Origin of the sequence: Pantoea sp. GM_Pan_4, from assembly GCF_026541005.1 — a bacterium.
Taxonomy (GTDB): domain Bacteria; phylum Pseudomonadota; class Gammaproteobacteria; order Enterobacterales; family Enterobacteriaceae; genus Pantoea; species Pantoea dispersa.
In genome coordinates this window covers 1,077,732-1,188,540 of sequence record NZ_JALNUZ010000001.1, presented here as the reverse complement: position 1 = coordinate 1,188,540, position 110,809 = coordinate 1,077,732, and the positions used below count along the sequence as shown (strand labels likewise).

Below are 110,809 nucleotides of genomic sequence, written 5' to 3'. Positions count from 1 at the left end.
GCCAGGCGCTGGAGATCATGGTGATCCTGGTGACGGTTTGCGGTGTGTTACTGCTGCTGGCGCAGATCCAGGTCGGCATGCGCCAGCGCCGGCAGGAGCTGGTGGTGTATCGCACGCTCGGTGCCAGCCAGCGCCTGCTGCGCGGCACGCTATGGTGTGAGTTTGCGCTGCTTGGCGTGGTCGCCGGAATCGCGGCGGCGCTGGGGGCGGAAGCGGCACTGTGGGGACTTCAGCGTAAGATTTTTGATTTCCCGTGGCAGCCGGACTGGACGCTGTGGCTGGCGCTGCCGCTGTGTGGCGCGGCATTGCTGTCGCTTTGCGGCGGCTGGCTGGGTGTCCGCTTACTGAAGGGGAAAGCGCTGTTCAGGCGGTTTGATGCTGCCTGATGCCCTCACCCCAGCCCTCTCCCACGGGAGAGGGAGCCGATCGAGCCCGTATGCGTGATTTTGCACTTCAGGACGTTAAGGTGAGCGTTAAACAGAAAATCGCAGCGCATGATTCCCTCTCCCACGGGAGAGGGGGCCGATCGAGCCCGTATGAGTGATTCTGCACTTCAGAACGTTCAGGTGAGCGTCAAACTTAAAGATCGCACCGTATAATCCCCTCTCCCTGTGGGAGAGGGCAAGGGTGAGGGGAATACCGCGGAACTACAGCTTCGCCACGGCCCACGCAATGCCGCTCGCATAGGCGTCAGGCAGCAGCGGTACCAGCGCATTGAGTGCGGCGGTGAGGCGTGCCGGATCGCTGTCGGTCAGATTCAGGTGGCCGACCTTACGTCCGGCGCGGACTTCTTTGTCGTACCAGTGCAGATGCACCAGTGGCTGCTGCAGCCAGTCGGTATTGAGGTCGGTGCCAATCAGGTTGACCATCACCGACGGCGCAAACACCACCGGCTGCGGCAGCGGCAGACCGAGCACCGCACGCAGGTGCAGTTCAAACTGGCTGATTGAGGCGCCATTCTGCGTCCAGTGGCCGCTGTTGTGCACGCGCGGTGCCAGCTCATTGATCAGCAAGCCCTGCGGTGTGACGAAACACTCCATCGCCATCACGCCCACATACTTCAGCTCATGCATGATCGCGCTCAGCATCGCTTCTGCCTGCTGCTGTTGCGCGGCATCAGCCTGCGGGAAGGCAACGCTGGTACGCAGAATGCCGTCCTGATGCAGGTTGTGCGTCAGCGGATAAAACACCGTGCGGCCATCGTGCCCGCGCGCGCCCACCAGCGAGACTTCACCGCTGAAGTTAATACCCTGCTCAACGATGCACTCGCCGTAGCACTCATCCGGCAGCGTTGCGGTTTCGTCGGCGCGCAGGCGCCACTGGCCGCGGCCGTCGTAGCCGCCGGTGCGGCGCTTGACGATCGCCAGCTCGCCCAGCGTGCTGAATACCGCCGGCCACTCGCTTTTCTCAGCCAGTAACTGCCACGGCGCGGTTGCCAGGTTGAGCTGGTCGAGCAGCTGCTTTTGCGTCAGGCGATCGGCGAGGCGCGGAAAAATATCGCGGTTGACGAACGCCGGATGGTTAGCCAGCTCGCGCGTCAGCGCGGTTTCCGGCCAGCGCTCGATTTCCGCGGTGATTACGCTTTGCGCGATCGGCAGTGCCGACGGCTCCGCGTCCAGCCCGACCGGATACACGGCGATGCCCAGCGGCTCGCCGGCCTGGCGCAGCATGCGGCCCAGCTGACCGTTGCCGAGTACGCAAACTGGCTTCATGCGTCCTCCCGCGGATCCGGATTATTCAGCACCTCATCGGTCTGGCTCTGACGCCAGGCGGCCAGGCGTGCAGCCAGATCGCGATCGTGAATCGCCAGGATCTGCGCCGCCAGCAGTGCGGCGTTGGCGGCACCGGCTTTACCGATGGCCAGCGTACCGACCGGAATGCCGCGCGGCATCTGCACGATGGAGTAGAGGCTGTCCACGCCGCTCAGCGCTGCGCTCTGTACCGGTACGCCCAGCACCGGCAGCAGGGTTTTCGCCGCCAGCATGCCTGGCAGGTGCGCCGCACCGCCGGCACCGGCGATGATCACCTGAAAACCGTTGTCGGCTGCGCGCTCTGCGAAGCTGAACAGCTTATCTGGCGTACGGTGCGCAGAGACCACTTCAACGTGGAACGGGACATCCAGGCTGTTAAGGATTTCCTCGGCGAACTGCATGGTAGCCCAGTCACTTTTGGAACCCATGACGATGGCGATACGGGCCGGGGCGGCGTTGGATGACATGCGGTCAACTCCTGTGAATAATCAAACGAACCTGGCCGGGCGGGCAGGTAAAGAAGGGCACAGAGAATAGCACGAGACAGCGGCAAGGAAAACGGTTGCGTAGGCGGAAAACCGGCATTTCCGCCGCAAACAATCAGAAAGGAAATTCGATCAACTGCACGCCCTGTGCGTCCAGCTGAATCATCGATCCGCGCTCATGCCACGCGCCCAGCACCGCGCGTTGCGCAGGCGTGCCGGCGAGCTCGAACTGATGAATCGCCGGACGATGGGTGTGGCCGTGAATCAGGATCGGCACCTGCTGGCGCGTCATCGCCGCGGCTACCGCCTGCGGGTTGACGTCCATGATGCTCAGTGACTTGTGCTGGTTGGCCTGCTGACTGTCGGCCCGCATCCGCGCAGCGATGCGCATGCGCAGACGCAACGGCAGCGCGAGAAACAGCCGCTGCAGCCAGCGCTGATGCACTTTGGCGCGAAAACGCTGATAACCGTGATCGTCAGTACACAGCGTGTCGCCGTGCATCATCAGCACGCGCTGACCATAGCGCTCCAGCACCTGCTCTTCGGGCAGCAGCGTCATGCCGCTGGCGCGGGCAAACTGTTGACCTAACAGGAAGTCGCGATTGCCGTGAATGAAGAATTTGGGCACCGGCAGGGCACGCAGGGCGTCGGCGATCTGCTGATGCAGCGGATTAGGATCGTCATCGCCAATCCAGGCTTCAAACAGATCGCCGAGGATATAAAGCGCATCACACTGCTGCGCTTCCCGCTGCAAAAAATGCAGAAAACCGGCAGTGATTGCCGGTTCTTCCTGACACAGATGTAAATCTGCGATAAACAGCGTGCGCGACATTACTCGCTGACGGTCACTTTCTGGATGATCACGTCATCAACCGGCACGTCCTGGTGCATGCCGCTGCGGCCGGTTTTCACTGCTTTGATTTTTTCGACCACGTCCATGCCTTCAACCACTTCAGCAAACACGCAGTAACCCCAGCCCTGCAGGCTTTCGTCACGGAAGTTCAGGAAGTCGTTATCGGCAACGTTGATGAAGAACTGTGCGGTAGCCGAGTGAGGCGCCTGGGTACGCGCCATCGCCAGCGTGCCTTTGGTGTTTTTCAGGCCGTTGTTGGCTTCGTTGCGGATGTCTGCTTTGGTGGCTTTCTGCTTCATGCCCGGCTCGAAACCGCCGCCCTGAATCATGAAACCGTTGATCACGCGGTGAAAAATGGTGTTGTCGTAGAAACCTTCACGGCAGTAGTCCAGGAAGTTCTGTACGGTAGCCGGCGCTTTGTCATCGAAGGTTTTGATTACGATATCGCCATGGTTCGTCTGGAAAGTGACCATTATATTCGTCCTGTGGAGGTTGTCGTCAGTATCAACTGCCGCACCGGCAAGGCGGCGGGGCATTTTTGTAGACGCCTCTTATATCACAATTTCCAATAACGCGTCAGTAAGGCAACGGCAGTTGCGAAGCGAGCGATGCACAAGTCGGAAAAATACGGCACAATAACCGGCTACATCAAGAAGGCGTATCCCGCACACGTAAACAACGGAATCGTTCAATGCTAAAGATCTATAACACCCTGAGTCGCCAGAAAGAGGAATTTAAACCCATTCATGCCGGTGAAATCGGTATGTACGTGTGTGGAATCACGGTTTACGACCTCTGTCATATCGGCCATGGGCGTACCTTTGTGGCATTCGACGTGGTCGCGCGTTACCTGCGTTACGTGGGCTATAAGCTGAAATACGTGCGTAATATCACCGATATCGATGACAAGATCATTAAACGTGCCAACGAAAACGGGGAAAGCATTGAAACGCTGACCAACCGGATGATCGCCGAAATGCACAAAGATTTTGCCGCGCTGGGTATTCTGCCGCCGGATCTCGAGCCGCGCGCCACGCGCCACATCGCGGAGATCATCGAACTGGTCGGCAAACTGATCGATCGCGGTCATGCCTACGTGGCGGATAACGGCGACGTGATGTTTGATGTGCTGAGCGATAAAGATTACGGCGCGCTGTCGCGTCAGGATCTCGAACAGCTGCAGGCCGGCGCGCGCGTGGAAGTGGCGGAAGTGAAGCGCAACCCGATGGACTTTGTGCTGTGGAAAATGTCCAAAGCCGATGAGCCGGCGTGGAACTCACCGTGGGGCAATGGCCGTCCGGGCTGGCACATTGAGTGTTCGGCGATGAACTGCAAACAGCTTGGCACCCATTTCGACATCCACGGCGGCGGTTCAGACCTGATGTTCCCGCACCATGAAAACGAAGTGGCGCAGTCGACCTGTGCGCACGATGGCCCGTACGTGAACTACTGGATGCACTCCGGCATGGTGATGGTTGACCGGGAAAAGATGTCGAAATCGCTCGGCAACTTCTTTACCGTGCGCGATGTGCTGCAGCACTACGATGCGGAAACCGTGCGCTATTTCCTGATGTCCGGCCACTATCGCAGCCAGCTTAACTATGGCGAAGATAACCTGAATCAGGCACGCGCGGCGCTGGAGCGCCTTTACACCGCGCTGCGCCATACCGATGCCAGCGCGACGCCGGCTGGCGGTGAGGCGTTTGAAGCCCGCTTCCGTACCGCCATGGACGATGATTTCAACACGCCGGAAGCTTACTCGGTGTTGTTTGATATGGCGCGTGAAGTCAATCGCCTGAAGGGGGAAGATAAAGCCGCCGCCGATGCGCTGGCCGCGAAACTGCGTCAGCTGGCCGATGTGCTGGGCATTCTGCAGCAGGATCCGGAGCAGTTCCTGCAGAGTGGCGCACAGGTGAATGCCGATGAAGTGGCGGAGATTGAACACTGGGTGAAAACCCGCGCCGATGCGCGTGCCGCGAAAGACTGGGCGCAGGCGGACATCGCACGTGACAAGCTGAACGAGCTGGGCGTTATCGTGGAAGATGGCCCTCAGGGGTCAAGCTGGCGCCGTAAATAACAAAAAGGGCGAACTGCGGTTCGCCCTTTTTTATACGGCTAACTATAACCCACTGTTTATGGGTAATTAACCTGATGCACTTATCGTAGCGGCGCAATTCATTGCGCAATAAATTGCGCCGCTACAGGTCCGGATTTGCCTGATAAAAATCAGGCCACAACCGTTACGCGCTGACCGGCAAACTCAACCGTCTGACCGGGAAAAATCTTGCAGCGCTTACGCGTCTCGATGGCACCATCAACGCGCACTTCGCCTTCGTCGATCACCGCTTTGGCCTGCGCGCCGCTCTCCACCCAGCCTTCCAGCTTCAGCAGATCGCACAAATCAACGTGCGCATGTTTACCCAGTGAAAAACTCGCCATTATGCCTGCTCCACATCGTGATATTGCTCGCACGCCAGCAGCGTGTTCTCAATCAGCGTGGCGACCGTCATCGGGCCAACGCCGCCCGGTACAGGCGTGATGTAAGCCGCGCGCTCAGAGGCTGACGCAAAATCCACATCACCGACCACTTTGCCACTTTCCAGCCGGTTAATACCGACATCAATCACAATCGCACCTGGTTTGATCCAGTCGCCCGGGATAAAGCCCGGCTTACCGACCGCCACTACCAGCAGGTCGGCATGCTCGACGTGATGGCGCAGATCTTTAGTGAAACGGTGAGTGACGGTGGTGGTGCAGCCGGCCAGCAGCAGCTCCATGCTCATCGGGCGACCGACGATATTTGATGCGCCAACCACCACGGCGTTCAGGCCGTAGGTATCGATGTTATAGCGCTCCAGCAGCGTCACGATGCCGCGCGGCGTACACGGACGCAGCTTAGGGGCGCGCTGGCACAGACGACCGACGTTATAAGGATGGAAGCCATCAACGTCTTTGTCCGGCGTGATGCGCTCCAGCACTTTGACATTATCGATCCCGGCCGGCAGCGGCAGCTGCACCAGAATGCCATCGATAGCGTCGTCATTGTTCAGCTCATCGATCACATCCAGCAGCTCGGCTTCGCTGGTGCTGGCGGGCAGGTTATAAGCGCGCGAGACAAAACCGACCTCTTCGCAGGCGCGGCGTTTGTTAGCGACATAGATCTGCGATGCCGGGTTTTCACCGACCAGCACCACGGCCAGGCCAGGGGCGCGTTTACCGGCAGCGAGACGCTGCTGCACTTTTTCGGCAACCTCAAGGCGCACCTGCTGCGCAATCGTTTTACCGTCAATAATTTTTGCTGCCATCAGAGAGGAAATCCATCTGTAGAGAGTTAAATCGGGGATGGCGCCTATTCTGTCAGAAGCGCGTGCGGCTGTCAGTCACAGATTCGTTTACGCGACCGGTTTCCCGATTTTTCGCCGTGGCGCGCGCCAGGCTTAGCGCGTATTATGCCCGCCAGGCAATGATGTGGAACACGTGATGATTTGGTTGATGCTCGCCACGCTGGCGATAGTGTTTGTTGTGGGATTTCAGCTGCTGACCGCCGGTTCGCGCCACGCCGCGCAGGCGCTCAGCAAGCGGCTGCAGCTGCCGCCGGTGCACGTTGAATCGCTGCTTGCGCAGATGGGCAAAGAGGCGGCAAACGAGTTCACCGATTACATTCGCGGCGACAACGAAGCGCACCTCAATAATGGTGCGGCAGTGCTGCTGATCTGGCAGGTGCTGATTGTTGATGGCAGCGATGAGAACGCGCAGCGCTGGCATCACCTTCTGACGAAGGCGGGGTTCTCCGCTCTGATTTCACGTCAGCAGCTGTTGCTGGCGCTGGGCTTTCTGCGCCAGCTGGAGCCGGACAGCCAGGAGCTGCATGCGTTACGCGAGCAGTATAATGCGCGCTTCACGCCGCAGGGGATTGAACTGGAAGGGGAATCCGCGGAGGTGAGTAATCTGGTCTCGCTGAGCGAGTGGCGCCAGCGTCATTAAGGCGAATTGTTCATTCCCTCGTCACTCTGCCGTCCGTTGGCGGCAAAAACGTTGACGCGCCAGCGTGCCGACGTATAATCCGACGCATCTTCTATGCGCCCTTAGCTCAGCTGGATAGAGCACCGGCCTTCTAAGCCGTAGGTCACAGGTTCGAATCCTGTAGGGCGTGCCATTTTCACTTCTCCTGTCGTCTACTAAAGTCCAGAAAATCCCAGTCAGTAAGCACCTTCCCGAGAATCTCGTTATCTCAACGTCTACTATCATCTATTGAAATCAACAATCATGTGGGGGTACATTTGGGGGTATAGTTCTGTTCAATGAGATGAGATACCCCCAAATTGAAACTTAATGCCCGCACAGTGGACACTTCAAAGGCCAAAGATAAAGCCTACAAGCTCTCTGACGGCGGCGGTCTTTACCTTCTCGTTAACACCAATGGCTCACGATACTGGCGCTTAAAGTACCGCGTTGCGGGAAAAGAAAAGCTGCTGGCGCTGGGGGTATATCCTGATGTCTCTCTGGCCGATGCTAGGGCGAAGCGTGATGAAGCAAAACGCACTTTAGCTGCTGGTGGTGATCCGGGTGAGGTTAAACAGACGGAAAAGCAGGCTAAGATTCTGGCGGTCAGTAACAGCTTCGAAGCACTGGCGATTGAATGGCATGAGCATAAGCGCCCTAACTGGTCACTGGGCTATGCCAGTGACATCCTGGAGTACCTGCAAAAAGATGTGTTCCCGTTTATCGGTAAACGTGCCATCGCAGAAATCAAAGCGGCAGAGATGCTGCTGGTGCTCAGAAAGATGGAGCAGCGTGGCGTTCTGGATAAATTGAAGAAAACACGTCAGGCTTGCCGCCAGATTTTCACCTACGCCGTCATCACCGGCAGGGCAGAGCATAACCCTGTTACCGATCTCGCCGGCGCACTAAAAGCGCCAAAGCAAAAGCATTTCCCTCATCTTCTCACCGAACAGATTGGCGGCTTCCTTCGCGCACTTAGTGAATACACTGGCAGCAAGGTTACACAAAATGCCACCCGGCTGTTGATGCTTACTGGCACACGCACGATTGAATTACGCGCCGCTGAATGGGCTGAATTCGATTTAGAGAAAGGCATCTGGCAGATACCTGCAGAACGTATGAAGATGCGCCGCCCTCATGTAGTGCCGCTTTCCATCCAGGCTAAATCTCTCCTTGAAGAAATTCACCAACTGACGGGAAGAGGTCGCTATGTGTTCCCCGGCCGCAACGATGCAGGGAAGACGATGAGCGAGGCCAGTATCAATCAGGTTATCAAACGAATCGGTTATGACGGTAAAGCTACCGGTCACGGCTTCAGACACACTATGAGCACCATTTTGCATGAGCAGGGCTATAACACTGCATGGATTGAAACGCAGCTGGCTCACGCAGATAAGAACAGTATTCGTGGCACCTACAACCATGCCCAGTATCTGGACGGACGTCGTGAAATGCTTCAGTGGTATGCCGACTATATGGATGCGCTGGAGAATGGCGAGAACGTGGTTCATGGCTCGTTTGGGAAGCGTGCGTAAAACACTGGAAAAGTAAACAGTAGTGATCTATATTACGCCTTAGTGGACATTATTTGCTCTTTAACACTAGGTGATTTACTTAGTTGAGATCACTGATTCTCTGAAAAAGAGACGTTCTTTAACAAGCTGGGTTGCTCTATAGGTGGTAGCGTTTCTAAAAGCATGTGAGAAATGCCCCATATCTTTATAACGCAAGCAACCCTCCGGCGCTGAAAGGCGCATTGTTCGTTAAAATATTAGGACGCTCCCTGTTGCAGGGAGGCCACTGAAACGTGGCAGATTGACTCATTCACAAATCGAAATGAGCACATAATTTCTCTTTAAAAACTGACTACCTGGAATACCAGGAACAATAAAGTAGGCCGGTCTCATCCGGCTAAATTCATTGTTTTATTACTGTGTTCCATGAGTCATGCGCAGCCGACAAGGCTGAAAGCTTTTTAAAATACTGAGTCCGTACTCCGCCCCTGTGGAGACTTTAGTAAAAGACTAAAGAGGACATATTCTTTAAAATCTATCCTTAGGGGTGAGCAGCCCCGTCATCTGATCGTGATTAAATCTGCTTTCAAAATCTAACCTTCATAGTTACCGCACATGTTCATCATGTTGTGGCTTTTGCTATACCTAAAATCTGGAACTGAAATAAGCCCTCTCTACTTAGATGGGGCTTTTTTTATGCCTGGAACTGAGGAAAAACTCATGACAACATCAAAAAAGTTAGTCCGTCTTTCGGAAGTGTTGACACGCACCGGATACAGTAAGGCATGGATTTATAAGCTTATTGCTCAAGGCCGATTCCCTCAATCAGTAAAGATTGGAGCGCGCTCGATTGCTTTTGTCGAAAGCGAGATTGATGAGTGGATTGACCAGCGTATCGCTGAATCTCGTGGTGAGGTGGCCTGATGGAAATGAAAAACCGCCCATTACAGGCGGCTAATCAGGGAGCTGACGCCTCTGATGTTACGCCTGCCACAGTTATTAAGCCAGCGCCTAAGAAGCATCGAGCGCGTCTCTTTATGCTCCGTAGCGGTGCCAGTGGATTTACTGAGAATGAGCTTCTTAGACATTGCCGTCTGTCTTCTGGCCGTAATTACGCCAGTGAATTAGAGCGCCAGTTAGATATTCGCTTGGAGCGCATTGACGAGAAAAACCCGGACGGCATCGGAAGCCACTTCCGTTATCGCTTCACCTGCAGAGCTGACGTTATGCGTGTTATCCGCCTGATGAAATACAACGCCTCTGCTGGTGGCTATACCGGCCTGTCTCAGCATGAGATTAACGACATTCTCTCCCTCTACCCGGATGCGTTCAGCGCCGCTTAACGGAGCCTGACAAATGAAAACTGAAAAAAGCAGATTAAATTCTGAGGCCGCCCCTCAGCCCACAACCAGCATCAGCGATATTTCAGGAAACGACTTTGCCACTATTGTCCCGGTTATTTCCGGCCAAATCGGTGGGCGTGAAACCAATATTGTAAGTGCAAAAGCTCTGCATAAAGCATTAGGCGTGGGTAATGACTTCTCTACCTGGGTAAAACTCCGCATTGATGAATATGGGTTTACCCTCGGAGCTGATTACGTGGTTTTTGATTCCTCAGATTTCAGGAATCAAAGTGCAAATATTGAGCAGGCCGAACGCGGATGGGTCACGAAGCGCGGCGGTGATCGTCGCAGTAAGGATTACGGCCTTTCGCTTGGGATGGCAAAAGAAGTGGCTATGGTTGAGCGCAATGAACAGGGCCGTGCCATACGCCGCTACTTCATCCAGTGTGAAGAGGCACTACAGCGCAGCGTGCCTGAGATTGCCGCACAGTATCGCCGCCAGCTTAAAGCCCGCCTGAGTGCCGCCAACATGTTTAAGCCGATGTGCGCCGCTCTGGATGTTGCCCGTGCAGAACAGGGGAAACAGACTTTATCCCGTCACTACAGCAACGAGAGCAACATGATCGCCCGTATTGTCTTGGGTGGCCTCACGGCTAAGCAGTGGGCGCAGGTAAATGGCTTTCAGGGCGAACCACGCGACGGCATGAATTCATCTCAGCTGGAGCACCTCACCTATCTCGAAAGCACCAACATCACGCTGATTGATATGGGCATGGCCTATGACCAGCGGAAAGCCGAACTGATGCGTCTGTCTCAGCGGTGGCTGGCTAAACGCCTGGAGGCAGCCCATGACTAAGCCCACCAGAAATCCAACCCCAAACGCTCGCTATCAGGACGCCAGCGGCGCGATGGTCACAGTACACAGCGTGCAATTTAATCGCGTGACGTTCTATAGGGATGGTTATTCAGCACCCTGCAAGCAGTCACTGGAGCGCTTTATGCGTGAGTTTAAAGAGGTGAAGCCATGATTGCCGTCCAGAGTAAGCGCTTCCCGCTGGCTGGCCTGTTAATGAATGCTAGTCCAGAGAACCTCACAAAACCTGACATCCACTTAGCCAAAAGTTTGGCTTTGTGCCTGACGATGTGTAAAGCCATGATGCGTAAGGCAGTGTCTTACACTGGTATTGCTGGTTATCACAAACAGGCAAAAAACCGCTTGCCCTCTTTGCAATCTTCGGACTATCCTCAACCTGCACTGGCAAAATCCGGTGTCAGGATTGGCGTCCTGGTAATGTTGTCGGCGACACTTGACGCGCCTAGCGTCTTTTTTTGTGTCGTAAATCTGACTCACCCTTTTTTCGGCGATATGGTTATAATCCGTGTCGCTCACGAAGTAATGGTGGGCTGGATGGGGGCGGAGAAATCCGCGCCGGTTTCCGATAACGCCGGTTACGCCAACCCTGTTCAGTCCACCACCAGTGAAATTGGCGTTTCCGGTGGTGGTATCAAATACCAGTTATCGGAGGCTGCCACCATGGCTACTACCCTCACCCAAACCACGCCCAAATTTGAGTTTCGTTTTCTGGCTCTGTCACGTGCTGACATGATGGCCAAGCCCTGTCGTGTATCCGTTGAAGCCACCAGCGAGAAAGAAGCTCGCCGCGTTCTGGCGCCTCACTTCATCCTGTCATTAGCCGCACGCCTGCCAGTTCATCAGGAGGTGGCTCATGCATAACGACAACATCAAATCCCACTCTGCAGATTTCAAACGTACACAGGCCATCATCGGCAATGAGAACGCCCCGACGCCAAACACACCCGAAAATATCTCTCGTGATCGCCTACTGCGCGCTCAGGCTGGCTTGCTCCACCTGCTGACCGAGGTGATTCCACTGATTTCGGATGAGAAGCAGCGCCATGAGATGTACCTGCTTGTGGATGGCATCCACAACCTCACCCGCTTCGAAGAGTGCGATGCCATTAAAGAACATCAGGCACAGGGGGCGAAAGCATGAAACACGTCAACACCTCGGTATCAATCCAGCGCCCGCAGACGGTTGCTGTGCTTACTCAGCAGCAATCGCCTCTTAACTCAGTGTCTATCGACATTCATAACGCTGATAAGTACGCGCATCAGCTGGCTGAAATTTATAACGGCAGCGTCCACGCAGCACTTATGGAGCACGATCCAAAAGCCGCAGTGCGCATCGCAACACTGTTTGCTGAGCTGTGTTCAACCACCGATCGTGCCGGCATGCGTATCACCAGACTTTCCAGCCAGTTTGCTCATGGGGGTGTTATTTGATGGCTATTTCATTTGCTGACCTTGACGGGCAAGCAGCGAATCTCAAGAAGGCTCGCGCCGTTCTATCCATCCTCCTGGAGACGATGCCAGGCACCGACGTTAACGAGGATTACACCTGGCTCATCAATCTGGCGCACGGCACTGTTCACGACACTATCCAGGCGCTTGAGGCCGCAGTTGATGCTGAGCTGAAATCACGCGAAAAGGGAGCGCAGATTAAATCATGAAAAACGTTCTCAAATTCCCAGCAATGCCGGAGAAATCCGGCTCTTTCTCAGCAGAAGCCACCCCTGATGGGGTGCGCTTTGGCAACAAGATAATTGGTTACTCTTCAGTTATTCGCCAGCTGCATGAAGGGCGATTTGATAGGCCGCTCTCAGAAGGTTTTGGCGTGATTGCAGAGCTGTCGCTGGCTGAGATTAATGGCTGGTTCAAACCCAGCGCAGAACAGCAGGTTAACGTCTGGCGCTGGCTGGTCGCAGGTGTGTTTGTCGTCGAGCAGATGAAGGCTAATGGCACAGTCGAGGTGGACCAGGGCAATGGCACAACGGCTTATGCGGTGCGTTACGTGGGTGAGCATGGCGGAATTGTCGTTTATCCGGCAACCGAGCGATTCTCGCTGGCGAGAAATATTGAGGAACTGGCGTTTGAGCAGTTCACCCATGACAACCCTCACCATAAAGCCCTGATGATTTACCAGTCCATGCTGGAGGCATCCCCGGACGGTGGCATGACGCTATCCAAATGGGGGCGTGAGGGTATGGCCATGCTCCACGATGGATTTATTGAAATGCTGAATACCGAAGGTATGCCAGCCGCACCAACAGCGCACTGAGGGAGATAGCCATGACAATTATCACTAAAAACTTCCGACTGAACGCGCTGGCGAACCAATATTCAGCGGCAATTTATAACCACGTCAGTCAGAAGAATGGGGGCGACTGGTTCCCGATGGAAATCAAAGGTCATCGGATAGAGGTTGCCATTGTCGACGGTTCAGCCGGTATCAGGATGCTGGTGGACAGCTATCTGCTGGAGCCGATGAAGCAGGAATATCCGCACTGGGAGGCACTGGCGAGCAATCAGCTGACCCTCTGCACAGACGGCAGCAGCCTCACTGAGCGCGGAGAAAGCATCTGGCAGAGCATGATTAATGACATGAGCGCCTCTCTTTCTAAAGGGGAGGTGAGTTTCCATGCGTAATTACGACCTTATCCGGGAGACAACAACCGCCGCAGCTAACCGGTGGCCGATGGTGCTGAGTCAGCTGGGGATTGACGTGCCGCGCTCACCCCGCCAGCACGCTCCATGCCCCGCGTGTGGCGGTAAAGATCGCTTCCGTTTCGATGACAAAGGGCGCGGTAGTTTTTTCTGCAACCAGTGCGGCGCGGGTGATGGTTTAGACCTGATCCAGAAGGTTAATCAGTGCGGTACAACAGAGGCCGCCCGTATGGCGGCTGATGTGCTGGGTATTGATTACCGGGTGACAGAAACTGACCAGAAAGCCGCCAGCCAGAGAAGGCAGCAGCTGGACGAGCAGCGCCACCAGCATGAGCAGCAGCGCCAGCAGAAGGAAGCTGCCGAGGCAGAACAGCGCCGTGAGAGCTTTGTGAGCCACTATCAGAGGCTCTCAGCGCAAACCACGTCAGGCGAAAGTGAATATCTGATTGCCAGAGGGCTAAACGGTTTCACTCTGCCTTGCTTGTCCGATGGAGCAATTTTGCTGCCGCTGGTGGACGAATCCGGTGGTGTGGCCGCAGCACAGACCATCACGCAGCAGGGGGAAAAGAAAGTGCTCTATGGCTCAGCCAAGCGCGGAGCGTGGCACATCGTTAACCAGCCGCAGGAAGTGAAGGAAATCATCATTGGTGAAGGCTTGGCAACAACCCTCACCGCTCACCTGATACGGCCTTATGCGCTGGCAGTGGTGGCGCTCGATGCCGGTAATCTACCGACAGTCGCAGAGACTATGCGCCGCCTGTATCCGAACGCCGCAATCATCATTTCCGGTGATAACGATTGGCATGAGCCTGGCGAACTCGATGACAACGGCAAGCCGAAGGTAAACGGCGGAAAGATATTCGCTGACAAAGCCGCTGAAGCCGTTAACGGAGCCGTTTCATTACCTCCCACACACTACAAGGCCGACTGGGATGATTACCGTCAGCAGAACGGGCTGGAGGCAGCCACAGCAGCATTTAACGATTCACTGTACCAACCGCAAGGGGAAAGCATGGGCGCTCAGTTGGAAGTCATTGAGGGAGGTAAAACAGCAGCATCCGATCCCGATGTACTCAAGCCACGAATTGAAAGCCGTCAGGATGGCGTTTACTGGGTTGAGCCAAACACCGATAAGCAGACCGGTGAAATCATCAACCGTGAAAGCTGGCTGTGTTCGCCCCTGCAGGTTATCGGCACCGGCCGCGACGATAAAGACCAGTTTCTGATCCTACGCTGGCAGGCATGGGGTTCAGATAGCGAGACCACGCAGGCGATCCCGTTGGCCGACATTGGCGAGCGTGAAGGATGGCGAACGCTCAAAGCTGGTGGCGTGAACGTCACAACCAAAAGCGGCCTGAGAGCGATTCTGGCTGACTGGCTACAGCGGAACGGCTCGCGGGAGGTCTGGAGAGTGGCGCACGCTACAGGGTGGCAATGCGGCGCTTATATCATGCCTGACGGAGAGATTATCGGCACTCCTGATAAGCCTGTACTGTTCAACGGCCGTAGTTCTGCCGCTGCCGGTTACACCTGCCGGGGAAGTGCTGAGAGCTGGCGCAACAGTGTTGCCGCACTCGCTGCCGGTAACTACTCAATGATGACCGGTGTAGCTGCTTCGCTGGCAGCCCCTCTGATTGGGCTGGCGGGTGCGGATGGCTTTGGCATCCATTTCTATGAGCAATCGAGTGCCGGTAAAACCACGACCGCGAACGTTGCCAGCAGCCTCTACGGTAATCCTGACCAGCTGCGTCTGACGTGGTACGGCACCGCATTAGGGCTGGCTAACGAGGCCGCCGCGCACAACGACGCGCTGATGCCGCTGGATGAGGTAGGACAAGGCGCGGATCCGGTTAGCGTCTCACAATCAGCTTACGCCCTGTTCAACGGCGTGGGAAAACTGCAGGGAGCCAAAGAAGGCGGCAACCGTGACCTGAAACGCTGGCGCACCGTGGCGATCAGCACCGGCGAAATGGATTTAGAAACCTTCATCGCTACGGCTGGCCGAAAGGCCAAAGCCGGTCAGCTGGTAAGGCTGTTAAATATCCCACTGAGTAAGGCTGTGCGCTTCCACCAGCACGCGAACGGCAAGCAGCATGCCGACGCCCTCAAGGATGCGTATCAGAATCATCACGGCGCAGCGGGGCGTGAGTGGATTACATGGTTAGCCAGTAACCAGCAGCAGGCCGCAGAGGCTGTAAGAGAGGCGGAGGCACGCTGGCGCGGCTTGATACCGGCAGAATATGGTGAGCAGGTTCACCGCGTAGGCGCACGCTTTGCCATCTTAGAAGCTGCGCTCTTGCTTGGTCGGGTGATCACTGGCTGGGATGAGCAAACGTGCCGGGACGCCGTTCAGTACAGCTACAACGCCTGGGTGAGAGAGTTCGGTACCGGCAACAAAGAGCATCAGCAGATCATCGCTCAGTGTGAGGCGTTTCTTAACGCCAACGGCTATAGCCGGTTTGCACCCTTCCCGTATGACCCTCAGTCACTGCCCATCCGTGATATGGCGGGTTATCGCGCCAGCGGAAACCATGACGATGACCCGATTGTGTTCTACACCTTCCCGGCGACGTTTGAGCAGGAGATCGCCAGCGGATTCAACCCCAAACAGTTCGCCCGGGTGCTGGTGGAAAGCGGGATGCTCACACCACCGTCCAGCGGCAGAGGCTATCAGCGTAAGTCACCGAGGATTAACAAGCGGCAGTACAACGTGTATGTGATCCAGTACCGTCCAGAGGATGAATCATCCGAAGAATAAATCTCACACGTGAGAGAAATAGTGTTGGTTCAGTTGGTTCAGTTGGTTCAATTTGTAAGGAGTGATGATTTATAAGGATTTTAATTCAGAAAGTGAACCAACACTGAACCAACAAACGGCTGTTTTGAACCAACAAATTAACAATTCTTTGCCCTCAATACCGATTCGAAGAGACAGACCATGACAACACTGAGCATTAAACGTAAGCCTAAAGGGCTTTATGGGAAGCCAGAGCAGCAATCAAAGCAATCTGAAACAGAGGCCACCAGCAACGACAAACCCGCGCAGAAGCCCGCAGGCGCAGCCAGAAAGCAGAGCGCAGCAGCTAAGCGTAATCACCGCCGTCTGGAGAAGCTGTCCAGCCTGTTTCCCGCAGTGATAAACCTTACCGAACCAAAGCCGCTGAAGGTGGGCATTCTGGAAGACATGAGCCAGAGCCTGAAAGCACGTGGCGAAACCTTTGGCGAAGGCCAGATTAAAAATGCGCTGGCGCGTTATACCCGTAACTGGCGCTATCAGACGGCGCTGGCAGCTGGTGGATCACGCTATAACATCGAGGGGCAGCCAGAGGGCCAAGTGACTGCCGAACAGCAACAGAAAGCCGCTGAGATGTTGGCTCAGCTTAAAGGTGGCGCTGATGATAAGTGACAGCACAGCGGAGGAACTGGAATCAAAGGGGCTTTTTAGGAGAGCCGCTTCACGCTGGCTGGAAGTGTTCGACAAATGCGAAACTGAAGCCGGTAGAGAGTGGCTCAGGAACCGGCGCAATGAATGCCTGGCAAAGCGAGTGCGCCCCGCTGTGTTGGTAGATACCTTTGGCGATGTCACCAGAGCAGCCTCTGATACACAACGGCGCATGGGATTAGCTAAACCCGGCGGCGAGGCTTTCCGGCTTAAAGCAAAATAAAAAGTTAGCTCACCCGGCTGAGTGAGAAACAATCAAATGATTGCAATGCTGAAGCTCATTGATAGGATGTTTCCGATTGCAATCAAAGGAAATGAAAATGAAAAAAATTATCGCACTGGCGTTAGGTTCTTTGCTTCTGGCTGGATGTACCACTCCTGCTCACAATTATGTTCCACAAGTAAAATCTTTCAGCATTCCCCAGCTCAATACAGTAACAACCACGTATGTTGGTGAGGACATGATTAGACAGGGTGTGGATGCCAGTATGGAGGTTCTGCATTTTGATTCACCAACCGAGATCGGGTCGCTGGGAACTTATACCGTTCCAGCTGGAGACTACGTAAAAACTGGTGATGACGCCAAATCAGAATACTTTCTTTCGACTGAAAGAACGACCGGAACACAGGTGCCTTTCCGGGTGATGGTCAATGACCCACCACAAAGCATTCAGGTGTCTAAATCAGGCAAAGAGGTGTGTGTAGTTTCCATCTATGGGGGCACTAAGTGCTCATCCAATGTGGCTTACAGTAAGAAAAAAGTTAACACCGAGCGCGAATCTTCCTTCCAGCAGACGCTAATCTACAACGGCAAGGTGGGTCAAAAAATCAATATCGGTTATAGAGAGTTTCAGGGCGGGTTAGCTAGGGCGGCGTTCTCCAACGAAGTCGAATATGACTTAGCTGAGTCCAAAACCATTCGTTACAAAGGGGCTATTGTTGAAATTATGGATGCCAATAACCAATCAATAACCTTCAAAGTCCTTAAAAACTTCAACACTAACTAATTTTCCTCACTAGAAACCTAACCTCGCTCCGGCGAGGTTTTTTTATGAGCAAAATATTCGGTCAAAAAGATCAAAATATCATTTCATAAATCGGCATATTGATATTAACCGTTTCACATTTTGCAATTATAATCACTGTATGTATATCAGGGGGTGATTATGATTAAGAAAAGAGTAGCGCCGATACTTCTCAGCCTTGAACAGGTTGAGGCACTCCAAAAAATCCAGCAGCAGGAACGCGCCAAATCACCATTAGGCGTAGCTCCAACTATTCATGTTATTGCTCGCGGTCTCATGGACAAAGCGATCGCACAGTTTGCTAAGGGGGCGTGATGGAGCAATTACAGCGCCTGGCTGAAATTATCGCAGAGACCTACATTCATGACCGAATCCGGGAGCATGGTAACGCTCAGTTCACCCACAACGGTAAAACCGGCGAAATACGCCGCGAATTGCTGGCATCGGGGCTGGTGGATAACTGTGTTTATGCTGCCCGCTCCGGCGGCAAGGTCGATTATGAACGTGAGGCATATACCATGCTGATGGAGATGATTTCTCTGGATGGTAGGGAGTACCAGGTAACAAACCACGGTCTGAACGTAATCGAAAATATGCACCGCATCGCGCTGGCTAAAACTGCGCCTCGCCTCAGTCATTAAGGGGGATGAATGGCTGATACCAAATTGGGCGGCGTATATTACGAAGTCGATATTGAGCTTGAGAAGGCGCTTGAAAAGGTGGCAAAGCTCGATAACACACTTGATGGCATGGGTAATTCCGCTGTTAAAGCGGGCAAGCAGATCAGCATCGCAGAACGCTCAATGTCATCGCTTTCTCGCGTGGCCACTGCGCTTACCGCAGCTCTGTCAGTTCAGCAGGTCGCTGCCTATGCTGATGCCTGGGCGAATGTGAACAACAAACTGGCTAACGCTGTCAGGCCGGGTGAGCAGTTAGCGTCTGTTACTGAGCGAGTTTTCAACATCACCCAGCAAACTCGTTCAAGCCTCGATGCCACTGCCTCACTGTATGCCCGATTAGAGCGAGCGACCCGCCAGTATGGAACCAGCGCAGATGACCTCGCTAAGCTCACCACCATCATCAATCAGGGGTTTGTGGTATCGGGTGCTACTGCACAGGAAGCTGAAAACGCCATTATCCAGCTCTCACAAGGTTTAGCCTCTGGCGCACTGCGTGGCGAAGAATTTAACTCGGTGAATGAGCAGGGAAACCGCCTCATTGTGGCGCTGGCTGATTCAATGGATGTCACCATTGGTCAAATGCGCAATATGGCCGCGCAGGGAAAACTGACGACTGATGCGGTGGTCAATGGCCTGCTTTCCCAAGGGGCCAGCATCGGGCAGGAGTTTGCCAGAACCACAGCGACAATCGGACAATCTCTGGAGGTTGCGGGTAATAATATCACCCGTTTTATTGGCTCATCTGCGACCGTTAAAGCCGCTGTTGCCGTGTTCAATAGTGCGGTGATCACATTAACTGAAAACCTCGATTCAATTTCGACAGCCGTTCTGGCTGTAAGCGCCGTGATGGGATCAAGATATGTTGGTGCGCTGGCAGCTGCTACAGCACAACAAATCGCTAATGCCGCAGCAGCTTACAGAGTCGCAACAGCACAGGGAGCTATGACGGCGGCAGCGGCTGGTGCCAGAGGGGTCATGGCGCTGATTGGTGGGCCTGCTGGCGCAGCTACTCTGGCAGCAGCGGCAATCTTCTATTTCTACCAAAAAGCTCAGCAGGCAAGACAAGAAGCCAACAATTTAGCCGACAGCGCAGCCAATCTCGCAGCCAAGTTTAAGGATATGTCAGCCACTGAGGTTGGCGCATCAATTGCGCGCCTGCGAGAGACTATCCCGAGCCTAACGGACAGCGTCGAGGATGCGCAAAAGACGTTTGATAACACCGTTTATCGTGTGCGCGATCTCCGTAAAGAAATCGATAACTGGGGTACTGGAACCACGAGAGGCCGTCAGGCATCAGAGGCTTTATCAGGTGCTATTGATCAGCAGAATATCGCAGCGGAATCTCTGGAAAAAGCTCAACGCCGCCTGAGTCAGACACAAAGCGCCATCATCCTTGGCCAGGCCCAGTTAACAACAGGCTTGAAAACAGGCATCGACTTGCTAAGTCGTGAAACAACGGCTGCTGGTGACGCTGCTGGAATGATGTCTCATTTCGCCAAGTCGATAAATCAGGCCGCTAGTGCGAAGGAGCGTTTTAACTCCACCAGCCTGATTATTACTCGTCCGAAAGACATTCAGGACTACCTCGACAACCAGCAGGAACAAATCGACCTGCAAAGTGAGTTTAACGAGAAGAAACGCGCCCAGCTCAAAGCTGAAATGGACATTCGTAATCTTGCCAAAAAGGACGGAAGCACCAATTCCGACCAGATAGAGCGTGATGTTCAGCTGGCACGCGAAAGGGCCGGTGTGACATTCGACCAGCAGAAAGCAGAAGAAAATCGCCGGAAAGCCCAGCAGCAGAGCGAGCAGCAGGATAAGCGGTCAGCCTCTTCGGCTGAATCTGTTTCTCAAAAGCTGGAAAGCCTGCGTCAGCAATCCGAATTATCAGCCGACTCTACAACTGAAATGAGCCGCGCTCAGGCCGTTCTTCAGGCCCAGTTGTCACTGGGTAAAGGGGCCACTCAGGAGCAGATTGCGCTGGCCGGTAAGTATCGTGGCGAGATATGGGATACGTCCGCAGCAATCCGCGCTCAGGCTGCCGCTATGAAGCTAATCCCTGAGCAGGCTGAGAACACACGCTATAAGCAGGATGTCGCTGACCTCAAAACGGCGCTGGAGCAAAAGACCATCACTCAGCAGCAGCATGACGCAGCCGCCGAGCAAATGGAGCAACAGCACCAGGTCAATTTAGCCCGAATCCGGGCAACGCAGAATGCCGGAGTGACATCACTTCAGGAAGCTCAAGGTGCTATCGACCCGGTTCAGGCACTGGCTAATGAGAACGCCAAAAAGCTCGCGTTAATACAGGAGTTCGAAACCGCTAAGGGACAAATTACCCTCAATGGCCTGGCATTAATGAATGCTGCCAACACGCAATACGAGCAACAGCGCATCGCGGCGCAGTGGGAAATCTATCGCAACCAGAGCGCCGCTAACAGCCTTCTGGCTGACGCGGTTGATTCTCTGCAGGGTGGCGCGACAAATGCCATTACCGGCCTTCTGAACGGCACTCAGAGCCTCAGTGAGGCATTCGCCAACATCGGCAGCACAATCCTGAATAGTGTGGTCAGTGGTCTGGTAGAGATGGGCCTGCAGTATGTGAAAAACATGCTCATGGGACAGGCAGCAGCATCAGCAGCGCTTGGGGCAACAGCAACGCAGGCAACAGCCGCAGCAGGGATGTGGGGGCCGGCAGCAGTGAGCGCATCGATTGCCACCATGGGAACCGCTTCAACCGTAGGCACAACAGCCTATTCAACAGCGTTGATGGCATCTAAAGGTTTAGCTGTGGCCGGTGCGCGTGAGCATGGCGGTCCTGTTCTGGCAAACTCAATGTATCGTGTCGGTGAAGGCGGCAAGCCTGAAATCTTTAAAGCCAGCAATGGCAGCCAGTACATGATCCCGGGTGATAGCGGAAAGGTGATTAGTAATAAAGATATCGCCGGCGCTGGCGGCAACGGAGGAGTGAGCCTAGAGGTCAATTTCAACATCACTACCACTAACGGTATTGATGACGCCACACAGAAGCAAATGATCCAACAGATGGAAATAGTTGCCCTGAAAGTAGCGCGAGAGCAAAGCACCCGGGATGGTGGCTTTCTTCAAAAACGGATTAAGAAGTGATTAGGGGTTTCGCAGAGACGCGATCATGTTGAGTTTGGTCAAGGTAAAGCGGGTATGACAAAAAGCATAAGGTGGTAGACAGATGCCTGACAGCACGAAAGAACAGGCCAGCCGTGACAAAGGCGGCAAATGGAAGAAAGGCGCATCGGGTAATCCCGGCGGCCGCAGCAGCAAAGCAGCTGAACTGAGGCGTGTGCTGGAAGGTGGCGCTGATGATGCTGTGAAAACCATCATGGACGCGGCTAAAGAAGGAGACATGGCAGCATGCCGGCTCATTCTGGACAGAGTAGTGCCACCGAGTAAGCCGGTATATCAGCCAGTATCTTTTGAGCTGGACGACAGCGATTTACCCGCCGCCGCCCGTTCCGTGGTGAAAGCCATTGCCGCAGGTGAACTACCCGCCGACCAGGGGAAGATGATTCTTGATGGCCTGGCGAACATGGCGAAGATTATCGAAATTAGCGAACTAGCTGAGCGTATCGCTGAGCTGGAGAAAACACAGGGGAACGGACCATGAGCCTGTTACGACGAATCGAAGCACTTGAGGCCACTATCGGAGCTCAGACCAACAGCAGCGGACCCGATGAAATCTGGCTGATTGGCGTCAGCCCGGACGGTTCCCGCGAGTGTGGGGGCGGCTGGGTGAAGGATAAGGGGCTTTTCCGCACCGCTACGGCTGAAGAAGCGCAGCGCCATAATCAGCTTGCACTGCAGGGTAATCATCATGGGTAGTCTACTGGCACGACTTAACCGGCTGGAAAAGGCCATGACGCCGAAAGATGGTGATGTACAGGTGATTTCAGCCCTGATGGATGAGTTAGCCGGCAATGCCCCATCAGGAGCCTATCAGAAGGTTATAGAGCGCCTGGCAGTGTGTGGTCATAACTTCCCTCAGTCATCAGAACTCAGAGCGTTGCTGGTGGGTGGTAACGATGAACATTAAAGCCCGCCTGGCTGCTCTGGAGAAGGTGGCTAGAGATAAAGGCAGCAAATCCATTGATGGCCCGCAGCCACCCGTCAGAACGGACTACGTGCGCGAGAATGGCGCGTTTGACCATGATGGTTACAGAGATGCCGCAGACCGATGGAGCATCGAGGTATTTGGCAAACCGCTGAAGCAGGTGGCCGAAGAGATTGCCGGGAACGAAGGGTTTTGACTGACCACAGCCCGCAACATCTACCTACCCCATGCATACCTGACAAAAGTTAACTTTGAGGCGCAACAGAATGTGTGAACAAATAAAAAGTATCGCAGTAGCAAGAGAGAAAGTGTTCCTGATGTTTGGAAGCGACAGCTTGAAAATGTTTGATGAGGTGCTCAGCTTTGTGGAGGGTGAAATCATCGTTGAAGAATGCAGGGTTTCACTTTACGACAAATCGGGTACGTTGCGTTTCCGCGCCGGTAATCAGCCTGAAGGTGATAATTTAAAATGACTTACGGTATCGGTGTATGGGATGAAAATGGCAAAGATATTAATAACGGCATGCTGCCCACTCTGGTTTTGAGCTACATATCCCTGTCGTCCGGCGAGCTGTCAGGCTCCTGGAACATAAACGTACCTTCCGGTAACAGGCTGAATTTTCATTTCCTGCTTAACGGGAACGAGGATGGAAAGGGAAACCGCCGCAATATTACTGTCAGCGGAAATACCGTGAACATGTCCCCTGCTGATTCTAGCGCTACTGGCGATAATATTTACCCTCCCGGTGCGGGATGGTTAATTTTCTGGGCTTCATGATATGGGTAAATATGGTGTAATGCTGACGTTCCCCGATGGAACGCCATTTTATATTGATGACACCATCCCGCTTGCGCTGGTTTATAAGCGTGATTTTTCTTTTGATGCTAGCAATACCACAGCCATGGTGCTTGAGCCAAATACCGGCGTGCCTTACCTGTATTTCATCCGCTTCTATGAACAGTATTCATGGGGCTATCAGTATCCGGGTGTAGGTAACTCCGCAGGCAAACACGTGATCGACGTGGGCGCATATTATGGCGGCACGGTTTCAGGCCGGCTTTACTGCTTTGGCGCAGTCGCTCAGCCAATAAACTCAAGGTACGGTGTCGCTATTTTCGATGCGCAGGGGCGATGCATGCTCACTCATGAAACCAGAGTACTCAAGGGGCTGAATAAAACGGGCGCCAGTGGTAATCAGGGCACGGCAACGTATCTCAACGAGACGATCGCCGGGCGCAAAGCCATTGCCCCGGGTCGCACCGGCATCATCATTTACTCGCAGAACGTGGGCGGCAACATCATCACTGCGCTGGAGCCACACGCCACGGCCTGCTGGCAGGACGGTGGGAATACGCGTATCGCATCAGTGCCAACCACACGCAGCAGGCAAACCATTTCCATAAATGAGACCTCCGGTAACAACTACCGCCCACTTTATATTGATTGTAATCAGTATGACTAATCGAGGTGGCAGGCATATGACAAACAAACCTAAGCCCCATGCTAACAGAGGATTGGTTGCTGAAATTGTTATACATAGCTCAAGCTGTAACGCTGAAGAGCTAAATCAGCATTTAAGTGATGGCAAAGAGAGAGCGGTATTACTGAAGCAGCTGAAAGCCTACCATCAGCACCAGAGTGAGCGCTTTGCGCGGTGGCAGGCTTCAGGGTACCGACATGATTAAAAGCCCGTCCATTAGCCGATGCCTGATGTATTACGTACTATCCCATGCGCAGCCAAAACGCGAGCGGGAAAGCCTTGCAAACGTACCGACATTAGCAGCAATGGTCGCTGCAAATACCACGGCGGACACAGTACCGGAGCAATATCGGCAGAGGGAAAAGCTCGTCAACTGGATGGATACCGCCGCTGGCAAAGAGAACGGGCTAACAGCCTGCAGAAGTGATTATTCGAATGGCAACACAGCAAACATGAGAGAGAGCAGATGACGCCTTTGAAAGAGATCGGCGAGTGTTTGGTTATTGATGGCGATGATGAGTACTTTTTCCGTCCGTCCCTGATCGCTATGTCGAGTATTGGCGAGCCAGGTGAGATTGTTTCAACTTTCCATGCGCTACACAGCGATGAGGTAACACCTTTACTGCGACGCGCATACGACGCTTACAGCACTATACCTGATTGGGTGCTCAAGCACGCTAAGGGGCCTGAGCTCACCAAGCCAGCACTATATGCCGCTATGGATGTGTTAACCGCCTGCTGTAATCATGATGTTTCACCGCTGGTGGGTGTTCTGGTGCCAAGCAAAATCAAAAAGCGCACCTTCCTGCATCGCCCCGGCAAGATGCCGGCCACAGACATGGTTATCTTTGCCCAGGCGCTGATTACACACGGCATTATTGGCAAGGCTAAAGTACGACGCCTACAACGCAATGAGTCATCACAGACCACAAGCGAGTTCAATGCTGTCGAGTACATCAACGCAGCGCGAACGCACCTCGGCATGAGCAGGGAAGAGGCGGAAAAGCTGACCATGACGGAGTTTCAGATGCTGCTGGCGGCGAAGTTTCCCGAGCAGAAGGGCTTTACGAGAGAAGAGTATGATGCTGTGGCTGATGACTATCTGGTTAGAAAGGCTAGGCGCTTAACATCACAATTATAAAAATGTGTTAAATTGTTAAGAATTCTTGCCGATAACTCAAGTTAATGATAGTAGTAGGACTAATCTTAATTCTCTAACATGTGTAAATTAGCATGGACACGAAACCACAGCAGCACTTAATTAACATACTTTTATCTACCAAAGATCATCATCCGAACTTTACGCTTTTTTTGGGGGCTGGTGCTAGTGTTACAAGCGGTATTAAGGGCGGCAGTCAGCTAATCAAGGAGTGGCGATCAGTATTTAGCTCCATGTATGGTGAAAAAAACCTTAAAGAGCAACCGTGGTTCGATAAAAGTAATGAATATTCAGAGTTGTTCGAAAGACTTTACGATCAACCCACCCAACGGCGTGAGTTTATTGAGAATTGTATCGTTCAAGGCGCGCCATCTTGGGGATATGTATATTTAGTAAATTTGTTGAAGTTAAAGCATTTTAATACAATATTTACTACTAATTTTGATGACCTCATTAATGAGGCTTGTTATACGTTTTCGAACAACCTCAGGCCAGTTGTTTGTGCTCATGATTCCAGTATCAAAAGTATTCGCTTGACATCTAATCGCCCAAAAATCATTAAACTTCATGGGGATTTTTTGTTCGACAATATAAAAAACACAATAAGGGAATTGGAATCGCTTGAAGATAACATGAGGGCTAAGTTTAGGCAGTATGCCAATGAATTTGGCATGATTGTTGTAGGGTATGCAGGGAATGATAGATCTATTATGGATACCCTCAACACACTATTGCACTCTGACTCATGTTTTCCTCATGGAATTTATTGGTGCATTCGGAAAGGGACTGTTCTTTCAGATGAGCTTAACAACTTAGCCAGATTTCCAAGATTTCACTTGATTGAGATTACTGGTTTTGACGATTTTATGGCGGAACTTCATAATGCATTAGGTTGTAAGTTGCAGGATGAGGTCACAAATCCTTATTTTGCTCTTGCCAGAAAGCTCGATAAATACTTTCCTCAATATACAGATCCAGATGAAACAGATAACGACAGTGAAATAATTAAAGCTGATATGAATCTTTTGGCAACTCATGTCCGAAGAGTTGATGCGGTTCTTACATCTCTCAAAGAGCTTAGTAAAAAAGTTGAGAACCTTGAGATTGACCTACCACCTGATGGGACCACTAACGCATTGCTCAATCTTGTCAGGGATGCTAATTTCGCTAAAGACGGAGAGCAGTTTCATATCTTTGCCACGCCGAGTATTCTTTTGGCAAGAGGTGCTTTTTTTAGCGAGGAATATTCAGAGGCATTACATCATATAGAAAAGGCGTTGAAAAATACTCCTTCACTTTCTGTTTTAGCCTTATATGTAAAAATTGGATCTAAATTAAAAAGTAATGATGACATTGATAAGGCACTGATAGATATTTACACATATCATCCTTTAAATGATAATGAAATTCGTGAGCTTATTAGCTCTTCTGTAGAACTTATTGAAGATGGTTTTTATGATAAGTCTTTGGAACTTCTCGACTGGTTGGATAAGAAGGCCACAGTAGATAGTAACAAAAGCTTCATTTTCTTGAATAAGATTCTCTGCTATAAACTTAAAAAGGTCACGCTAACTCCTGAATTGAAAGATTTGGTGGAAACAAGGCTTCTCAAAGCTGGTGAAAGTAAAAATACATGGGAAGCCTTTGGCTATGCGATCTTAAGCGATAATACTGAGGCTATTCTCACTGTTGCGGAGTTGTTAAGTGAGCACGAGATGAATGCGGTTCTCACTCACGCCATGCCAATCTTTACCTTGATTAATTCAGATGTTTATGAAAGGTTGATGGAGTTAGCTATCGGCAAAGGTTTTGATGTTCCAGAAGAATTAATTGATGAAGTGGACACTGTTGCTGAATTGCCAACAAAAATTTTTGATCCTTCTTCTGATAATCACATTGATAGCACGACAAGCACAGAAGACCTTGCTAAGCTCGTTAGTATGGATGTGGCAAATCAGGAACCTTTGAGCACTGAGGAGCCAGAAAAAAAATCTCAGGAAAATCAATAGATAAAGATTTTATTGTTTGAAATTCATATTTTTACCAGCTGATAAGGAGATTTGTGTGAAAGAGACCGCATCAAGCAAGACAAGAGATTTGAGCGAAGAAGCCCTGAAGGCTTTAAAAAAAATATTCAATAAGTAATTGAAAACCCACCGAAAGGTGGGTTTTTTGTTGCTATTTTTCATGCGTCCCGACAAATGGTCATGCTGATGGTCACCCTCACTCAACAACAAACTGAGTGAACTCTTGGGCGCTGTTGCTCAGGCCAAAGTCACGCAGCTCAAAAATGATATCTTCTCTCTGTTCTGGCGGCAGCTTAGAGATGATTAACCCTATCACCATCTTGAGCTGAACAATCTCAGCCTGGGCGTCGTCCAGATTGTTGAGTGCGCACTGAAGCTGGATGCGTTTGTTGACGGTAGGCATGAGCTCTCCATGTTGTCGATAGCAGTGAATACAAAATATCGTGAACGAGCATGCTAGAGCAACCGGCAGGGTGTAATGTTTGCACCACCTTGCGCCCGCTCCATGCTACGATTTGCCCACTGTTATTTATGGGGATATGTACATGAAGAAAACTATGGCTCTCATAGCGTTACTGGCTTTGCCAACTTCAACATTGGCGGCAGACGGCCCATATCTTTTTGAGTTTATTGCAAATAAGGAAACCGGCAGAGCATACCGTACACTAATTGCAAAGCAAAAACTGCCTGACTGGGTGAAAGACGGAGGGACCAGTACGCCAGCAAATGAGGTGACCATTAAAGGAGTGAGATATCTTGCATTGTCCGGTTGCAAACCTCACAACTGTCCCGCTCAATCGATAGCGGTTCTTTACGCAATTGATAAAGGCGATATCCATGGCGTCTACTCTGAATACGATATGACCAATGATCGTCAAACCCTGAAGTGGATGAATATCGACCCGATTGACTCAGATAGCATGAGAGGCGTCCTATTCAGCAGGCTTGGTGGGAACGTATCAAAGTAGGATTTCGTGGGAATTAATAGTAAAAAAGACCCGCGCTGCGCGGGCTAATCTGGAGTCTATATTATAGTTATGCACCAGGGTAAGTGCCTGATTGCCATGATTACATAGTGATTAAAGCAGACACAACAATATTGTAACGTGTCGCACTTTTGGCAAAAAAAGCCCGTGTTATACGGGCGCAAATTCGTTCAAAATGAGAAATACCTCTCGAGCGCAACACGATTGCTGTGTGTGCTTCGTCTCTACAGTAGCAACAATCTTTTACATGATCAAAAAATAATCAGCTGTAGGATTAAACTGAACGAATTGCGCATCCCGGAGGGAGGGAGCCTCCGTCATCTCAAGGTGTGCCCGGATACCATATGATTATAGAAATCCCAATAACTAGCAGAATTATTGCTGAACATGCTGATATCAAAGCCAAACGATTGAGTGATTTGTGTAGAATGATCATCCTTTCATCCTTTCATCCTTTCATCCTTTCATCCTTTCATCCTTTCATCCTTTCATAAGAGTGGCTTACAACGACACATCTCACCCGCCAGGAGCGTAGGCTCCGCTAGCTATGAACCAAATTAAGAGGGCAATACCAGCCACAATGATCGCTATAGGGAATAAATAGCCAATTTTCATCATTTGTTATCCCTTCGATAAAGCGTCCACTCTTCAACTCTTTCACCAGTGGGCAATGTACAAAAACCGCTCTCGCCAGTTTCGTTTTTGACTATTTCTAACGCCCCACCAACCTTTTGACAATAAACCGATGCTGGGTTAGCCATGACAACTGAGGCTGGCTCATTTTTATCAGAACTGCATGCAGCTAAAATTAATGTCAGTGGGATAATCGCTATTTTTTTCATCTTATATCCTTAGTAATCACTGTTTTTGCTGGTAGGTCTCTTCCTTGAGATGCTTCTTCCTGCCCGCTCCCCAGCGTGGCTAAGCCATTATACTAATTCGCTTAAGCCATTGATCCCACCCTGACAGATGATCAGTGGTGTACGTGAAGAATTCGATGCCACCAGCAGCATTTCGCATAAAGAATGCCTGAGCGTTCACTGTAAAAAGGAAGGGTGAGAACTGCTGATTGACCAACAGACGATTGAAAATGACGATGTTACAGTTTGGCCGCCAAAACGGCGAGCCATTAAACCGACACACTCTATACACTATCCGCACCGACGTAGCGCAAGCCCTGCTGGCCAAAGAGCGTCACCGCCTAAGAATGAGCGCACCAGAGTTCAGATGGCCAAAGCCGGCTGTGGTGAGAAATATTAAGCGTTAGGTTTTAAATGCTTGTCGAGCGTCTCTTTAAGAAAGATAGCTGTATTCCCTAATGAGCTGATATCTAACACCTGCTGTGCATGAAAAGTTGCCGTATCACCGATATTAATAGTTAACGAAACGTCCAGACCATCGAGGACCGGCATATTCGGAGCATTGCTATGCGATGCTAATGTACGTGCCAATTTCTCGATTTTGGTAGATTCTGCATCGCTGATGGCCACAGTTAAGCATTCGGGCTTAGAGTTGATACTGGAAAGGTAAGTATATGAGAGGGCGTTTCCCTTAATTGAATAGTGTTCTTGTGGATTAAAGGGTGCAGATGTTAGAGAAAACTCAAACCATACATTTTGCTTCGATGATTCATAGATCCTGCATTTTTCCTGGGCTTCCGCTTTGTCTAATCTGTAAAAGCTATAGCCAGCCAGAGCCAAGGCACTAATAAGCGATATCCCTCCTCCGCTTCCTACGCCGCCATGGTGTGAGCAAGCTCCCTGCATACCAATTGACGATGAATGCCAGCCATCTGCACACCCACCTCCCAATAAATCTTTCATTCCAAAGAACACAGTAACAAACACAATACCCGGAACTAACCAAAAGCTTTTTTTCATTTTTCATCCATGCAACATCAACAAACCTAAAAGATCAGGCTACTCATTTCTGGGCATGGCCGCATCAACTTTCGCTTTATGGTCTGCCTGACGTTTCCATGCACTATAGATATCTTTATCCCAAGCTTTTCCCGCTTTAGTCTGATATCCGGCTTCATTAAGGCGTTCTGCAATGATACGACCATTATCAAAACCCTGACGGATGGTTTCCGAAGCAATACGGATCACTGCTTCCTCATTGTATGGCAAAGGTGGGATGCCTTGCTTCCCGCCAATCAGAGCTGCGGCAGCCAACTCCATTCGCTCTACCAGAGCCATCATGCGAGCGTCCGGATTACTCTCTGGCAGGCTCAGTTTCTGCCGGATGGCATCGACCAGCCAGGCGGTTTTATCTCCATCAGCAGCATTCACAGCGCCAATAAAAGCCTCGCTTAATTCAGCAGGCACACGGAAGGTAACGGACAGGGATTTTCTCATAACGCACCAGATAGAGGGAACAGGCGGCCATTTTACCACCGTAAGACAATGTAAGACATTAAAATGTGTTGGTTCAGATCGCACAGTTGTTGGTTCAATTCGGGGTTGTGTTGGTTCACTTTTTTAAAATTAATCCTTTTAAAACAATCATCTTTACAAATTGAACCAACTGAACTAACTGAACGACACGTTTTTATTTATTTGTATAGAGAGAAAAAACTACTTCCCTCCTACAATAAGAAAACGTCATTAGCAAAACTAATAATCGCCTCATCTTTGAGTTTGTCTGTCCTGATTGGGCTGTAGTGCGCAAACTTCCCAGGCGTTCATTCTTCAGATTTCAGGCTATAGCGACATACCACACACGTCATGCCATTCCTGACCTCTCGGTGAGAGGACTTTGTCAGTAGCCCAAAAGATACCATCAGCTCCAGAGATCGGCGCACCGATTCACGCCTTATGGGGTTTTTGTATTCATCTGGCCCATGAAGCAAATATGAAATGCCATAAACATCATACGGTGGCGGTCCGATTATGTTGGCTATAGAGGTAAGTCTGGCGGGTTCAAAGTAGCTGAGTATGGTTTTCTTGTGTTTTGTCATATGCATTAGAAAAATCTCATGTAGCTCCGTGGTTAATCGCTCCTATACAGCTGCTTATGTTCTAATGTCATGAGCGAGCAGTATTGATTTCTGTAAATCTTCCTCAATTTACCCTGTCGAATTCACCTTCAATATAATTATCACTGCCATCACGATCACGCATTACCAGACACTGACCGATGAGCCCGTATCGGGAACAGTTACACCAGACACCTTTACCTGCCCCAGACTGCGTGCTGTCCTGCCGCTGCTCATAGCTGGTGATCTTCTCCAGCAGCCCATCGTTAACCATCGCCTCCAGCGTTCTCCTGGCTGATTCCATGTGATGCCGTGATTTGAATGAGTTCATGCCACTGAGAAGATATGCGACCCCGGATACATCAAACGGCGGCGCACCAATCGTACCAGTTACCCATTCGCGGTGTTCAGGATCAAAGAAGCTCAGTATCTCTTTTTTACGGCTGGTCATTCTCATGGCTGATCGGTTCCTTAATGTAGGAGAGATCTATCATACAATAAGGATTTCAGCTTATCGCGTTATGCAGTGAGTTGAATGCGCCTGTGGTGGATGAAAAACAGTCAAAATGAGGTGTCACAAAAACATTTGGGGGTATCTTTGGGGGTATGTGTGATTTTGAAACCTATAAATAATGTTATTAAACAATAGATTGTTTTTTATTATTCAATCCTGTAGGGGTGCCATCTTTTATTCTATTAACATCCTTTCTAGTCTACTTTCCTCTTAATTTCAGCACATAACACTTTTCTATGGTCCAGTTTGGTCCAAGGTCACCTATTGCGATCTTGTTCCGATTGGGGGGCTGGTCAGGAGCACTTTCTTTGATGATTTTTCACCTGTCCTTGCTTCCATAAAATTTTCATTAAGAGTGAGCTTCCTGTGCTTCTGGGGGGGCTGGTAGGGGAAGGACCAACAGTCTGGGGGAGAAGGTCTTCTTTCTCAAGACCTTGGATGATGCGAGTGCTGATGAGATTTTCATTTCTTCCAAGATAGAGTTGGCCATGTAGTAGATCTATACGGGAGGCAATGATGTGTATGTGCTGCCCAGCTTTATCATAATGCATGACATAACAGCGAAGGTGGTTTTTGCTGAATCCCATTCTTTCCATATAGTTATCAGCAAATGTCTTCCACTGTTCATTGGTAAGCGAATCACCACAAGTTAGACGAAGTGAGTTGTGCCATACTTGTTTTTGACATCCTTTCGGACCTTCTGTGTTGCTATGAACTCAGAAGTCAATTCATCGACAGTTAAGCCTACCAGGTTACCTCCTATCTCTATTGGATCAATTTTGTGATGGCGAGTAGGGGATAGGGCATAAAAAAGATGACACCTCGGAAGTTCTTTCCCCTTTTTATCCTATCCATACCTTTTCATGTCTGCTCATTACTTGTCGAAATTGAGTAGTGCATCTCGGACATGCGATAGCTTTACTTTCAGTGCATTTACTTCCTATGACAGCGGCTGAGAGTCTGTTCCTCTGTTCCTCTGTTCCTCTGTTCCTCTGTTCCTCTGTTCCTCTGTTCCTCTGTGGCTCAGAAACGAAGTTAGGTCTTTAAGTTTTTGCTAAGAAGCTGTGAGCTATTGCCATGCATCCAGGTTCAATTCGGGAACTATTAACTGTAGTTGTTGAAGTGCTTAAGATCTCAACCAGCTACTTCTGCTGAGTTGTTTCCTTAATTTATTTACTTGAGCAAGCTCTGTATCATTTAAGCGAACAGTTACGGTGTGCTTGCGAAGACGATTTGGTGATTATTTTTTGACTGAGTATTCTCAGTAATTAAAGACGAGAATTCTTTATCGAATAGATTATTAAATTTTTTTCATATCAACTCCTGTTAATATTAGGTATATAGCAAAATCTTAAATCATGTGTAAACTAACAGCATAATATGCTTCTGTGTCAATAATTTATGTACAAATTTTGATTTTAAATTTTGCTTTTTCAACTGAAAAGTAGAAAAAGCAAGGCAACTAAGCATCGCTCAGTTAGCCCTTGCTTGAAGAATAAACAATATTGATGCATTTGCTCACTAAGTAATATAAGATTAGATTTAGATGAGGGGATTTAAGCTGCTGATTTGGGGGGGGTATGATTGTGATGATAGCTGGTGTGTATGGTGCTGGCAAAAGCACCATATGTAAGAGGTTATCACTTGAACTAAATCTAAAGTTCTTTAGTGCAAGCGAATTGATCAAGTCAGAAAGAGGTTCAGTTACTTGGTGTGAGAACAAGAAAACAGATAAAATCGAAAGTAATCAACAATATTTAGTAAATGCAGTAAATAAGCTGAAAAGAGTTGACTTTTTATTAGATGGTCATTTCTGTTTATTAGATGGTGAAGGTAATATAATTAAGTTGAATTTTAATGTAATTAATAAACTAAATCTAGGGGCAATACTTCTGCTTAAAGAAAATGCAGAGGTAATTTGCAAAAGATTGTTAACAAGAGATAATAAGTTTTGGGATGAGATTACTTTAAGTGAATTATTGCACGTTGAGGAAGAGCAGGCTTCCAAATTTGCTATAGAAAACAACATTCCTTTTGAATCTTTTTATTCTTCCGATTATTGCGAAATAAAAGGTTTTATCTCAAGTTTATATAAGGAAGGGACTGTTAATGAGTAATATTAAATATGAATATTTCAGAGACTTAGATTTGAATGATGTATTCTTTGATTCTTTAAAGGCCAGTTATCACGAATTCCCAAATTGGTTCATTCAGAAGGCTAGGGAAAATGCAAAAGCATACGTATTCTTAAATGGTAAAAAAAAGCTAGATGCTTTTATATATCTCAAGCTTGAGAATGAAATGGTTAAGGATATTGAACCATCATTACCTATTGGGAATGTTTTAAAAATAGGAACTTTCAAGATTAATGCTCATGGGACTAAATTAGGAGAGCGTTTACTTAAAAAAACTTTTGATCATGCCATTAGCCAAGCTTCGGACTATATTTATGTTACTGTTTTTGATAAAGAAAAGCCATTAATAAGAATTCTTGAAAAGTATGGATTCGAGCTTCATGGTTCTAAAACTACTCGAAACGGCATTGAAAATGTTTATCTAAAAAGAATGAAGGTGGTCACTGGGGATGTAATTAAAGATTTCCCTCATCTTACATTAAGTGAGAAGAAATATTATCTTTTAGCAATATACCCTGAGTATCATTCAAAGTTTTTGCCAGATTCAATTCTTAGGAATGAAAGTCATGACATACTTGAAGATATTTCATATACAAATAGCATCCATAAAATATACATATCTGGAATTAGTAGAACTAAAAACCTAAAAAAGGGTGATGCGATTTGTATATATCGGACAAATAAGGGTGGCAAAGGGAAGGCTTATTTCCGCTCAGTTGTATCTTCAATTGGAGTGGTTGAAGAAGTTAGGCAAATAAAATCATTTTCAAGCGAAAGTGATTTTATGAAATATGTGGAGCCGTATAGTGTATTCAAAAATGAAGAATTAAAAGATTATTTTACTAATAAGAAGAAAAGGTATATAATTAAGTTCACTTACAATGGTGCTCTTAGGAAAAGAATTATAAGGGGCCGTTTAATTGAAGATTGTGGTATCAGCACTAAGACTCGTTGGGATTTTATCCCATTGACAGAAAAACAATTCAGGTGGATAGCAGAAGAAGGGCAAGTAAATGAAGGTATTATTATCGATTAAACCTGAATATGTTAATAAAATTCTTAGTGGAGAAAAAAAATTCGAATTCAGGAAGGTTAATTTTTCAAAAAAAGGAATTACGAAAGTTCTAATTTATGCTACAAAGCCAGTTGGGAAATTAGTCGGTGAGTTTGAAGTGACTGAAATCCATCAGGGATCCCCAGATAGTATTTGGACAATCACTAAGTCCTTCGCGGGTATTGATAAGAAATATTTTGATTCATACTACCAAGGACGTGATAAAGCAGTTGCTATAGCTATTGGAAAAGTTGATGTTTATAAAAAACCATTGGATATAAATTGTTTAGGCGAAAAGGTTTCTCCTCCACAGTCTTTCTGTTACATAAGTAATGATATGGATGAAAAACAATTTGAATTCAAATATATATGATTATGGAGGCATCTCTATGAACAAAAATGCTTTATCTAAAAGAGATGAATTTCTATATAATTTTGGACAGCCATCGATTATTGATAGAAGCTTTTTACTTCAACATTCCTTAATGCCAAAAAAAATTGATGATTTTTTGATGGAAACTTTGGGGGGAGTTAGACTTTACTATCCTGATTTCAAATCTTGGATTAATTATACCGTAATTCCCGGTGTCTTTACTGGGGAACGGTCAATTATACTTGAATATCGACAAAACGATCTTGCTGGATTAGCAATTCTTAAAGATAGTCCGGATGAGAAAAAACTTTGTTGCTTACAGGTTATGCCAAAATACCAAGGAACCGGAATAGGCTTGACTCTGTTTGAAAGAAGTTTTTGTTTTTTAGATACAAAAAAACCTTTGCTTTCCATTTCAGAAGAACAAAAAAATAATTTCTACAAATTATTTAACTATTATGGTTTTGAGTTTGGTGAAGAATATAACGATTATTATAGACCATTAAAAAACGAATTTAGTTTTAATGGTCTATTAAAGTAATTATTTTTTTTTGATTTTATTATATGCTTCAATTGATTTTTTTCGTGCAACAGGTAAGAGCCTATCACCAAAGCAAATGCCAATTCCCAAGATTAGGTAAAATAATTTTGACGAATGAGCATGCTCCCAGTCACTTATAGTTTCCCAAAGTCCACTTCCCATCGCCCCTAATAAAATGACCACTATCATAAAACGAAAAATAGATATAAAATTCGATGTTTTTTTGGTAAAGCGGCCTAAAACAATTAAATCTTTGACACTACTGTTATCATTTTTACTTTTTGCTGTCCATTGATACCCTAAGTAATTTTTAACACTATTTGTATTTTGAAGGGATAATGTATTGTCATTTTTTACATATTCGTTCCATATATCCTCATCCATCAGAGAGCGATATCCATTATAATATTTACTAACAGAGACACACTCTTCATCTTGTATAGTAGTTAAAAAACAGTGAATTTTGCTCAATTTTGGAGGGAATTTTAATTTTTCATTACCATTCAATAGTTCCTCAGGAACACCTCTTAAAACATTAATTCTAAAATCTATTATTCGAGTTTCAGTGCTTGAACTAATTAATGCTTTATCATTTTGAGTGAAGTGAACAGTATAAACGGTAGAAGGTACTTTTTTAATGCGAAATCTAATATATGCTGATTTCCTTTTATCACTTTCCTTAACTGTCTCAAGGTATCTGGGAATTATAATAGTTAAACGAGTGCATTGAGTATCATTACTTAAATGAAGTTCATCCAAAATAAAAGATTGCGAGTTTAAGCGAAATAGAGAGAACGGCATGATGTCTTCGCCATTTTTCCTAAAGCTTATATTGGCAAAATTACCTTCGGCGAATCCATCATAATGAACTACTTCATTAAATATTGCCGCTACGCTTTTTTCACCATTTAATTTTGCACCAAGGTCAAATATATTCTTTTTGTTTAAATGCCAAGGTAAATCAACTACCACTGCTTCTACATTACTGTGATCATAGATCATTACTCCAATGTCCATAAAAGGATAAGAGTGATTAAGCCCAATCTCCCACAAATTAACATGTAATTCATCTTTTTGTTCGGATGATGCAGTATTTTGCTGATCATCGGATGAAGTTAATGTCGCATTTTTTTCAGGATCATTTTTATAACGATATCTTACTATAATTCCCGGAAAAGAATGATTGTTTTGCATTATTTTTATCTCAAAGAGTAGGCTTAGAGAAAGCTAGAATATGATCATTTAGTATAGAACTTTAGGGGTTAACCCAATGATTTTTACAAGTTGTATTATAAGTGTAAATATGCCGATTACATAACATTATTTCTTGATGATTGAGCCCAATAATTGGTTTTAACTATTGAAAACATGTTTTTATGCGGTATGTGTTATGAAAAGTAACTAACTTATGTTTAGCGTAAAAAAATTACTTATGACATAAACCCTTAGGAGAATTTTGGGGCTTTGTCAAAATTGAAATACAAAACAATTCAATAAGAACAATTGCCTACCTTTTAAGTTCCAATTCTGTAGGGGACTAGAAAATCAATTACTTACCAACCTTTTTCAACCTTCAAAATTTCCCGTGGGACAGATTTGGGACACGACTGCCTAAAATCGCGTCAATTTGCCTCGCATGCCTGTCAGATGGTTAGGTGTCAGGTGTGCATACCTGCGAACCATTTCGATGCTCTCTCATCCGCCCATCTCGGTGCTGATGCCAGAGCACAGAGATGGGCGAAACGCCAGCTCACTAAGGCATAAGCACCCTGATGAATTATTCCCGCTGACAGTCAACGTGCGATGCCTTTTTAGACAGGAATTATATACGTTAACCTGACCATTCAGGATAGATGCGATGTTTCCTGCCAGACAGATTTTCTGAACCGCTGTCAGTCAGGCGCGGATGACGATATTCATTGAAAATATTTTAGAAATAATTATGGCACCTGACTCGGGATCGCGTCAGGCCATTCCTGCTAAATACTTACGGCCGTTAATATCAACCTGTCACCTTTTATGCAGGGATGCTAAATAATAATTAATCTTTTTTTTATGGAAATTTCGAACGCTATTTATTTCGTCCTGGTTTAGTGAATTTACGGTTGAATGATAACAGGTGTTTTGCGTTGGTGAGGGGAATGTTTACTTAAGAGGGTTCCCCTGTAATTTTTTCATTTAATCAATGGGTTGTTTTTGTTTTGTGCAAAATAAGAATCCTTGCGCCAGGAAAAGACAAGGGTATCAGCAATAGCATATCAGTGAAAAATTTCCTGGTGCGGGCGGATTTTTGAAGAGCATTGATCATCTGCACGCAACAATGATGTCGCTAAAAATCCTGAGATTAATTTTCCAATGAAAATGTCACTAATATAGCGATACGCAGCCAGCATAAATCTGATTAACTGGTCAGAAATAAATTTTAAAATTAACTATTCCGGGTGATGAATCTGCGTCACACAATGCCGATAACACATTCATATCCGACACTCTCATCTACTTACAGCGAGAATTAATATGAAAATATCCACCCGACTTGCAACGGGCTTTGGCCTGCTTGTTGTACTTTTTATTATCTGTACCGGCATTGCGCTCAACGCTCTGAGTAATGCGAGCAAAGGTATGGACGATGCGGTTAACGTCAAAATGAAAAAGTATCAGCTGGTGCTGGATATGCGTGGCAGCATCAGGGATATGGGCATTGCGGTTCGTAACCTGGCGCTCTTAACGGATATTGAGGCAATGAAGCCTGAATGGGAGCGCGTACAAAAACAAGAAGCGCAGTATATAGCCAGCCGCAAGGCTTTGGCTGAGGTGATGCAGGAGGATTCAACACCGCAGGGGCGGGAAGTCATGAGCCGCATTACTGAAGCTGAGGAGCCTGCACTTGCGTCGCTGAAGCAGGCTGGCCGGCTCGGGCTTGAAAATCGTGCTGAGGAAGCCACTGCCTATCTGCTGAACGTCACGCGCCCGGTGCAGAGTACCTTGCTCAAAGCGCTTAATGACATGACGCTGGTTCAGATGAAAAATACGCAGTCCGCTGTTGAAACCAACAGTCAGGCGACACGCCGGGCATCGCTGATCCTGATGTTGCTCGCGGCTGCATCAGCACTGCTGGCAGTGGGAACATGCGTTATGACCATTCGCGTACTGATGCGCCAGCTGGGCGGTGAGCCAGTGCAGGCACAGACTCTTGCGGCGACCATTGCATCTGGCGACCTGACGACGTCTGTAACGCTGCGAAACAATGACAGTACCAGCCTGATGGCTTCTCTGGATAACATGCAGGCAAACCTGCGTGGTCTGGTATCAAAGATAAAAGACTCTGCTGCTTCAGTGGCGCTGGCGGCGGATGAGATATCACAGGGCAATACAGAATTGTCATCCCGCACCGAGGAACAGGCTGCAGCGCTGCAGGAAACTGCGGCCAGTATGGAGCAGCTTACCGCCACCGTGAAAAGTAATACGGCCGGTGCGCAGCAGACCGCTGGGTCTGCCCGGGATGCGGCAACGCTGGCACGCGCAGGTGAGGCCGACGTACAGCGTATGTCTGAAACCATGAATGAGATCTCATTGAGCGCGACAAAGGTACGGGACATCACCTCCGTGATCGAAAGCATTGCCTTCCAGACCAACATTCTGGCGCTCAACGCAGCGGTGGAGGCCGCCCGGGCAGGCGAAGAAGGACGCGGTTTTGCCGTGGTTGCCGGTGAAGTCAGAACGCTTGCACAGCGCAGTGCAAATGCTGCTCGCGACATCAAACAGCTGATTGAACAGGCCGTTGAGCAGGTCGAAAGCGGCGTTGAGGTGGCAGCAGGTACAGGGCAGAGCATATTGAAGATTGTCAGCATGGTGGGCGAACTGGCAGAGGCCATGGATAATATTTCACTGGCTTCTTCAGAACAGATGCAGGGCATTTCTCAGGTTAGCATTGCGGTAAGTCAGATGGATGGTGTCACGCAGAATAACGCTGCGCTGGTTGAAGAGTCCTCTTCGGCGTCTCAGTCTCTCTCTGAGCAGGCGCACGCTCTGCGGGGGATGGTGGACACATTTCGTGTCTGACGTAAAAGGGCTCAGCGTTCCTGAGTAGAAATCAGACTAAGGACGCCCAATAAATCACTTGCATATTGGGGATTGAGTCGGGTGGGGCGGAAAGATCTTTGCTGAATTTATTCTGCAGCCGTCCCGACCTTTCAACAGAAACCTATCCCTGCATGTCAGGCTGGCCAAAACACGCTGGCCTTATTTCGCAACCTTTGATGGGGTCTGCGAATTGGCTTGAGACGTTACGCTGTTTATTCTCACATCTATAATGCGGTCGGTTGCTGGGTTGTGAGTATTCGCTGCCAATGCGAAAGCAACCCGATAGCAGGCACGGTTTCCGCAATCTGTCCGGGATGCTATAAATGCATAAATGATCTGCATGGATGCCATGATGAAAAAAACACTCTCACTTATCGCCGTCATGTTATTCGTCGGCTGCCAGTCCCATACTAAACAAACAGCAAGGCAGTCATTCAGGTTTCCAACCGCTTCCGAGATAAGAAGCGAGTGCGAATCGCAAACCTACTCGCAAATAGCAAATAAAGATACTCATCTGTGGCTTTGTCAGGCCGTTACCGCAATACAGTATCGGTTTTTTGACGCGAACTTATATCACGGTAAGACCTGTGATTTGGTCATTACGCAACCCTTAGGTCAGCCACCGACAAACGTCACTGCGCAGGCCGGAGATGCTGATCTGTGCGCCGTCGCTATCGATGCGGTAAAGCAGGCGATAGATGCCAATACCTTTCCCATGCGGCCTGCGTATCTGAAAGAAAAGATACCGGTGCGTTTTGCGCCCTGACTGGCTTTCTCCCGATCAGACCGTTGCTGCATAAGCGTAACCATAGGTAACAAAGTTTGCCGTTTAACCCCTGTATATCACGCCGTCAGTTCTGCCAGGCTATGCTCAGCATTACTGACATAACACGTATCTTTATGGAGATTTACGGCAATGAAAAAACAGTGGATTGCGGCCCTGGCAGCGGCAGGCCTTCTTTTAGTGGTTAGCGCCCAGGCAGAGGCAAAAGGCTGCCTGAAAGGCGCTGTCGCTGGCGGCGTGGCAGGTCATCTGGTTCATCATGGCGTTGCCGGTGCGGCAGCGGGCTGCGCGGTGGGCCACCACATGGCCGCCAAAAAACAGAAAGAGGCGGAACAAAAGCAACAGTAAACCGCGGGTGGCGGGTCACGTAAAACTGGTGTCAGGCTCTTTCATCGAACCAGTTCTGAAACCCCGCTATTGCATCAGGCATCATGTCGCGTGCGCGTTCCATAATCAGGGTCTCCGCAGAGCGTAGTCCGTTCTGCGGGTGCGAGGACTCGCACAGTGCCAGAGCCAGGTCTGAAGCATCAAGCATCGCCAGGTTGACTCCGACGCCAACCGGCGGCATCAGGTGAGCGGCATCGCCAATCAGGGTGATGCCCGGCCGCGGTGCCCAGCCAAAATCGGCAGGCAGGCTGTAAATCGGGCGTCTGACATAGTCACCGGTGGCGTTCACCACCAATTGCAGGGAAGCGGCCCAGTCGCGGTAGCTGTCGCGCACCCAGCCGGTGAGGCTGGAGGAGGCTATGTGTTGATCGATGACATCAGGGGCGCGCTTCATCGCCGCATAGACGCAAATCCTCCCGCCGCCGTTGCGTTGCGTGACCAGCGCCTGCGCACCGCCAAAGCTGAACGCGGTCCCGTTGCCGGCAATGCTGTTGATTTGGTCGGACGGGTGATCTATCCAGCCTTCGAAAAAGGTAATGCCGGTATAAACCGGACGTACCGGCGTCAGGTAACTGCGGACCCGCGACCAGGCACCGTCAGCACCAATCACGATATCGGCTTCGTAGCGCCTGCCGTTTCTGAATACCAGCCCGTGCGCTTTTTGCTGGCCATAGTCAACGTAATGCAGTTTGTGATCCCCCTGCAGGGTCTGCGGTAACAGGGCGCTCAGCAGCAGGTTTTTCAACTCGCCGCGATCGATCTCCGGTTTATCCATTTCACCTTCCGGCGTGAATCTGTCGGCCTCAACTTCTCCGGTAAGGTAATTCAGCATCCGGCTTTCCTGATCCTCATGCCTGGCGATACTGATGAACTGCTCCAGCAGGCCCGCTCTGCGCAGTGCCGCCTGGCCGCTGTCAGCATGCAAATCAAGCGAACCGCCCTGACTCCGTGCAGCATCCGCCGGCTCATCCTCAAACACCGTTACGTTAAAACCGTGGCGCTGAAGAATCACGGCCGCCGTGAGGCCTGCCGGGCCGCCGCCCACGATAGCGATAGTCAGTTTGTCCGACATGTCTGTTCTTCCCCGATGTAAAGCGGATACTGTATAATCACAAAGTTGACATATCAACTACGCGACGGGATAAATAATGGGCAGCACAGAGATTTCAGACGCAGAGTGGCAGGCATGGCGCGGATATCGCCGGCTTGCTGAAGTCATCACCGGACGCATTGTCAGAGAGATCAATGAGGCGACCGGGTTGTCCGGCCCGGATTTCATGATCCTGATGGAAATCAACCGCAGTCCGCAGGGCGTACTGCTGCAGCGTGAGCTGCTGGAATACCTTGAATGGGACAAGTCGCGGCTATCGCACCAGCTTTCACGTATGACCGCCCGGGATCTGGTACAGCGCAGCCGCGCGACTCGCGCAGGGATTTCAGTCCGCATGACAGAGGCCGGGAGCCAGCTGCTTGCTACAGCGCGGCCGATACATGCCGCGGGCGTGCGGCGAAATTTCCTCGATTTGCTGACGCCGGAAGACATCGAAGGGCTGATCGCCATCACCGGGCGGTTACGGCAGTCAGCCAGCGGTTTTATCGAATAATTCCCGGCCGATCAGCTTCAGACACTCCTTCTGCAACCTGCACAATCGCGGCAGCCGTTGAAGGGATTATGTGAAAGATTAATTAAAACAGGGGCTTGTATTTTTCGCGCTGTCAGGCTGTTGACAGCCTCTTCGTGCTGGCCCTAAATTGAGCGGTCGCTCTAATTTTGAGCCTGGTCCTGCCGCTGATGGTGAAAACAATGTTACTGAGAGCCTCCTCCCGTTTCTGGCGTTATTTGATGAAGAACCTTCTGACGTATGCTGCCATTCTGCTTGCCGGCGGGTTAGCCACCGCGAATATGGCCAGTGCTGCCGTCACCCATGTCGCTATCTATCGCGGCGGTGCCGGCTGTCCGGGCTGCTCCGAAATGGTCCGTAAATCGCTGGAACAGAGCGGTCTGCCGCTGGACATCGCTTATGTCGGAGAGCAGGAAAAAATAAAGGTCACGCAGGATAACCTCGCCAGTTTTGATGTGTACATCCAGCCCGGAGGCGGGCAGGACATCCCCGGCGCCTTTGCTGCGCTGGGCGACGAAGGGGCTGAGGCCATACGCAAATTTGTCCGCAATGGAAAAAGCTTTCTCGGATTGTGCATGGGCGCGTATCTGGCCGATGAAAACTGGCTGGGGCTGATCCCCTCATCGCTGGACTCTGAAGTCATGCGCAAGGGGACTAACATACCCGACGAAGGCGATTACGTTGTCGATGTTGTCTGGCAGGGGAAAACCGAAAAATTTTATTATCAGGATGGTCCTTACCTGAATGCCGAAGACGCGCACGGCTTCGTCGCTCTGGCGCGCTATGCCAACGGTGATATCGCGCTGGCGAAATATACTTACGGTAAAGGCACGGTGCTCCTGAGCGGACCGCATCCGGAAGCGGATGAAAGCTGGATGGCGCCGGAGAAAAACAATCCGGCCTACACCTCAGCCGGCAGCAAGATGGCCAGGCTGTTTAATGATTTAAAGCCAGGGAGGTAAGCGGCTATGTGGAAAAATCCCTGCTAGCGACAAAGTTTCTGCAAGGCGGCCATTATCTCAAGAAAAAAATGTGTCCGCTTATCCGCAGAGTAGTTAAGAATAAGCGCGCTTGAGTAACCGTCAATCAGGGCGTGAAGATTACGCGCCACCTCGTCTTTACCTGCTTCGCTGAGGTGGCCAAATGCCTGGCCGGATAAGCCCTGACGGATGATCGCCGTCCACGTCTGCGTGCTGGAGAGCAGCAGCTGCTCAAATTGCTTATCCCTTGCCGCCAGCGGCCACAACTCGAGGTAGATCAACCAGTGAGAAGCCGGCCCGTCTGGCAGGAGAAAATCCACCAGCGCACGAAAAAAGGCGTCATGCTGTGAATCATCCCTCTTTTCACTCTCTACAGAGAAAGCGGCAACGTCCTCATCCAGCATGAAAGCAATCGAGTCCAGCCTCAGCGCATCCCAGTTTTTGAAATAGTGGTAGATATGGCTGCGGGATATGCCCAGCGTATTGGTCAGATCGCGGGTTGAAACATTGTTGAAGCCGCGCTCCCGAAAAAGCTGCAGCGCCGCGAGAATGATATTTTTCTTAACCGTTTCTTTTTTCACGTTCAACCTTAAAAGACACCGTTGTCCTGAACCTTAATTCAGCAACCTGTCACCGGACCTGCCTTTCTGCGTTACGCCTCAGCGTGTTTCTCATTAACCAGCCAGCGTACCTTAGCAGAAAATTTTCCCCCTGTCGGGGGCGGGATTGCAGCAGGCCAGCCAGGGGGGAGCGTAGTGCGAGGGCGCGGCTGCGGCGCAAACATGCGCTGTGCAGTCAGGGCTGTGCAGAATTTTATTCAGTCGCCATCCGGCAAAAATCGTGACCAGTCTCACACTTTCTCGTTTCTGACTATACTCAAACCTCCTTTTTATCCCGTCATTGACCAGGTCTTGAATCACCCATGGACGATAGCAAGCACAATCCTTCGCAGTCTCAATCCGATGATAGCGGCAGCCTGACATTTACTGTTCAGCAGCGCCTGTTTTTTGTGGTGTTAGTCGCCACGATGGGCGCGCTGGCGTTTGGCTACGACACCGGCATTATTTCCGGCGCGCTGCCCTACATGACGCTGCCCGCCGCGCAGGGCGGTCTCGATCTCACGCCATTTACTGAAGGGCTGGTGACTTCTGCGCTCACCTTTGGCTCGGCGCTCGGCGCGTTCATCAGCGGTTATGTCTCGGACCGCTTTGGTCGCCGTATCACGTTACGCAGCCTTGCCCTGTTGTTCATTGCCGGGGCGTTAGGCACCACGGTTGCGCCGAATCTGGAAATCATGGTGGTGATGCGCTTTATTCTGGGTTTTGCGGTGGGCGGCGGATCGTCAACGGTTCCGGTCTTTATCGCTGAAATTGCCGGGCCTAAGCGCCGGGCACCGCTGGTCAGCCGCAACGAACTGATGATTGTGTCAGGGCAACTGCTGGCTTATGTCGTCAGCGCCGCCATGAGTTTATTACTGCACGATCCGGGCATGTGGCGCTATATGCTGTCGCTGGCGATGATCCCCGGCATTCTGCTGTTTATTGGCACCTTTTTTGTCCCGGCCTCACCGCACTGGATGGTGGCAGAAGGGCGCTTTAATGAGGCGCTGCGTATCCTGCGCAAACTGCGGGAAAATCCGCGCGAGATTAAAAAAGAGATGGCAGAGATGCGGCAGAATGCCCGCGAAGCCCGTCAGGGGCCACCCGCGCGCGAACTGTTAAAAGAAAAATGGATCGTGCGTCTGCTGCTGCTGGGTTGCGGCATGGGCATCGTCGCGCAGTTTACCGGCGTCAACGCCTTCATGTATTACACGCCAGTCATTCTGAAAAGTACCGGGCTGGGCACCAGTGCTTCGATTGCGGCTACCATCGGCAACGGGATGGTATCGGTACTGGCCACCTTTGCCGGCATTAAAGCCATCAGTCATTTCGGCCGGCGCCCGATGCTGATGACCGGGCTGGCGGTGGTGATTGCGATGCAGCTGGCGCTGGGGGCGGTGCTGGTTCTCATGCCACAAAGCCTGACGCAAAGCCTGCTGGCGCTGGCGTGTATTCTGGTGTTCCTGTTCTTTATGCAGATGTGCATTTCCCCGGTTTACTGGCTGCTGATGTCGGAGTTGTTTCCGATGAAAGTTCGCGGGGTATTAACCGGTTCAGCGGTAGCGTTTCAGTGGATATGCAACGCCGTGGTGGCGCTGGCGTTTCCGCCTTTGCTGTCGCTGGTGGGTAATAAGGCGTTCTTTATCTTTGCCGCAATCAACGTAGCTTCCCTGGTGTTTATTGCCGTGATGTTGCCGGAAACCCGGGGGAAATCACTGGAAGAAATTGAATCCCACATGCGCGAGCATTTTGGTGAACCTGCGGATCAAGCCGCGTCATCAGGCTGAATCGTCGTCATGCTGCGGCAGGTTGCGCCAGCGCCTGCCGACAGAAACCTTTGTCGCGGCACCCGCCGCGGCATTTTCCATGCTCGCTAAAATAAATCCTGTTACAGGCTTCATTTCAGAACTTACCTGCACCGGTTCGCTCAATAGGGTCTACAGTGTGACGTGAGGTTCTCATCAACGTGAAATGGAGGAAGTAAATTTGTCTATTCAACACGACGGGAAAGGGCACGTCATTATTGGCGAAGCGGCACTAAGCCTGGCTTTGGGCAAAAAGAAGATCAGCGTTAATACGCTTATCGACGAGCTCAGACACATGAAACGCGCTGGCGGCAGCGACACACGCCTGTCCGCGATTTCAGAGGCGATCGGCTGGCTCAGAAGCTTTGATGAGCCTGAGCAGGCCGCGATCCATGTGCCGTACCTGCAGACGCTTGCAGGCCTGAACGACGAGAAGAACTGACGCCATAAGACGTAGTCCGGCTCTGACCGGAAGACGACAACGTAGATGACCTCATCGGACGCGCGTTAGCGTGTACCGGCCGGAGAAAACTGTCAGGGATGACGTCTTCACCACCATCAAACCTCGTATTAACGATTTTCGGCAACGCGGCATGTGGCAACGGATGCGGGCTTTAGCGACGGATGTGCAACGCGCTGAAGGTGAGCGGATGAATCAAACGATCAGCGACCAAACAGCATCGCCAGCAGGGAACGTGCCTGTTCCGCTTCGACGTCATCGTCCGTGTCATTGATGTGCCCGATAAGCTTGAGGCAGATCGCGGTGCGCGTCAGCCGACGTTCCTGACGCAAAATTTCAACGGTGATGCGTCCCAGTAGCGCAATCTGGCGAGGATCGGTGACCTGACTGAAGTAACCGGCTAGTCCGGTATTGTGACAAGGCGGCAGCCCGTTGTTTCTCATTTGTCCACCTGCAGCACTCGATCATCTTGTAGGGCGCAAAGTAACCGATACGATATCGTCTGTACAGCAACAATCCTCATACCGTGTCAGGTAATCAGCGGGTTGTCCAAACCGATACCGTTTTTCCTGCAGCTGAGCCCAGCCATCATGCCGGTTATTTCAGCACGTAAGCCCCTGAGATTAAGGTGTTAGCATTTTTTGCACAAGAATGTAGCTAATACAGAAACAGTATTGCTGTACAAGTTTTATTTCTTTGTATAAGTTTACGCACAGAGAGAAGCGACGGTATTTTAACCATCTGAGGGGATCATCATGCGTCAGAATGTTGCAAAATTTCCAGACAGCGCCAGTGAGATTGCCCGCTATTTCAGTAGAGCGACAGCACCTACTCAGCAGGAAACGCTGGGGCAGATTGTCGTTGAGATCCTGCGCGCAGGAAAAAACCTCAACCGTAAGGCGATCTGCACCAAACTGCTGAGACGCCTTGAGGTCGCGGCGAATTATGAAGAAGAGCGTCATTACCAGACGCTGATTGGCATGCTGTTTGAACGCTGATACGAAAAGGGATAATCGGTGGTACCTGCAGCATGCGCTTTATGACCCGGGAAGGGTCAGCCACTTGTCCGAAAGGGCACAGTCCCGCAGGGGGTGGGCATGCAGAGAAGTCAAATTGAACGTTTAACCGAAATCGTTCTGGGCGAGGCGGTGGTCAGGCTGCTCGATAATAATGAACGAATCAATGTGGCGACCGTTTCAGCGCGGCTCCGGTCAATGGCCGCAGAGGAATTTAATCCCGACCGTCTGGAGGCGATCAGGATCGCCATCAGGGAGCTGCAGATGCAGTCAGCAGCCCGGGAAAATCGTGAAAAGCCGATGGCTGCTCTGGGCGAGATGCCACAACCCAGGGCTGGTAAAAAGCATTAATGACAGGGACGGTACGATCTCGTGATTAACCGGAGTGTGGCAGGACGCCCGGCATAACATGGCCATCTCAGGATGGCCGATTTTTTTGGCGAACACCGGGCTGTCAGCAGCGCCCGGTTTATGGATAACGACACATGCAAACCAACGAACACCCATTCAGCGCGGAAGCGGCCCTTATTCACCATTTTCGCAGCGGCGGTGAGCGCTATGCAGCCGAAGCCGCGGCACTGGATGCCGTGATTCGCGACATCGTCATCCATGGCCAAAAAGTGACGAGCAAAACCATCATCCTGTATCTCATCTCAGAGCTTGAGATGACCACCGATATTGTCAAACTGGATGTACTGCGCAACGTGCTTGAAATCGTGGTCGGCAGAACGCCGGATGATGAAGGGTTCTGAAAGGGTAGTAAGCCGGAGCAGTGCATTTAGCTTAGTGCATCTGCTTCACAAGCATACTGATGGCGTTTAAACAGGCCTGCCGCAGTTCATCTTCGCTTGCCGTTTCGCCAAGATGATGCAGTGCATGGGTAATGTCCTGAAGTGTCAGGTGCTGGTCCGGCTTAAGAAGGCGCGCCACAACCGTTCCAATAACGGCGTAGATATCTTCGGCGGTAGTGTCATCGCTCAAATGACCTCCATCCGTTGGTGGATAAGCATACAGTATAGCAGAAACCACAGCGTCAGGCGCGGCAGATTGTCAGGCAGCGATCAGTGCAGCTTGCCGGAAAAAGAAAAATGCCCGGCAGTGAACGCCTCTTTCTTCACCGCGCTCATCTCCATTTCCCGTCTGACGTCCTCAATGACACGCAGCACAGCACGAATGCGGTCACTGTCTGTTTCGCGGTCAAGCATTGCCTGCAGCCTGTCGTTAAGGGCCGCCCAGCTTATGGCGACGTTATCATCGAGTAACGCCGTTACGGCTTCTCCGATGATGATATCCGCCATTTTATCGTCAAAATTGTTTTTCATCAGTCTGTCCGGCTGCGGTTAGGGCAATGAGCTTACCACAGGAATCTCACCCGGACACATTGAGCACATCAAACTCCGCTAAAAGATGCCGGACGCGGGTTATCGGCGCAATGATCAGCATATTGAGTTGCCAGCGTTGCAAAGAGAATGGTATTTGCATTCGCGCTGGCCATCACGGCGCTACTTTCTGACGGGTTCCGCGGCTTCAGCGCGCCCGCTGACCTCTGAAGCCGCCTGATCCAGACGATAAAGTAAGGTGTCGCCGCGTTCGCAGTAACGCGCCGGCCAGATCATCGCCCCGTTACCGTCCTCCACGTACTTCACACCCAGCCCCTCCACCACAGCCCATGGCTGCGCCAGCGCACTGCGGTACCGAAGTAACTCGCGCGCCATGGAGACCGCCTCCGGTTCGTTCTCCTCCGGATGGCTGGATATAAACTGCAGTCGGGCATCGCTCAGCATTGTCTTCTCCTGTGAGCCTGACGTTTTATCTCTTCAGAGGTTCTGCGTCGTCAGGCTTAACCGCTTTCAGATCGCCTCGCGGCTCTCAGGCCATGCCACGGCGCCGCCCTCAGGCGTAAACAGGCTGCCCTGGAAATCGATGATCCCGGCCGCCTCCAGCCACATCCACTCTTCGGGACGCTCAATGCCGGCCGCAATGACGTTGATTTCCAGCGCCGAACAACAGCGGATGACCGCCTGCATCACCGCCTGCTTCGGGCCGCTACGATGAATATCACGTACAATATTTGCGCCGATACGTACCCGGTCAGGCTGGACGTGCGCCAGTAAAGAGAGACCGGCCGAGCCGTCGCCGAAGTTATCAATTGAAAGGCTGATGCCTGCCTCTTTCAGCTGTCTGACCGCCGTGGAAAAGTCTTCGAGCCGGGAGATGACTTCCGTTTCGCTCACGCCAAGAATGATTTGCTGCGGCACCAGCTCCGCCTGCGCGATGGCGCTGACCAGCTGACTTACCGCATTGGGAAGACAAACCAGCGTCATCGGCAGGATACTGATATACAGCGTCATGCCATCGGGACAGGCCTGGCCGGCTTTATGCAGTGCGTCTGTCACCACGTTGAGGTCATGAGTGTAACGCTCATGTTCCCCGAGTCCGGCGGGTTGCGCGTGCGGAATTGCCTCAATGGCCGTCACTTCACGGCCAAGGGGATCAACCACAGGGCGGAAAGTGACGCCACTGGCCGGCGCGGGAGATTGCCCTTCCGCGGGGATGAACTCCCAGTAATCAGCTGGCGGCACTTCAAAGTAGTTCTCTTTTTCACGCGCTTCGACAAAGGTTCTGAGGAACTGTAGCCCGCGATCGTCATAGGTCAGCTGATATTTCGACGTGCCGCGATCAAGCACCGCCTGCAGCACACTGCCGCTGTGGTGATTACGCAAATCGAACAGCTCCATGCCGGCATTACCGAAACGCCGCGAAGGCGAGTAGTCGCGCATCAGCTCGACCACATTGTGATGACGCCGGTCGGCACAGATGCGGGCGTAGATTGCCAGAACGCCGTTCTCTGGTCCTTCCAGGATTTGAAAAAAGTGCGTGCCGTTAAACAGCAGGATGCCGGTAACATGATGCTCAGCATTGAGCAGACTCGCTTTTGCCACCATCTCCGGCAGGATATTGACGGGAACATCTTCAGAGATGTGGCTGCGATAAATTATTGTTGTAAGCATTATACGCTCCAGATTGTCGCGATTGTCCTCTGACACCTTAGCAGCATGGGTTAAATTGTGAAACGTCCGGGCTGAGCGCTGCCCAGCGGCTGTTTGAGCCCGGTAAAAGGGTGAAGGCACGAGTCAAAGGTCGGAAAAGGTGCTGACAGCGTTGCGCGCGTGACAGCCTGGCGGCCGCGCTGAAAAGACAAGCGGCGCTTTAACGCGCCGCTTCGGATGAGCCTGCCAGTGAGCGATAGTGGCCCGTCAGCAGGTCTTTAGCTGTTATACCGCTGCTACTCGCGGGTTTTACCCTCTTCGATAAACTCTTCGTCGATCTCTTCGACGTTTTCCCGGTTGTCGCGGCCGGAGAGCAGATTCCAGCAGGCGATGAACAGTGCAGCGATCAAGGGACCAATCACGAAGCCGTTGATGCCGTACACTTCCATGCCGCCCAGCGTGGCAATCAGGATCAGGTAATCCGGCATTTTGGTATCTTTGCCGACCAGCAGCGGACGCAGGATATTGTCCACCAGCCCGACCACGATAACGAAAAAGCCCACCAGGAACAGGCCTTTCCAAAGCGCACCGGTGGCGAAGAAGAAGATGGCCGCTGGCACCCAGACGATAGCCGAGCCGACTGCCGGGATCAGCGACAGGAACGCCATCAGCGCGCCCCACAGCAGGCTTCCGTCGATGTCGGTGATCCAGAAGGCAAAGCCACCCAGCACCCCCTGAACTACGGCCACCACCACCGTGCCCTTGACCGTCGCGCGCGATACGGCGGCAAATTTCATCAGCAGATGGTGCTTAACATAGGTGGAGAGCGGCAGCGCTTCGAGAATCAGCCCGACCAGCCAGGCGCCGTCTTTCAACAGGAAAAACAGCAGATAAAGCATCACGCCAAAGCCCACGGTGAAGGTGAAGGTCCCTTTACCGATCAGGAATACGCTGCCCGCCATATATTGTCCGCCCTTCAGCGCAAAGCCGGAGAGTTTTTGCTGAATCTGTGCGGCATTGTTCAGATCGTGATCCGCCAGCCAGGTTTGTGCCCACTCCGGCAGATGCTGCAGCAGCGAGGCAAACACCGCCGGGAACTGCGCGGAATTGGTTTGCAGCTTGGTGTACACCGTATTGATCTCGACCACCAGCGACGAGGTGATGATCGCCAGCGGCGTGAACACGATCAGGCAGATAATCAGTAAGGTCACAAAAGAGGCCAGCCCGTTGCGGTCGCCCATTTTACGCCGCAGCAGTGATTTCAGTGGCGCAAAGATCACCGCCAGAATCGCCGCCCACAAAATGGCGGAGAAATAGGGCGCCAGCACATCAAAAAAGGCGATCGTGACAATCGCCAGAATCACTATAAAGAAACCGATATTTAACCCTTTAACACGCATGCAAAAGCCTCGCAGATAAACGTAGCGAATGAACTATAGAACGGCTTTTGCGGAATGTAATGTTTTTAGCGCGCAAGGCAAGGCGTGCAGGATGAAAAGCTGTCCCGATCTGTCCGCTCGATGTCCGCTCACAGGCTGGCGCGCCAGGGCGGCGGCGGCGATGATAGCCCTGAACCCTGACAGGAGAGTGCCATGCTGGAATTACGTCCTAACTGTGAATGCTGCGATAAAGATCTGCCGCCGGCCTCGCCTGATGCGCGCATCTGCTCGTTTGAGTGCACGTTTTGCGTTGACTGTGCGGAAGGCGTGCTGGCGCAGCGTTGCCCGAACTGTGCGGGTGAACTGGTACGGCGGCCGATACGTCCGGCGCAGGCGCTGCTGCGCCATCCGGCTGCAACTCAGCGATATCCTGTTTCTGCGCCACCCCGCTAAATTCGCCAGTGCAATTGGATTAACAGCCGGCGCATAATTATTGTGCGCCCGCTTGCTGGTTATTTAACCTTACGCTTCAGCGCAGTGAAAAATTAGCGTTATATTAATCACGCACATCGATTAATTGCCAGGACAGCAATAGGGCTCTCGTTATCAATGAAATGTGCCGGCCAGATAGTTTGCCGGTCGGCTTAAATAGCGGCATAACTAAAAAATAGTATGGATTGATTTTTATCTTTTAAATTCAATTTATTATGATTTTGTGGTGATGTTTTATACGGGCTGACTATATTTCCTGGCGACAGCTGGTCAGAGCACGGACCTTATTTCCTTTCACGTTATTTACCTTTAGTGGTTATTTTCGCTGTCATGAACATTTTTACGGTTTTTTCTGAAAATAGAAGTTTTCTGAAAGTATTTTGCTCTGATGAATGTTATTCTTTCCGGGCAATGCTAGTGATGTGGCGTTGTGTGCTTCAGTTTTACCCTCTTTTTAGCAGGGTTTCCCCGCTTTATGCTTTTTATGGAAATAGCATTGTCCGCCCGATCCCCGCGATCGGGTTTTCTTTATTCCCGCTGAATTAACAGCTTATTTCCCTGCCAGCCTTATCGTGCCACGCCACCATAAATTCTCCACAATCGTTAAGAAAGCGCTAACCTGGCGTAATGTATTGTAAGTCTGCGATTTTTAAGACTTTTGGAAATGCTGTTTTAGCTTTGTTTAGGCAATAGTAAGCCTCAACGGCGTGCAGACTGCCGTTATCCCTGGAGGTAACACCATGAAAAAAACAACACTTACGATTATTGCGTCATTTATTGCATGCAGCACACTGTTTTCCAGTGTCTCCTGGGCCGACGGTCCCGGTGACCCTCGCTGGGACCCGCACGGCGGCGACCGCCATCAGGATCGCGGCCCGGGTCCCGATCATCATGACCGTCGTGATTTTGGCCACGACCGTGGACCGGGCCCGGATCGTCACGATCACTATGCCGATCATCGTATGCCGGAGGGACATCGCGGCGGCGATCGCTTTGCCTGGCGCGGTCATGATTTTCGCCGTGGTTATCCGGCACCGCCGGAGTTCCGTGGTCCACACTATCGCGTCGACGACTGGCGCGCACGCGGTCTGTATGAGCCGCCGCGCGGCGAGCACTGGGCCTTTATCGACGGAAATTATGTGTTAGTGGCGGCCGCGACCGGCATTATCACCGCCATTTTGCTGAATAACGCATTTAACTAATCCTGCCGCACGGATGGCGACGGTCATCCGTGTTTCTCTCCGCTTTCACCGCTCACCAGGTTATTCTCTGGACAACCCGTTTTTCCTTTCAACGCGTTAAGGAGTCATGATGACCATGGTAAAAATGGTGGCGGTGGATATGGACGGCACCTTTCTCGACGATAAAAAACAGTACAACCGGGCACGTTTTCAGGCCTGCTATCAGGAGATGACGCGGCGCGGCATCAAATTTGTGGTCGCCAGCGGTAATCAGTATTACCAGCTCAAATCCTTCTTTCCCGACATCGCCAGTGAGATCGCCTTTGTCGCCGAAAATGGCGCGTGGATCCTCGATAGGGATGAGGAGCTGTTCTGCGGCGCGTTCTCGCGCGAGGACGTTAATGCCGTGCTCGATACCCTGCAGCGCGGTAACTATCCCAACCTGAAATACATCCTCTGCGGCCGCAACAGCGCTTATCACTTCAACACCATGGATGAGCAGTGGCTGGTCAAAATGCGTCACTACTGCCATCGCCTCAAGGCGATCGATAGCCTCGCTGACGTGGGCGATGACCGGCTGTTCAAGTTTGCGCTGAATCTGTCCGATGATTATGTCGATATTCTGATGGCTGATATTGAGCGTCTGCATCAGGGTGCGGCGGCGGCGACTTCCAGCGGGCACGGCTCGGTGGATTTGATTGTGCCCGGCTTGCACAAAGCCAACGGTCTGCGCCTGCTGCAGCAGCGCTGGGACATCAGCAGCGATGAGGTGCTGGCGTTTGGCGACGGCGGCAACGATCTGGAGATGCTGGTGCAGTCGCGCTTCAGCTTTGCCATGCAGAATGCGCCGCAGCGGGTCAAAGACGCTGCGCGCTACGGCGCACCGTCCAATAACCAGGAAGGCGTGCTGCAGGTGATTGAGCAGATGCTGGCGGGGGAAGGGCCGTTTGCTGGCTGAATAAGCAACGGGCAGCCTGCGCTGCCCGAAAGGCTCAGGCGACGCGCCACGCGGCGGTAATCATCTCCGTGAGCGTGGCGGGATCATAATTGACCCAGCCGTTTTTGCTGTTGGCGCGCGCCACAATCCAGTCGACCTCTTCCGCAGCGAGGGTTGGTCCTTCCAGCCAGAACGGCACGATAGCCTGCTGCTGCAGCCAGGCTTTCAGCGCCAGCGCCGGCGGCGCCGTTTCATCGGGCAGCAGGCGTTCAGCCAGCGCCGCCATCAGCCGCTGCTGTTCGGGGTGCGCGCTCTCCGCCAGTACATCCAGGAACGGGAACAGCAGACGACCGCAGACTTCGCCGTGATGGAACGGTTTAATCGCCCCCAGCTCGCCGGCAATACCGTGGATCACCCCCAAACCGGCGCTGCTCAGGCTGACGCCGCCGAGCCATGATGCCATCATCATCGCTTCACGTGCCGCATCGCCGCGGCTGTCGTCCTGATTGAGGTACGGCCACGCCTGCATGAACAGTTGCAGGCCGTTGAGCGCGTTTTGCTGACTGAACAGGTTGCCCTTGCGTGACAGATAAGCCTCGAACAGGTGGGTAAAGGCATCAATGGCGCAGGTAGCCAGTACGCGATCCGGCGCTCCTTTGAGCAGATCGGGATCGAGAATCGCCACCTGCGGCACAAACACCGGATGGCGCAGCGAGGCCTTCACCTTAATGTGCTGCTGATCGGTCACCACCGCATTCTGCGTGACCTCGCTGCCGGTGCCGGCGGTGGTAGGAATGGCGATCAGCGGCAGCGTGACCGCCTGTACCGGCGTATCGCCCACTTTCTCGAGGTAGCGCGCGATATTCAGCGGATGCTGCATCATGGCGCCAAAGGCTTTGGCCGCATCCAGCACGCTGCCGCCGCCGATGGCAACAACGCGATCGACGTGGCCACGCCAGCGCGTCACCCAGCCATCGATCTCGTCTGGCGAGGCTTCATGGCTGACTATTTCATAGCCCAGAATGTGATCGTTCAGCGTCGCGCCCAGACGTGCCCACGCCGGACTATTGAGAAATGAGCGGCCGCAGAACAGCAGCGTGGGCTGCGGATTCGCCGCCAGCAGCGGGACCAGGCGGTCGATGCTGCCACGGCCAAACAGGGTTTGTTGATTACTGTACAGCTCAATCAGATTCTCACTCACCTGCAGATCCTTATCGGTTGGCATAAAACAGCTAGTGTAACCAAAAGCCGCGCCGCTGCCGGGGCAAACATTCTGATAACCCTCCGACAAAAAGTTGATCACCTTCGCAAAACAGAAATTCACCCGCTGCACCAGGTGCTTTCCCGGCAATGTTACCCTTAACATGATACCGGTAACAGGATGTCGCATTCTGAAACATCTGGCACTGATAACCCCTTTGTCCCATTACAACAAACCGCTGCCGGTAATACGCCGAGCGCAAAAGTGGAGAAAAATTATGCCATTACTCTATGTGGCAATTGGCGTGGCGTTACTGCTGCTGCTGATGATTCGCTTCAAACTTAACGGCTTCATCGCGCTGATTCTGGTGGCACTGGCGGTGGGCATGATGCAGGGCATGCCGGTCAATAAAGTGATTGGATCGATCAAAACCGGCGTCGGCGGTACCCTGGGCAGCCTGGCGCTGATCATGGGCTTTGGCGCGATGCTGGGGAAACTGCTGGCCGACTGCGGCGGTGCGCAGCGTATCGCCACCACGCTGATCGAAAAATTCGGCCAGAAGCACATTCAGTGGGCGCTGGTGCTGACCGGCTTCACCGTGGGCTTCGCGCTGTTTTATGAAGTCGGGTTCGTGCTGATGCTGCCGCTGGTGTTCAGCATTGCTGCGTCGGCACGCGTGCCGCTGCTGTATGTCGGCGTGCCAATGGCGGCCGCCTTATCCGTCACGCACGGCTTTCTGCCACCGCATCCGGGCCCGACCGCGATCGCCACGTTATTTAATGCCGACATGGGTAAAACCCTGCTGTACGGTACGCTGCTGGGTATTCCGACGGTGATTCTGGCCGGGCCGGTGTATGCGCGTTTTCTGAAAGGCATTGATAAGCCGATTCCGGAAGGGCTGTGGAACCCGAAAACTTTCAGCGAAGCGGAGATGCCGGGTTTTGGCGTTAGCGTGTGGACGGCGCTGGTGCCGGTGATCCTGATGGCGCTGCGTGCCGTGGCAGAAATGCTGCTGCCGAAAGGCCATGTGCTGCTGCCGTACGCGGAATTTTTTGGCGATCCGATCATGGCGACGCTGATTGCGGTGCTGATTGCCATCTTCACCTTTGGCCTTAACCGTGGCCGCAGCATGGATGAGGTGATGGGCACCATCACTGACTCGATCAAAATCATTGCCATGATGCTGTTGATCATCGGCGGCGGTGGCGCCTTCAAACAGGTGCTGGTGGACAGTGGCGTGGACAAATACATCGCCGGCATGATGCATGAAACCAACGTCTCGCCAATCTTTATGGCGTGGTCAATTGCGGCAGTGCTGCGTATTGCGCTGGGATCTGCCACCGTCGCGGCGATTACCGCCGGCGGCATTGTAGCACCGCTGATTGCCACCAGCGGCGCCAGCCCGGAGCTGATGGTCATTGCCGTCGGTTCCGGCAGTGTCATCTTCTCGCACGTTAACGATCCGGGCTTCTGGCTGTTCAAGGAGTACTTCAACCTGACCATCGGTGAAACTATTCGCTCGTGGTCGGCGCTGGAAACCATCATCTCGGTGTGCGGTCTGCTGGGCTGTTTGCTGCTGTCCGCTGCGCTGTAACCGGCTGAGGCACTGTGCCTCAGCCCCGGCGGCTTACTGCGCTAAGGCGCGGAAGGCCGCCAGTTCGTCCTCCGGCATGCCAGCCTGGCGTGCCGCTGCGCAAATCTGCTGCCAGCTGTTGCTGTCCAGCGGAATGCCCTCGCTTTCACGTGCTGTACGGTTGCGCGTTTCCCATTCGCCCGGCACCAGAATCTCCGCCTCACCACTTTGCGGTGAACGCCTGACCCACGCGAGAAACTCTTCGGCTTCCTGCTGCATCGCCGGTGCGTCAAACGCGTCAGGGTTCAGGATTATGGTAGTCATGCCGTTGAAGATGGCGTCGGTGCCGGAAAGCAGCGTGGCGTCATGCGTAGTGCGACCGCCGGACAGCGCGCCGCCAAGGATTTCGCACATCGTCGCCAGCGCATAGCCTTTGTGCAGGCCGAAGGCGGTCAGCGCGCCATACGGCGACTGATGCATCACGCCCGGATCGGTGGTCGGCTGGCCCTGCGCATCAAGCAAATAGCCCGGCGCGACCGGCTGACCTTTGTTATACGCCACCCGCGTTTTACCATAGGCGATGCCGCTGGTGGCAAAGTCCAGCAGCAGCGGTTCGCCGTCGCGACGCGGAAACACCGCGCAGAACGGATTGGTGCCGAAGCGGCGATCGCTGCCGTTAAACGGCGCCACCATCGGATCGCCCATCACATTAACGAAGTGAAAGGAGACAAAGCCCGCTGCGGCACACTGCTCCGCCCAGTGACCGATACGGCCAATGTGATGCGAATGATGCAGGCCGACCGCCGCGAGTCCAAACCTGTTCGCCCGCTCAATGCCGTGCTGCATGGCCTCGTACGCGGCCACCTGACCAAAGCCTTTCTGGCCATTAAGGGTGAGGACCGCGCCAGCGTCTTTTTCGATGCTGACGTGCTGATTGAGCTGGAGAAAGCCCTGCGTCAGCGAGGCCATATAGCTCGGTATCATACCGACGCCGTGGGAGTCATGGCCCGCGAGGTTAGCAGCAACAAGATGGTCAGCCACCAGGCGCGCTTCTTCGGCACTGCTACCGGCATGCAGCCAGATAGCCTGAACAAACTGATGTAAGCGGGAAGGGGAAACACGATGCAGTTCAGTCACGCGGTTAATCTCCTTATGGGGGGAGAGAGCATCCTGCGCTGAAATGGATAATAACCGCAAGTAAGGGCTGATAAAGGGCCACAACACGTGGCCCAACAAACTCAGTGCGGCTGTTCGAAGCCGGCTTTAACCATCTGTTCACGCAGTGCGCGTGCAATTTCACGGTTCCCACCCGTGATTGGATAAATAACGTTGTTGACGACATCGTCAAGATAATGCTCATCAAACTCTTGCAGGGTGAGCTGCGTACCGCCTTCGTCATTAATCGCAATGCTGCCACGAATGTGACTGCCATGATCCTTTGCCTTGAGGCTGTAACGACCCATGCTGGTATTAATCGTGCTCATATCATCTCCTTGTTACGTAGACATAGCGAACAATTGAGGCCTGCTACAGGCGCTGTAATTTTAGACAATCAGCGCGCTACGCGTGCGGCGGGATAGCAACTTAAGCGATAAGCTGCGACCGGGCTCGCAGAAAAAAAGAGCAGGTAACAGTCTCTGAGGCAAGTGACTGGGATCGCGCTCGCAGCGCCCAGCGAAGCCGGAATAATCATCTATACTGAATGCACGATGCGTTATTTTTCATCCTGAAGGAGCGAACAATGAAAATAATACTGTGGATTATTGCCATCATCTTTATTGTCGGGTTACTGACGATTACTGGTGTGTTTAAACTGATTTTCTGACGCGTTCAGGCACCCGGTGGGTGCCTGAAAACATTATTCAACGTGACGGGCGGCAGAAGACGAGGGCAGGGATGACAGCGGGATCACATCGCGCAGGCTGATCGGCTTGCCGCACGCGGCGCAACAGGCGCCGTGATGATCGGGATCGTCGACCTTTTCCTTGCCGGGTACTGTATAAAAAAATTTGGCGCAACCGCAGCGGCTGCAACGAATTGTCATCTCAGTTCCTCCTCTCTCCGTCCTGGAGTGATGAGATTTATCTCAATCATCGGGTGAGTTCAATTGATAAATTTTATTAATTTATTCATGAAATCAATTTCTATGGATAAGTTGCTGAATATTAAGTAATCACCCTAAGTAATAATCAACTGAGCAGTGCATTTTCTGCACCTTTTACCCTCTGCGTTTTGTTTATTTGCCGTTTCGACTCCGTTCGCGCAGTGAGGTAAAATTAACCAGCTGATTGCCAGCAGAGCCGGGTGCGACTGGCGCCACTGTGGCGCGCGCGCTGTACACGCTCGTGGCATCAGCCATTAACCCACGGCAGCACGGTGCGGCGCGATGTGGCGCTACGCGGTGCCTGCCGGATACAGGATGATTTAACAGGAAGCATTGTTGTGAACTGGCGTATTTCTGCAGCTTTTTGCGGCTGTATTTTGACTTCATCGGTCTCTTTTTCGACACCAGCGGCAACCACAGGCGAAGCGATTAAATCGGGCTGGAATACCTTCTCCGATAACGTGGCGCAAACCTGGACACAACCGCAAAATTACGATCTTTACGTCCCGGCTATCACCTGGCACAACCGCTTTACTTACGATGATGAACACATCAAAAAGTACAACGAGCGGCCGTGGGGCGCGGGCGGTGGCGTTTCGCGCTGGGATGAAAAGGGCAACTGGCACGGCCTGTATGCCATGGCGTTCAAAGACTCGTTTAACAAGTGGGAGCCCATCGCCGGCTACGGCTGGGAAGCGACCTGGCGACCGCTGAACGATCAGAATTTCCATCTGGGCGCCGGTTACACCGCGGGTGTGACGGCCAGAGATAACTGGCGATATATCCCGGTTCCGCTGGTATTGCCGCTGGCTTCGATAGGGTATGGCCCGGCAACCTTCCAAATGACTTACATTCCAGGCACTTATAACAACGGCAACGTCTATTTTGCCTGGTTAAGATTTCAGTTTTAATCGCTGAAGATGCGCAGAAAGTGTGAAGGGCATGGAAAAAATCAATATTTATCACTTTTTCATCAATTCGCGCTGGACAAATGTCACTGCAATTGCTGTACTAGATGCCGACACAGTTTAGTGTCCATTTTTCATGTAAAGGTAATATAGATGTCCAAGATCAAAGGTAACGTTAAGTGGTTTAATGAGTCCAAAGGATTCGGTTTCATTACTCCAGAAGATGGCAGCAAAGATGTATTCGTACACTTCTCTGCTATCCAGAGCAACGGCTTCAAAACTCTGGCTGAAGGTCAGCGTGTAGAGTTTGAAATCACCGACGGCGCTAAAGGCCCATCTGCTGCTAACGTTACCGCTCTGTAAGTTAACAGTCAGAATTTTAAAAACCCGCCTGATGGCGGGTTTTTTTTGTGCTTTTTTCAGCCCTGCCACCAGCTAATGGCCCAGGCGACAATCACCAGCGTACTGAGCGACAGCGCCAGCCATTCATTTAAACAGTGCGGTACCAGATTCTTCATGTGCCATGCCTCGCAACTTCATTTATGCCAGCATGGCAAAGCAAGATTAAGCCAGCCTTAAGCCAGCATGACAGCGGCATGACAAGGCACATTCTGCGGCGTCGCTCACAGATAATTCCCGTAACATACTCATAACAAAGCTTACTTGCAGATTTTTTAGCGGCAACGCTATATAACAGCAGTCAGGGAACGGAGGAGGCAGGATGAACATACGTGAAGCACAGGCCAAAGACAGCTTTGCCCTGAGTGCACTGTTAACCGAGCTGGGTTATCGCGGCACGGAAAAATTTATCAGCGATCGGCTGGCGCAATTGTGCGCCCATCCCGACGAGACGCTGCTGGTGGCGGAACACGGTAACCAGGTGCTGGGATTTCTTTCGCTGCACTTCATTCCGCAGCTGGCATTAGCGGGCGATTTCGCGCGCATCAGCTATTTCTGTATCGCCGAGGGCGAGCGCAGTAAAGGCAGCGGCCAGCAACTGCTGAACCACGCCGAGCAACTGGCGCGCGCCCGCGGCTGCGACCGCATGGAAGTGCATTGTCACGCCTCGCGACTGAAAGCCAACCAGTTTTATGCGCGAGAAGGCTACGTTGAATCGCCACGCTATCACATCAAAGATCTGGGCTGATACTAAGCTCGCGTCCGCAGGCAATCACTAACGCATCGGCGATGCTGTCGAGCTGATCGGCCGGCAGCCGCGCAATGCTGACGCGAATGAACTGTCCGCTGTTGATGCTGCAGCGTTCGCCTGGCAGCACGGTGATGCCCCGGGCGGCGAGGGTGATCATGGCATACTGCTCTGACGCCACCGGCAGCATCACGCTCAGGCCGTCGCGATCTTCCTGTACCAGCCCGCGCCGCGCCAGTGCGGCCAGCAACTGCTGACGGCGCGCGGCATACGTGGCTTTAGCCTGCTGTATGCGCTGCTGGGTGGGCGCATCGCTCAGCATCCAGGCCACCGCATCCTGCAAAATACGGCTGGTCCAGCTGACCCCGAAGTTACGCCACGATTGCAGCCGTTTCACCAGTTCTGCCGTGCCGGATACCACCGCCAGCCGCAGATCCGGGCCGTAGGCTTTGGAAAAGGAGTGCACGTGCAGCGTGCGCTGCGGATAGTGGCGGCCGAGACTCCATACCGGCCAGCGCGACAAATCGCCGATGCCATCATCCTCGACAATCAGGGTGGCACTCTGCGCCAGCACCTGCGCCAGCGCTTCGCTGCGCTGCTGGCTGACGCTGTAGCCGGTCGCCGAGTGGGTGCGTGGCTGATAAATGAACATCGCTGGCGCTTTCTGTAAGTGTGTCGCCAGCACCGCGGGCAGCGGTCCCTGCTCATCACCGGGCAGCGGCAGGATCTCGGCACCGATGTTGTCGAGCATATCCAGCAGACGCGTCGCGGTCGGATCTTCAATCACTACCCGATCGCCGGGTGACAGCAGCGTCTGCACTATCAGGTTCATGGCATCGAAGCCGCCATCGGTCGCCAGCCACGCCTCCGCCGGACAGGGCCAGCGCGGCGCAATGGCCGCCTGCAGCTGTGGCGAAATCGCCTCACGCTGATAGCTATTCAGCTGCGGTGACGCCAGCCCGGCCAGCATCGCCGGGCGCAGGTCCGGCAGCAGTGCCGGATCGGGCGCAGCCATCGCCAGCGCGGCTTTGACGTTTTCACCATAGTTGCCAATTTTCTCAAAGCGGACCGGTCGCGGCATCACACTGTTGCCGCACACCCAGATTCCGCTTCGCCCTTTACCCGCCAGCACTTTCTGCTTTTTCAGCTGCGCCCAGGCCGCGGATACCGTGGCCGGACTCACGCCCAGCCGTTCCGCCAAATCGCGCACCGCCGGCATCTGCATGCCCACGGCAATCTGTCCGTCGCGAATCAATGTTGACGCGGCGAGGGTAATGCCTTTGACCGAGGCGTCGTTAATCTGCTGGCTGAGCCACTCTGCATCCACAATTTGCGTCATAAGAAAAAGCTTTGTTCAGTAACAAAGAAATGATTGTTCAGATTAGTATTCGCGTTTTAGACTCAAATTCAAGCACAATTTGCAGAAAAAATGCACAGCGCCAGCGTGGCGGCTGAACAAACGGAGAAGCACAACGATGATCACTATCAGACTGGCGGTGCGCGACTGGGATTACTTCACGCCGCTGGCGCTGGGCGATATTCAGCCACAGGGCTTCAGGCTGATCATTGACCGCGTAGGCACGCTGGTAGATAACCTGGCCAGCAGTGAACACTACGAAGGCGGTGAGGTGTCGTTCAGCCGCTATGCGCAGGCACGGGCGCGCGGCGACAATTCACTGCTCGGCCTGCCGCACTTTCTGATGCGTGGCTTTCGCCAGCGCTGCATCATCACCACCACCGCCAGCCCGCTCACCACGCCAGCCCAGCTGAAAGGCAAAAGAATCGGCGTTACCGGCTGGCAGGACTCCGGTAATACCTGGACGCGCACCGTGCTGCGTGAAGCGGGCGTCGATATCAACGACGCCTTCTGGTTTGCCGGACGCCTGACCGCTGATCATCCGATTGTTGACCGGCTGGCGGGATTTGGTCGCCCGGGCCGCATCGAACCGGCGCCGGACGAGCGTCCGCTGATTGAACTGTTGAAAGCCGGCGAGCTGGATGCGGTGTTCACGCCGTTTATGCCTGAGGGTTTTTTCCTGAAAGATTCCGGTCTGCGCCAGCTGCAGGCGGATTTCGTCAGTGCTGAGCGCGACTACTTCAACCGCGTCGGCTATGTGCCCGGTATTCATCTGCTGGCGCTGAAGCCGGCGCTGGCGGCGGCGCATCCGTGGCTGCCGCAGGCGCTGAGCGAGGTGATCGATCGCGCGTATCAGCTGTGGATGCGCAAACGCGAGAAGTACGCGGATACCACGCCGTGGCTGCTGGATGATTTGCGACGCACCGCGCAGGAATTGCCTGCCGACTGGAATCAAAACGGATTTACCGCTAACAAAAGGATGATTGCCGACTTCGCCCGTGAGCTGTTTCAGCAGGGCTTAACCACAACGTTGCTCTCGCCGGAGGAGATTTTCCCGGCGGCGGCCAGAGGGGAGTGAAGATGAAAGTAGCCATGGGGCAATTCGCCGTTAGCCGCGAATGGCAGGAGAACACCGCCATTTGTCGCGGTCTGATGCAGGATGCGCTGGCGGCGGGCACCGATCTGCTGGTGCTGCCGGAAGGCGTGCTGGCGCGCGATATCGCCGATCCCGATCTGGTGTTAAAAGCCGCACAGCCGCTGGACGGGCCGTTTGTCAGTCAGCTGCTGGAAACCAGCAAAGGTAACGCGCTGACCACCATGATGAGCGTGCACGTGCCGGCGCAGGATAACAAAGCGCACAACGTGCTGATTGCTCTGCGTAATGGCGAAATCATCGCGCAGTACGTCAAGCTGCATCTGTACGATGCCTTCGCCATGCAGGAGTCGCAGCGGGTCAATCCGGGTGATGCCGTGCCGCCACTGGTTGAGGTGGCCGGCATGAAAGTCGGGCTGATGACCTGCTACGACGTGCGTTTTCCCGAACTGGCGCGCCGGCTGGTGCTGGACGGTGCCGACGTGCTGGTGCTGCCTTCCGCCTGGGTAAAAGGACCGTTAAAGGAGATGCACTGGGAACTGCTGACCAGTGCGCGTGCGCTGGAAAACACCTGCTACATGGTGGCGGTAGGCGAGTGCGGGCCGCGCAACATTGGTAACAGTCTGGTGATCGATCCGCTTGGCGTGGTGATTGCTAAGGCACCAGAGTGCGCTGCACTGGTGTTTGCCGAACTGGATCCGGCCCGCATCGCCTACGCCCGCAGCGTGCTGCCGGTACTGGAAAATCGCCGCTTTGCCCGTCCGGAATTGCAATCACTTTGACCTGCCTGGGGGAAACTGACTGATGAAAATGCTTTTAACCGCCATCGCGCTGGCGAGCGGCCTGACGGCGAGCGTCGCCCAGGCTGCGGACGCCATTCCGACGCAAAAAATGGATCAGGCGCTGCACGATCGACTGCCGGCGCAGATCAAGCAGGCTGGCAAAATGATCTCGGTAAACAACGGCTCCTTTCCGCCGTATGAGATCGTTAACGGGCCGCACTCAATGGATGGAGCCTCGGCCGATCTTACCGTGGCGCTCGGTCAGCTGCTGGGCGTGAAAATTGAACACGCGACGGTGAGCGGTCTGTCCGGCGTACTGGCCGGCATTAATTCCGGACGCTATCAGATGGCCATCGGGCCGATAGGTGATTATCCGGATCGCCAGCAGAAGGTGGACTTCATCGACTACGTGCAGGAGTTCGTGGTGTTTGGCGTGCAGAAGGGCAATCCGGCGCACATCAACGGTCTGGCAGATACCTGCGGCAAGCGCATCGCGGTAATGGCGGCCGGTTCGGCGGAGCAGGTGATCCGCAAACAGTCAGCCGCCTGTGAGGCCGCGGGCAAACCTGCAGTCGTAGTGCAGTCCTTTACCGATCAGCCTTCGTCGATACTGGCGGTGCGCTCGAAGCGTTCGGATGCCTTCTTCTCCTCGCAGGCGCCGCTGACCTATTTCATTGAGCAGGCGCAGGGGCAGCTTGAACTGTCTGGTCAGGGGCAGAAAAACGGCTTTGGCGATATCTTTCAGGGCACGGTCGTTCCCAAAGGCTCGCCGCTGGGTGAGGTGGTGCTGGATGCCTACAAAGAACTGTTTGCCAACGGCACCTACGCGGTCATCATGAAAAAGTGGCAGCTGGACGGCAACATGCTGCCGCAGCCGGGACGTAACCTGGCGCAGGAGACGGCAAAATGAGTGCCGTCGGCCCCAACGCGCGCCCCACGGATCAGGCTGACGTGCCGCAGCGCGACGTCGCTTTTGCCCGTAGCGCGCCCGCGTATGGACGCTGGGTTAGCTGGATCGTGGTCCTGACGCTGGCAGCGAATGGTCTGTGGCTGGTGGCGACCAATCCCAATTTTGAGTGGCACGTGGTGCTGCAGTGGTTTACCGAAGGCTCGGTGCTAAAAGGGCTGCAGGTGACGCTCGGTCTGACGGTGGTGTCGATGGTGCTGGGCACCCTGCTGGGGCTGCTGCTGGCGGTCTGGCGGCTGTCAGAGAATAAACTGCTGAGCGGCGTGTCGGCGCTCTACATCTGGTTCTTTCGCGGTACGCCGCTGCTGGTGCAGCTGATATTCTGGTACAACCTGTCGACACTGTTTCCCACGCTTTCGATCACCGTGCCGTGGACGGACATCACCTTTGCCAGCTGGAATACTAACGATCTGATCACGCCGCTGACCGCCGCCATCGCCGGTCTGGCGCTCAACGAGGCCGCCTATATGGCGGAGATAATCCGTGCCGGCCTGCTGTCGGTCGATCACGGTCAGGTTGAAACCACTCAGGCGTTTGGCATGAGCCGCAGCCGCGCGCTGCGGCGTATCATCATTCCACAGGCGATGCGTGCCATTATTCCCCCGACCGGCAACCAGCTGATTAGCATGATCAAAGCCACGTCGCTGGTGAGCGTCATCGCGATGGGCGATCTGCTCTATTCGGTGCAGGCCGTTTACAACCGTACTTTTGAAATCATTCCGATGCTGATGGTGGCGGTGATCTGGTATCTGCTGATTACCTCGATCCTCAACGTCGGCCAGTCAGCCATTGAGCGCTACTACGCGCGCGGCAGCAAACGTACCGTGGTGGTGAACAAACGACGCGCCAGCAGTGACACGGCGCTGGCTGCGGCCCCGCGTTTAAAGGAGGACGTATGAGCGCGATTCAGCCGCTGGTGCGCGCGCGTAATGTGCAAAAGAGCTTCGGTGATAACGCGGTGCTGAAAGGCATCGACCTTGATGTGTTTCCGGGCGAAGTGGTGGTGATTCTCGGGCCTTCGGGCTCAGGCAAGTCGACCTTTCTGCGCTGCATTAATCATCTGGAAGAGATGAATGCCGGCTCGATTATGGTGGGTGACGAGCAGATTGGTTATGCGCTAAAGCGCGGCCTGCTGCATCGCCTGTCGGCGCGGAAAATTGCCCATCAGCGGCAGAAAATCGGCATGGTGTTTCAGCAGTTCAATCTCTATCCCCATATGACGGTACTGCAAAACATCATGGAAGCGCCGATTGGCGTGCACAAGTTCCCACGCGATGAGGTGCTGCAACACGCGCGTGAGCTGCTGGCAACGGTCGGATTGAGCGATAAAGCCGACGCCTGGCCGCGACATCTGTCGGGGGGACAACAGCAGCGCGTGGCGATTGCCCGTGCGCTGGCGATCAAACCGCTGCTGATGCTGTTCGATGAACCGACCTCAGCGCTGGATCCGGAACTGGTGGGGGAAGTGCTGGCTACCATGCGAACGTTAGCCAATCGCGGCCTGACCATGATTGTGGTGACGCATGAGATTGGCTTTGCGCGTGAAGCTGCCGATCGCGTGGTGTTCATGGATGGTGGCGTGGTGGTGGAACAGGGACCGCCAGAGCAGGTGATTGGCAATCCGCAGCATCCGCGTACCCAGGCGTTTCTCAGCCGCTTTATCTGACCGTGAGATCTCACTCTGTTACAGATTGCAGTTGAGCGTGGTGAATAACTGCGCGTTAATAGTGCTGTCCGTTTTTCGCGAAGGTTGAAAGGTAAAATATGGAAGGTATCAGTATTGCCAAACTGCTGATCATCGGTGCGCTTATCGTACTGCTTTTTGGCACCAACAAGTTACGTTCACTGGGTGGCGATCTGGGTTCCGCAATCAAGGGCTTTAAAAAAGCCATGAAAGATGATGAATCCACCGCAACCAAAAGCAGTGCCGAAGAAACGCCTGCTGAACGCGTCGGCCATAAAGAGTAATCTCTGCGCTGAACGTCAATAAGTGTAAATATTTATTACGTTAAAAAACCAGACTGCCACAGTCTGGTTTTCGTTTTTTAGTGCCATACAATGTGATGTTCCAGCGGTTCATCCCAGCCTGGCAGGTTGCCGCCGTGATCGCCGCTGGCGGTTAGCTTGCTGTCAGCGCTGTGCCACTCATCCAGCCATGCTTCGCTGAAGGTCAGCGGCAGAAGAGCGGGCGCAATATCATCCTGCTGCATCGCCAGTTCCATCAGTGCACAATCAATCGCGCTGAGATCGCTGTCATCAATTGGCGTGATAATAGCGGCAGGCTGCGGCAGTACGGTAATCAACTTATTGTAACGGCTGCTGACATGCCCCTGTTCATCGACGAACTCTGCACTGAATACATGCTGTGCCGCGCTTAAATCGGCGGGCTGAGCGAACTGCCAGTGACCCTGTGCGTCGCCCGTTACCACTTCAATCAGCACATTATCGATATAAATATGCACCTGAGCGCCCGCCGCCAGCGTGCCGCTAAACATTTTCGGCTCACCGCTGTCGTCGTAATCCACCGCATAGTCGTGTTGCCGTATGTCGCGCAGCACAGCCACCTCTGGCAGACTCAGCGGCTGCCGGACTGGGAGCGTGGGGACAGGCGACGGGTGGGGCGTCTGGTGTTCTGCTGCATACCATGCCGCAGGCAGCGCGCTGACCAGCGACAGCGCCGGGCTGAGCGCCGGAACCTCAGGCAGGCTGTGCCAGACGCTCTCGCCGGCGGCCTGCTGGGCTGACTCCAGCGGCGGCAGCGCTGGCAGCAACGGCGTTTCATCCGGCGTTACGCTGCGCAGTTCGGTGAAAGGCAGTGCGGGCGCGGGCGCGGGCGCAGACGCAGGCTGCGCGCTTTGCGGCAGGTGCAGATGAATTTCGTCGTAGCGGTGGTCGATGCTGATGGCGGTTGCAAGAAACGCCAGTTCGCACGACGCATGGGGCGTTACGAACGGATTGGTGATATCCATGGGCGTGGTGCGCGCTTTTAGCGCATCCAGGCTTTCGCCCGACGCGCCGCTTCGCGGTCTACCAGAGGATGGACCTGACACATCCGCCGCCCGCATAAAATCGAGCTCATCGATATGAAAGGATGATTGCATAATCTGACCTTTATGAAAAAAACACTGAGAAAATAAAAAATAATAAACAGGCTCTTATGGCCTCAGCGGTTAAAGCGACAGATTTGCGACAGGAATTAAGCGGTATAAGCAGAATTTTTGCGATTGCGCCGCGGCAGGGCGCAATCGCGGCAGGAGGTTACTTCACTTCCAGGCCTTTCGCCTGCATATCAGCGTGATAAGAGGAGCGAACGAACGGACCGCAGGCGGCGTGGGTAAAGCCCATCGCCAGCGCTTCCTCTTTCATCTCATCGAACTCCGCCGGGCTGACGTAACGCTGCACTGGCAGGTGGTGACGGCTTGGCTGCAGGTACTGGCCGAGGGTCAGCATGGTAACACCGTGGCGACGCAAATCGCGCATCACCTCAATGATTTCCGCATTGGTTTCCCCGAGACCGACCATCAGACCAGATTTGGTTGGCACGTCCGGATGCGCCTCTTTAAAACGCTCCAGCAGCTTCAGCGACCACTCATAGTTAGCGCCCGGACGCACCTGACGATAGACGCGCGGTACGTTTTCCAGGTTATGGTTGAACACATCCGGCGGCGTAGCCGTGAGGATCTCCAGCGCGCGATCCATACGCCCGCGGAAGTCCGGCACCAGCGTTTCAATTTTGATGGTCGGGCTTTTCTCGCGGATGGCGCTGATGCAGTCAGCAAAGTGCTGTGCACCGCCGTCACGCAGATCGTCGCGGTCCACCGAGGTGATCACCACATAGCGCAGCGCCATGTCGGCGATGGTTTGTGCCAGCTTCAGCGGCTCGTTGGCGTCCGGCGCGTTTGGCCGACCGTGTGCCACATCGCAGAACGGACAGCGGCGGGTACAGATGGCACCGAGGATCATAAAGGTGGCGGTGCCGTGGTTAAAGCATTCGGCAAGGTTAGGGCAGGAAGCCTCTTCACACACCGAGTGCAGGCCGTTTTTACGCATCGCCGCTTTGATGCCCTGAATGCGGCTGGAATCCGCAGGCAGCTTGATCTTCATCCACTCCGGCTTACGCAGGATTTCCTGGCGTTCGGTGATCACGGTTTTTACCGGAATCAGCGCCATTTTGTCGGCATCGCGATACTTGACGCCACGTTCCATCTGAATTGGTTTACTCATAAATCTGCAGGTTCCGGTCGGGATTGCGATTTGAAAGCTTCCTCACTCAAACTGAGAACCAGGCTTTCAACTTTATTTGAAAAAATTGCAAAAATTATATCATCTCGCCGGGGCAGAAGCAGCCGATAAGCCGTGGCGAAAGTTACAATTTTGTAAATGCGCACGTACGGTCAAGGTCAGCGCGCGGCCTCATCATGCCATTCCGTATCGCTAAAGCCGGTCAGGCGCGCGAAATGCTGCACCAGGCGCGGTTGCACGTCCGCCGGCGTGACGCCGGGCTGGAAAGCGCTGATCTGCGTCATCTCCATGCCGGCATAGCCACAGGGATTGATGCGCAGGAAGGGCGCCAGATCCATCGCAACATTGAGCGCCAGACCGTGAAACGAGCAGCCTTTACGGATGCGCAGGCCGAGCGAACAGATTTTCGCATCGCCAACGTATACGCCGGGCGCATCCGCACGCGCACGCGCACTGATGTCGTAATCAGCCAGCGTAGCGATGACCGTCTCTTCCAGTGCGGTGACCAGATCGCGCACGCCAAGCTTGCGGCGTTTAACGTCAATCAGTACATACATCACCTGCTGGCCCGGACCGTGATAGGTTACCTGGCCGCCGCGATCGCTCTGTACCACCGGAATATCGCCCGGCACCAGCACATGTTCGGCTTTGCCCGCCTGGCCCTGAGTAAACACCGCAGGGTGTTCCACCAGCCAGAGTTCATCGGCGGTGGCGCTGTCGCGCCGATCGGTAAAGTGATGCATGGCATCGGAGACGGGCTGCCAGTCGCGCTGGCCAAGCTGACGAACAAGAAGCGTATTAGCAGACAAAGCAGAAGTCCGGTAGCGAGTGGAGGGCAGAGTATAACGCTGGCAAAGCGGCCTTTACCAGCGTCAGCATTACAGCACCATGCGCACGATTTCGATGTTGCCCAGCTCTTCGTACAGGGTTTCCACCTGTTCGATGTGGGTGGCGTTAATGGTGATCGAGACCGAGTGATAATTGCCTTTGCTGCTGGGCTTCACGTCAGGGCTGTAGTCGCCGGGCGCATGACGCTGCACCACTTCAACCACTTGATCAACCAGCTCCGGTTGCGCCAGGCCCATCACTTTGTAGGTAAAAGGCGTCGGGAATTCGAGCAGTTCATTCAGTTTGGTTTTCATATTAACTCCGGTGCATAAAAAACAGGCTCCCGCCGAAGCGGGAGCAATATAGTAGCTTATCTGGGGACGGGTTGGCGATTTTTCAAGCGCGCCTTAGCCGAACCAGTGATGGAACATCAGTTTGATGTAATCGATGATGCGGCTGAAGAAACCGCCTTCCTGCACTTCGTTCAGCACCACCAGCGGACGCTGTTCAATGGTTTTACCATCCAGCTGGAAGTTGATGCTGCCCACGACCTGGTTTTTCTGCAGCGGCGCGTGCAGTTCGGTGTTGTTCAGCACGTAACTGGCCTTGAGGTCTTTCATGCGGCCGCGCGGAATGGTCAGGTAGGCATCTTTTTCCACGCCGAGCTGCACGCGATCGCTGTTGCCAAACCATACTGGCTCAGACGCAAACTCTTTGCCCGCCTTCAGCGGTGCCACGGTTTCGAAGAAGCGGAAGCCCCAGGTCAGCAGCTTTTTACTTTCGGTTTCACGGCCTTTAAAGGTGTGACCGCCCATCACTGCCGAGATCAGACGCATCTGGCCTTCGGTCGCTGACGCCACCAGGTTATAACCGGCGGCTTCGGTGTGGCCGGTTTTGATGCCGTCGACGTTCAGGCTGGTATCCCACAGCAGGCCGTTACGGTTCATCTGGCGGATGTTATTAAAGGTGAACTCTTTCTCTCTGTAGACCGCGTACTCATCCGGCACATCGCGAATCAGCGCCTGACCAATCAGCGCCATGTCACGCGCCGTGCTGTACTGACCGTCAGCATCAAGACCGTGCACGGTCTGGAAATGGGTATTTTTCAGGCCCAGCGCGCCCACGTAGTTGTTCATCAGGTTAACGAACGCGTCCTGGCTGCCGGCAACGTAATCGGCCATTGCCACGCAGGCGTCGTTACCGGACTGCAGCACGATACCGCGCGTCAGCTGAGAGACCGGTACGCGATCGCCCGGCTTGAGGAACATCAGCGAGGAGCCTTTGAACACCGGATTGCCGGTCGCCCAGGCATCTTTACCGACGGTAACAATGTCATCCTGATGGATTTTGCCCGCTTTGACCGCCTGGCCGATGACGTAGCTGGTCATCATTTTGGTCAGACTGGCCGGGTCGCGGCGCGCGTCCGCGTTCTTTTCCGCCAGCACTTTGCCGGAGTTATAGTCGATCAGCACGTAAGCTTCGGCATCGATGTCCGGCACGCCCGGAATCATGGTTTTCAGATTAACATCATCTGCAAAGGCAACGTGGCTGAGGGAGAGAGCGACCAGTGATCCCACTGTCAGGCGTTTCAGAAAACGAGAAGGTTTCAGCGTATTCATGTTCAGGACTACAGCATCCGTGGGGTTAAGAGTGAAAAAAGTGCCTTACTATAGCAAAGCTGCCATCGTGCGACATCTGGCTTTATGCCTCAGTGTCAGCAGGCAAGGGCACGGCCCGTCACATTGACGGGCGGGCCGTGGTAATAAAGGAGCTGATCTGCGCTTCAGTGCTCAGACGCTGCTGCAGCGCCGCGGCCTGAGCCCGGCTGCTGAAACCGCCAAGCTGCACGCGGTAGACGTTGCCATTGGCTTCCACCGCGCCGGGTACACCAAAGCGCTGGCCAAGGCTGTCCGCCATCTGCCGGGCGCGTGCGGCATCATTCAGGGCGCCAACCTGTACCACAAAACCGCTGCCGGCATGGGCGCTGGCGTTATGGCTGGCCAGAGCCGGACTCGCTGCCGCTGCCGCAGCTGGTGCGGCAGGGCTGGCGACAACCGGTGTGGCCGGCGCGCTGCCTTCCAGTACGCCGCTGGCTAACGGCTGCGGTGCGCCGAGAAAGCCGCTGCTCTGCACCGGTGCACCGATGTTGCCGTTGCTCTGCAGTGAACTGTTATCCACCGCGCGGACATCCTGTGCGGCAGGCGCTGGCGCGCTGCTGGCGCCGGTCATCACCATGCCGCCGCTCAGGTCAGGGCGCGCCGGCAGCGCATAGCTCTGTTTGGCCACGGTGGTGCCGATGGTGCCCGGACCGGATACTGAACCGTCCGGCGCTACCTTGATGTAATCCACCCGTACGCGGGTGTTATTGGAAATATTCAGGCGATCGCCCGCGGCGCGCGACAGGTCAATAATCCGACCCGGCGTGTAAGGGCCGCGATCGTTGACGCGCACCACAATCTGCCGGCCATTGGCCAGGTTGGTGACGCGCACGTAGCTTGGCAGTGGCAGGGTAGGGTGTGCGGCGCTTAACGCGTCCGGATCGTAGGTTTCACCCAGCGCGGTGCGGTTGCCCTGCGCCTCTTCGCCGTACCAGGTTGCCAGACCAACTTCACTGTAGTTGGACGGATCTTTAATCACCCGGTAGGTTTTGCCATTGACGCTGTAGTCCTGGCTGGTAGAGGGATTGATCGGCTCATAGCGCGGCTCCACGCCGGGAATCTCCACCACCGGGCCATTGTAGGCCGGCTGCGGCGGGGCCGTGTTCGTCTGCTGTTCCGGTGTGGAACAGGCAGCCAGTACCAGTGATGCCAGAGCAACCCCAAGCCAGTCCTTACGCATGTGCAGCCTCTTAAACGCTTTTAGATAACATTTTTCGATGAGTGTGGATCGACATCACGATGCCAAATCCGGCCATTAACACAATCAGCGCCGATCCGCCGTAGCTCACCAGCGGCAGCGGCACGCCAACCACCGGTAAGATACCACTAACCATGCCAATGTTAACGAAAACATACACAAACAGAATCAGCATCAGGCCGCCGGACATTACGCGACCAAAGGTGGTTTGCGCGCGTGCGGCAATCACCAGCCCGCGCATGATCAGCAGCAGATAAAGTACCAGCAGCAGCAGGACGCCCACCAGGCCGAGCTCTTCCGCCAGCACCGCGAAGATAAAGTCGGTGTGACGTTCGGGCAGAAACTCCAGCTGCGACTGGGTGCCGTGCAGCCAGCCTTTGCCGCGCAGGCCGCCGGAGCCGATAGCAATCTTGGACTGAATAATGTGGTAGCCGGCACCGAGCGGATCGCTCTCCGGATCGAGCAGCATCATCACGCGGTCGCGCTGATAATCGTGCATCAGGAAGAACCACAGAATCGGGATGAACGCCGCCACCAGCAGCACGGCCACGCCAATCAGCTTCCAGCTCATGCCCGAGAGGAACAGCACAAACAGGCCGGAGGCGGCGATCAGAATGGAGGTACCGAGGTCCGGCTGCGCCGCCACCAGCAGCGTCGGCATGAAAATCAGCACCAGCGCGATGCCGGTGTTTTTCAGCGTTGGCGGGCAGACATCGCGGTTGATGAAGCGTGCCACCATCAGCGGCACGGCGATTTTAGCGATTTCCGACGGCTGAAAGCGCACAAAACCGAGATCCAGCCAGCGCTGCGCCCCTTTACTGATGTGGCCGAAGGCATCGACCGCCACCAGCAAAATTACGCAGACAATGTAGAGGTAGGGCGCCCAGCTTTCATACACGCGCGGCGGCACCTGCGCCATCACCAGCATGATGATGGTGCCCATGGCAATCTGCCCGAGCTTGCGCTCCATCATGCCCGGATCCTGGCCGCTGGCGCTCCAGATAACAATGGCGCTGTAGGCCAGCAGGCTGATGATGATCAGCATAAACAGCGGGTCGATATGGATACGCGTCCAGATCGTTCTTTTCTGGGGACTATCGTTCATCGACATCGTTATTCACCTTCGTAGCCGGGCGGCATGGGTGCGGCTTCTGGCAGCACGGTATTGTTGTCGCCCAGCATTATGTGGTCGAGAATCTGGCGCATCACGGTGCCCACCGCCGGGCCGGCACCGCCGTTTTCCAGAATCATGGTGACGGCGACGCGCGGCTTGTCGTACGGCGCGAAGGCGGTCATCAGCTTATGGTCACGCAGCCGTTCGGCAATCTTGTGCGCGTTGTACGTCTCATTCTCTTTCAGGCCAAACACCTGTGCGGTACCGGATTTCGCCGCAATCTTGTACGGTGCATCGGCAAAGCTTTTATGCGCGGTGCCGTTGGCGCGGTTGGCCACGCCATACATCCCGTCTTTGGCGATCTCCCAGTAGCCGGAATGAATGTCGCCAATCGGCGCATCCGGCGGCTGGCGATACGGCACCATGCTGTTGCCTTCACGGGTGGCGCGCAGCAGGTGCGGCACTTTAATCACGCCATCGTTAATCAGGATCATCAGCGCTTTGTTCATCTGCACCGGCGTCGCCGTCCAGTAGCCCTGGCCGATACCGACCGGAATGGTATCGCCCTGATACCACGGCTTTTTAAAGCGTTTCATCTTCCATTCGCGCGTCGGCATGTTACCGGGGCTCTCCTGCGGCAGGTCGATACCGGTACGGTGGCCGTAGCCGAATTTGGTCATCCACTCCGACAGGCGGTCGATGCCCATGTCATAGGCCACCTGATAGAAAAAGGTATCCGCCGATTCTTCCAGCGATTTGGTGACGTTGAGGCGACCGTGGCCCCACTTTTTCCAGTCGCGGTAGCGTTTTTCCGAGCCCGGCAGCTGCCACCAGCCCGGATCGAACAGGCTGGTATTACGGTTGATCACGCCGGCGCTGAGCGCTGAGACCGCCACATAAGGTTTAACCGTGGAGGCTGGTGGATACGATGCCTGCAGCGCACGGTTATACAGCGGGCGGTTCTCATCGCCGAGCAGCGCCTTATAATCTTTACTCGAAATACCATCGACAAACAGATTCGGATCGTAACTGGGTGTGGAGACCAGCGCGAGAATCTCACCGGTGCGCGGATCGCTCACCACCACGGCGGCGCGGCTGCCGGTCAGCAGGGTTTCGATGTACTGCTGTAGCTTGAGATCGATGGTCAGCCAGATATCGCGTCCGGCCTGCGGTGACTGCTCATGCAGCTGACGGATCACGCGACCGCGGTTGTTGACTTCCACCTCTTCGTAACCGGTTTTGCCGTGCAGCACATCTTCGTAATAGTTTTCGATGCCGAGCTTACCGATATCGTGGGTGGCTGCGTAGTTTGGCCATTTGCCTTCTTCATCCAGGCGCTTGACGTCACGATCGTTGATTTTCGAGACGTAACCCACCACGTGCGTCAGCGTCTGGCCGTAAGGGTAGTAGCGGCGCTGGTAGCCTTTCACTTCCACGCCCGGGAAACGGTACTGGTTCACTGCAAAGCGCGCGACCTGCACTTCATTCAGGCCGGTTTTGACCGGAATCGAGGTAAAGCGGCGCGAGCGCTTGCGCTCTTTTTCAAACGCATCGATATCGTCGTCGGTCAAATCCAGCACCGGCCGCAGATCCTGCAGCGTCTGCTTCAGGTCATCGACTTTTTCCGGCACCAGCTCGGCCTGGTAAATGGTGCGATTGAGCGCCAGCGGCACACCGTTGCGGTCATAGATGATGCCGCGGCTGGGGGCGACCGGCACCAGTTTGATGCGGTTTTCGTTTGAACGGGTGCTGTAGTCGTCGAAGCGCAGGATCTGCAGATGATACAGATTGACCACCAGCACGCTGGAGAGCAGCAGGATGCCGACAAAGGCCACCAGGGCGCGGCGGACAAACAGTTTCTGTTCGGCAGTGTAATCGCGAAAAGCGTTGCTCTGTAATTTCATCCGCTGCGTTTATTGTCTGGAGGTTGTCAGGCGTTTATTCACGGTGATAAGGGTGATTGGTGGTAATACTCCAGGCACGATACAGGCTTTCCGCCACCAGCACACGCACCAGCGGATGCGGCAGCGTTAACGCGGACAGTGACCAGCTCTGCTCGGCTGCCGCTTTACACGCCGGCGCCAGGCCTTCCGGCCCACCAATCAGCAGGCTGACATCACGCCCGTCCAGCTTCCAGCGCTCTAACTGCTGCGCCAGCTGCGGCGTTTCCCACGGCTGTCCGGGAATATCCAGCGTCACAATGCGGTTGCCTTTGCCCACCGCCGCCAGCATCGCTTCACCCTCTTTTTCCAGAATGCGTTTGATGTCGGCGTTTTTGCCGCGTTTACCGGCCGGCACTTCAGTCAGCTCAAACGGCATATCTTTGGGAAAGCGACGCAGGTACTCCATGAAACCGGTCTCAACCCAGTCGGGCATTTTGGTGCCGACGGCGACAAGCTGCAGTTTCAACGTTTAGCTCCAGAGCTTTTCCAGCTCATACAGCTGGCGGCTCTCTTCCTGCATCACGTGCACGATCACTTCACCGAGATCGACCACAACCCAGTCAGCAGCCGCTTTGCCGTCGACGCCGAGCGGTTTCAGGCCTGCCGCGCGCGATTCCTGCATCACATGGTCAGCGATGGAGGAGACGTGACGGTTGGAGGTCCCGGTACAGATAATCATGCAATCGGTGATACTGGATTTGCCCTGCACATCAATCGCAACGATGTCCTGGCCTTTGAGATCATCAATCTTATCAATAACGAACTCTTGGAGTGCTTTGCCTTGCAAAAGGTTCCCCTTAAAAACAGGTGATTATGGGCAGGCTGAATGCCCCGGAAAACGCAGCCAAAAATGAAGCGGCGCAGTATAGCACGCGGCGATCAATCGCGATATAAGCCCGCGCGATCGATGTAGTCGATCACCGCCGCCGGCAGCAGATCGGCGCAGTCCTGGCCATGATGGCGGCGCTGGCGAATCTCAGTGGCAGAAATGTCGAACAGCGGCGTATCGGCCAGCCAGATGTGGCCTGCCGGCGCGCGATGCAGCTGCTGCACTTCATGCGCGCGGTGCGCATCCAGCCACTGCTGCATCTCTGGCGTAGCCATCTGCGCGGCGTAGCCTGGACGCTGACAAACCAGCAGGTGACACAGCGACAGCAGTTCCTGCCAGCGATGCCATTTTCCTAACGTTAGCAGAGAATCCTGACCGATGATAAACCCGAGGGGCTGTTGTGCACCGCGCTCGGCGCGCAGGGTTTCCAGCGTGTCCACCGTCCATGACGGCGTGGTGCGCGTCAGCTCGCGCGTGTCGATATCAAACAGCGGACGATCGGCAATGGCGCAGCGCAGCATCGCCACGCGCTGTTGGGCGCTGGCTTCCGGCTGTGGCCGGTGCGGCGGCACGTTGTTCGGCAGCAGCGTCACTTTTTGCAGGCCAACCTGCTGCGCCAGCGCGGTGACCGGACGCAGATGCCCGAAATGAATTGGATCGAAGGTGCCGCCAAACAGCGCGTAAAGGTCAGACATCAGTTAAACCCAGCGGAAAATCACGATGGCACAGCAGCAACGACAGCGTCTCCAGCTGCGGCCACAGATTCTGACCGTAGTCCTGCTTCATGGTCAGTTCGAGTTGAGCCAGCAGATGCACCGCTTGCTGCAGCCGTTGCGCATCCAGTCGCTGCAGCGCTTCAGTGAACAGGGCACGGCGGTTCTGCCAGATACGTTGTTGATCCATCAGCGTGCGCAGCGGCTGCTTCGCCTGCTGGCGTTGCAGCTGCAGTAGCGTCAGCAGATCGCGCTGCAGCGTGCGCAGCAGAATCACCACTTCGCTGTCCTCTTTTTGCAGCTGACGCAAAATGTGCAGCGCGCGTTTGCTCTTGCCGGCCAGCAGCGCATCAACCCAGTGAAACGGCGTGAAATGCGCGGCATCGTTCACCGCTTCTTCCACGCGGGGCAGCGTCAGTTTGCCATCCGGCCACAGCAGCGACAGCCGCTCCAGCGCCTGGGCCAGCGCCAGCAGATTACCTTCATAACAGTAGCAGAGCAGCTGAATTGCCGCGTCATCAATACTCAGCTGCAGGGCTTTCGCGCGGGCGGCCACCCAGCGCGGCAGCTGCGCCTGTTCCGGCGTCTGGCACGGCACCAGCACCGCACTGGCGCTGAGCGCTTTGAACCAGGCACTGTTTTCCTGCGCTTTGGTCAGCTTCGCCATCCGCAGCACCAGCATAATGTCGCTGTGCAGCAGCGCCGCCAGTTTCACCAGCTGTTCGGCGATGGCGGCGTTGGGGCCGTTTTCCGGCAGCTGCAGCGTCAGCGTCTGGCGCTGTGTGAACAGGCTCAGCGACTGACAGCTGGCGAAAATCGCCTCCCAGTCAGTCTGCGCATCAACGCTGACGGAAAAATGCTCGTCGAAGCCCTGCTGAGCGGCGGCAGCGCGGATGGCATCTGCGCTCTCCTGAATCAGCAGTGGTTCATTACCGGTGAGAAAATAACAGGCGCGCAGCCCCTCTCGAAGCTGCGCGCGCAGTTGTTCAGGATAGATCCTGATCATTGCAGACTGGTGGCTGACGAGGAGGGCACTTCCGGTGAGTCCGCACCTGGCGCAATCACTTCAGGTTGCGGCAGCGTCTCTTTGTTGCTCTCCTGCGCGGCGTGTACCGTCAGCAGCTTACGCACCAGCTGCTCGGCAGCACGCTGACGCATCTCCTGCACAATCATATCCTGCTCGGCATCCTTCGCCAGCGCGGCGTTCGGGTTGTCGAAGAACGAACGGTATACCGTGGTGCTGATCGGATAAATGCCTTTACCCGGCAGCAACACCTGCGCGCTGACGGTCATTACCAGCGAGTATTCGGCGGTGGTGCCGCTGATGAATACCGACGCAGTATCGCGTCCCTGGCTCTCCGCGCCGAGACGCAGCGTCGGGTATTGCGCACTGGCCGCTTTGCTGTCTTCAACGATTTTGACATCGTTGATGCGCAGCTGCTGACGCACGGTGCGCGCCAGCGGGCCATACGGATCGCCGCTCTGGACGATCAGCGTTTTCATTTCCGGTGGCACCTGCGTGGTGCCGCGCGGATGAAAACCACAGCCGGCAGTGACCAGCACTGCCAGCAGGACAAACAGCCTGATAACGAGTTGTCGCACAGTTCCTCCTGAACTTAACCTACGACCAGGTTAAGCAGTTTGCCAGGGACATAAATCACTTTACGAAGGGTGACGCCATCCAGATATTTCGCCACCAGATGCTCCTGTGCCGCACGCGCCTGCACCTGTTCCTGCGTCGCATCCGGCGCCACGGTAATTTTACCACGCACTTTACCGTTGACCTGCACCACCACCAGCAGCGAATCCTCTACCATTGCCGCTTCATCGGCAACCGGCCAGCTGGCGTCGTCGATGCTGCCTTCGCCACCCAGTGCCTGCCACAGCACGTAGCTGGCGTGCGGGGTGAATGGATAGAGCAGGCGCGTTACGGCGACCAGCGCTTCCTGCATCAGGGCGCGATCCTGTTCGCTCTCCTGCGGCGCGCGCAGCAGTTTGTTCATCAGCTCCATGATTGCCGCAATCGCGGTGTTGAAGGTCTGACGACGGCCGATGTCATCCGCCACTTTGGCGATGGTTTTGTGCAGATCGCGACGCAGCGCTTTCTGCTCATCGTTGAGCGCGTTGACATCCAGCGCCACGGTGGCGCCTTTGGCCACGTGATCGTACGCCAGCTTCCACACGCGTTTCAGGAAGCGGTTAGCGCCTTCCACGCCTGACTCCTGCCACTCCAGCGTCATTTCCGCCGGGGAGGCAAACATCATGAACAGACGCACGGTATCTGCGCCGTAGCGCTCAACCATCAGCTGCGGGTCGATGCCGTTGTTTTTGGACTTCGACATTTTGCTCATGCCCGCGTAGATCACTTCGCGGCCCTGATTGTCGATGGCTTTGGTGATGCGGCCTTTTTCGTCGCGCTCGACGTTAACGTCAACCGGAGAAACCCAGTTGCGCTCGCCGTTGGCGCCGACGTAGTAGAAGGCGTCGGCCAGTACCATGCCCTGGCACAGCAGGCGTTTGGCCGGCTCGTCAGAGTTGACCAGGCCCGCGTCGCGCAGCAGCTTGTGGTAGAAGCGGAAATACATCAGGTGCATGATGGCGTGTTCGATACCGCCCACATACTGATCGACCGGCAGCCAGTAGTTCGCTGCCGCCGGATCCAGCATGCCTTCGTTGTAGTTCGCACAGGTGTAACGCGCGTAGTACCACGATGATTCCATAAAGGTGTCGAAGGTGTCGGTTTCACGCAGCGCCGGCTGACCGTTGACGGTGGTTTTCGCCCACTCCGGATCGGCTTTGATTGGGCTGGTAATACCGTCCATGACCACGTCTTCCGGCAGAATTACCGGCAGCTGATCTTCTGGCGTTGGCATCACGGTGCCATCTTCCAGCGTCACCATCGGAATTGGCGCACCCCAGTAGCGCTGGCGTGACACACCCCAGTCGCGCAGGCGATAGTTCACTTTACGCACGCCGACGCCTTTGGCCGCCAGCGCATCGGCGATGGCATTGAAGCCGGCGTCGTGGTCCAGACCGTCAAACTCGCCGGAGTTGAACAGCGTGCCTTTTTCGGTCATCGCTGCGGCGCTGACATCCGGCGCGGTACCGTCGAGGTTGAGTACCACCGGCTTGATGTTGAGATCGTATTTGGTGGCGAATTCCCAGTCGCGCTGGTCATGACCCGGTACGGCCATCACGGCACCGGTGCCGTACTCCATCAGCACGAAGTTAGCGACCCAGACCGGAATCTCTTCGCCCGTCAGCGGATGGATAGCGTGCAGGCCGGTGGCCATGCCTTTCTTCTCCATCGTGGCCATGTCCGCTTCGGCGACTTTGGTGTTGCTGCATTCAGCAATGAAGTCAGCCAGCGCCGGGTTGTTGACGGCAGCCTGGCGCGCCAGAGGATGACCGGCTGCCACGGCGACATAAGTTGCCCCCATGAAGGTGTCCGGACGAGTGGTGTAAACCGTGACTTTTTCCGCGCTGTTGGCCACGTCAAAGGTGATCTCGACACCTTCAGAACGGCCAATCCAGTTGCGCTGCATGGTCTTGACCTGCTCCGGCCAGTCTTCCAGCTTATCGAGGTCGTTGAGCAGCTCTTCGGCGTAATCGGTGATTTTCACGAACCACTGCGGGATCTCTTTGCGTTCGACTTTGGTGTCGCAGCGCCAGCAGCAGCCATCGATCACCTGTTCGTTCGCCAGTACGGTCTGGTCGTTCGGGCACCAGTTGACTGCGGAGGTTTTTTTGTAGACCAGACCTTTTTCGTACAGTTTGGTGAAGAACCACTGTTCCCAGCGATAATACTCAGGCTGACAGGTCGCCAGTTCGCGACTCCAGTCATAGCCGAAGCCCAGCAGTTTCAGCTGGTTTTTCATGTATTCGATGTTGTCGTAGGTCCAGGGTGCTGGCGCGGTGTTGTTTTTCACCGCCGCCCCTTCAGCGGGCAGGCCAAAGGCATCCCAGCCAATCGGCTGCAGGACGTTTTTGCCCAGCATGCGCTGGTAGCGCGCAATCACATCGCCAATGGTGTAGTTACGCACGTGGCCCATGTGCAGGCGGCCAGAAGGATAGGGCAGCATAGACAGGCAGTAGTATTTCTCTTTGCCTTCCTGCTCGGTCACTTTGAAGGTTTCGTTTTCGTCCCAGTGCTGCTGGACGCGGGATTCTATCTCTTCCGGGCGGTATTGCTCTTGCATGGCTGCCTGTGGTCCTTGTGAAATCGTTTTTTAAACACTTTTGATCCGCATAGCATACCCATAAGGCCGCCCCTCAACAACAATTGACGCCCTCCGGTGGCGTGATTTGTGCGGAATGCGCCAGCGCTTTCACCCTTTTGCGATTTCCTCTGCGCTAAGCGCAGCAAATATGGCAAAGCGGCTAAACTTAACTCAGCATCCGCAGCGGAAAGGAGAACAAAATGAATAATGTGGCGCAGGAGTATCGTGCAACGGTAGCAGCATTAACCCAGCGGCTGGAGCGTGGCGAGCGTGATGTCGACGCACTGGTCGCCGAGGCGCGTAGTGCGCTGCTGCAGAAACAGACGCTGACCACCGCCGAAGTCGACGAGGTCATGCGCGCGGTGCGGCGCGATTTGCACGAGTTCGCGCTCAGCTATCAGGAATCCAGCGAAGCGCTCGGCGATTCAGTGTTTCTGCGGGTGATCCGTGAAAGCCTGTGGAAAGAGCTGGCCGATATCACCGATAAGAGCCAGCTGGAGTGGCGCGAAGTGTTCCAGGATCTGCGGCATCACGGCGTGTATCAGAGCGGCGAAGTGGTGGGACTGGGTAACCTGGTGTGTGAAAAGTGCGGCTTTACCCGGGCGATTTACACCCCGGAGAGCCTGACGCGCTGCCCGGAGTGCGGCCACGATCAGTTCCAGCGTCAGCCGTTTGAGCCCTGAATTATCACCGTGCTCTGAAGCAAAAAAGTATTGTTGCTGAAGGCGTGCGGACTGTCAGAAGGGAACCTGAACACGCCCGGATCGGCAAAACCCGCATCCCTGCGTGCCTCGACACGCGGCATCCCTGCCGCGTGACGTCCGGCTTAGTTCAGGATCCCTTCTGCCGTAAAAAACAGGTGCGGCGGTATGCGCGCATTTAGTTACCGCGATGATGAAGCTTAATGGTGCGCAAGGCATAGCGCCTTGCGGCAGCCTCCGCGCCAGGGAAGGCGCGGCGGCAGGCTCCAGGAGGATTCATGCCGGTGCGGCAAGACGCTATGCCTTGCGCAGTCGGGTACCACATCACAGCAGCAATATATCGATTTTGGTGAAGGGCAGGAGGGGCAAGATAAGCCCTGACGCTGGCGGTCCGTGGACCGCCAGCATTGTGGGTATTAGTGCAGGATTTTCGCCAGGAAGTCTTTGGCACGTTCGGACTGCGGATTGCTGAAGAAGTCATCCTTGTTGGTGTCTTCAACGATCTTCCCTTCATCCATAAAGATGACGCGATTCGCCACTTTGCGTGCAAAGCCCATCTCGTGCGTCACCACCATCATCGTCATGCCCTCGTTGGCTAACTCCACCATCACATCCAGCACTTCGTTGATCATCTCCGGATCCAGTGCGGAAGTCGGTTCATCGAACAGCATGGCGATAGGATCCATGCACAGCGCACGGGCGATGGCGACGCGCTGCTGCTGACCGCCAGACAGCTGACCAGGGAATTTCTCCGCATGCGCCGCCAGACCCACGCGCTTCAGCAGCGCAAGACCTTTCTCGCGCGCGGCAGTTTTGTCACGCTTCAGCACTTTCACCTGCGCCAGCACCAGGTTATCAATGATGCTGAGGTGCGGGAACAGTTCGAAGTGCTGGAACACCATGCCCACTTTGCTGCGCAACTGGGCAAGATTGGTTTTCTTGTTGTTCACTTCGGTGCCGTTCACCTGAATGCTACCCTGCTGCACGGGCTCCAGTCCGTTCACCGTTTTAATCAGCGTCGATTTGCCGGAACCGGACGGCCCGCAGACCACCACCACTTCACCTTTCTTCACCTCGGTGGAGCAGTCGGTCAGCACCTGAAAGTGCCCATACCACTTAGAAACATTTTTCAGGCTAATCATTTAAACCGTCCTTTTTCTTTTCAGATAGCTAACCAACAGCGAAGCGCTCAGGCTGATCACGAAATAGACCAGACCGGCAAACAGAACCATTTCAACCTGGGTACCGTCACGTTCACCAATGGTGGACGCGGTACGGAAGAAGTCCGCCAGGCTTAACACATACACCAGCGAGGTGTCCTGGAACAGCACGATGCCCTGCGTCAGCAGCAGCGGCACCATGGCGCGGAACGCCTGTGGCAGGATGATCAGCTTCATCGACTGCCACTGCGTCATACCCAGCGCCAGCGCCGCGTTGGACTGACCGCGTGAGATGCTCTGGATACCGGCGCGGATAATCTCCGAATAGTAAGCGGCTTCAAACAGCGCAAACGCCACCATGGCGGAGATCAGGCGGATATCGGTTTTTGGCGACAGCCCAAGCACCTGCTGCAGGAAGCTGGGAACCACCAGATAGAACCACAGCAGCACCATCACCAGCGGTACCGAGCGGAACAGGTTCACGTACAGTTTGGCGAACCAGCGGATCGGGGCGAACGCGGACAAACGCATCACCGCCAGAATGGTGCCCCAGATAATGCCAAACACCACCGCCACCGCAGTGATTTTCAGCGTAATGATCATGCCGTTCAGCAGATAGGGCAGGCTGGGCGGAATCGAACTCCAGTCAAAATCGTACATTACTTGCCTCCCAGGTTGCCGGGCAGGCGGATTTTGCGTTCTACCAGACTCATAATCAGCATGATCACCAGGTTAATACCGACGTAGGCCAGGGTGATAGCGGTGAAAGATTCATAGGCATGCGCCGAGTAATCCAGCAGCTTGCCCGCCTGCGCCGCCAGGTCGACCAGACCGATGGTAGAGGCGATGGCGGAGTTCTTCACCAGGTTAAGCATTTCCGAGGTCATCGGCGGCACAATCACGCGATAGGCGTTAGGCAGCAGCACGTAGCGGTAGGTCTGCGGCAGCGTCAGGCCCATCGCCAGACCGGCGTTTTTCTGGCCGCGCGGCAGCGACTGAATCGCGGCGCGCACCTGCTCACACACGCGTGCGGCGGTGAACAGACCGAGACAGATGGTTGAAGAGAGGAAAAACTGGATGTTCGGGTTCAGTTCAGCCTTAAACCACATGCCGAGCTTCTCCCCGACCAGTTCTGGCGCCACCAGATACCAGAAGAAGAACTGCACGATCAGCGGGATATTACGAAACAGCTCCACGTAGCAGGTGCCAATCGTGGACAGCCAGCGATTAGGCACGGTACGCAGAATGCCAAAGAAGGAACCTACCAGGAAGGCGATAATCCAGGCGCAGCAGGAGACCGCGACGGTCACCTGAAATCCGGACCACAGCCAGCCGAGGTAAGTCGTATTGCCGAACGGAGCCTGCTGTAAAAAGATGCCCCAGTTCCAATCGATACCCATAACGAGCTCCGGTAAAAAAAGGGTAGCGAGGCTACCCATAAGATTGTTGAGCGGTGTCTTGTGTCCTGCTTCAGGGGAACGGCCTGTTACAGTCTGTCTGTCCGCACCGCGTGTTCAGCAATCGAGAGGGCAGCAGTGCCGCCCTTGTTTTCATTGTTAATTCAGAGTGCTTTGTCGTTCGGTGCTTTAAACAGCGCCTGCATGTCAGAAGACAGCTCGAAGTTCAGGTTCAGGTTCTTCGGCGGAATTGGCTGTTTGAACCAGGTATCGAACCATTTGGTGGCTTCACCCGACGTCTGTGCTTTGGCGATGGTGTCATCCATCAGCTGTTTAAACGGCGCATCGTCTTTACGCAGCATGCAGCCGTAGGCTTCTTTGGACTGCGGCGTACCCGTGATTTCCCAGTTATCCGGTTTCTTCGCCTTGGCACGTTCACCGGCCAGCAGCGCGTCATCCATCATGAAAGCCACTGCGCGACCGGTTTCCAGCGTGCGGAACGAGTCACCGTGATCTTTCGCGCTGATGATGCGCATATCCATTTTCTTCTCGTCATTCAGCTTGCGCAGCAGAATCTCAGAGGTGGTGCCCGAGGTGACGACCACGGTTTTGCCTTTCAGATCGGCGAAGTCTTTGATGTCGCCGCCTTTCTTCACCAGCAGACGCGTACCGATGATGAAGATGGTGTCAGAGAACGCCGCCTGCTGCTGACGCTCTACGTTGTTGGTGGTCGAGCCACACTCGAAATCGTAGGTGCCGTTCTGCAGCAGCGGAATACGGTTTTGCGAGGTGATCGGCAGCATTTTGACCTGCAGATCCGGCTTATTCAGTTTCGCTTTGATGGCGGCAACAATGGCGTTGGAGTAGTCCTGCGAATAGCCCACCACTTTCTGCTGGTTATCATAGTAAGAAAAGGGAACGGATGACTCACGGTGCCCCACGACAATCACGCCACTATCATTGATTTTTTTCAGGGTGCCGGTGAGATCTTCCGCCTGGGCCGCGCCCGCTGCTGCGCCCAACAGCAGAAGCGATAATGCCACTTTGCGAATCTGCATGTTCCTACTCCTTCGTGTGAATGTTGCGCAGAACATAAACTGCGCAGATTGTGATGTTGTGTGTATTTCCTGCTGCTTTTTTAATTATCCCTTAGCGCAACTGCGCGCAGGATAGTGATTAACATAGCGAATTGTTAACGTAATGAAACAAAAAAGTTCGTTTTTTGCGAGCCGCTCCGCACCAATAAGAGGCAAAAAACGGCCTCTGCGCCAATTAAGTGCGCTTCGGTGCCAGATAATGGTGCGCAAACAGGGCATTACGCTGACAAATCACCGATGTTGCTAAAACCACTGAAATAATTAGCAATGATCGTGCCAGTACGCGGAGAGCGGGTAAAAAGGCAGCAGAAAGTGGCGGTGACTAAGGATAAAGGGAGCGGAAAACTGCGCAGAAAAAAGGCGAAGCCTGCGCTTCGCCTGGTGAGAGAGGGCGGGGTATCAGGCGCGGCGGCGTAAAATCGCCAGCACGATGCCCGCCAGCGTCAGCAGCCATACCGGCCAGATACCGACGCGTGCATACGGCGTTTCCCCGCTGGCAGGCGTGACTGTTGCGCTCAGCACGTCGCGGGTGAACTGCGGGATGATGTTCTCCACGTCTCCCTGCGCATTCACCACTGCGGTGACACCGTTGTTCGTTGAGCGCAGCAGCGGGCGACCCAGCTCCAGCGCACGCATGCGTGCCATCTGGAAATGCTGCCACGGACCAATCGAATGACCAAACCAGGCATCGTTCGACACCGTCAGAAGGAAGTTGGTGTCCGGACGGAAGTTGGCGCGCACCTGTTCGCCCAGCACGATCTCATAGCAAATGGCGCTGGTGAGGTTGTAACCCGCCACTTTCAGCTGCGGCTGCAGGTAGGCGCCACGGCTGAACGAGGACATCGGCAGGTCGAAGAACGGCGCCAGCGGACGCAGCAGACCTTCCAGCGGCACAAACTCGCCAAACGGCACCAGATGGTTTTTCTGGTAGCGGTTGCGGCTCTGATAGCTGTAAGGCTGCGCGCCGCCCAGCACAATCACCGAGTTGTAATCGTGATAGCGGTTGTCGCTTTCCACGCGCGAATCAACAATGCCGGTGATCAGCGTGCTGCCGCGCGCGCGCAGTTCGTCATCCAGCGCATGCAGAAACGGCTGCTGATTACTCTCCAGATCGGTAATTGCCGACTCCGGCCAGATGATGATGGGCGCTTTGCCGATAAACGGCTTGCTGTATGCGGTATAGACGCGCAGCGTGGTCAGCAGCTGCTGCGGATCCCACTTCATTGACTGCGGAATATTGCCCTGCACCATCGCTACATTGACGCTGCGCTGCGGCAGCGGCTGATACCACTGCAGCATCCGCAGTGGCCAGGGCAGCAGCAGCAGCGCGACGGCGATAATCAGGTTTTTCACGCTGCGGTGATAGCAGGCCGAGGCCAGCAGACCGGCAATCACCATCAGCAGGAAGGTGATGGTTTCCACGCCAGCCAGCGGCGCCAGGCCTTTCAGCGGCCCATCGATCTGGCTGTAGCCAAACTGCAGCCACGGAAAGCCGGTCAGCACCCAGCCGCGCAGAAACTCGGTGATCTGCCACAGCGCCGGTGCCGCCAGCGCCATGCGCCACAGCGTGGCTCGTGGCCAGAAGCGGTTCAGCAGCAGGGCAAACAGCAGCGGGTAAAGCGCCAGATAGGCGGCGAGCAGCACCACGAGGAACACATTGACCGGGCCGGGCATGCCGCCAAACGTCGCAATGCTGACGTACACCCAGTTGATGCCGCTACCGAACAGGCCAAAGCCCCAGGCAAAACCGATGCCTGCCGCCTGCGCGCTGCGGCGATCCAGCAACAGCAGCTGCAAACCGGCCAGAGAGAGCAGGGCGGCGGGCCAGAAATCATACGGGGAAAAGGAAAGGGTGCCCGCGGCACCCAGAATTAATGCCAGCAGCAGGCGAACCCGCTGCTGCGAGTAGAGAGAGGCTAATGCCATAAAATTATTCGTCTTCCAGTTGCGGTTGCGGAGAGTCTTCCGGAATTTTCACATGCACCTGGATGATACGGCGGCTGTCAGCCATCGCAACTTTGAATTGGTAACCCTCAATGTCGATGCTTTCACCGCGCGCCGGCAGATGGCCGAATCCCTGCATCACCAGACCGCCAATGGTATCGACTTCGTCATCGCTGAAATCGCTACCAAATACCTCATTGAAATCCTCAATCGGCGTCAGCGCACGCACCGTATAGGTGTGGCGGTTGAGCTGGCGGATATCGCGATCTTCTTCGTCGTCATATTCGTCTTCAATTTCGCCGACGATCAGCTCAAGGATATCTTCGATGGTCACCAGTCCGGAGACACCACCGAACTCATCAATGACGATCGCCATATGATAGCGCTGCGAGCGGAACTCTTTGAGCATGCGATCGACGCGCTTGCTCTCAGGCACCACCACGACCGGGCGCAGCACTTTTTCCATGCTGAATGGCTCGGCGCTGCTGCTCATAAACGGCAGCAGATCTTTCGCCATCAGAATGCCTTCAACATGGTCTTTATCTTCGCTGATTACCGGGAAGCGCGAGTGGGCAGATTCAATAATCACTGCCAGGCACTCTTCAAGGCTCTGGTTGCGCTTCAGGGTAATCATCTGCGAGCGCGGGATCATGATGTCGCGCACGCGCTGTTCGGCAATATCCAGCACCCCTTCCAGCATGTCGCGGGTGTCCTGGTCGATCAGCTCTTTTTGCTCAGAATCGCGGATCAGCCCCAGCAGTTCGTCACGGTTTTTGGGTTCGCCGTGGAAAAGCTGATTGATTAACAGGGAGAAAAAACCCTTTTTACTACTGGGTGCGTCGTTGTTTTGAGAATGGTCGTCGCTCATGGCGTTTTTATTTAGTTCTCTCGAATGAGGGAAAGGAACTGCCGGCATCCTCGCCAGCAGCGCAATGTCCTGAACCGGCGGTTCAGGCGTCTTCATTTTCCGAAATGTACGGATCGGGATAGCCAAGAGCAAGCATTATCTCGGTCTCGAGCGCTTCCATCTCTTCAGCTTCCTCGTCTTCAATATGGTCATAACCCAGCAGATGCAGCGTGCCGTGAACCACCATGTGTGCCCAGTGCGCTTCAGGGCTTTTGCCCTGCTCGGCCGCTTCCTGCTCAACAACCTGACGACAAATAATCAGGTCACCCAGCAGCGGCAGCTCAATGCCCGGCGGTGCTTCAAACGGAAACGACAGCACGTTAGTCGGCTTATCTTTGCCGCGATAAGTCAGATTAAGCTCATGACTCTCCGCTTCATCGACCAGCCGTATCGTGACTTCGCTCTCAGGCTGAAACGGCGTGACCGCCGCCTCCAGCCAGCGCTGAAACGCCGCTTCTGCGGGCAGGCCGTTTTCATCGGCACACGCCAGCTGCAAATCTAAAATCACCGTGCTCATGAAGGCTCCTGCGGCGTCGGCTGGCTGGCAGTTTGTACCGCCTGCGCCTCACGCTTACGCTCTTCCGCCAGTTTATCACGGCGTTTCTGGTCCGCTTCTTCCCAGGCTTCATAAGCATTAACAATGCGTGCGACCACCGGATGACGCACCACGTCTTCGCTGTGGAAAAAGTTAAAGCTGATCTCTTCCACATTGGCCAGCACTTCGATGGCGTGGCGCAAACCGGATTTGGTGCTGCGCGGCAGGTCAATCTGCGTCACGTCACCGGTAATCACCGCTTTGGAGTTGAAGCCGATACGCGTCAGGAACATCTTCATTTGTTCGATGGTGGTGTTCTGGCTCTCATCGAGAATCACGAATGCGTCGTTCAGCGTACGGCCGCGCATGTAGGCCAGCGGCGCGACTTCAATCACGTTGCGTTCCATCAGCTTCTCGACGCGCTCGAAGCCCAGCATTTCAAACAGGGCGTCATACAGCGGACGCAGGTAAGGATCGACTTTCTGACTGAGATCGCCGGGCAGGAAGCCGAGCTTTTCGCCGGCTTCGACCGCCGGACGCGTCAGCAGAATACGGCGAATCTCCTGCCGCTCCAGCGCATCCACCGCGGCGGCTACCGCCAGATAGGTTTTCCCGGTCCCGGCCGGCCCAATGCCGAAGGTGATGTCGTGATCGAGAATATTGGCGATGTACTGCGCCTGGTTTGGCGTACGCGGTTTAATCACGCCGCGCTTGGTCTTGATGTTCACCGCTTTACCGTACTCCGGCACGCTGTCGGCCGTCTGCTCCAGCACGCGACTCTCTTTGATCGCCAGATGGATCTGATCCGGTTCAATGTCCGGGATCTGGCCGCGCACCGGCGCGGTATCAACGTACAGCGAACGCAGAATATTGGCGGCCGCCTCGACACTCAGCGCGCGGCCGACCAGCTTAAACAGGTTGTCGCGGCGATTGATCTCAATGCCCAGACGGCGCTCCAGCTGTTTTACGTTGTCATCAAACGGACCGCACAGGCTCATCAGTCGACGATTGTCTGCCGGTTCAAGGGCGATTTCACGAGTTTCGATATTCAAATGAATCCTTTGGGTCACTCAGGGCCAGTTGAAAGAAATAGCAGATACCGTACGCCAGGCGTCAGCATCTTTACGGAATTATTTATGGGGTCGCGCCCGGGCGCAAGCTTCAGGGGAGATATTTGGGCGGCAGCTGCGGAAAGCAAGGGCTGCGGGATGAAACAGGCGACAGCGCGTTGTGCGCTGTCGCTCAGTAATCGCGGTCTCAAGGTTGATACAGGCCCACGCCGATCTCATCCTCTTTACGCGTACGCGCAATCACCGATGCCGGACTCTCCGCGACGCGCAGGCCCATCTCCTCTTCGGTGCGAACCACGACGCCACGCAGCGAATTGGTATAAACATCGACGATTTCGACATCAACAAATTTACCGATCATGCGCACGTCGCCTTCAAAGTTGACCACGCGGTTGTTTTCGGTACGGCCGGTCAGCTCCATCACATTCTTACGTGAGGTGCCTTCCACCAGAATACGCTGAACGGTACCAAGCATGCGGCGGCTCCATGCCATCGCCTGCTGATTGATGCGATCCTGCAAAATGTACAGACGCTGCTTCTTCTCCTCTTCCGGCACGTCGTCCGGCAGATCGGCCGCTGGCGTCCCCGGACGCGCCGAATAGATAAAGCTGAAGCTGGTGTCGAAATTAACCTCGCCGATGAGCTTCATGGTCTGCTCGAAATCCTGCTGGGTTTCGCCCGGGAAGCCAATGATGAAATCTGAACTGATCTGGATATCCGGGCGCGCGGCCACCAGCTTACGGATAATCGCTTTGTACTCCAGCGCAGTGTGCGCTCGCTTCATCAGCGTCAGAATACGATCGGCACCGCTCTGCACTGGCAGGTGCAGGAAGCTCACCAGCTCTGGCGTATCACGATAAACGTCGATGATGTCGTCGGTGAACTCAATCGGATGGCTGGTGGTGAAACGAATCCGGTCAATTCCGTCAATCGCGGCCACCAGACGCAGCAGCTCGGCAAAGGTACAAATCTGGTCGTCAAAGGTCGCGCCGCGATAGGCGTTGACGTTCTGCCCCAGCAGATTCACTTCACGCACGCCCTGCGCCGCCAGCTGGGCAACTTCCAGCAGGATGTCATCGCAGGGACGGCTTACTTCCTCGCCGCGCGTATAAGGCACCACGCAGAAAGTGCAATATTTATTGCAGCCTTCCATGATCGAGACAAAAGCCGTCGGACCTTCAGCACGCGGCTCCGGCAGGCGATCAAACTTTTCGATTTCCGGGAACGAGACGTCAACAATCGGGCTTTTGCTGCCGCGCACCTGATTAATCATCTCCGGCAGACGATGCAGCGTCTGCGGGCCAAAAACGATGTCCACGCACTGCGCGCGCTGGCGAATTTTATCGCCCTCCTGCGAAGCCACACAGCCGCCCACGCCAATAATCAGCTCAGGATTTTTCGCCTTCAGCTTCTTCCAGCGTCCCAGCAAGTGAAACACTTTTTCCTGCGCCTTCTCACGGATGGAGCAGGTATTCAGCAGCAGAACGTCTGCGTCTTCGGCTTCCTCCGTCAGGGTATAGCCGTGCGTGCTGTTCAGTAGGTCAGCCATCTTCGATGAATCATATTCGTTCATCTGACAGCCCCAGGTTTTGATATGCAGTTTTTTGGTCATTGAACTAGCCATTGATTCTGAGCAGAGAAGTGCAGGGCGCGTATTGTAATGCTTTGGCGCGGGTGTGACCAGCATGCCCGTCATACTTCGCACGCCAGGTGCGTTGGCTGCGCGCGGCTCCCCCGGTCACTTACTGATGTAAGCTCCCGGGATGATCCTTGCTTGCCGCCTTCCCGGCGCACGAATTATTTAGGGCATGATGCCCGGTTATATTTCACGCGACAGGTGCGTTGGCTGCGCGCGGCTCCCCCGGTCACTTACTGATGTAAGCTCCCGGGGAGATCCTTGCTTGCCGCCTTCCCGGCGCACGAATTATTTAGGGCATGATGCCGGTCATACTTCACATGCCAGGTGCGTTGGCTGCGCGCGGCTCCCCCGGTCACTTACTGATGTAAGCTTCCGGGGAGATCCTTGCTTGCCGCCTTCCTGGCGCACGAATTATTCAGGGCATGATGCCCGGTTATACTTCGCGCGGCTGAGCCGTCTGAAGCACAAGGTTAGCAGGGCTTTTCTGCTGGTGCGGTAAATTTCCGGTACACTTTGCCACATAGAGTGCTGCCGCAAGGCGTCACGGCAATCAGAAGGATAAGAGTCAATGCAGGATTCACAGTTTGATGTGGTGGTGGTGGGCGGCGGCATGGTCGGTGCCGCGCTGGCCTGTGGTCTGGCGCAGCAGCAGTTTCGCGTGGCGGTGATTGAGCGTGCCGAACCGGCCGCGTTTGACGCCAGCCTGGCGCCGGATATACGTATCTCCGCCATTGGTGCGTCATCGGTGGCGCTGCTGCGCCAGCTCAATGTCTGGCCGCGTGTCCAGGCGATGCGCAGCGCGCCCTACCGCAAGCTGGAAACCTGGGAATGGCAAAGCGCGCACGTCACCTTTGACGCCGCTGCACTGGGCATTCCCGAGCTGGGCTATATGGTGGAAAACAGCGTGCTGCAGCGCGCGCTGTGGGAGCAGATGCAGCAGGATGGCGTAACGTTGCTGTGCCCGGCCTCACTGCAGGCGTTACAGGCGCACAGCGGCGGCTGGCAGCTGCAGCTGGATGACGGGAGCACGCTGGATAGCCAGCTGGTGGTGGGGGCCGATGGTGCTAATTCGCGCGTGCGACAGCTGGCGGGTATCGGCGTGCGCGGCTGGAACTATGCGCAATCCTGCATGCTAATCAGCGTTGAGTGTGAACACGAGGCCGGCGATGCCACCTGGCAGCAATTTACGCCGGACGGACCGCGCGCGTTTCTGCCGCTGTTCGATCGCCACGCTTCGCTGGTGTGGTACGACGCGCCGGCGCGGATCCGTCAGCTGCAAAATCTGCCGCTCAGCCAGCTGGCCAAAGAGGTGCAGACTAATTTCCCGGCGCGCGTCGGCCGCTTCGAGGTGAAGAACGCGGCGTCGTTCCCGCTGGTGCGTCGCCATGCCACGCGCTATGTGCTGCCGGGCCTGGCGCTGGTCGGTGATGCTGCGCACACCATCAATCCGCTGGCCGGGCAGGGGGTTAATCTCGGCTACCGGGATGTGGATGCGCTGATTGATACGCTGGTGGATGCGCGCAGCCAGGCGCAGCGCTGGGCGTCGCTGCCGGTTCTGCAGCGTTATCACCGTCAGCGCTACAAAGATAATTTGCTGATGCAGGGCGGTATGGATCTGTTCTACTTCGCCTTTAGCAACGCGCTGCCGCCGCTGCGTGTGGTGCGTAACCTTGGACTGATTGCAGCAGAGAATGCTGGCGTGCTCAAGCGTCAGGTGCTGCGTTACGCGCTGGGGTTGTAAACACACCGGGCGCCGCAATCGTGGCGGCGCCATCTGTTGTATAAGGCGTGAAATTCAGTAACGACAAAAACAACAAAGCCCGCAAAAGCGGGCCTGTTGTGCAATTTGGCTGGGGTGCAGGGATTCGAACCCCGGAATGCCGGAATCAGAATCCGGTGCCTTACCGCTTGGCGACACCCCAATAGGTGTTTGGTCAAATTGTCTTTGTATGGCTGGGGTGCAGGGATTCGAACCCCGGAATGGTGGAATCAGAATCCACTGCCTTACCGCTTGGCGACACCCCAATTTGTTTGGTGGCTACGACGGGAATCGAACCTGTGACCCCATCATTATGAGTGATGTGCTCTAACCGACTGAGCTACGTAGCCAGATTGTACTGCTTTACTGCACCCGATGATGGCTGGGATACCTGGATTCGAACCAGGGAATGCCGGTATCAAAAACCGGTGCCTTACCGCTTGGCGATATCCCATTCGTCGACTCGTATCCACGAGAGTGCATCGGATTGGCTGGGGTACCTGGATTCGAACCAGGGAATGCCGGTATCAAAAACCGGTGCCTTACCGCTTGGCGATACCCCATCCGGCTGCCGAAGACTGAAATGGTGCGGGAGGCGAGACTTGAACTCGCACACCTTGCGGCGCCAGAACCTAAATCTGGTGCGTCTACCAATTTCGCCACTCCCGCAAAAAGATGGTGGCTACGACGGGAATCGAACCTGTGACCCCATCATTATGAGTGATGTGCTCTAACCAACTGAGCTACGTAGCCATCTTTTTTCGCGTTACCTTCATCGGCGTTGCGGGGCGCATTATGCGTATTGAGCTTTGTAGCGTCAACAAATTTTTTGCCGTTTTTTGCCTTAACGCGCCTGTTTGTCTGGCTTGTAACCAGGCTGATGATTTATTCGGCAATTTTCGATCGTATCCGCGTCAGATGCAAGAAAAAGGGGCCACAATGGGCCCCCTTATACGCATAAAGAAAATGCTTATTTGTACGCTGACTGGTGCACGCCTACCGCACGGCCAGACGGATCGTCCATCGATTTAAACGCTTCATCCCACTCAATGGCTTTCGCTGACGAACAGGCCACGGATGGACCGCCCGGAACGCACTCTGCCGCGCTTGGCAGTGGGAACAGCTCCTCAAAGATTTCGCGGTACAGATACGCTTCTTTCGAGGTTGGCGTGTTGTGCGGGAAGCGGAAATGCGCGGTCGCCAGCTGCTGCTCGCTAATCTGCTTCGCCGCCACTTCTTTCAGCGTGTCAATCCAGCTGTAGCCTACGCCATCAGAGAACTGCTCTTTCTGACGCCATGCCACGCTCTCCGGCAGGTAAGAGGAGAAACACTCACGCAGAATGTGTTTTTCCATTTTGCCGTTGCTGCCGCACATTTTGTCTTCCGGGTTGATGCGCATCGCGACATCAAGGAATTTCTTATCAAGGAACGGCACACGTGCTTCCACGCCCCACGCCGACATCGCTTTGTTAGCGCGCGCGCAGTCAAACATGTGCAGTGCCAGCAGCTTACGCACGTTTTCTTCGTGGAACTCCTGAGCGTTCGGTGCTTTATGGAAGTAGAGGTAACCACCAAACACTTCATCCGCACCTTCACCGGAAAGCACCATTTTGATGCCCATCGCTTTGATTTTACGCGACATCAGATACATTGGCGTCGACGCACGAATGGTGGTCACATCGTAGGTTTCGATGTGGTAAATCACATCGCGGATCGCATCCAGACCTTCCTGCACGGTGAAGTGAATTTCATGGTGCACGGTACCGAGGTGATCGGCCACCGCCTGCGCCGCTTTCAGATCCGGCGATCCTTCCAGACCGACGGCAAACGAGTGCAGCTGCGGCCACCATGCATCGCTCTTGTCCTGATCTTCCACTCGTTTGGCGGCAAAGCGCTTGGTCACCGCAGAGATGATGGAAGAGTCGAGTCCGCCGGACAGCAGCACGCCGTACGGTACGTCTGACATCAGGTGACTCTTCACTGACTCTTCCAGCGCGTGCTTCAGGCCAGCGGCATCGGTGGTGTTTTGCGCCACGGCGGCAAAATCCATCCAGTCACGCTGCCAGTAACGACGGATTTCGCCATCGGTGCTGGAGAGGTAGCTTCCCGGCGGGAATTCTTTGATGCTGCGGCACACCGGCACCAGCGCTTTCATTTCAGAAGCAACATACAGGTTGCCGTGCTCATCGTTGCCCATATAGAGCGGAATAATACCGATGTGATCGCGGCCAATCAGATACTGCTGTTTGACGCTGTCCCACAGAATGAAGGCGAACATGCCCTGCAGGTCGTCGAGGAAGTCGAGGCCTTTTTCCTGATACAGCGCGAGGATGACTTCGCAGTCTGAACCCGTCTGGAACGCGTAGCGATCGCTCAGTTCCGCGCGCAGCGCCTGGTGGTTATAAATTTCGCCGTTAACAGCCAGTACGTGGGTGTGATCCGCGTTGTACAGCGGCTGGGCGCCGTTGTTCACGTCAACGATGGACAGGCGCTCGTGCACCAGAATGGCTTTCTCATCAGCGAAGACGCCTGACCAGTCCGGGCCGCGGTGACGCATCAGACGGGAACATTCCAGCGCTTTCTTGCGCAGTTCAACAGGATCGGTCTTCAGATCCAGCACACCAAAAATCGAACACATAACTGACTCCTGATCTCACCCTGTGGCGATGTTATTGACTTGTTTGTCCGGCAGACTGCGCTGCGTGATGTATAAGAAAATGCGCTAATTGATAGTGGTAACGCAAGCGAAATCACCAAATACTGATAAAAAGATTGTTGGTGTGAAGTAATGTTGAATTTTATTCAAAAATTTAACTATTAAATTAGATGGTGTCTAATGAATTGTCAGAAGTGATGGTTTTGTGCGCAACCGATGAGGCCGCGTCAGCGGCTGAATCACAGCGCTATGCCAGACACATAAAAAAGCCCTGCACACCGTAACGGCGAGCAGGGCCATAAGCAGACAGCATGACGCGAATCAGAACAGGTCGATATCAGCCACGGAAGGGTAGATCCAGTCCGGACGGAACGGCATGGCGTCGATATCGCTCAGCGTAGAGACGCCGGACAGCACCAGAATGGTTTCCAGACCGGCCTGGAAGCCAGCCAGAATATCGGTGCGCAGGTTATCGCCCACAATCACCGTCTCTTCTGAATGCGCATGCATTTTATTCAGTGCGGCGCGCATGATGTAAGGGCTGGGCTTACCGACATAAAACGGTTTGCGGCCGGAGATGGTTTCGATACCGGCACAGAGCGCGCCACAGGCTGGCACAAAGCCGCGTGCGTGGGTATCAGGATTGGTCGCGATAAAACGTGCACCGTTAGCCACAAAGAAGGCGGCTTTATGCATCATCTCCCAGTTAAACGATCGCGTCTCGCCGACGATGACGAAATCCGGGTTGACGTCAGTGATGGTAAAACCGGCTTTATACAGTTCATGAATCAGCGCGCCTTCACCAATCACGTAGGCTTTTTTGCCCTCCTGACGACGCAGGAAATCCGCAGTGGCCATGGCGGAGGTGTAGAACACCGAATCCGGGATGTCGACGCCGGCGTTGGCAAAGCGGTTGGCCAGATCCTGCGCGGTTTGTGACGGATAGTTGGTCAGTACCACCAGCGGCATCTCTTTTTCCAGAATGCGCTGCAGGAATTCGTTTGCGCCTTTCACGGCGGTATTGTCGTGCATCAACACGCCGTCGATGTCACAGATTACGCTTTTGATGGTCATAGATGGCTTCCGGTCGGGCCTGCCAGCCGGCAGGCTTTCTATTATTCTTCCAGCAGGTGCTGCAGCAGAATGCCATTCAGCATAGCGCGTTTTGCCAGCGCGAAAGCGCCAATTGCCGAACGATGGTCCAGCTCAGACCGTACCACGGGCAGATTTTTGCGAAACGCGTTCAACGCCTGGGTGTTAATGCAGCCCTCAATCGCCGGGAACAGCACTTTATCGGCATCGGTAATTTCGCCGGCCAGCACCACTTTTTGCGGGTTAAACAGGTTAATGGCGATAGCGATCGCTTTGCCGAGATAGCGGCCAACGTACTCGATCACTTCGCAGGCCAGCGCGTCGCCCTGATTGGCGGCGCGGCAGATTTGTGGCATCTGGCAATCATCCAGCGTCAGGCTGCTGGGATAACCCTGATTGAGCAGGTGGCGCACGCGGTTCTCAATCGCGCCGTTGGCGGCGATGGTTTCGAGGCAGCCAAAGTTGCCACAGTGGCAGCGTTCGCCGAGCGGATCGACCTGAATGTGGCCAATCTCACCTACGTTGCCATTGCTGCCGAGAAAAATGTGGCCGTTCGCGATGATGCCGGCGCCGGTTCCGCGGTGTAAACGCACCAGAATGGAGTCTGCACAGTCGCGGCTTGCACCGAAATAGTGCTCAGCCAGCGCCAGGCTGCGGATATCGTGGCCGACAAAGCTGGTGACGTTAAAGCGTTTTTTCAGGCTCGCCACCAGCGGCCAGTGGCTGACGGCAATGTGCGGCATGTAGCGAATGATGCCGTTAATCGGGTCGACCAACCCCGGCAGGATCACCGCGATAGCGATCAGCTCATGAATTTTACGCTGGTGCGCGCTCATAAAGGCACTGATGGCGTTGAACAGCGCGTTCTCCAGCGTCTCCTGGGTGCGCTCCGGCAACGGATAATCTTCCTGCGCCAGCGATTTTCCGCTGAGATCGAACAGCGTCAGCGTGGCATCGTTGCGCCCCAGGCGCACGCCGATGGTATGAAAATGGCGGGTTTCGGTGATGATGGAGATGGCGCGGCGCCCACCGGTGGAGGCCTGTTGCTCCACCTCTTTGATGAGGCCGCGTTCGATAAGCTGACGGGTAATTTTGGTGACGCTGGCGGGCGCAAGCTGGCTGAGTTCGGCAATCTGAATACGCGAAATCGGCCCCTGTTGATCAATCAGCCGGTAAACAGCTGCACTGTTAAGTTGTTTGACAAGATCGACATTTCCTATTTGAGTCTGGCCGCCAGTGGTCATTCAGTACTTACTCGCTGAGGACGTTGTCTCCGTTGACGAACGTCTTAGTGATTTGATAATCGCGGGTAAAGACAGTGAGGTTGGCGACTTTTCCTGCTTCCACCGTACCAAACTGCTCTTCCACACCCATTGCCCTTGCCGGATACAGGGTCGCCATGCGCAGCGCTTCGTCCATCGCGATACCACAATGTTCCACGCTATTCTGCACCGCTTCAATCATCGTCAGCGCAGATCCGCTCAGGGTACCGTTCTCATCTACGCACAGGCCGTCGCGATAGTATATTGTTTTACCTGCAAAAATGAATTGATCAATCGACGCACCGGCCGGCGCGGTGGCATCGGTCACCAGCACCAGTTTGTCGCCTTTGATTCGTTTTGCATTGCGCACGTTAGCGTAATTGACATGTAAACCGTCTGCAATAATGCCGCAGTATACATCAGGCGAATCAAACAGCGCACCGATAAGACCTGGCTCACGACCGCTAAAGGCGCTCATGGCGTTATACAGGTGGGTGGCAAAGGTGACGCCCGCGCTGATGCCCGCTTTGGCTTCGGCATAGGTGGCATTGGAGTGACCAGACGACACAATAATCCCGGCGTCACGCAGCTGGCGAATCACCGCGCTGCCCGCATTTTCCGGTGCTAGCGTAACTTTGGTAATGACGTCAGCGTTGGCGCACAGGAAATCCACCAGCTCCGCATCCGGCAGACGAATCAGCTGCGGATTATGGGTGCCTTTCTTCTCTTTATTCAGCCACGGACCTTCCAGATGCAGGCCCAGCGCCTGATTCTGATGCTTCGCCAGGTAAGCGCGCATGGTTTCAATCGCACGCTTCATCAGTTCATCACTGCTGGTAATCAGCGTCGGTAAATAGCTGGTGCAGCCGGATTTTTCATTGGCACGCTGCATGATTTCCAGCGTTTCCACGCTCAGGGCATTGATGTCATCGTTGAACTGCACGCCGCCGCAGCCGTTGAGCTGCAGGTCGATAAATCCGGGAGCGATGAACCCACCAGCCACATCCTGTTGTGGAATCGCGGCGTCCAGCGCATCGCGCGGGCAGACACGCTCAATCAGGCCATTGGCAATCACCACGGCGTGATTGTCCAGAACTTCATGACCGGTAAAAATCCGGCCGTTAACTAATGCGTACATCATCTCTTCTCCCGGCTGAACCTGCTGCGCTTAACAGCAGGCTTTCTACAACGTGTTGTTACACACCCTTCATATTTTCCGCTTCCATTTCGCGGAAATATTTCACGGTTTTCACTTTCAGTTCCATGGTGGCTGGCTCATCACACACCACCACCGCTTTCGGGTGCAGCTGCAGGCAGCTGATGGTCCACATGTGGTTGACGTTACCTTCTACCGCCGCCTGCAGCGCCTGGGCTTTGACGTGGCCGGTCACCAGAATCATCACTTCTTCCGCATCCAGCAGCGTGCCGACGCCCACGGTCAGGGCATATTTAGGCACCTGATCAACATCGCCGTCGAAGAAACGCGAGTTCGCCACACGGGTGTCGTGCGTCAGGGTTTTAATGCGGGTGCGGGAAGAGAGCGAAGAAGCCGGTTCGTTGAACGCAATGTGGCCATCGTTGCCGACGCCGCCCATAAACAGGTGGATTTTACCCAGTGCGCGGATCTTCTCTTCGTATTGGCGACATTCTGCGTCAATATCTTCGGCATTGCCATTCAGAAGATTGATATTTTCTGGTTGAATATCAACGTGATCGAAAAAGTTACGGTACATAAAGCTGTGATAGCTTTCCGGATGCTCTTTCGGCAGACCGACATACTCATCCATATTGAAGGTGATCACGTGTTTGAAACTAACCTGGCCCGCTTTATGCATCTCGATCAGGTGCTTGTAGGCTTCCAGCGGCGTACCGCCGGTTGGCAGTCCCAGCACAAAGGGACGGTCTGCGCTGGGTTTAAAGGCATTGATGCGATTAACGATATGGCGTGCAGCCCATTTACCCACCTGGGTCGGTGTGGCCAAAGGGATCAGTCTCATGTCTTCACCTCAGTTAAGATTGGAAAGTTAGGGTCGCGTTTACTGCTGCAGCTGGCTGCTTATAGGGTAACCCGTTTGCGCGCTCGCGGCGTTGGAAAAGTGCGACCTGATATTTTTCATCATAAAATAAGTTTGTGGTGGTGGCTAGCATTTCGCAGTGAAAAACGTCCATTTTGGTGATTAAAGTCACAGTTACACTGGTTTTAATTTGCGAGGCGAATTAATTTATCTTTACACTGCGCCTCGTGGTGAAGTGTGTCATCAAGGTACCGGGTGCCGGGATAATAAAATCAACCCGCATCACGGCAAAACGCCAGTCTCATAGGGGGAGAATAAGGTGAGTATTTTAGGATATCTGCAAAAGGTCGGCCGCGCGCTTATGGTGCCGGTAGCGACCCTGCCGGCAGCGGCAATCCTGATGGGGGTAGGTTACTGGATCGATCCGGACAGCTGGGGCGCAGGCAATGCGCTGGCAGCACTGCTGATCAAATCGGGTTCTGCCATCATCGACAACATGTCCGTGCTGTTCGCCATCGGTGTGGCTTACGGCATGTCAAAAGATAAAGACGGTGCAGCGGCATTAACCGGCTTTGTAGGTTTCCTCGTGGTTACTACCCTGTGTTCACCCGCCGCGGTGGCCATGATTCAGAAAATGCCGGTGGAGCAGGTTCCTGCCGCCTTCGGTAAAATCAACAACCAGTTTGTCGGCATCCTGGTGGGCATTCTCTCGGCAGAAGTCTATAACCGCTTCAGCCACGTTGAGCTGCCTAAGGCGCTGTCGTTCTTCAGCGGTCGCCGTCTGGTGCCGATCCTGGTCTCCTTCCTGATGATTGTGGTCGCCTTTATCCTGATGTACGTCTGGCCGATCATTTTCGGCGGTCTGGTGAGCTTTGGTGAGCACATTCAGAAACTGGGCTCGGTCGGTGCGGGCGTGTACGCCTTCTTTAACCGTCTGCTGATTCCGGTTGGCCTGCACCACGCGCTGAACTCGGTGTTCTGGTTCGACGTGGCAGGCATCAACGACATTCCGAAATTCCTGGGCGGCGCGCAGTCTATCGCCAACGGTACCGGCATCCCGGGTATCACCGGTCGCTATCAGGCGGGCTTCTTCCCGATCATGATGTTCGGTCTGCCGGGTGCGGCGCTGGCAATCTATCACTGCTCACGTCCGGAAAACCGCGCGAAAGTCGGTGGTATCATGCTGGCAGCAGCATTCGCCGCTTTCTTCACAGGCATCACCGAGCCGCTGGAATTCTCCTTCATGTTCGTGGCGCCAGTGCTGTATGTCATCCACGCCGTGCTGACCGGTATTTCGGTCTTCATCGCTGCCAGCATGCACTGGATTGCCGGTTTCGGTTTCAGTGCCGGTCTGGTGGACATGGTGCTGTCGACGCGTAACCCGCTGGCTGTGCACTGGTGGATGCTGATCCCGCAGGGTCTGGTGTTCTTCGTCATCTACTATGTGGTGTTCCGCTTCACCATTCAGAAATTCAACCTGCTGACGCCGGGCCGCGAGCTGGCTGCCGGTGATGAGACAGATGGCTACGACGTCAACGTTGATCACAGCAGCAACGGTGAGAGCGAAACCGAATCACTGGCGCGTCGCTATATCGGTGCGATAGGCGGTTCTGACAACCTGACCAACATCGACGCCTGCATCACCCGTCTGCGTCTGAATGTGAAAGACTCTGCGCAGGTGAATGAGAGTGTGGCTAAACGCCTCGGTGCTTCTGGCGTGATCCGCCTTAACAAGCAGAGCGTGCAGATCATTGTTGGTACGCAGGCCGAAAGCATTGCGACCGCCATGAAAACCGTACTGAGCAAAGGCCCGGTGGCCGGCGCAGCTGCGCCAGCAGCGGCAACCACCGCCGCGCCTGCTGCTGCTCAGCCCCAGGCCGTGCGCAACAGCGAGAAAAAGGTGATTGCAACACTGCTGGCACCGGTCAGTGGCGAAGTGGTCGCGCTGGAAAACGTGCCGGATGAAGCTTTCGCCAGCAAAGCGGTAGGCGATGGCCTGGCGATCAAACCGAGCGATAAAACTGTCGTCGCGCCGGTGGCGGGCACCGTGGTGAAAATCTTCAACACCAACCATGCATTCTGCCTTGAAGCCGAAAATGGCGTCGAGATTGTCGTGCATATGGGTCTCGATACCGTCGCGCTGGAAGGTAAAGGGTTTACCCGGCTGGTGGAAGAGGGCGCAACCGTCACAGCGGGCCAGCCGATCCTCGAAATGGATCTGGACTTCCTCAACGCCAATGCGCGTTCGATGATCAGCCCGGTGGTGGTCAGCAACAGCGATGATTTTGCTGGTCTGAATCTGCTGGCAGGCGGTACCGTGGTAGCAGGCGTTACGCCGCTGTACGAAGTCAAAAATTAACAGGTTTTGAGCGTCACTGAAGGCAGGAAGCAATTCCTGCCTTTTTTGTTTTAAAACGACCAACAAACGGTTGTTTCCCTTCAGCGCTTTGTGGATCATACTCCGTTACTTCGTGGTACAAATCACCCGCTATTGTTTTGAGGATTTTGAGATGAGTGAGGCTGAAGCCCGCCCAACGAACTTTATTCGTCAGATCATCGACGAAGATTTGGCGAGCGGTAAGCACAACAGTGTGCATACCCGTTTCCCGCCTGAGCCCAATGGTTACCTGCATATTGGCCATGCAAAATCGATCTGCCTGAACTTTGGTATCGCACAAGATTATCAGGGGCAGTGCAACCTGCGTTTCGACGACACCAATCCGGTCAAAGAGGATATGGAGTTCGTTGAATCGATCAAGAATGATGTGCAATGGCTGGGCTTTGAGTGGAGCGGCAACATTCGTTACTCCTCTGACTACTTTGACCAACTGTTCAACTACGCGGTTGAGCTGATCAACAAAGGCCTGGCCTACGTTGATGAGCTGTCGCCAGAGCAGATCCGTGAATACCGCGGCACGCTAACCGCGCCGGGCAAAAACAGCCCGTATCGCGATCGCAGCGTGGAAGAGAACCTGGCGCTGTTCCAGAAGATGCGTGATGGCGGCTTCGAAGAGGGCAAAGCCTGCCTGCGTGCCAAAATCGACATGGCATCCAGCTTTATTGTGATGCGCGATCCGGTGCTGTACCGCATTAAATTTGCCGAACACCACCAGACTGGCAACAAGTGGTGCATCTATCCGATGTACGACTTTACCCACTGCATCTCCGATGCGCTGGAAGGCATCACCCATTCACTGTGTACGCTGGAGTTCCAGGACAACCGTCGTCTCTACGACTGGGTGCTGGATAACATCACCATTCCGGTGCATCCGCGTCAGTATGAGTTCTCGCGCCTGAATCTGGAATATGCGGTGATGTCGAAGCGTAAGCTGACGCAGCTGGTGAGCGAGAAGATTGTTGAAGGCTGGGACGATCCGCGCATGCTGACCGTATCCGGTCTGCGCCGTCGTGGCTATAGCGCGGCGTCAATCCGCGAATTCTGCCGCCGTATCGGTGTGACCAAGCAGGACAACATTGTTGAGATGGCGTCGCTGGAGTCGTGCATTCGTGACGACCTCAACGAGAACGCGCCGCGCGCCATGGCGGTGCTGGATCCACTGAAAGTGGTAATCGAGAACCTGCCGGCCGGGCATGAAGAAATCATCAGCATGCCGAACCACCCGAACAAACCGGAGATGGGCACGCGTGAGGTGCCGTTCAGCCGTGAAGTGTGGATCGATCGCGCCGACTTCCGTGAAGAGGCCAACAAGCAATACAAGCGTCTGGTGCTGGGTAAAGAAGTTCGTCTGCGTAACGCTTACGTCATTCGTGCCGAGCGCGTGGCGAAAGATGAAGCCGGCAACATCACCTGCATCTACGCTACCTGCGATGTCAACACCCTGAGCAAAGATCCGGCCGATGGCCGCAAGGTGAAAGGCGTTATTCATTGGGTATCGGCGATTCACGCGCTGCCTGCTGAATTCCGCCTGTACGATCGTCTGTTCAGCGTGCCAAACCCGGGCGCGGCCGAGGATTTCCTCACCACCATTAACCCGAACTCGCTGGAGATCAAACAGGGCTTCGTTGAGCCGGGTCTGCGTGCCGCCAGCGCGCTGGCACCGTATCAGTTTGAGCGCGAAGGTTACTTCTGCGCTGACAGCGTGTACTCGCAGCCGTCGAAACTGGTGTTCAACCGCACCGTGGGTCTGCGTGATACCTGGGCAAAAATCGGCGAATAATTTTACTGCTTGATAGCACGATATGATCAGCAAAGGGCGAGCAATCGCCCTTTTTTATTGCCCGTTATCTGCAAACGGGAATCGATTATGCTGAACCAGACAAAAAACAGTAATCACGCGCGATTACGACTAATCTGACTTTAATAAAATTAACTAATTTACCCGTGTGAAATCGTTATTTTCAGGTAGGCTATGCGCTCTTAAATGTTGCTGTGCGGGTTAGCGAAGGAAAAAAAATGACAAGTCTCGCTCTGGAAGCCAAACATAGCGTGGTGGTTTTACATCAGCTTATCGAACGTATTTTTAATCAGGCCGAAGGCAGCGATGACAGTATGGATCTGCTGCTGTCGCACTTTCATCCCGACTTCAAAATGGTGACGCCGCAGGGCAAACAGCTCGATCTCAATGACACTGAAACCCTGTTTCGCAAACTGCACGGGCAGCGGGAAGGGATGCGAATCGCCACCAGTGAGCATGCCATCATTTCCCAGCAGCAGCAGGAAGTGACCATTCAGTATCACGAACTGCAAATGCTTAACGGCAACAACCAAACCCGCATTTCGCTGGCGGTGCTGGACTGCAGCACGCCGGTTCCGCGCTGGCGCTATTTGCAGGAAACGCTGGTCGCCTGAACGCAGCCATAAAAAAACCGGTGCCTGGCACCGGTTTTTTTATACTGCATAGCATATTCAATTACTGATCGTGGAGCGTCTCGTCTTCGCGGCAGTCTCCCAGCGCACAGTGGCCGTACAGATACAGGCTGTGGTTGCTGAGTTTGATACCGTGGCGTGTTGCAATCTCACGCTGACGCGTTTCGATAGATTCATCGCTAAACTCGATCACTTTGCCGCAGTCGAGGCAAATCAGGTGATCGTGGTGATGCTGCTGGGTCAGTTCGAACACGGATTTCCCGCCTTCGAAGTTATGACGCGTCACGATGCCGGCGTCGTCAAACTGGTTCAGAACACGGTATACCGTCGCCAGACCAATCTCTTCGCCCATGTCGATCAGGCGTTTGTACAAATCTTCCGCACTGACATGATGGGACTCGGGTCCGGGTCCCTGAAGCACTTCCAGAATCTTCAGTCTGGGCAGCGTGACTTTCAGGCCAGCCTTTTTCAATGCGGAGTTGTTGTCAGTCATGCGGATATTGTCCTGTTACTTTGCTAGTCACTTACGGCGCAAAGGCCTTGAATGTGTGGTCAACGCGCATTCTCATTTGCGTCTCATTATAGAGCTCAGCCTGCGAAATGAAAACCGGCTGCGGCGGACAATTCCCCGGATGCTGTAAGGAGAAATGTCGTGAACCTCAGCGGGATCGTGCAGATCGATGTTCCTTTTCGCGCAGTCTCAGTCTGATGCCCGAGGAATAAGCAGATGACCGTTGCGGGTATTCTACAGAATTGAGGGAAAAAGTTAAAAAACCGTAGCTATTATTTTTATAGGTAATTCCATTGCCCGATGTGAGCCAGCGCCCACATCGGACAGGAAAGCATCAGGCTTCGATGATCGCCTGCAGCTGCAGCTCATCAAAGATCTGCTTAACCCATTTGTCGACGCGCTCGTTAGTCAGTTCAGGCTGACGATCTTCATCGATGGCGAGGCCGAGGAAGTGTTTGTCGTCTGCCAGACCTTTAGAGGCTTCGAAGTGGTAACCTTCGGTTGGCCAGTGGCCCACAATCACTGCGCCGTTTGGCTCAATGATGTCGCGAATGGTGCCCATCGCGTCACAGAAGTACTCGGCATAATCTTCCTGATCGCCGCAGCCAAACAGCGCTACCAGCTTACCGTTGAAATCAATCTCTTCCAGCGTCGGGAAGAAGTCATCCCAGTCGCACTGGGCTTCACCGTAGTACCAGGTCGGAATACCCAGCAGCAGAATATCGAATGCTTCGAGATCTTCTTTGGTGCTCTTAGCAATGTCATGCACTTCGGCGACATCTTTACCCAGTTGTTTCTGGATCATTTTTGCAATGTTTTCAGTGTTGCCGGTATCGCTGCCGAAGAAAATGCCTACGATTGCCATGGAGTGAGTAACCTCTTAAATCCTGATTGTGAAAGTAAGTCAGAAGACGACACAGTTATGCGAATGATAGCAGACCGGCGAAAAGCGCGGAATGTGTAAAGCGCTGAGTTTGTGTTCCAGCGTGCGGTCTGCGCACGTTACGCCAGTTTGAGCTGCGCCAGCAGCATTTGTTCAATCAGTTCACTGCGGCTGATATTCTGCTGCTCGGCCAGCGTATTAAGCGCGTCGACCGCTTCGCTGGACATTTTCAGCTCAACGCGGCGCAGGCCGCGCACCCGGTCGCGCTTCAGCTGGTTGCGCTTATTAATGCGCAGCTGCTCATCACGCGACAGCGGACTGGTTTTAGGGCGACCGGGACGCCGCTCGTCTGCGAAGAGATCGAGCGTGGTACGATCTGTCTGTTCTTTTGCCATGGTTTGTGAAACTGCGTGGGCGCGAACGGCGGAAAGGCGCTGCGCGATTTAAACATTTATCGGCCCGACCGCGGCGAAAAAAGCATCCGCGGCAAATTTTTAGCGCGACATCATACTCCAGCGCCCGGCGCGACGCCAACCCTAAACCGCCCGTAGCAAGCTTTTGCTTTTACAGGTTAAAAAAGCGGCGCACCGCGCGCAGTACGGCATCGGGTTTTTCGGCATGCACCCAGTGGCCGGCACCGCTGATAATGTGCGCCTGCGCCTGCGGGAACTGGCGCAGCAGCGCATCACGGTGCTGATTGTCCAGATAGGGTGAATCACCGCCGCGAATAAACAGCGCCGGATGAGGCCATGCGGGTACCTCCTGCCAGCCGGAGAGCACCGGATAATTGTCCCATAACACCGGCACGTTAAAGCGCCATTCGCCTTCATGGAAAGATTTCAGAATGAACTGAATCACGCCTTCTTCGCGCACGTGTTCACGCATCACGTCGGCTGCAGCGCTGCGGCGCGTGACGCCAGCTGCACTGACCGCGCGGATTGCCGCGAAGATCTCATCGTGGCGTCGCGTCTGGTAATCCACCGGCGCGATATCAATCAGCACCATTTTGCCAATCCGTTCGGGCGCAACGGCGCTCAGCGCCATGGCAATTTTGCCGCCCATTGAGTGGCCGATAACATCGACCCGTTCGATGTGGTGCGCATCCAGCGTGTCAACCATATCCTGCGCCAGCGCAGCGTAGTGCATCTCTTCGCTGCGCGGTGACAGGCCGTGGTTACGGACATCCACCTGCAGCGTGGGCCGTGCATCGCGCACGCCGCGCGCCAGTACGCCAAGGTTATCCAGGCTACCAAACAGGCCATGAATTAACAGAATGGGCTGGGCATCAGGGGCAGATTGTTCAGTTTGCAGACGGGCGTTCAAAATCATGGCTAAAGTTCTTTCGGTTGAGACCTGGGCTTAGGGTATCATGGATTCACCTGTCCCGGCGCCAGGCGGTCAGGCATTAGGGCATATTCCGACTTTTGCCCGGAAACGATGCCAGCGCTACCGGCTGTCGCGGATTTAACTTTATAATCCTTATGTTAGAGCCCGCTCACATTTTGCACGACCGGATTTTCCTAAGGCCGTTGCAGAATAGCGTGGTTCTGCCATTTGCCAGAATCGTACGGAAAAAGATGAAAACGATTGAAGTTGACGAAGAACTCTACCGTTATATTGCCAGCCACACCCAGCACATTGGTGAAAGCGCGTCGGACATTTTGCGCCGTATGCTGAAATTCACTGCCGGCCAGAGCGCATCCGCTGCGCCAGCGGCGAATGCGGCGGTAAAAGAAGCACCGGCTGCACGCAGCGAAGCGCGACCTCAGGATCGCGTGCGCGCCGTGCGTGAGCTGCTGCTGTCTGACGAGTATGCGGAGCAGAAGAAGGCGGTTAATCGCTTCATGCTGATCCTGTCAACCCTTTATCGTCTTGATCCGGCAGCCTTTGCTGATGCCACTGCCTCGCTGCAGGGCCGCACCCGCGTCTACTTTGCGGGCGACGAGCACACGCTGCTGCAAAATGGCACCCATACTAAGCCGAAGCACGTGCCCGGCACGCCGTACTGGGTGATCACCAATACCAATACAGGTCGTAAATGCAGCATGGTGGAACACATCATGCTTGCCATGCAGTTCCCGCAGGAACTGGCAGAGAAAGTTTGCGGCACCATTTAAACCGAAGCGTCAGGGAGAAGCGCCAATGGCCAATCACCCCCGTGCCGGGCAACCTGCCCAGCAGAGCGATTTGATTAACGTTGCACAATTAACCTCGCAGTACTACGTCCTGAAGCCGGATGCGGCGAACCCGGACCATGCGGTGAAATTTGGCACCTCCGGCCACCGCGGCAGCGCGGGACGTCATAGCTTCAACGAAGTACACATTCTGGCGATTGCGCAGGCGATCGCTGAAGAGCGTAAAAAGAACGGCATCACCGGCCCGTGCTACGTAGGTAAAGACACCCATGCGCTGTCTGAGCCGGCGATCCTGTCAGTGCTGGAAGTGCTGGCCGCCAACGGCGTTGATGTGATTGTGCAGCAGGACAACGGCTATACGCCGACGCCGGCGATCTCCAACGCCATTCTGGAGCATAACAAGCGCGGCGGCGCGCAGGCGGACGGTATCGTGATTACCCCGTCGCACAACCCGCCGGAAGACGGTGGCATCAAGTACAATCCGCCGAACGGTGGACCGGCTGACACCAACGTCACCAAAGTGGTGGAAGATCGCGCGAATCAGCTGATCAAAGGTGAGCTGAAAGAGGTTAAGCGTCTGGCGCTGGATCAGGCGTGGGCCAGTGGCCACATCGTTGAGCAGGATCTGATCCAGCCATACGTTGAAGGTCTGGCGCAGGTGATTGACTTCC

Annotated in this window: 124 protein-coding genes, 8 tRNA genes and 2 pseudogenes (2 of these 134 only partly in view); 67 read left to right on the top strand and 67 right to left on the bottom strand. The window is 54.0% G+C overall.

Features of this window, described 5'->3' with window-relative positions:
* A protein-coding gene (ybbP, locus tag OXR61_RS05895) for a putative ABC transporter permease subunit YbbP (RefSeq protein ID WP_021508635.1) crosses the window boundary here: on the top strand, nt 1-386 show its 3' portion. Its footprint begins 2,032 nt before the window's first position; only the last 386 of its 2,418 coding nucleotides appear in the window; its start codon lies off the left edge, out of view; its stop codon occupies nt 384-386.
* Between the two features lie 261 nt (nt 387-647).
* Here the strand turns inward: ybbP and purK are convergent, their stop codons facing one another.
* The 4 genes from purK to ppiB all read right to left on the bottom strand — a co-directional run bounded on the left by purK (nt 648) and on the right by ppiB (nt 3,562).
* On the bottom strand, nt 648-1,712 hold the full coding sequence (gene purK, locus OXR61_RS05890; RefSeq protein WP_021508634.1) for a 5-(carboxyamino)imidazole ribonucleotide synthase: 1,065 nt from the start codon (nt 1,710-1,712) through the stop codon (nt 648-650).
* Nucleotides 1,709-2,218, bottom strand: a complete 510-nt coding sequence (purE, locus tag OXR61_RS05885; protein WP_021508633.1) for a 5-(carboxyamino)imidazole ribonucleotide mutase — start codon at nt 2,216-2,218, stop codon at nt 1,709-1,711. The genes purK and purE overlap by 4 nt, the downstream gene beginning before the upstream one ends.
* 133 nt (nt 2,219-2,351) lie before the next feature.
* Nucleotides 2,352-3,068 carry a UDP-2,3-diacylglucosamine diphosphatase gene (locus OXR61_RS05880; protein ID WP_021508632.1) on the bottom strand — a complete coding sequence of 239 codons (717 nt, stop codon included), beginning with the start codon at nt 3,066-3,068 and terminating at the stop codon, nt 2,352-2,354.
* The gene (gene ppiB / locus OXR61_RS05875; RefSeq protein WP_021508631.1) at nt 3,068-3,562 is read right to left on the bottom strand and encodes a peptidylprolyl isomerase B; all 495 of its coding nucleotides are present in this window, start codon (nt 3,560-3,562) and stop codon (nt 3,068-3,070) included. Before ppiB ends, OXR61_RS05880 begins: the two co-directional genes overlap by 1 nt.
* Before the next feature lie 218 nt (nt 3,563-3,780).
* Between ppiB and cysS the strand changes: the two genes are divergently transcribed.
* Nucleotides 3,781-5,166, top strand: coding sequence for a cysteine--tRNA ligase (gene cysS, locus OXR61_RS05870; RefSeq protein WP_021508630.1), 1,386 nt, complete (start codon nt 3,781-3,783; stop codon nt 5,164-5,166).
* 149 nt (nt 5,167-5,315) lie between these two features.
* Here the strand turns inward: cysS and ybcJ are convergent, their stop codons facing one another.
* Both ybcJ and folD read right to left on the bottom strand, forming a co-directional pair.
* A complete protein-coding gene (gene ybcJ / locus OXR61_RS05865) occupies nt 5,316-5,528 on the bottom strand; it encodes a ribosome-associated protein YbcJ (protein ID WP_010618497.1) in 213 nt (70 codons plus the stop codon).
* Complete coding sequence (gene folD, locus OXR61_RS05860) at nt 5,528-6,394, bottom strand: bifunctional methylenetetrahydrofolate dehydrogenase/methenyltetrahydrofolate cyclohydrolase FolD (RefSeq protein WP_021508629.1); 867 nt, start codon at nt 6,392-6,394, stop codon at nt 5,528-5,530. The genes ybcJ and folD overlap by 1 nt, the downstream gene beginning before the upstream one ends.
* Before the next feature lie 175 nt (nt 6,395-6,569).
* Between folD and OXR61_RS05855 the strand changes: the two genes are divergently transcribed.
* From OXR61_RS05855 to OXR61_RS05710, 30 genes are all read left to right on the top strand, one after another.
* A complete protein-coding gene (locus OXR61_RS05855; protein WP_021508628.1) occupies nt 6,570-7,073 on the top strand; it encodes a DUF1198 family protein in 504 nt (167 codons plus the stop codon).
* 95 nt (nt 7,074-7,168) lie between these two features.
* Nucleotides 7,169-7,245: transfer RNA gene (locus OXR61_RS05850), tRNA-Arg, on the top strand.
* 166 nt (nt 7,246-7,411) lie between these two features.
* Nucleotides 7,412-8,626 (top strand): tyrosine-type recombinase/integrase, encoded by a 1,215-nt coding sequence (locus OXR61_RS05845; RefSeq protein WP_125308913.1) that lies wholly within the window; start codon nt 7,412-7,414, stop codon nt 8,624-8,626.
* Between the two features lie 699 nt (nt 8,627-9,325).
* Nucleotides 9,326-9,529, top strand: coding sequence for an AlpA family transcriptional regulator (locus OXR61_RS05840; RefSeq protein ID WP_125311585.1), 204 nt, complete (start codon nt 9,326-9,328; stop codon nt 9,527-9,529).
* Entirely contained in the window at nt 9,529-9,948 is a 420-nt protein-coding gene (locus OXR61_RS05835; RefSeq protein WP_267411138.1) for a hypothetical protein, read from the top strand. The genes OXR61_RS05840 and OXR61_RS05835 overlap by 1 nt, the downstream gene beginning before the upstream one ends.
* A gap of 13 nt (nt 9,949-9,961) precedes the next feature.
* Nucleotides 9,962-10,804: an antA/AntB antirepressor family protein gene (locus OXR61_RS05830; RefSeq protein ID WP_125311581.1), complete on the top strand. Its 843-nt coding sequence runs from the start codon at nt 9,962-9,964 to the stop codon at nt 10,802-10,804.
* Nucleotides 10,797-10,976: a DUF4222 domain-containing protein gene (locus OXR61_RS05825; protein ID WP_125311579.1), complete on the top strand. Its 180-nt coding sequence runs from the start codon at nt 10,797-10,799 to the stop codon at nt 10,974-10,976. Before OXR61_RS05830 ends, OXR61_RS05825 begins: the two co-directional genes overlap by 8 nt.
* Nucleotides 10,973-11,683: a host cell division inhibitor Icd-like protein gene (locus tag OXR61_RS05820; protein ID WP_267411137.1), complete on the top strand. Its 711-nt coding sequence runs from the start codon at nt 10,973-10,975 to the stop codon at nt 11,681-11,683. The genes OXR61_RS05825 and OXR61_RS05820 overlap by 4 nt, the downstream gene beginning before the upstream one ends.
* Nucleotides 11,676-11,963 carry a transcriptional regulator gene (locus tag OXR61_RS05815; RefSeq protein WP_267411136.1) on the top strand — a complete coding sequence of 96 codons (288 nt, stop codon included), beginning with the start codon at nt 11,676-11,678 and terminating at the stop codon, nt 11,961-11,963. The genes OXR61_RS05820 and OXR61_RS05815 overlap by 8 nt, the downstream gene beginning before the upstream one ends.
* On the top strand, nt 11,960-12,253 hold the full coding sequence (locus OXR61_RS05810; RefSeq protein WP_267411135.1) for a hypothetical protein: 294 nt from the start codon (nt 11,960-11,962) through the stop codon (nt 12,251-12,253). The genes OXR61_RS05815 and OXR61_RS05810 overlap by 4 nt, the downstream gene beginning before the upstream one ends.
* Nucleotides 12,253-12,480, top strand: a complete 228-nt coding sequence (locus OXR61_RS05805) for a hypothetical protein (RefSeq protein ID WP_267411134.1) — start codon at nt 12,253-12,255, stop codon at nt 12,478-12,480. The genes OXR61_RS05810 and OXR61_RS05805 overlap by 1 nt, the downstream gene beginning before the upstream one ends.
* Nucleotides 12,477-13,088, top strand: a complete 612-nt coding sequence (locus OXR61_RS05800; protein ID WP_267411133.1) for a hypothetical protein — start codon at nt 12,477-12,479, stop codon at nt 13,086-13,088. The genes OXR61_RS05805 and OXR61_RS05800 overlap by 4 nt, the downstream gene beginning before the upstream one ends.
* Nucleotides 13,089-13,099: 11 nt before the next feature.
* A complete protein-coding gene (locus OXR61_RS05795) occupies nt 13,100-13,456 on the top strand; it encodes a hypothetical protein (protein WP_267411132.1) in 357 nt (118 codons plus the stop codon).
* Complete coding sequence (locus OXR61_RS05790) at nt 13,449-16,232, top strand: TOPRIM and DUF927 domain-containing protein (RefSeq protein WP_267411131.1); 2,784 nt, start codon at nt 13,449-13,451, stop codon at nt 16,230-16,232. The genes OXR61_RS05795 and OXR61_RS05790 overlap by 8 nt, the downstream gene beginning before the upstream one ends.
* 180 nt (nt 16,233-16,412) lie before the next feature.
* On the top strand, nt 16,413-16,880 hold the full coding sequence (locus OXR61_RS05785; RefSeq protein WP_267411130.1) for a ProQ/FinO family protein: 468 nt from the start codon (nt 16,413-16,415) through the stop codon (nt 16,878-16,880).
* Nucleotides 16,867-17,139 (top strand): PerC family transcriptional regulator, encoded by a 273-nt coding sequence (locus tag OXR61_RS05780; RefSeq protein ID WP_267411282.1) that lies wholly within the window; start codon nt 16,867-16,869, stop codon nt 17,137-17,139. Before OXR61_RS05785 ends, OXR61_RS05780 begins: the two co-directional genes overlap by 14 nt.
* Before the next feature lie 97 nt (nt 17,140-17,236).
* A complete protein-coding gene (locus tag OXR61_RS05775) occupies nt 17,237-17,923 on the top strand; it encodes a hypothetical protein (RefSeq protein WP_267411129.1) in 687 nt (228 codons plus the stop codon).
* A 159-nt stretch (nt 17,924-18,082) separates the two neighbouring features.
* Nucleotides 18,083-18,256 carry a hypothetical protein gene (locus OXR61_RS05770; RefSeq protein WP_267411128.1) on the top strand — a complete coding sequence of 58 codons (174 nt, stop codon included), beginning with the start codon at nt 18,083-18,085 and terminating at the stop codon, nt 18,254-18,256.
* Complete coding sequence (locus tag OXR61_RS05765; protein ID WP_267411127.1) at nt 18,256-18,582, top strand: hypothetical protein; 327 nt, start codon at nt 18,256-18,258, stop codon at nt 18,580-18,582. The genes OXR61_RS05770 and OXR61_RS05765 overlap by 1 nt, the downstream gene beginning before the upstream one ends.
* Before the next feature lie 9 nt (nt 18,583-18,591).
* Nucleotides 18,592-21,747 (top strand): tape measure protein, encoded by a 3,156-nt coding sequence (locus OXR61_RS05760; RefSeq protein ID WP_267411125.1) that lies wholly within the window; start codon nt 18,592-18,594, stop codon nt 21,745-21,747.
* 82 nt (nt 21,748-21,829) lie between these two features.
* Nucleotides 21,830-22,264, top strand: a complete 435-nt coding sequence (locus OXR61_RS05755; RefSeq protein ID WP_267411123.1) for a hypothetical protein — start codon at nt 21,830-21,832, stop codon at nt 22,262-22,264.
* The gene (locus tag OXR61_RS05750) at nt 22,261-22,479 is read left to right on the top strand and encodes a hypothetical protein (RefSeq protein WP_267411121.1); all 219 of its coding nucleotides are present in this window, start codon (nt 22,261-22,263) and stop codon (nt 22,477-22,479) included. The genes OXR61_RS05755 and OXR61_RS05750 overlap by 4 nt, the downstream gene beginning before the upstream one ends.
* Nucleotides 22,480-22,513: 34 nt before the next feature.
* Entirely contained in the window at nt 22,514-22,690 is a 177-nt protein-coding gene (locus OXR61_RS05745) for a hypothetical protein (protein WP_267411120.1), read from the top strand.
* Nucleotides 22,680-22,904 (top strand): hypothetical protein, encoded by a 225-nt coding sequence (locus OXR61_RS05740; RefSeq protein ID WP_267411118.1) that lies wholly within the window; start codon nt 22,680-22,682, stop codon nt 22,902-22,904. Before OXR61_RS05745 ends, OXR61_RS05740 begins: the two co-directional genes overlap by 11 nt.
* Nucleotides 22,905-22,974: 70 nt before the next feature.
* A complete protein-coding gene (locus OXR61_RS05735) occupies nt 22,975-23,181 on the top strand; it encodes a hypothetical protein (RefSeq protein ID WP_267411116.1) in 207 nt (68 codons plus the stop codon).
* Nucleotides 23,178-23,486: a hypothetical protein gene (locus tag OXR61_RS05730; RefSeq protein ID WP_267411114.1), complete on the top strand. Its 309-nt coding sequence runs from the start codon at nt 23,178-23,180 to the stop codon at nt 23,484-23,486. The genes OXR61_RS05735 and OXR61_RS05730 overlap by 4 nt, the downstream gene beginning before the upstream one ends.
* A 1-nt stretch (nt 23,487) precedes the next feature.
* Complete coding sequence (locus OXR61_RS05725) at nt 23,488-24,171, top strand: hypothetical protein (RefSeq protein ID WP_267411112.1); 684 nt, start codon at nt 23,488-23,490, stop codon at nt 24,169-24,171.
* Between the two features lie 241 nt (nt 24,172-24,412).
* Nucleotides 24,413-24,616 carry an HGGxSTG domain-containing protein gene (locus tag OXR61_RS05720; RefSeq protein WP_276591546.1) on the top strand — a complete coding sequence of 68 codons (204 nt, stop codon included), beginning with the start codon at nt 24,413-24,415 and terminating at the stop codon, nt 24,614-24,616.
* Between the two features lie 39 nt (nt 24,617-24,655).
* Nucleotides 24,656-25,330 (top strand): DUF6246 family protein, encoded by a 675-nt coding sequence (locus OXR61_RS05715; RefSeq protein ID WP_267411108.1) that lies wholly within the window; start codon nt 24,656-24,658, stop codon nt 25,328-25,330.
* Nucleotides 25,331-25,422: 92 nt separating this feature from the next.
* Entirely contained in the window at nt 25,423-27,357 is a 1,935-nt protein-coding gene (locus tag OXR61_RS05710; RefSeq protein WP_267411106.1) for an SIR2 family protein, read from the top strand.
* Between the two features lie 214 nt (nt 27,358-27,571).
* Here OXR61_RS05710 and OXR61_RS05705 read toward each other — a convergent pair whose 3' ends face one another.
* Nucleotides 27,572-27,778 (bottom strand): hypothetical protein, encoded by a 207-nt coding sequence (locus OXR61_RS05705; protein ID WP_267411104.1) that lies wholly within the window; start codon nt 27,776-27,778, stop codon nt 27,572-27,574.
* Nucleotides 27,779-27,920: 142 nt separating this feature from the next.
* Here OXR61_RS05705 and OXR61_RS05700 point away from each other — a divergent pair, with 142 nt between their 5' ends.
* Nucleotides 27,921-28,343, top strand: a complete 423-nt coding sequence (locus tag OXR61_RS05700) for an Ivy family c-type lysozyme inhibitor (protein WP_125311546.1) — start codon at nt 27,921-27,923, stop codon at nt 28,341-28,343.
* Nucleotides 28,344-28,877: 534 nt separating this feature from the next.
* Here the strand turns inward: OXR61_RS05700 and OXR61_RS05695 are convergent.
* The 6 genes and pseudogenes from OXR61_RS05695 to OXR61_RS23370 all read right to left on the bottom strand — a co-directional run.
* On the bottom strand, nt 28,878-28,976 hold the full coding sequence (locus OXR61_RS05695; protein ID WP_260641507.1) for a YoaK family small membrane protein: 99 nt from the start codon (nt 28,974-28,976) through the stop codon (nt 28,878-28,880).
* Nucleotides 28,976-29,203 (bottom strand): DUF333 domain-containing protein, encoded by a 228-nt coding sequence (locus OXR61_RS05690; RefSeq protein ID WP_125311544.1) that lies wholly within the window; start codon nt 29,201-29,203, stop codon nt 28,976-28,978. The genes OXR61_RS05695 and OXR61_RS05690 overlap by 1 nt, the downstream gene beginning before the upstream one ends.
* Nucleotides 29,204-29,617: 414 nt before the next feature.
* Nucleotides 29,618-30,241 carry a hypothetical protein gene (locus OXR61_RS05680; RefSeq protein WP_267411096.1) on the bottom strand — a complete coding sequence of 208 codons (624 nt, stop codon included), beginning with the start codon at nt 30,239-30,241 and terminating at the stop codon, nt 29,618-29,620.
* Between the two features lie 39 nt (nt 30,242-30,280).
* Complete coding sequence (locus tag OXR61_RS05675) at nt 30,281-30,718, bottom strand: hypothetical protein (protein WP_125312052.1); 438 nt, start codon at nt 30,716-30,718, stop codon at nt 30,281-30,283.
* 705 nt (nt 30,719-31,423) lie between these two features.
* A complete protein-coding gene (locus OXR61_RS05670) occupies nt 31,424-31,795 on the bottom strand; it encodes a hypothetical protein (RefSeq protein WP_125312051.1) in 372 nt (123 codons plus the stop codon).
* A 350-nt stretch (nt 31,796-32,145) separates the two neighbouring features.
* A pseudogene (locus OXR61_RS23370) lies at nt 32,146-32,472 on the bottom strand (relaxase); the annotation flags it as partial.
* Between the two features lie 960 nt (nt 32,473-33,432).
* Here OXR61_RS23370 and OXR61_RS05660 point away from each other — a divergent pair.
* The 4 genes from OXR61_RS05660 to OXR61_RS05645 are packed head-to-tail and all read left to right on the top strand — an operon-like array spanning nt 33,433 to nt 35,955.
* Nucleotides 33,433-33,969, top strand: a complete 537-nt coding sequence (locus OXR61_RS05660; RefSeq protein WP_021508626.1) for an ATP-binding protein — start codon at nt 33,433-33,435, stop codon at nt 33,967-33,969.
* Nucleotides 33,962-35,023 (top strand): hypothetical protein, encoded by a 1,062-nt coding sequence (locus tag OXR61_RS05655; RefSeq protein ID WP_021508625.1) that lies wholly within the window; start codon nt 33,962-33,964, stop codon nt 35,021-35,023. Before OXR61_RS05660 ends, OXR61_RS05655 begins: the two co-directional genes overlap by 8 nt.
* Nucleotides 35,001-35,414 (top strand): ASCH domain-containing protein, encoded by a 414-nt coding sequence (locus tag OXR61_RS05650; protein ID WP_021508624.1) that lies wholly within the window; start codon nt 35,001-35,003, stop codon nt 35,412-35,414. The genes OXR61_RS05655 and OXR61_RS05650 overlap by 23 nt, the downstream gene beginning before the upstream one ends.
* 16 nt (nt 35,415-35,430) lie before the next feature.
* Nucleotides 35,431-35,955 (top strand): GNAT family N-acetyltransferase, encoded by a 525-nt coding sequence (locus OXR61_RS05645; protein WP_196368257.1) that lies wholly within the window; start codon nt 35,431-35,433, stop codon nt 35,953-35,955.
* Here the strand turns inward: OXR61_RS05645 and OXR61_RS05640 are convergent, their stop codons facing one another.
* Together OXR61_RS05640 and OXR61_RS05635 are read right to left on the bottom strand one after the other, a co-directional pair.
* A complete protein-coding gene (locus OXR61_RS05640) occupies nt 35,956-37,149 on the bottom strand; it encodes a hypothetical protein (RefSeq protein WP_155519922.1) in 1,194 nt (397 codons plus the stop codon).
* A 379-nt stretch (nt 37,150-37,528) separates the two neighbouring features.
* A pseudogene (locus OXR61_RS05635) lies at nt 37,529-37,665 on the bottom strand (integrase); the annotation flags it as partial.
* 807 nt (nt 37,666-38,472) lie between these two features.
* Between OXR61_RS05635 and OXR61_RS05630 the strand changes: the two are divergent.
* From OXR61_RS05630 to OXR61_RS05620, 3 genes are all read left to right on the top strand, one after another.
* Nucleotides 38,473-40,017, top strand: coding sequence for a methyl-accepting chemotaxis protein (locus OXR61_RS05630; RefSeq protein ID WP_021508623.1), 1,545 nt, complete (start codon nt 38,473-38,475; stop codon nt 40,015-40,017).
* Nucleotides 40,018-40,378: 361 nt separating this feature from the next.
* A complete protein-coding gene (locus OXR61_RS05625) occupies nt 40,379-40,804 on the top strand; it encodes a cell envelope integrity TolA C-terminal domain-containing protein (RefSeq protein ID WP_021508622.1) in 426 nt (141 codons plus the stop codon).
* Nucleotides 40,805-40,954: 150 nt separating this feature from the next.
* Nucleotides 40,955-41,170, top strand: a complete 216-nt coding sequence (locus OXR61_RS05620) for a hypothetical protein (RefSeq protein ID WP_021508621.1) — start codon at nt 40,955-40,957, stop codon at nt 41,168-41,170.
* Nucleotides 41,171-41,201: 31 nt separating this feature from the next.
* Here the strand turns inward: OXR61_RS05620 and OXR61_RS05615 are convergent, their stop codons facing one another.
* Nucleotides 41,202-42,281, bottom strand: a complete 1,080-nt coding sequence (locus OXR61_RS05615) for an NAD(P)/FAD-dependent oxidoreductase (RefSeq protein ID WP_021508620.1) — start codon at nt 42,279-42,281, stop codon at nt 41,202-41,204.
* A 76-nt stretch (nt 42,282-42,357) separates the two neighbouring features.
* Here OXR61_RS05615 and OXR61_RS05610 point away from each other — a divergent pair, with 76 nt between their 5' ends.
* Nucleotides 42,358-42,813 carry a MarR family winged helix-turn-helix transcriptional regulator gene (locus tag OXR61_RS05610; RefSeq protein ID WP_021508619.1) on the top strand — a complete coding sequence of 152 codons (456 nt, stop codon included), beginning with the start codon at nt 42,358-42,360 and terminating at the stop codon, nt 42,811-42,813.
* Nucleotides 42,814-43,112: 299 nt separating this feature from the next.
* Nucleotides 43,113-43,793, top strand: coding sequence for a BPL-N domain-containing protein (locus OXR61_RS05605; RefSeq protein WP_230857104.1), 681 nt, complete (start codon nt 43,113-43,115; stop codon nt 43,791-43,793).
* A 23-nt stretch (nt 43,794-43,816) separates the two neighbouring features.
* Here the strand turns inward: OXR61_RS05605 and OXR61_RS05600 are convergent, their stop codons facing one another.
* Complete coding sequence (locus OXR61_RS05600) at nt 43,817-44,392, bottom strand: TetR/AcrR family transcriptional regulator (protein ID WP_196368256.1); 576 nt, start codon at nt 44,390-44,392, stop codon at nt 43,817-43,819.
* A 341-nt stretch (nt 44,393-44,733) separates the two neighbouring features.
* On the opposite strand from OXR61_RS05600, the gene OXR61_RS05595 reads away from it, so the two are divergent.
* Together OXR61_RS05595 and OXR61_RS05590 are read left to right on the top strand one after the other, a co-directional pair.
* On the top strand, nt 44,734-46,197 hold the full coding sequence (locus OXR61_RS05595) for a sugar porter family MFS transporter (protein WP_021508616.1): 1,464 nt from the start codon (nt 44,734-44,736) through the stop codon (nt 46,195-46,197).
* 199 nt (nt 46,198-46,396) lie between these two features.
* The gene (locus OXR61_RS05590; protein ID WP_031279895.1) at nt 46,397-46,657 is read left to right on the top strand and encodes a hypothetical protein; all 261 of its coding nucleotides are present in this window, start codon (nt 46,397-46,399) and stop codon (nt 46,655-46,657) included.
* Between the two features lie 221 nt (nt 46,658-46,878).
* Here OXR61_RS05590 and OXR61_RS05585 read toward each other — a convergent pair whose 3' ends face one another.
* The gene (locus OXR61_RS05585) at nt 46,879-47,118 is read right to left on the bottom strand and encodes a biofilm development regulator YmgB/AriR family protein (protein WP_021508614.1); all 240 of its coding nucleotides are present in this window, start codon (nt 47,116-47,118) and stop codon (nt 46,879-46,881) included.
* A gap of 312 nt (nt 47,119-47,430) precedes the next feature.
* Here OXR61_RS05585 and ycgZ point away from each other — a divergent pair, with 312 nt between their 5' ends.
* The 3 genes from ycgZ to OXR61_RS05570 all read left to right on the top strand — a co-directional run bounded on the left by ycgZ (nt 47,431) and on the right by OXR61_RS05570 (nt 48,443).
* Complete coding sequence (gene ycgZ / locus OXR61_RS05580) at nt 47,431-47,673, top strand: regulatory protein YcgZ (protein WP_021508613.1); 243 nt, start codon at nt 47,431-47,433, stop codon at nt 47,671-47,673.
* 99 nt (nt 47,674-47,772) lie between these two features.
* Complete coding sequence (locus tag OXR61_RS05575; RefSeq protein ID WP_021508612.1) at nt 47,773-48,042, top strand: hypothetical protein; 270 nt, start codon at nt 47,773-47,775, stop codon at nt 48,040-48,042.
* 134 nt (nt 48,043-48,176) lie between these two features.
* A complete protein-coding gene (locus OXR61_RS05570) occupies nt 48,177-48,443 on the top strand; it encodes a biofilm development regulator YmgB/AriR family protein (protein ID WP_021508611.1) in 267 nt (88 codons plus the stop codon).
* A 31-nt stretch (nt 48,444-48,474) separates the two neighbouring features.
* Here OXR61_RS05570 and OXR61_RS05565 read toward each other — a convergent pair whose 3' ends face one another.
* The 5 genes from OXR61_RS05565 to OXR61_RS05545 form a co-directional block, all read right to left on the bottom strand.
* Complete coding sequence (locus OXR61_RS05565; protein WP_021508610.1) at nt 48,475-48,672, bottom strand: hypothetical protein; 198 nt, start codon at nt 48,670-48,672, stop codon at nt 48,475-48,477.
* An 80-nt stretch (nt 48,673-48,752) separates the two neighbouring features.
* The gene (locus OXR61_RS05560) at nt 48,753-49,013 is read right to left on the bottom strand and encodes a hypothetical protein (protein WP_021508609.1); all 261 of its coding nucleotides are present in this window, start codon (nt 49,011-49,013) and stop codon (nt 48,753-48,755) included.
* Between the two features lie 180 nt (nt 49,014-49,193).
* Entirely contained in the window at nt 49,194-49,475 is a 282-nt protein-coding gene (locus OXR61_RS05555) for a hypothetical protein (RefSeq protein WP_021508608.1), read from the bottom strand.
* A gap of 66 nt (nt 49,476-49,541) precedes the next feature.
* A complete protein-coding gene (locus tag OXR61_RS05550; RefSeq protein WP_031279890.1) occupies nt 49,542-50,702 on the bottom strand; it encodes a diguanylate phosphodiesterase in 1,161 nt (386 codons plus the stop codon).
* A gap of 275 nt (nt 50,703-50,977) precedes the next feature.
* Nucleotides 50,978-52,081 (bottom strand): AI-2E family transporter, encoded by a 1,104-nt coding sequence (locus tag OXR61_RS05545; RefSeq protein ID WP_021508606.1) that lies wholly within the window; start codon nt 52,079-52,081, stop codon nt 50,978-50,980.
* A 192-nt stretch (nt 52,082-52,273) separates the two neighbouring features.
* On the opposite strand from OXR61_RS05545, the gene OXR61_RS05540 reads away from it, so the two are divergent.
* From OXR61_RS05540 to OXR61_RS05530, 3 genes are all read left to right on the top strand, one after another.
* On the top strand, nt 52,274-52,513 hold the full coding sequence (locus OXR61_RS05540) for a DUF1272 domain-containing protein (RefSeq protein WP_010615634.1): 240 nt from the start codon (nt 52,274-52,276) through the stop codon (nt 52,511-52,513).
* Nucleotides 52,514-53,292: 779 nt separating this feature from the next.
* The gene (locus OXR61_RS05535) at nt 53,293-53,754 is read left to right on the top strand and encodes an RcnB family protein (protein WP_021508605.1); all 462 of its coding nucleotides are present in this window, start codon (nt 53,293-53,295) and stop codon (nt 53,752-53,754) included.
* A 109-nt stretch (nt 53,755-53,863) separates the two neighbouring features.
* A complete protein-coding gene (locus OXR61_RS05530) occupies nt 53,864-54,691 on the top strand; it encodes a Cof-type HAD-IIB family hydrolase (RefSeq protein WP_021508604.1) in 828 nt (275 codons plus the stop codon).
* 34 nt (nt 54,692-54,725) lie between these two features.
* Here OXR61_RS05530 and OXR61_RS05525 read toward each other — a convergent pair whose 3' ends face one another.
* Entirely contained in the window at nt 54,726-55,871 is a 1,146-nt protein-coding gene (locus tag OXR61_RS05525; RefSeq protein ID WP_031279889.1) for an iron-containing alcohol dehydrogenase, read from the bottom strand.
* A gap of 277 nt (nt 55,872-56,148) precedes the next feature.
* On the opposite strand from OXR61_RS05525, the gene gntT reads away from it, so the two are divergent.
* The gene (gntT, locus tag OXR61_RS05520) at nt 56,149-57,465 is read left to right on the top strand and encodes a gluconate transporter (RefSeq protein ID WP_021508602.1); all 1,317 of its coding nucleotides are present in this window, start codon (nt 56,149-56,151) and stop codon (nt 57,463-57,465) included.
* 33 nt (nt 57,466-57,498) lie between these two features.
* On the opposite strand, the gene OXR61_RS05515 is transcribed toward gntT, so the two are convergent.
* The 3 genes from OXR61_RS05515 to OXR61_RS05505 form a co-directional block, all read right to left on the bottom strand.
* A complete protein-coding gene (locus OXR61_RS05515) occupies nt 57,499-58,581 on the bottom strand; it encodes a malate/lactate/ureidoglycolate dehydrogenase (protein WP_021508601.1) in 1,083 nt (360 codons plus the stop codon).
* Nucleotides 58,582-58,682: 101 nt separating this feature from the next.
* Nucleotides 58,683-58,928: a hypothetical protein gene (locus OXR61_RS05510; protein ID WP_021508600.1), complete on the bottom strand. Its 246-nt coding sequence runs from the start codon at nt 58,926-58,928 to the stop codon at nt 58,683-58,685.
* Between the two features lie 374 nt (nt 58,929-59,302).
* Nucleotides 59,303-59,488 carry a hypothetical protein gene (locus OXR61_RS05505; protein ID WP_267411070.1) on the bottom strand — a complete coding sequence of 62 codons (186 nt, stop codon included), beginning with the start codon at nt 59,486-59,488 and terminating at the stop codon, nt 59,303-59,305.
* A gap of 437 nt (nt 59,489-59,925) precedes the next feature.
* On the opposite strand from OXR61_RS05505, the gene pagP reads away from it, so the two are divergent.
* From pagP to OXR61_RS05490, 3 genes are all read left to right on the top strand, one after another.
* Nucleotides 59,926-60,459 carry a lipid IV(A) palmitoyltransferase PagP gene (gene pagP / locus OXR61_RS05500; RefSeq protein ID WP_168714970.1) on the top strand — a complete coding sequence of 178 codons (534 nt, stop codon included), beginning with the start codon at nt 59,926-59,928 and terminating at the stop codon, nt 60,457-60,459.
* A gap of 150 nt (nt 60,460-60,609) precedes the next feature.
* Nucleotides 60,610-60,819 carry a transcription antiterminator/RNA stability regulator CspE gene (cspE, locus tag OXR61_RS05495; RefSeq protein ID WP_010615627.1) on the top strand — a complete coding sequence of 70 codons (210 nt, stop codon included), beginning with the start codon at nt 60,610-60,612 and terminating at the stop codon, nt 60,817-60,819.
* Between the two features lie 358 nt (nt 60,820-61,177).
* Nucleotides 61,178-61,603 (top strand): GNAT family N-acetyltransferase, encoded by a 426-nt coding sequence (locus OXR61_RS05490; protein WP_021508597.1) that lies wholly within the window; start codon nt 61,178-61,180, stop codon nt 61,601-61,603.
* Here OXR61_RS05490 and OXR61_RS05485 read toward each other — a convergent pair.
* Nucleotides 61,587-62,942: an aminotransferase class I/II-fold pyridoxal phosphate-dependent enzyme gene (locus tag OXR61_RS05485; RefSeq protein ID WP_021508596.1), complete on the bottom strand. Its 1,356-nt coding sequence runs from the start codon at nt 62,940-62,942 to the stop codon at nt 61,587-61,589. The two genes, OXR61_RS05490 and OXR61_RS05485, sit on opposite strands and share 17 nt — an antisense overlap.
* 136 nt (nt 62,943-63,078) lie before the next feature.
* Here OXR61_RS05485 and OXR61_RS05480 point away from each other — a divergent pair, with 136 nt between their 5' ends.
* From OXR61_RS05480 to tatE, 6 genes are all read left to right on the top strand, one after another.
* Complete coding sequence (locus tag OXR61_RS05480) at nt 63,079-64,038, top strand: nitrate ABC transporter substrate-binding protein (RefSeq protein ID WP_021508595.1); 960 nt, start codon at nt 63,079-63,081, stop codon at nt 64,036-64,038.
* A gap of 2 nt (nt 64,039-64,040) precedes the next feature.
* On the top strand, nt 64,041-64,835 hold the full coding sequence (locus OXR61_RS05475; protein WP_021508594.1) for a deaminated glutathione amidase: 795 nt from the start codon (nt 64,041-64,043) through the stop codon (nt 64,833-64,835).
* Nucleotides 64,836-64,857: 22 nt separating this feature from the next.
* On the top strand, nt 64,858-65,745 hold the full coding sequence (locus OXR61_RS05470) for an ABC transporter substrate-binding protein (RefSeq protein WP_021508593.1): 888 nt from the start codon (nt 64,858-64,860) through the stop codon (nt 65,743-65,745).
* Nucleotides 65,742-66,701 (top strand): amino acid ABC transporter permease, encoded by a 960-nt coding sequence (locus OXR61_RS05465; RefSeq protein ID WP_021508592.1) that lies wholly within the window; start codon nt 65,742-65,744, stop codon nt 66,699-66,701. The genes OXR61_RS05470 and OXR61_RS05465 overlap by 4 nt, the downstream gene beginning before the upstream one ends.
* Nucleotides 66,698-67,468, top strand: coding sequence for an amino acid ABC transporter ATP-binding protein (locus tag OXR61_RS05460; RefSeq protein ID WP_021508591.1), 771 nt, complete (start codon nt 66,698-66,700; stop codon nt 67,466-67,468). Before OXR61_RS05465 ends, OXR61_RS05460 begins: the two co-directional genes overlap by 4 nt.
* A 98-nt stretch (nt 67,469-67,566) precedes the next feature.
* Nucleotides 67,567-67,770, top strand: a complete 204-nt coding sequence (gene tatE, locus OXR61_RS05455; RefSeq protein WP_010618871.1) for a twin-arginine translocase subunit TatE — start codon at nt 67,567-67,569, stop codon at nt 67,768-67,770.
* A 77-nt stretch (nt 67,771-67,847) separates the two neighbouring features.
* Here tatE and OXR61_RS05450 read toward each other — a convergent pair whose 3' ends face one another.
* The 14 genes from OXR61_RS05450 to leuS all read right to left on the bottom strand — a co-directional run bounded on the left by OXR61_RS05450 (nt 67,848) and on the right by leuS (nt 82,526).
* On the bottom strand, nt 67,848-68,903 hold the full coding sequence (locus tag OXR61_RS05450) for a hypothetical protein (protein ID WP_267411062.1): 1,056 nt from the start codon (nt 68,901-68,903) through the stop codon (nt 67,848-67,850).
* Between the two features lie 157 nt (nt 68,904-69,060).
* Complete coding sequence (gene lipA / locus OXR61_RS05445; RefSeq protein WP_021508589.1) at nt 69,061-70,026, bottom strand: lipoyl synthase; 966 nt, start codon at nt 70,024-70,026, stop codon at nt 69,061-69,063.
* Between the two features lie 176 nt (nt 70,027-70,202).
* Nucleotides 70,203-70,853 carry a lipoyl(octanoyl) transferase LipB gene (gene lipB, locus OXR61_RS05440; RefSeq protein ID WP_031279887.1) on the bottom strand — a complete coding sequence of 217 codons (651 nt, stop codon included), beginning with the start codon at nt 70,851-70,853 and terminating at the stop codon, nt 70,203-70,205.
* A gap of 69 nt (nt 70,854-70,922) precedes the next feature.
* Nucleotides 70,923-71,186: a DUF493 family protein YbeD gene (gene ybeD, locus OXR61_RS05435; RefSeq protein WP_010618866.1), complete on the bottom strand. Its 264-nt coding sequence runs from the start codon at nt 71,184-71,186 to the stop codon at nt 70,923-70,925.
* A 93-nt stretch (nt 71,187-71,279) separates the two neighbouring features.
* Nucleotides 71,280-72,491: a D-alanyl-D-alanine carboxypeptidase DacA gene (gene dacA / locus OXR61_RS05430; RefSeq protein ID WP_021508587.1), complete on the bottom strand. Its 1,212-nt coding sequence runs from the start codon at nt 72,489-72,491 to the stop codon at nt 71,280-71,282.
* Nucleotides 72,492-72,609: 118 nt separating this feature from the next.
* Complete coding sequence (rlpA, locus tag OXR61_RS05425; protein WP_021508586.1) at nt 72,610-73,710, bottom strand: endolytic peptidoglycan transglycosylase RlpA; 1,101 nt, start codon at nt 73,708-73,710, stop codon at nt 72,610-72,612.
* 10 nt (nt 73,711-73,720) lie between these two features.
* Nucleotides 73,721-74,833, bottom strand: a complete 1,113-nt coding sequence (gene mrdB / locus OXR61_RS05420) for a peptidoglycan glycosyltransferase MrdB (protein ID WP_031279886.1) — start codon at nt 74,831-74,833, stop codon at nt 73,721-73,723.
* Nucleotides 74,834-74,841: 8 nt separating this feature from the next.
* Entirely contained in the window at nt 74,842-76,746 is a 1,905-nt protein-coding gene (mrdA, locus tag OXR61_RS05415) for a peptidoglycan DD-transpeptidase MrdA (RefSeq protein ID WP_021508584.1), read from the bottom strand.
* A 34-nt stretch (nt 76,747-76,780) separates the two neighbouring features.
* Complete coding sequence (gene rlmH / locus OXR61_RS05410) at nt 76,781-77,251, bottom strand: 23S rRNA (pseudouridine(1915)-N(3))-methyltransferase RlmH (RefSeq protein ID WP_021508583.1); 471 nt, start codon at nt 77,249-77,251, stop codon at nt 76,781-76,783.
* 3 nt (nt 77,252-77,254) lie between these two features.
* Complete coding sequence (gene rsfS, locus OXR61_RS05405) at nt 77,255-77,572, bottom strand: ribosome silencing factor (protein WP_021508582.1); 318 nt, start codon at nt 77,570-77,572, stop codon at nt 77,255-77,257.
* Nucleotides 77,573-77,664: 92 nt separating this feature from the next.
* On the bottom strand, nt 77,665-78,309 hold the full coding sequence (gene nadD / locus OXR61_RS05400) for a nicotinate-nucleotide adenylyltransferase (RefSeq protein WP_021508581.1): 645 nt from the start codon (nt 78,307-78,309) through the stop codon (nt 77,665-77,667).
* On the bottom strand, nt 78,302-79,333 hold the full coding sequence (holA, locus tag OXR61_RS05395) for a DNA polymerase III subunit delta (RefSeq protein WP_021508580.1): 1,032 nt from the start codon (nt 79,331-79,333) through the stop codon (nt 78,302-78,304). The genes nadD and holA overlap by 8 nt, the downstream gene beginning before the upstream one ends.
* On the bottom strand, nt 79,330-79,929 hold the full coding sequence (gene lptE, locus OXR61_RS05390) for an LPS assembly lipoprotein LptE (protein WP_021508579.1): 600 nt from the start codon (nt 79,927-79,929) through the stop codon (nt 79,330-79,332). The genes holA and lptE overlap by 4 nt, the downstream gene beginning before the upstream one ends.
* A gap of 14 nt (nt 79,930-79,943) precedes the next feature.
* Nucleotides 79,944-82,526, bottom strand: coding sequence for a leucine--tRNA ligase (leuS, locus tag OXR61_RS05385; protein ID WP_021508578.1), 2,583 nt, complete (start codon nt 82,524-82,526; stop codon nt 79,944-79,946).
* Nucleotides 82,527-82,747: 221 nt separating this feature from the next.
* Here leuS and OXR61_RS05380 point away from each other — a divergent pair, with 221 nt between their 5' ends.
* Nucleotides 82,748-83,230 (top strand): zinc ribbon-containing protein, encoded by a 483-nt coding sequence (locus tag OXR61_RS05380; protein ID WP_021508577.1) that lies wholly within the window; start codon nt 82,748-82,750, stop codon nt 83,228-83,230.
* Between the two features lie 434 nt (nt 83,231-83,664).
* On the opposite strand, the gene OXR61_RS05375 is transcribed toward OXR61_RS05380, so the two are convergent.
* From OXR61_RS05375 to miaB, 9 genes are all read right to left on the bottom strand, one after another.
* Complete coding sequence (locus tag OXR61_RS05375) at nt 83,665-84,390, bottom strand: amino acid ABC transporter ATP-binding protein (RefSeq protein WP_021508576.1); 726 nt, start codon at nt 84,388-84,390, stop codon at nt 83,665-83,667.
* A complete protein-coding gene (gltK, locus tag OXR61_RS05370) occupies nt 84,391-85,068 on the bottom strand; it encodes a glutamate/aspartate ABC transporter permease GltK (protein ID WP_021508575.1) in 678 nt (225 codons plus the stop codon).
* Nucleotides 85,068-85,808: an amino acid ABC transporter permease gene (locus OXR61_RS05365; protein ID WP_267411054.1), complete on the bottom strand. Its 741-nt coding sequence runs from the start codon at nt 85,806-85,808 to the stop codon at nt 85,068-85,070. The genes gltK and OXR61_RS05365 overlap by 1 nt, the downstream gene beginning before the upstream one ends.
* A 161-nt stretch (nt 85,809-85,969) precedes the next feature.
* Nucleotides 85,970-86,863 carry a glutamate/aspartate ABC transporter substrate-binding protein gene (locus tag OXR61_RS05360; RefSeq protein WP_021508573.1) on the bottom strand — a complete coding sequence of 298 codons (894 nt, stop codon included), beginning with the start codon at nt 86,861-86,863 and terminating at the stop codon, nt 85,970-85,972.
* Between the two features lie 438 nt (nt 86,864-87,301).
* Nucleotides 87,302-88,828, bottom strand: a complete 1,527-nt coding sequence (gene lnt, locus OXR61_RS05355; protein ID WP_021508572.1) for an apolipoprotein N-acyltransferase — start codon at nt 88,826-88,828, stop codon at nt 87,302-87,304.
* 4 nt (nt 88,829-88,832) lie between these two features.
* Complete coding sequence (gene corC / locus OXR61_RS05350) at nt 88,833-89,714, bottom strand: CNNM family magnesium/cobalt transport protein CorC (protein WP_021508571.1); 882 nt, start codon at nt 89,712-89,714, stop codon at nt 88,833-88,835.
* Between the two features lie 82 nt (nt 89,715-89,796).
* A complete protein-coding gene (ybeY, locus tag OXR61_RS05345; RefSeq protein ID WP_021508570.1) occupies nt 89,797-90,270 on the bottom strand; it encodes an rRNA maturation RNase YbeY in 474 nt (157 codons plus the stop codon).
* The gene (locus OXR61_RS05340) at nt 90,267-91,340 is read right to left on the bottom strand and encodes a PhoH family protein (protein ID WP_021508569.1); all 1,074 of its coding nucleotides are present in this window, start codon (nt 91,338-91,340) and stop codon (nt 90,267-90,269) included. Before OXR61_RS05340 ends, ybeY begins: the two co-directional genes overlap by 4 nt.
* Nucleotides 91,341-91,545: 205 nt before the next feature.
* On the bottom strand, nt 91,546-92,970 hold the full coding sequence (gene miaB / locus OXR61_RS05335; protein WP_021508568.1) for a tRNA (N6-isopentenyl adenosine(37)-C2)-methylthiotransferase MiaB: 1,425 nt from the start codon (nt 92,968-92,970) through the stop codon (nt 91,546-91,548).
* A gap of 595 nt (nt 92,971-93,565) precedes the next feature.
* Between miaB and ubiF the strand changes: the two genes are divergently transcribed.
* On the top strand, nt 93,566-94,738 hold the full coding sequence (gene ubiF, locus OXR61_RS05330; protein ID WP_021508567.1) for a 3-demethoxyubiquinol 3-hydroxylase: 1,173 nt from the start codon (nt 93,566-93,568) through the stop codon (nt 94,736-94,738).
* 106 nt (nt 94,739-94,844) lie between these two features.
* On the opposite strand, the gene OXR61_RS05325 is transcribed toward ubiF, so the two are convergent.
* The 12 genes from OXR61_RS05325 to nagB form a co-directional block, all read right to left on the bottom strand.
* Nucleotides 94,845-94,919: transfer RNA gene (locus OXR61_RS05325), tRNA-Gln, on the bottom strand.
* A 28-nt stretch (nt 94,920-94,947) separates the two neighbouring features.
* Nucleotides 94,948-95,022 (bottom strand) — tRNA-Gln (locus OXR61_RS05320).
* A 7-nt stretch (nt 95,023-95,029) separates the two neighbouring features.
* A tRNA-Met gene (locus OXR61_RS05315) sits at nt 95,030-95,106 on the bottom strand.
* Nucleotides 95,107-95,135: 29 nt separating this feature from the next.
* Nucleotides 95,136-95,210 (bottom strand) — tRNA-Gln (locus OXR61_RS05310).
* Nucleotides 95,211-95,244: 34 nt separating this feature from the next.
* A tRNA-Gln gene (locus tag OXR61_RS05305) sits at nt 95,245-95,319 on the bottom strand.
* Between the two features lie 21 nt (nt 95,320-95,340).
* A tRNA-Leu gene (locus OXR61_RS05300) sits at nt 95,341-95,425 on the bottom strand.
* A 7-nt stretch (nt 95,426-95,432) separates the two neighbouring features.
* Nucleotides 95,433-95,509 (bottom strand) — tRNA-Met (locus OXR61_RS05295).
* Nucleotides 95,510-95,726: 217 nt separating this feature from the next.
* Nucleotides 95,727-97,394 carry an asparagine synthase B gene (asnB, locus tag OXR61_RS05290; protein ID WP_021508566.1) on the bottom strand — a complete coding sequence of 556 codons (1,668 nt, stop codon included), beginning with the start codon at nt 97,392-97,394 and terminating at the stop codon, nt 95,727-95,729.
* Between the two features lie 339 nt (nt 97,395-97,733).
* Nucleotides 97,734-98,486: an HAD-IIA family hydrolase gene (locus OXR61_RS05285; RefSeq protein WP_021508565.1), complete on the bottom strand. Its 753-nt coding sequence runs from the start codon at nt 98,484-98,486 to the stop codon at nt 97,734-97,736.
* A gap of 41 nt (nt 98,487-98,527) precedes the next feature.
* Nucleotides 98,528-99,748: an N-acetylglucosamine repressor gene (locus tag OXR61_RS05280; RefSeq protein WP_021508564.1), complete on the bottom strand. Its 1,221-nt coding sequence runs from the start codon at nt 99,746-99,748 to the stop codon at nt 98,528-98,530.
* Nucleotides 99,749-99,755: 7 nt separating this feature from the next.
* Nucleotides 99,756-100,904, bottom strand: coding sequence for an N-acetylglucosamine-6-phosphate deacetylase (nagA, locus tag OXR61_RS05275; RefSeq protein WP_031279885.1), 1,149 nt, complete (start codon nt 100,902-100,904; stop codon nt 99,756-99,758).
* A gap of 58 nt (nt 100,905-100,962) precedes the next feature.
* Nucleotides 100,963-101,763: a glucosamine-6-phosphate deaminase gene (nagB, locus tag OXR61_RS05270; protein ID WP_031279884.1), complete on the bottom strand. Its 801-nt coding sequence runs from the start codon at nt 101,761-101,763 to the stop codon at nt 100,963-100,965.
* Nucleotides 101,764-102,106: 343 nt separating this feature from the next.
* On the opposite strand from nagB, the gene nagE reads away from it, so the two are divergent.
* The 3 genes from nagE (at nt 102,107) to OXR61_RS05255 (ending at nt 106,591) form a co-directional block, all read left to right on the top strand.
* Nucleotides 102,107-104,140, top strand: coding sequence for an N-acetylglucosamine-specific PTS transporter subunit IIBC (gene nagE / locus OXR61_RS05265; RefSeq protein ID WP_031279883.1), 2,034 nt, complete (start codon nt 102,107-102,109; stop codon nt 104,138-104,140).
* Between the two features lie 151 nt (nt 104,141-104,291).
* Nucleotides 104,292-105,959, top strand: coding sequence for a glutamine--tRNA ligase (gene glnS / locus OXR61_RS05260; RefSeq protein ID WP_021508560.1), 1,668 nt, complete (start codon nt 104,292-104,294; stop codon nt 105,957-105,959).
* 236 nt (nt 105,960-106,195) lie between these two features.
* On the top strand, nt 106,196-106,591 hold the full coding sequence (locus tag OXR61_RS05255) for a hypothetical protein (protein ID WP_021508559.1): 396 nt from the start codon (nt 106,196-106,198) through the stop codon (nt 106,589-106,591).
* Nucleotides 106,592-106,652: 61 nt separating this feature from the next.
* On the opposite strand, the gene fur is transcribed toward OXR61_RS05255, so the two are convergent.
* The 4 genes from fur to ybfF form a co-directional block, all read right to left on the bottom strand.
* Entirely contained in the window at nt 106,653-107,102 is a 450-nt protein-coding gene (gene fur, locus OXR61_RS05250) for a ferric iron uptake transcriptional regulator (RefSeq protein ID WP_021508558.1), read from the bottom strand.
* A 352-nt stretch (nt 107,103-107,454) separates the two neighbouring features.
* Nucleotides 107,455-107,985: a flavodoxin FldA gene (fldA, locus tag OXR61_RS05245; protein ID WP_021508557.1), complete on the bottom strand. Its 531-nt coding sequence runs from the start codon at nt 107,983-107,985 to the stop codon at nt 107,455-107,457.
* 137 nt (nt 107,986-108,122) lie between these two features.
* Entirely contained in the window at nt 108,123-108,398 is a 276-nt protein-coding gene (gene ybfE / locus OXR61_RS05240; protein ID WP_010616122.1) for a LexA regulated protein, read from the bottom strand.
* A gap of 169 nt (nt 108,399-108,567) precedes the next feature.
* On the bottom strand, nt 108,568-109,332 hold the full coding sequence (ybfF, locus tag OXR61_RS05235) for an esterase (protein ID WP_021508556.1): 765 nt from the start codon (nt 109,330-109,332) through the stop codon (nt 108,568-108,570).
* A gap of 248 nt (nt 109,333-109,580) precedes the next feature.
* On the opposite strand from ybfF, the gene seqA reads away from it, so the two are divergent.
* Entirely contained in the window at nt 109,581-110,120 is a 540-nt protein-coding gene (seqA, locus tag OXR61_RS05230; protein ID WP_010616121.1) for a replication initiation negative regulator SeqA, read from the top strand.
* A 25-nt stretch (nt 110,121-110,145) separates the two neighbouring features.
* Nucleotides 110,146-110,809: the 5' end (the start) of a phosphoglucomutase (alpha-D-glucose-1,6-bisphosphate-dependent) gene (gene pgm, locus OXR61_RS05225; RefSeq protein WP_021508555.1), read on the top strand. It continues 977 nt past the right edge of the window; only the first 664 of its 1,641 coding nucleotides appear in the window; the start codon lies at nt 110,146-110,148; its stop codon lies off the right edge, out of view.

Bases quoted from the DNA above. Each gene is read 5' to 3' on its own strand.
- purK (WP_021508634.1), bottom strand. From the start codon at position 1,712: ATGAAGCCAGTTTGCGTACTCGGCAACGGTCAGCTGGGCCGCATGCTG.
- purE (WP_021508633.1), bottom strand. From the start codon at position 2,218: ATGTCATCCAACGCCGCCCCGGCCCGTATCGCCATCGTCATGGGTTCC.
- OXR61_RS05880 (WP_021508632.1), bottom strand. From the start codon at position 3,068: ATGTCGCGCACGCTGTTTATCGCAGATTTACATCTGTGTCAGGAAGAA.
- ppiB (WP_021508631.1), bottom strand. From the start codon at position 3,562: ATGGTCACTTTCCAGACGAACCATGGCGATATCGTAATCAAAACCTTC.
- cysS (WP_021508630.1), top strand. From the start codon at position 3,781: ATGCTAAAGATCTATAACACCCTGAGTCGCCAGAAAGAGGAATTTAAA.
- ybcJ (WP_010618497.1), bottom strand. From the start codon at position 5,528: ATGGCGAGTTTTTCACTGGGTAAACATGCGCACGTTGATTTGTGCGAT.
- folD (WP_021508629.1), bottom strand. From the start codon at position 6,394: ATGGCAGCAAAAATTATTGACGGTAAAACGATTGCGCAGCAGGTGCGC.
- OXR61_RS05855 (WP_021508628.1), top strand. From the start codon at position 6,570: ATGATTTGGTTGATGCTCGCCACGCTGGCGATAGTGTTTGTTGTGGGA.
- OXR61_RS05840 (WP_125311585.1), top strand. From the start codon at position 9,326: ATGACAACATCAAAAAAGTTAGTCCGTCTTTCGGAAGTGTTGACACGC.
- OXR61_RS05835 (WP_267411138.1), top strand. From the start codon at position 9,529: ATGGAAATGAAAAACCGCCCATTACAGGCGGCTAATCAGGGAGCTGAC.
- OXR61_RS05830 (WP_125311581.1), top strand. From the start codon at position 9,962: ATGAAAACTGAAAAAAGCAGATTAAATTCTGAGGCCGCCCCTCAGCCC.
- OXR61_RS05825 (WP_125311579.1), top strand. From the start codon at position 10,797: ATGACTAAGCCCACCAGAAATCCAACCCCAAACGCTCGCTATCAGGAC.
- OXR61_RS05820 (WP_267411137.1), top strand. From the start codon at position 10,973: ATGATTGCCGTCCAGAGTAAGCGCTTCCCGCTGGCTGGCCTGTTAATG.
- OXR61_RS05815 (WP_267411136.1), top strand. From the start codon at position 11,676: ATGCATAACGACAACATCAAATCCCACTCTGCAGATTTCAAACGTACA.
- OXR61_RS05810 (WP_267411135.1), top strand. From the start codon at position 11,960: ATGAAACACGTCAACACCTCGGTATCAATCCAGCGCCCGCAGACGGTT.
- OXR61_RS05805 (WP_267411134.1), top strand. From the start codon at position 12,253: ATGGCTATTTCATTTGCTGACCTTGACGGGCAAGCAGCGAATCTCAAG.
- OXR61_RS05800 (WP_267411133.1), top strand. From the start codon at position 12,477: ATGAAAAACGTTCTCAAATTCCCAGCAATGCCGGAGAAATCCGGCTCT.
- OXR61_RS05795 (WP_267411132.1), top strand. From the start codon at position 13,100: ATGACAATTATCACTAAAAACTTCCGACTGAACGCGCTGGCGAACCAA.
- OXR61_RS05790 (WP_267411131.1), top strand. From the start codon at position 13,449: ATGCGTAATTACGACCTTATCCGGGAGACAACAACCGCCGCAGCTAAC.
- OXR61_RS05785 (WP_267411130.1), top strand. From the start codon at position 16,413: ATGACAACACTGAGCATTAAACGTAAGCCTAAAGGGCTTTATGGGAAG.
- OXR61_RS05775 (WP_267411129.1), top strand. From the start codon at position 17,237: ATGAAAAAAATTATCGCACTGGCGTTAGGTTCTTTGCTTCTGGCTGGA.
- OXR61_RS05770 (WP_267411128.1), top strand. From the start codon at position 18,083: ATGATTAAGAAAAGAGTAGCGCCGATACTTCTCAGCCTTGAACAGGTT.
- OXR61_RS05765 (WP_267411127.1), top strand. From the start codon at position 18,256: ATGGAGCAATTACAGCGCCTGGCTGAAATTATCGCAGAGACCTACATT.
- OXR61_RS05760 (WP_267411125.1), top strand. From the start codon at position 18,592: ATGGCTGATACCAAATTGGGCGGCGTATATTACGAAGTCGATATTGAG.
- OXR61_RS05755 (WP_267411123.1), top strand. From the start codon at position 21,830: ATGCCTGACAGCACGAAAGAACAGGCCAGCCGTGACAAAGGCGGCAAA.
- OXR61_RS05750 (WP_267411121.1), top strand. From the start codon at position 22,261: ATGAGCCTGTTACGACGAATCGAAGCACTTGAGGCCACTATCGGAGCT.
- OXR61_RS05745 (WP_267411120.1), top strand. From the start codon at position 22,514: ATGACGCCGAAAGATGGTGATGTACAGGTGATTTCAGCCCTGATGGAT.
- OXR61_RS05740 (WP_267411118.1), top strand. From the start codon at position 22,680: ATGAACATTAAAGCCCGCCTGGCTGCTCTGGAGAAGGTGGCTAGAGAT.
- OXR61_RS05735 (WP_267411116.1), top strand. From the start codon at position 22,975: ATGTGTGAACAAATAAAAAGTATCGCAGTAGCAAGAGAGAAAGTGTTC.
- OXR61_RS05730 (WP_267411114.1), top strand. From the start codon at position 23,178: ATGACTTACGGTATCGGTGTATGGGATGAAAATGGCAAAGATATTAAT.
- OXR61_RS05725 (WP_267411112.1), top strand. From the start codon at position 23,488: ATGGGTAAATATGGTGTAATGCTGACGTTCCCCGATGGAACGCCATTT.
- OXR61_RS05720 (WP_276591546.1), top strand. From the start codon at position 24,413: ATGCCTGATGTATTACGTACTATCCCATGCGCAGCCAAAACGCGAGCG.
- OXR61_RS05715 (WP_267411108.1), top strand. From the start codon at position 24,656: ATGACGCCTTTGAAAGAGATCGGCGAGTGTTTGGTTATTGATGGCGAT.
- OXR61_RS05710 (WP_267411106.1), top strand. From the start codon at position 25,423: ATGGACACGAAACCACAGCAGCACTTAATTAACATACTTTTATCTACC.
- OXR61_RS05705 (WP_267411104.1), bottom strand. From the start codon at position 27,778: ATGCCTACCGTCAACAAACGCATCCAGCTTCAGTGCGCACTCAACAAT.
- OXR61_RS05700 (WP_125311546.1), top strand. From the start codon at position 27,921: ATGAAGAAAACTATGGCTCTCATAGCGTTACTGGCTTTGCCAACTTCA.
- OXR61_RS05695 (WP_260641507.1), bottom strand. From the start codon at position 28,976: ATGAAAATTGGCTATTTATTCCCTATAGCGATCATTGTGGCTGGTATT.
- OXR61_RS05690 (WP_125311544.1), bottom strand. From the start codon at position 29,203: ATGAAAAAAATAGCGATTATCCCACTGACATTAATTTTAGCTGCATGC.
- OXR61_RS05680 (WP_267411096.1), bottom strand. From the start codon at position 30,241: ATGAAAAAAAGCTTTTGGTTAGTTCCGGGTATTGTGTTTGTTACTGTG.
- OXR61_RS05675 (WP_125312052.1), bottom strand. From the start codon at position 30,718: ATGAGAAAATCCCTGTCCGTTACCTTCCGTGTGCCTGCTGAATTAAGC.
- OXR61_RS05670 (WP_125312051.1), bottom strand. From the start codon at position 31,795: ATGAGAATGACCAGCCGTAAAAAAGAGATACTGAGCTTCTTTGATCCT.
- OXR61_RS05660 (WP_021508626.1), top strand. From the start codon at position 33,433: ATGATTGTGATGATAGCTGGTGTGTATGGTGCTGGCAAAAGCACCATA.
- OXR61_RS05655 (WP_021508625.1), top strand. From the start codon at position 33,962: ATGAGTAATATTAAATATGAATATTTCAGAGACTTAGATTTGAATGAT.
- OXR61_RS05650 (WP_021508624.1), top strand. From the start codon at position 35,001: ATGAAGGTATTATTATCGATTAAACCTGAATATGTTAATAAAATTCTT.
- OXR61_RS05645 (WP_196368257.1), top strand. From the start codon at position 35,431: ATGAACAAAAATGCTTTATCTAAAAGAGATGAATTTCTATATAATTTT.
- OXR61_RS05640 (WP_155519922.1), bottom strand. From the start codon at position 37,149: ATGCAAAACAATCATTCTTTTCCGGGAATTATAGTAAGATATCGTTAT.
- OXR61_RS05630 (WP_021508623.1), top strand. From the start codon at position 38,473: ATGAAAATATCCACCCGACTTGCAACGGGCTTTGGCCTGCTTGTTGTA.
- OXR61_RS05625 (WP_021508622.1), top strand. From the start codon at position 40,379: ATGGATGCCATGATGAAAAAAACACTCTCACTTATCGCCGTCATGTTA.
- OXR61_RS05620 (WP_021508621.1), top strand. From the start codon at position 40,955: ATGAAAAAACAGTGGATTGCGGCCCTGGCAGCGGCAGGCCTTCTTTTA.
- OXR61_RS05615 (WP_021508620.1), bottom strand. From the start codon at position 42,281: ATGTCGGACAAACTGACTATCGCTATCGTGGGCGGCGGCCCGGCAGGC.
- OXR61_RS05610 (WP_021508619.1), top strand. From the start codon at position 42,358: ATGGGCAGCACAGAGATTTCAGACGCAGAGTGGCAGGCATGGCGCGGA.
- OXR61_RS05605 (WP_230857104.1), top strand. From the start codon at position 43,113: ATGGCCAGTGCTGCCGTCACCCATGTCGCTATCTATCGCGGCGGTGCC.
- OXR61_RS05595 (WP_021508616.1), top strand. From the start codon at position 44,734: ATGGACGATAGCAAGCACAATCCTTCGCAGTCTCAATCCGATGATAGC.
- OXR61_RS05585 (WP_021508614.1), bottom strand. From the start codon at position 47,118: ATGAGAAACAACGGGCTGCCGCCTTGTCACAATACCGGACTAGCCGGT.
- ycgZ (WP_021508613.1), top strand. From the start codon at position 47,431: ATGCGTCAGAATGTTGCAAAATTTCCAGACAGCGCCAGTGAGATTGCC.
- OXR61_RS05575 (WP_021508612.1), top strand. From the start codon at position 47,773: ATGCAGAGAAGTCAAATTGAACGTTTAACCGAAATCGTTCTGGGCGAG.
- OXR61_RS05570 (WP_021508611.1), top strand. From the start codon at position 48,177: ATGCAAACCAACGAACACCCATTCAGCGCGGAAGCGGCCCTTATTCAC.
- OXR61_RS05560 (WP_021508609.1), bottom strand. From the start codon at position 49,013: ATGAAAAACAATTTTGACGATAAAATGGCGGATATCATCATCGGAGAA.
- OXR61_RS05555 (WP_021508608.1), bottom strand. From the start codon at position 49,475: ATGCTGAGCGATGCCCGACTGCAGTTTATATCCAGCCATCCGGAGGAG.
- OXR61_RS05550 (WP_031279890.1), bottom strand. From the start codon at position 50,702: ATGCTTACAACAATAATTTATCGCAGCCACATCTCTGAAGATGTTCCC.
- OXR61_RS05545 (WP_021508606.1), bottom strand. From the start codon at position 52,081: ATGCGTGTTAAAGGGTTAAATATCGGTTTCTTTATAGTGATTCTGGCG.
- OXR61_RS05540 (WP_010615634.1), top strand. From the start codon at position 52,274: ATGCTGGAATTACGTCCTAACTGTGAATGCTGCGATAAAGATCTGCCG.
- OXR61_RS05535 (WP_021508605.1), top strand. From the start codon at position 53,293: ATGAAAAAAACAACACTTACGATTATTGCGTCATTTATTGCATGCAGC.
- OXR61_RS05530 (WP_021508604.1), top strand. From the start codon at position 53,864: ATGACCATGGTAAAAATGGTGGCGGTGGATATGGACGGCACCTTTCTC.
- gntT (WP_021508602.1), top strand. From the start codon at position 56,149: ATGCCATTACTCTATGTGGCAATTGGCGTGGCGTTACTGCTGCTGCTG.
- OXR61_RS05510 (WP_021508600.1), bottom strand. From the start codon at position 58,928: ATGAGCACGATTAATACCAGCATGGGTCGTTACAGCCTCAAGGCAAAG.
- OXR61_RS05505 (WP_267411070.1), bottom strand. From the start codon at position 59,488: ATGACAATTCGTTGCAGCCGCTGCGGTTGCGCCAAATTTTTTTATACA.
- cspE (WP_010615627.1), top strand. From the start codon at position 60,610: ATGTCCAAGATCAAAGGTAACGTTAAGTGGTTTAATGAGTCCAAAGGA.
- OXR61_RS05490 (WP_021508597.1), top strand. From the start codon at position 61,178: ATGAACATACGTGAAGCACAGGCCAAAGACAGCTTTGCCCTGAGTGCA.
- OXR61_RS05485 (WP_021508596.1), bottom strand. From the start codon at position 62,942: ATGACGCAAATTGTGGATGCAGAGTGGCTCAGCCAGCAGATTAACGAC.
- OXR61_RS05480 (WP_021508595.1), top strand. From the start codon at position 63,079: ATGATCACTATCAGACTGGCGGTGCGCGACTGGGATTACTTCACGCCG.
- OXR61_RS05475 (WP_021508594.1), top strand. From the start codon at position 64,041: ATGAAAGTAGCCATGGGGCAATTCGCCGTTAGCCGCGAATGGCAGGAG.
- OXR61_RS05470 (WP_021508593.1), top strand. From the start codon at position 64,858: ATGAAAATGCTTTTAACCGCCATCGCGCTGGCGAGCGGCCTGACGGCG.
- OXR61_RS05465 (WP_021508592.1), top strand. From the start codon at position 65,742: ATGAGTGCCGTCGGCCCCAACGCGCGCCCCACGGATCAGGCTGACGTG.
- OXR61_RS05460 (WP_021508591.1), top strand. From the start codon at position 66,698: ATGAGCGCGATTCAGCCGCTGGTGCGCGCGCGTAATGTGCAAAAGAGC.
- tatE (WP_010618871.1), top strand. From the start codon at position 67,567: ATGGAAGGTATCAGTATTGCCAAACTGCTGATCATCGGTGCGCTTATC.
- OXR61_RS05450 (WP_267411062.1), bottom strand. From the start codon at position 68,903: ATGCAATCATCCTTTCATATCGATGAGCTCGATTTTATGCGGGCGGCG.
- lipA (WP_021508589.1), bottom strand. From the start codon at position 70,026: ATGAGTAAACCAATTCAGATGGAACGTGGCGTCAAGTATCGCGATGCC.
- ybeD (WP_010618866.1), bottom strand. From the start codon at position 71,186: ATGAAAACCAAACTGAATGAACTGCTCGAATTCCCGACGCCTTTTACC.
- dacA (WP_021508587.1), bottom strand. From the start codon at position 72,491: ATGAATACGCTGAAACCTTCTCGTTTTCTGAAACGCCTGACAGTGGGA.
- rlpA (WP_021508586.1), bottom strand. From the start codon at position 73,710: ATGCGTAAGGACTGGCTTGGGGTTGCTCTGGCATCACTGGTACTGGCT.
- mrdB (WP_031279886.1), bottom strand. From the start codon at position 74,833: ATGAACGATAGTCCCCAGAAAAGAACGATCTGGACGCGTATCCATATC.
- mrdA (WP_021508584.1), bottom strand. From the start codon at position 76,746: ATGAAATTACAGAGCAACGCTTTTCGCGATTACACTGCCGAACAGAAA.
- nadD (WP_021508581.1), bottom strand. From the start codon at position 78,309: ATGTCTGACCTTTACGCGCTGTTTGGCGGCACCTTCGATCCAATTCAT.
- holA (WP_021508580.1), bottom strand. From the start codon at position 79,333: ATGATCAGGATCTATCCTGAACAACTGCGCGCGCAGCTTCGAGAGGGG.
- leuS (WP_021508578.1), bottom strand. From the start codon at position 82,526: ATGCAAGAGCAATACCGCCCGGAAGAGATAGAATCCCGCGTCCAGCAG.
- OXR61_RS05380 (WP_021508577.1), top strand. From the start codon at position 82,748: ATGAATAATGTGGCGCAGGAGTATCGTGCAACGGTAGCAGCATTAACC.
- OXR61_RS05375 (WP_021508576.1), bottom strand. From the start codon at position 84,390: ATGATTAGCCTGAAAAATGTTTCTAAGTGGTATGGGCACTTTCAGGTG.
- gltK (WP_021508575.1), bottom strand. From the start codon at position 85,068: ATGTACGATTTTGACTGGAGTTCGATTCCGCCCAGCCTGCCCTATCTG.
- OXR61_RS05365 (WP_267411054.1), bottom strand. From the start codon at position 85,808: ATGGGTATCGATTGGAACTGGGGCATCTTTTTACAGCAGGCTCCGTTC.
- OXR61_RS05360 (WP_021508573.1), bottom strand. From the start codon at position 86,863: ATGCAGATTCGCAAAGTGGCATTATCGCTTCTGCTGTTGGGCGCAGCA.
- lnt (WP_021508572.1), bottom strand. From the start codon at position 88,828: ATGGCATTAGCCTCTCTCTACTCGCAGCAGCGGGTTCGCCTGCTGCTG.
- corC (WP_021508571.1), bottom strand. From the start codon at position 89,714: ATGAGCGACGACCATTCTCAAAACAACGACGCACCCAGTAGTAAAAAG.
- ybeY (WP_021508570.1), bottom strand. From the start codon at position 90,270: ATGAGCACGGTGATTTTAGATTTGCAGCTGGCGTGTGCCGATGAAAAC.
- miaB (WP_021508568.1), bottom strand. From the start codon at position 92,970: ATGACCAAAAAACTGCATATCAAAACCTGGGGCTGTCAGATGAACGAA.
- ubiF (WP_021508567.1), top strand. From the start codon at position 93,566: ATGCAGGATTCACAGTTTGATGTGGTGGTGGTGGGCGGCGGCATGGTC.
- asnB (WP_021508566.1), bottom strand. From the start codon at position 97,394: ATGTGTTCGATTTTTGGTGTGCTGGATCTGAAGACCGATCCTGTTGAA.
- OXR61_RS05285 (WP_021508565.1), bottom strand. From the start codon at position 98,486: ATGACCATCAAAAGCGTAATCTGTGACATCGACGGCGTGTTGATGCAC.
- OXR61_RS05280 (WP_021508564.1), bottom strand. From the start codon at position 99,748: ATGACCACTGGCGGCCAGACTCAAATAGGAAATGTCGATCTTGTCAAA.
- nagA (WP_031279885.1), bottom strand. From the start codon at position 100,904: ATGTACGCATTAGTTAACGGCCGGATTTTTACCGGTCATGAAGTTCTG.
- nagB (WP_031279884.1), bottom strand. From the start codon at position 101,763: ATGAGACTGATCCCTTTGGCCACACCGACCCAGGTGGGTAAATGGGCT.
- glnS (WP_021508560.1), top strand. From the start codon at position 104,292: ATGAGTGAGGCTGAAGCCCGCCCAACGAACTTTATTCGTCAGATCATC.
- OXR61_RS05255 (WP_021508559.1), top strand. From the start codon at position 106,196: ATGACAAGTCTCGCTCTGGAAGCCAAACATAGCGTGGTGGTTTTACAT.
- fur (WP_021508558.1), bottom strand. From the start codon at position 107,102: ATGACTGACAACAACTCCGCATTGAAAAAGGCTGGCCTGAAAGTCACG.
- fldA (WP_021508557.1), bottom strand. From the start codon at position 107,985: ATGGCAATCGTAGGCATTTTCTTCGGCAGCGATACCGGCAACACTGAA.
- ybfE (WP_010616122.1), bottom strand. From the start codon at position 108,398: ATGGCAAAAGAACAGACAGATCGTACCACGCTCGATCTCTTCGCAGAC.
- ybfF (WP_021508556.1), bottom strand. From the start codon at position 109,332: ATGATTTTGAACGCCCGTCTGCAAACTGAACAATCTGCCCCTGATGCC.
- seqA (WP_010616121.1), top strand. From the start codon at position 109,581: ATGAAAACGATTGAAGTTGACGAAGAACTCTACCGTTATATTGCCAGC.